Raw genomic sequence first — 81437 nt, forward strand, 5'->3', positions numbered from 1 at the left:
AAGTGATTGAAAAGCTGTTTGACTATGAGGGGCGTTATCGCAAAGCGAACGAAATACACTAGTGCTGAACAAATAGAGATAAAAGTGTTTTAGCGATAAACGACTTCAAAGGATTCACAGATTATCGGCATATCCAATGTCGGCCTCTGTCCATAAATAGCCAGCTCACGATGATAATAGGCCCAGTGCACCTGTCGCCAATAGGCTAAGCTTTTATCGCCCTCACCTTCAAGCTGGGCGAAACCAGCATCAATCTCAAAATAGGGCCTTACTTCCACTTGGGTCGTTTGAATAATGCATTGGGCAATACCCGCCCAATTGGTGACAATATTTAAATCACCTACCTCAGGCATAGGCTCACCACTATGTTCCAGCCACCACAACGAACTTGCGGTAGCTCTTTTGTCGCCAGACAATACCCAGTCAGCACATTCATCGGCATCTTTTGGGTTATCGCAGAAATACCATGCCGGCAATTCCGTTGGCGTTTGATTTATAGACTCAAAATAAGCTCGGCTAATGGTTTGAATCGAGGGATGGCTATTATTCATTAGATCAGCGCTGCTTTTGTTATCGTTGTTGAAATGTTTTTTATCCATGAATACCGCTAAGCGGATTTTGCCTTCTCTTCCATCAATGCCAATAGATTACCTTCAGGATCTCTCAAAAACGCCAACCACAGATCGTGATCAGGCATAGCCGCGGCAAACTCTGGCGCTCTTTCACAATGAACACCGCTATCCTCTAGCGATTGAAACTTGGACTCTATATCGCAAACCTGATAGTACAAAATGGAATTTTGTCCAGCTTCCCCTGCCCCTTGGGGTTCAGTCAGCATTAAACGACTTGCCCCACATTGCAAAAAGGCCAGCTGATCACTGGGGGCAAACAGAAACTCTAAACCAAGCTGATCGCGATAAAAGGTTAAAGCTTCTTTAACATTGGAGACCGTAATTGCGATTTGTCCTATATGGCTGATATCACTCATATCTCTTTCCCATCACTTTCCAATCACTTTTACTAAAGTAAAACAACAGAATTCAAAAATTCAAATCAAACCCTGCTTTTGCATCTGCCTTATTCTCGCTTTCACGGATGGCGCTTCGTCTCGAAGCGCCATTTCGATATAGTCATTCACCTCAGGCCCGTATCTTGGAAAATGATCTGCGAATAAAGCCCAAGCATAATAACTCCAAGCTCGGACAAATTTATTCTCACAACTTAGAGCGCTTTTTAGTATCCGCTCCCAGCTATCTCTGTATTCTTCGACCAATTCAAAACTCTTAAAGCTCTGCAAAATATGTAACAAAGTTTGCCAGTGCGGCTCGTTTTCCAATACAGATAAAATAGAGTGACTTTGCTTTGCCAGTACAATATAGCCATTGTCGCAATGCTGTTTTAGTAGATGGCTCAATGCATTCTGTAGCTTTATACTCGTGCTAACACTATCAGCCCAATCTTCAAGAACTTTGGCAAAATCGTCATTCGCACTGTAATTGCGATAAAGCCCCTCAAGAGCTTCAACAGACTTTCCATCCCAGCGATCGAGGCTAGACAGTATTTCCTCTCTGTATTTGAGCCACTGAGGTTTCACGGTTAATACCTATACCTGCCAACGTAGGCTTACTGTTCCCGAGGAAACATGGATCTCAAGCCACTTAGCGCCGCCGGGTGATAAACACTTAAGTGTGTTTCATTGGGCAGTTCTTTAAACACAACTTCAATGCGATCATCTTTTGAGAAGACTTCAGACAATGCTCGACTTGGTTCAACGATACCTTTTTGGCTACTGGCAGCGATATAGACTCGCTTCTGACCGGCTTTAGCTTGAGCTTGAGCTTGTTGATTTTTATCCGGCAAGTTTTTATTTAGTCTATCCGCCGAGGTAGAAACCAAGCGTTCTTTATCCCACCATAGACTAGGATCAACCGCCAGATAACTATCGAATAAACTCGGTTCCTCAAGGAGGGTTTCAATAACGAATAGGCCTGCCAATGACTCCCCGATGATGGCCGTTTCACCAGATGTACGATATCGCTTATTGATCTCTGGCATCAGCTCATCGCGAATAAAGGCTCTGAATTTATCAGAGCCACCAATATTTGGCGCTATTTCTTTGTCTCTTGGATCACTTGTTGGGCCGGTGAGATCGCGCTTTCTTTCGGTGTTTTCTATACCGACCAAGATAAAGGGGCGCATAGTCCAATTTAGAGCGCCTATTTGTACCAGGCCAGCAATATGAAGAAAGTCCTCTTCTAGACCACCATCAGGCATATATAGCACAGGGTATTTACCCTTTTTATTGCGATGATATTCAGACGGGAAATAGATATTTATCCGACGCTGCTCAGCGAGAATATTTGATTTTAGTGTTAAGGCGTCACCAATGCTCAGCGGGCTTAACTCTGCGGCCAAGCTGAGCTTGCTGAATATGGCCATTAAAACAACCAACAATGTACGTATATATAAATGCCTTCCTAGCTGTCGCATAGTCGTTTCCTAGCTTGATTATTATTTATGTATCTTTGTGCTGATTCATTATCTTATCAACGAATAAGGCACTATACAGCTCAAAAACTGCACGGCAGTTTGAGGGATATGCAGCCTAGAGCCATGTCATGGTGAGGGTGAAGCGTACGGAGCAGTTGAGAGGAGTTGGAGAAATGCCGTGACTGACAAGACAGTCACGGCATAGGCTTAACGAAGGCTTTCGTTAATGGCCTGTAAGGCTTTTTCGCCAGGGCATAGCTCAGATTCACCTAAGGTACGCAGAGCCTTTTTACTGGTACCAATGGTTTCATGGCAATCTTGCGAATCGGCATCCATATACAGCAAGCCCGTTAAGATCTTATCTTGCGCTTTATAGTCTTTAATTAGCTTTAAAGCACTACGACGATCATTCACATTCAAATCCGCATCAGCCTTTTGCAAATGCACCACGCTGCCATCATGCAAAGTAACTTCTTGCGCGGTACCAGCACCATAATCTGCGGTGATCTCTTCACGCATTGGCACAAAATCTACAGTACCAGTAGCGGCTAGGTGATCGCGAACGTGCTCGTAGTTTTTAGTTGAGCCCGGATTATTGTTAAAAGTTACACAAGGTGAAATCACATCAATCAATGCAAAACCGCGATGCGAAATAGCGGCCTTAATTAAGGGGATCAACTGATTTTTGTCGCCCGAGAAGCTGCGCGCAACAAAAGTCGCCCCTAGCTGCAAAGCAACACTGGCAAGATCAATTGCCTCAAAAGGGTTTGGCTCACCTTTTTTACTGATAGAGCCCACATCGGCCGTGGCCGAATCCTGCCCTTTGGTCAAACCATAGCAGCCATTATTCTCGACCACGTACATCATGTTCAAATTACGACGTACCGCATGGGTAAACTGCCCCATACCAATGGAAGCGGTATCACCATCACCCGAGACACCCACATAGATCATCTCGCGATTGGCCATATTGGCGCCCGTCGCAACCGAAGGCATGCGACCATGTACTGAGTTAAAACCGTGTGAATTTCCTAGAAAGTAGGTCGGCGTTTTTGAGGAACAACCAATACCTGACATTTTGGCAATATTATGCGGTGGAATCGATAACTCAAAGATCGACTGCACAATGGCGGCGCTAATAGAATCGTGGCCACAACCTGCACATAGCGTCGAGATCGAACCCTCGTAATTCTTTTTGGTAAAGCCCAACTCATTAGTGGGCAATTCTGGGTGGCGAAACGCCGGCTTAAAGAAACTCATCTTATCTTCCCCTTACTGTGCCCGTTTAATAGGTGTAACATTATCGTGCTGCACTACATCTTTCACTCGCTGAGCAATGGTATCGGCCGTTATCGGCATTCCATCGTAGTGCAAGATCTTGACCAGGGATTTAGGGTTTATTTCACATTCATTGACCAGTAGCTGACGCATTTGGGCATCACGATTTTGCTCAATAACAAAAACGGTATCGTGCTCGGCAATAAAATCTTCAACTTCATGATTAAACGGGAAGGCTTTAATGCGGCAGCTATCGGCAGTGATGCCCTGCTCGGCCAATTTATCAACCGCTTCAAGTGTCGCATCTTTGCTGGTACCGAAATGAATCAAGCCTACTTTTTTGCCACCTTCTACGCTGATAATTTCAGGTGCCGGGACATAGCTTTTAGCGGTTTCCCATTTATGCAGTAAGCGCTCCATGTTTTTCACATACTCGCTGCCATCTTCGGTATACACCGCGTATTCGTCACGCGAGGTGCCACGAGTAAAGAAAGAACCTTTAGTGGGGTGCGTACCTGGATAAGTACGGTATGGAATACCATCACCATCGACATCTAAGTAGCGACCAAAACGCTCACTCATCGCTTCAAGCTCTTCGGCATTAAATACCTTACCGCGATCGTATTCACGCGCATCATCCCAGCTTAATGGCTCAGACAGATTATCGTTCATACCCAGATCAAGATCGGTCAGCATGATGACAGGAGTTTGCAAGCGCTCGGCCAGATCAAAAGCCTGCGCTGTCATATCAAAGCAATCTTTCGGCGTCGATGGGAACAGCAAGACGTGTTTAGTATCACCGTGGGAAGCATAAGCGGCGGCCACAATATCGGATTGCTGTGTACGTGTCGGCATACCGGTAGACGGCCCTGCCCTTTGTACATCTATCAAAACCGTTGGGATTTCCGCGAAATAAGCCAAGCCCAAGAATTCGCTCATTAAGGAGACGCCAGGCCCAGAAGTTGCGGTAAACGCACGAGCACCATTCCAGCTAGCGCCAATTACCATACCGATTGCGGCTAGTTCATCTTCAGCCTGTACGATGGCGTAATTTTTCTGGCCACTGGCCGGATCGATACGCATGCGCTTACAGTATTTTTCAAAACCTTCGATTACCGAAGTAGACGGCGTAATGGGATACCAGCCTGCTACGGTAGCACCGGCATATACAGCACCTAAGCCACAGGCTGTATTACCGTCCAATAAAATACGATCACCAACATTGTCGCAACGCTTCACGGTAATGCTACAGGGGCATTCAAAATTGGCCTTGGCGTATTGAAAACCAAGCTCTAAAGCATGCACATTTGGCGCGATTAATTTTTCTTTGCCTTTAAACTGATCGGCGATCAGGCCCGTTAACACATCGAACTCAATGTCTAGCAGCGCAGCTAAAGCGCCCACATAAATCATGTTTTTAAATAGCTGGCGCTGACGAGCATCTTTGTATTCATCCATGCAGATCTGCATTAAGGGAATACCGATAAAATTAATATCGTCACGATGTAAACGTAGATCTAATGGTTTGGTATTGTCATATAAGAAGTAGCCACCAGGGCTCACCTCTTTAACGTCTTTGGCCATGCTTTGCGGGTTTACTGACACCATAAAATCGGTGCCACCGCGACGCCCTAGATAGCCCTTTTCGCTTACCCGCACTTCATACCAGGTCGGCAAGCCTTGAATATTAGAAGGAAAAATATTCTTAGGGCTCATTGGGATGCCCATTCTAAAAATGGACTTTGCAAATAAATTATTAGCACTGGCCGAGCCCGTGCCATTTACATTAGCGAACTTAATGACGAAATCATTGACCGCTTCAATGCTTTTTACACCTTTGGCAACTGAACTCATGATTCCGCTCCTGCTTTGGCCATTTCATAGCTAAATTTCTGCATGTCCCAAGCGGCGGTTGGGCAACGCTCAGCGCACAAACCACAATGCAAGCAAACGTTTTCGTCTTTTACCATCACGCGTCCGGTTTGCAATTGACCTTCTGATACCAACAGATCCTGAGTCAAATTATTAGCAGGCACAATGAGCTTCGCTCTTAAAGCGGATTCATCGTCGTCATTGTCAACAAAATTAATGCAATTGGTTGGACAGATATCGGTACAGGCATCGCACTCGATACATTTACTCTCGGTAAACACGGTTTGAGCATCACAATTCAAACAACGCTGAGCTTCTGCAAATGCGAGTTGCTCATCGTAGCCAAGCTCTACTTCTAAAAGACGATCTTTAACTGAAGTAGCCACATCAGCATGGGGAACCGCATAGCGAACATCTTCTACTACGCCATTATCGTAGCTCCACTCATGAATACCCATCTTCTGGCTTACAAGATTAGTCAAAGCCGAGGGGCGTTCATTCAATACCGACTTGCCATTCAAGAACAGATCGATAGAAACCGCGGCATGGTGGCCCTGCGCAACTGCCGTAATAACGTTGGCTGGACCAAAGGCAGCATCACCACCAAAAAATACTTTTGGTAGAGTAGACTGGAAGCTCTCTTCATTGACCACAGGCATATCCCACTGGCCAAACTCGATACCCAGATCGCGCTCAACCCATGGGAAGGCATTATCTTGGCCAATGGCGATGCAGACATCGTCACATTCAACAAACACTGGCTCTTCGCCTAAAGACACTAAACTGCGTTTGCCATTTTCATCGTACTTCGCTTCAACGCGATCAAAACGCATACCCACAAGCTTGCCGTCTTCAACAACAAACTCTAGCGGCACATGGTTTTCCATCATTGGAATGCCTTCACGCTCGGCATCCTCAATCTCCCACGGCGAAGCTTTCATTTCGCTCTTAGGGCTGCGCACAATGACTTTGACTTCGTCTGCACCGATACGCAGTGCAGTACGGCAGCAATCCATGGCGGTATTACCGCCACCTAACACAATTACTTTTTTGCCCACTTTATCTGTGTGTTCAAAAGCAACATTAGCCAGCCACTCGATACCTAAGTGAATATTGGCATCACCTTCTTCGCGGCCAGGGATGTTTAGATCACGACCACGTGGCGCACCCGTACCCACGAACACCGCATCGTACTCTTTGTCGAGAACGGCTTTAAGGCTATCAACATAAGTGTTGAACTGGGTGATAACGCCCATATCAAGAATGTAATTCACTTCTTGATTTAGCACTTGTTCCGGCAGACGGAAGGAAGGAATCTGGCTGCGCATAAAACCGCCACCAAGCGGCTGATCATCATAAAGATGAACATCATAGCCAAGGGGCATCAAATCACGGGCAACCGTCAGTGAAGCTGGGCCACCGCCAATAAGGGCAACTTTTTTACCGTTCTTTTGCTTGGGGATCTCTGGCATTCGAGCAGCCACATCTTCATCAAGCTTATTATCTGAAGCTACACGCTTCAGGCGGCAAATAGCCACTGGCTCTTCTTCCACCCGCCCTCGTCGACAAGCGGGCTCACAGGGTCGATCACAAGTTCGCCCAAGCACACCGGGAAACACATTGGATTCCCAGTTGATCATATAGGCGTCGGTGTAACGGCCGGCGGCAATTAAACGGATATATTCGGGCACAGGGGTATGCGCCGGACAGGCGTACTGACAGTCCACCACTTTGTGAAAGTGATGACCGTCTTCGGTCTTTGTAGGCTTCACAACACGGTTCCAATTGCTACTGCTTGCGCAGATTCATCATTATTACCCGCTTTTGGCGGGTATGGCTTATGGGGCATTTATTCAGTGGTTTACCACTCAATTGCCTCTCATTCTTTCTTTTTTATTCTGTTGAATTAGCGTTTGCTTATTCGTTCTTGTAGATGCTAACGCATATTTACTTTACAAGTAAAGAATATCTACTTGCAGATAAACAAGACAACAGAGCTTTTTCCTGTAATTCGCCGTATTCTAGTAGAAAATGAAGGATATTTGACAGGCCAAATACGCCAATTAGTAGGTATCCACTACCAACCGTAGCAAATTGTCCAATTAATCTACAGCCAAATAAGCTTCAGTGATAAACGCCTATAAATAGTGGGCTTTTATCGAGTTTATGGACGAATTGCCGCTAAACTCTATAAAGAGAGACTACATTGCTTAAGACGAGCTAGGGCTGCCACATGGAAATGAGCGACTACCTTCAATTTATGGTTGAACATGGCGCATCGGATTTGTTTTTTAGCACCAATGCACCGGTGATGATTAAGATCGAAGGTCAGATACACCCGGTGCAATCTCAGCATACGATGGCAGTAGGCGAAGTGAAGACCCTAGCCTATAGCTTAATGCAAGATCACCACATACAGCGCTTTGAACAGGACTGGGAGCTTAACTTTGCGGCCTCCATTAAAGGCCTAGCTCGCTTTCGAATTAACCTGCTGAGACAGCGTGGTGAAGTCGCCATGGTGGTGCGGCATGTAAAAACCGAGATCCCGAGCTTTACAGAGCTGCACCTTCCCTCTTCCCTTAAAGAGCTGGTGATGCACCGCCGCGGACTCGTATTAGTAGCCGGCGCAACCGGCTCGGGCAAATCCACCACCATGGCCGCCATGTTGGATTATCGAAATGCCCACCATCATAGCCACATACTCACCATCGAAGACCCGATTGAGTATCTGCATCACTATAAAAGATCCATCGTTAATCAACGAGAAATTGGCAGCGACACTCAAAGCTATGCCAGCGCTTTAAAAAACGCCATGCGCGAAGCACCCGATGTAATTTTGATTGGCGAGATTCGCGACAGTGAGACCATGCATAGCGCCATCACCTATGCCGAAACTGGTCATCTATGCTTGGGGACCATTCACGCCGCCAATGCCATTGAAACCTTAGACCGCGTGTTGAACTTCTTTCCTGAAAAACAACATCGACAACTACGCACCGATTTATCGCGCAACCTAAGAGCCATTGTTTGCCAGCGCCTGCTCATCGGCCTAGATAAAAAACGCTGGCCAGCCTTTGAAATACTGCCGGAATCACCCTACATCAGCGAATTAATACAAAACGACAAAATAGAAGAAATCGCCGAAGCACTAGAGCGCGGCATGGACATCGGCGCCAGAAATTTTGATGACGACATCTTTGCACTATTCCAAGAAGGAAAGATCAGCGAAGAGGAGGCACTAAGCCATGCCGACTCTCGCCACAATCTAAAAGTAAAAATGCGCCTAAGCCAAAAACAAGAGGCTGGGCAATCAGAAATAAGCAAAGACCTAGACTGGGACCACAGTCCTTAAATACCTCTAAAAAAACAAAATCAGAGCCAAAAACAGAGACTGAATAGAACAAAAAACACCCAATAAAATAACAACAACAAAGAAACAAAGCCAAAGCCTATACAAAACAAAAAAGCACTTGACCCAAACCCCACAACCCCCTATTATTCGCGCCCTCAACGCACTCGTAGCTCAGCTGGATAGAGTACTCGGCTACGAACCGAGCGGTCGAAGGTTCGAATCCTTCCGAGTGCGCCATACAAATAAAAACGCCCCCTTAGGCTAGGCCTAAGGGGGCGTTTTTATTTGTATGGCGTTCTTGGCTGGTAAGAAGCTTCGTGGTTCGACCGATTGCGACCAAGCAATCGGGACTGCGCTCAGGAGAGCGCACCCCCAGGGTCAAAATACGCCCAAGCGTATTTTGAGTCCATCCTTCTTTCTAATTCATTTGCGCGGTCGATCAAACTAAGAAATAGAGCAAATACAGATCACGTGGTCATATACCGTTGCACCAAACACGCCAAAGATTTTTTATTCGGCGGTTAAGAAGTTTGATTCATAATTATCGTTCTTCCGGCAACAGGGTAATTTTACTGGGGGCCACAAAGATAGTATTGCCTTGAAAATCTGAAATCACCCCATTAACCATAAGCTTTTCACCAACACTAAATCTCTTAATACTAGGCTGTGATTTAATATCGGTTTTTACCCAAAACACCCCAAAACTATCATTCTTAGAAACACTCAGAATTATGTTTGCACTGTTATCTTCATTAAACAGGATATCGACAACCCAACCAGTCCATTCTACCTCCATCCCCATATATGCTTCTTCTATCGTATTTCACACGTAGGGTCTGGATTGCTTCACTTCTACAAGTATTTTTTCTGCTGGGTGAACAGGAATCGGTGTCTTTTTTGGGGTTTCGGCTTGATTCTCAATATCGGATAGTCCATTTATAGAAGGTGCCGCTTCGCTTAGTTTACCAGATGGATTTTCGTCCATTAACTTTAGCAGAGGCTCCTGCGTGATACTAGGAGGCACTGGCTTCGTGTACTCGAACAAACCATAGAGAACGCTAACCCTAGTGCCTCGCTCAGAGTTTTTGTCCACCACCCACCATAACAGCAGAGATACAGCAGAGACGACAAGAAAACCTGTCACGCTGAGCTTATCTAAAAGTGCTTTCATTTTTTATCTCCAAGCGTCCATGACTAAATTGCGCTGATCGTTATCCACCAACTCATCTCCCTTCATACGCCGCACAAGCGTAAAGATAAAATATCAAAGCCGTAAGCACCGGAGTCAACCATATAAAGATGCCAATACTAAATCCCCCGCCATTACCTGCACTATAAAAAAAGTACTTGGTAGCAGCGAAAAACAACAAAGCTACAAAACCCATTAAAAAACCACGAAAAGCAATGTGCTCAATACTCACTTGATCCTGCACCCATCTACGAGGCAAGATCGCACAGCAAATGATGTAAATTATAATAATTAGAACAGCCATTGTTTCTTCATATTCTTTTAGGTGTTAAGGAAAAAATGGACAGCGTAAAAACTTGTTTCAAAGAATTTTACAAATCATCAATGTTAAAACGTCTCGAAAATACCCCCCCTACTTCCGCAACCTAGAATCATACCTAAAAGGCAAAACCTCTCCATACTTAAGCTTGGTAAAATCCGGATGAGCTGGGTTAAGTAAATAATTATATTCACCCATTACCGCCACACTAGGCACTTGAAGAACGACAGAGCTTTGCGCATCTACCCAAGCATCACCTGTGGCTTGAACACTGGGCGCCATGGCGGGCTCAGCCCAATCGTTGGGGAGATCACTAATATCTATGTGTTCTACAAGGGATTCGTCAAAAGAAACTGAGACCTGACGGTAAACATTGAGGATATCCGCACGACCCAAATGTACCAGAAGCTCCATGGCCGATTGAGCGAGACTACTACCTAAGTACACCACCCTAATGCCTTTAGAATTCCAGCGGCCGCCATATAGAAAAGCGCCCTCTCCCGATATCATTTCTGCAACGCTGTTCGAAAATTCTGGGGCCGCAATACGGTAGCCGCTAAGCACTAGCTAAAGACCCCATGACGAAGACGCCCAATTAAATCCTCTACATCTCTAGCGCCAAATTCTGTGCTCGCTCTCTCTAGTGGAGTTTCTCCCTCCAGCAAATCAAGAGGCATTCTAAGCCAGGCTATCGCCGCTTCATCGTCACCCTGCATTAAAGCCAGCGCTTGATCCTTCAATTGCGCGAAGCGAATGGCCCGATCGGATTCATCCACCTCAAGCCGGCCGCTCTTTTTGCGGCGGGTCATGGTGCTGGGCGGGATCCCCAATATTTGCGCAACCTCTTTTTGAGAAGCATTAAGGCCAATTTCGAGCTGTTCGATAGCCTTGAACGACAAACCCTCTTTTAGGCTTTTGCGCACGCCTGCTCGACTAAACTCTTTGATACCAGAGACTTCCTTGGTCAGAGCCCTTACCGGGCGAAGACGAGCAGTGCTAGCTGGCCTTAGCGTGACTGCAGAAGCCGCCTTGGACTTATTCTTCGCAGGGCCTTTTTTGGGGGATGCTATAGCTGTAGCCATTTGGGCACTCCATGATATTCATATGGTTTTATTATCGGTTTGAATTTGGGTGCTGTCAAACTTGGCTTGGGGGGATTGGGATTAGCGGATTTATGGCCTATTGGCTTAGATATTTTCGGCTTTGGTTTTGGTTTTAAGAGAAGGATGGACTCAAAACACGCTTGGGCGTGTTTTGACCCTGCGGGTGCGCACTCCTGTGCGCAGTCCCGATTTCTTGGTCGCAATCAGTTATGGTTTATTCCTATAAACCACCCTTCGGGCCGCTAAAGCGGCGCAAAATCACTCCAGGTGATTTTGTCGAACCACGAAGGCTCTTACCGGCCAAGAACGCCATACATACAAAAAAGCCCCCAAGGCAGGGCCTTGGGGGCTTTTTTGTATGTATGGCGCACTCGGAAGGATTCGAACCTTCGACCGCTCGGTTCGTAGCCGAGTACTCTATCCAGCTGAGCTACGAGTGCGTTGAGGCGCGTATAATAGGGATGCACACCTATTGAGTCAAGCCGTTTTTTAAAAAAATGAAACAATTAAGCTAGGGGCCCATTTCGTCAGCCTGTATTTTGATCAGAAGCAGCCTAAGGCAATTAAACTTCTTTAAAAACAATCACTTCCAAACAAGCGTCTTTCTAATCGTAGCATCTGTTTTAAAAGCGTTGACAGCTCTTAATACGAGCAATACACTAATGATAATGATTATCATTTATTGAGTCGAAGCTGAATATGAATGCTATTTGCCCATCACATCAACAAGCGCTGATCCAAAACCCAAAACAGGCGCTGTCCGCCTGCCGTAAGCTTATTGATGAAGGAACCAAGTGTCATCATGCGGCTGAGTATGGTGAATCTTGCCATCGCTTTCAGGCTGGAGTAGAAATCTGCCAAATGATCTTGTCTCACTCCCCTAACCCAGCAATGGTGGCATTACGAGTGATCGCTGGGCACAATCTTTCAGCTTCTTATGTCGCGCTTGGCGATAATCTCTACGCCGAAAAAGCTCTGTATATTGTGCACAATGAGATTTGCGCTCTATGCCAAGATTCTAGCCAGCAGCGCTGCATTCGGCTTGAGGCACTAAGCCAATTACAAACCACCCTGTTTTCTTTAACATCACAGCTTGGCCATATGGGTAAAAGTGAAGAACTGCACGAGACCATTACTGAGGCAGAAGCGATTGCCGAGCACACGGCCCAGCAACTTTTTCACTAGCAAAAAAGCGAGCCCATAGAGCTCGCTTTTCAGTGGGTCCAGCTTTCAGATTAGGAAGCTTGCTTTTCATCCATCATTTCATCAATACGCTTGAGAATCATATCGCTCTCACTTTCCGCGATCTTCATATTGTCGATAATCCTTTGCCTAATTTCAGGCATAAAGCGCCAGTTTGCATCACGCAAGTCAACAGCTTCTTGCACCGCACGATGCACCGCAGCATGCGGTGCCTCCAATGCCTTATACGCTTGAGTATGGCTAAAACTTTTTGAACCATCCCCCTCGTAATACCAGCGCCCCATTCGACAGCCGGTGTGGTCGATGGATATTGCCGCTATTTCATCTTCGCGCCCGCTGGAATCATCTAACGCTAAATAACCATTCTGTTTAAAAATAATATGGTCAAGTTTTGCCAAGGTACCAAAAGTTCTATCTTTAGCATTGGTGACGTAACGACGTGTCGTTTCAGCAGATTCAGAAAAGTCGTTAAAGCGATGCTTAAACTCTTCCACTTGCTGACTGATTTGATTAGCGGAGCTACTGGAAGTTTCTGCCTTACTCACCATATCTTGTACACGAGAACTAAAGCCACCCATGGTAGAAGAAACTTCAATGGCAGCCTCTTTGGTACGATTCGAAAGCGCTTTTACTTCTTCAGCTACCACCGCAAAACCGCGCCCCTGCTCACCTGCACGAGCGGCTTCAATAGCAGCGTTTAAGGCTAACAAGCTGGTTTGATCGGCAATTTCAGTAATAATCGATAAAGACGCCGAAACTTTTTCGCTGTCTTCACCTAAGGCTTTCACCACCTCAGCCACTTCTTGAATACTGCAATTAATCTCGGTTAACTGGCTCGCCATCTTATCAACTTCTTGCTGGCTTTCTCTTGCTGCTTCACCGCTACTATTCGCGATGGTTTCTACTTCGAAAACTTCACGGGAAATTCTATCCAAATCAGCCTGGTTAGTTTTTAGGTTTCTGATCAAATTTACCGTATTAAGATTATGCAATTCAGAATGCAGCTCATTAGCCGCCAGCAAATCCATGCCCTCTTGCATGCGATCAATCGATAAATTAATAGAGCACAGTGAGTTTCTTAACTGACCAGGCAAGCCTTTATATAAAGCCTTACGATCATAAGAGCCTTTGGCCACGTAGTTAAAGCAACTATTTACTTCTTTAAAGTAAGATTCAATACGATCCAATAAATCGTTCAACTCCCAAGCCACAAGGCCCAGTTCGCCCATGCCTTTGGTTCTTACAATTCGCTTGTAAAACGAACCCTGATTGGCGGATTTGATGGTACCGTGCACAGCTTCTATTAAGTTGAATATTTGCTTAGAAGACTGATGAATCCACAAAGAAAAGACCAAACTAAGCACCGGCGCCAGCAATAACCACCAAGCAGGATCCAATAAAACAAAGGCCATACCATTACTGAGCCACACTAGGGCCAGCACTGTCCAAACCGCCATTTGGATGCGGGTTCTAAAAAATGGAATCTGGCTACTGATATTCTTTCTATTTGCAGCTTTAGATTTAAACTCTGGCTTTTGATTAATACTCGTGCCATTTTTCATCATTTTATCTCCTAGGCTGCGTCCAAGCTCTGCATATACTGAATATAACTTTGATTCTGCTCAGCGATATGATCTTCTAAGATTTTTATAGAACGATCAGGAGCTGTCTTACGATCACCCTGCGCTTCAGCTTCACGCATTTTTTCGTATACGACCTCAATAGCGTTGATTGCTCCAGGTGCCGGCTTGCGGCGTACAGAATAATAGCCTCTTAGATTGCCACGTTCGTCGAAATCGGGAGTGACGTTGGCAAACACCCAATAATATGCACCGGATTTGCAAAGATTTTTTACATAACCAAAAAATTCTCGAGTTGCCTTTAACTCCTGCCATAACAACTTGAATACACCTCTGGGCATATCTGGGTGTCGGATAATATTGTGTTGCTGGCCCAAGAGTTCATCTTCTACAAAGCCCGAAACCTCCATAAAGGTGCGGTTGATATAAGTTAAACGCCCAGTAGTGTCTGTTTTACTGACAATAAAACCGTCTTCGGCAAGATGCACTTCCTTATCTATGGGCTTTATCAGCCCTTTCCTTGATGACTTCTTATCCAAGATATACCGCCCTTAAAACACAAAAGTTTCCACATCCTGCGATCATTCCAATGAGCAAACTTGCAATTAAGCACCACCTGTCATTATTTACAAAAAATCGCCACTTACCCCTGTAACGGCCAAGGTTAATGGTGCTTGAGACTACTTAAGTATGGATTAGTCCACTTTTGTCGAGTAATTCATCAATTAGGCCAATATATTGATGCAGATCAATTATTAAGGCTAAAAGCGGAACTTTTCTACACATTAGCCGCCTGCAACAGTACATATATTTCAGTCAATTATATTGACCCAACAATATTGTGTGAGCCAGTTGGCAGAGGCTAGAAAGGAATTAATACCGATAAAGTATTAAATAACTGAATCTCTTCAAGGTAAGCTAAAGCTCTAACTCACAGAGGCCTGCAGCCGTTTTCAGACCTTACTTACCGCAACCCCGGCAAGCTTTTCCACGCCACAACTGACGGGAGAAGAACTATGCTGCTTCGCAAGCAACTTGAATCCATTAGCCAGGCCTACCCACGCCACCAGCAATGGGCCTACCTTGAAAGGCTTGCGCAATACAATAAACACGGTATTCGCCCTGTTGCCGACCCTTGGCCAGAGAGTAATTACACCTGCTTGGTATACGCATTAGGGCTTTGTAATTCTAGGGTTTACCAACAAATTGTTGCCCGCAATGAAGAAGTTTTTGCAGGACCAGGATTTGCTCAATACCTAATAAGCCAATCGGCCATCAAGCGTAGCAAACAAGCTCAAGCTGGAGATTTAGTGTTGTACTGCAGTGGAAGCGACGAGGATAAAACTGTCTGCCATGCTGGCATTTTAGATGAAGACGGGCTGGTGGTTTCCAAGTGGGGCCTGGGCGGCCTTTGGCTGCACGGCCTACTTGAGGTGCCTGCGAGTTACGGTAAAAACATTAATTACTTCGAGGCAATTGATTCGGAGCGAATGCTCAATTGGTTTTTAAAGTTTGCCCGCAGCCGTGGTGCGGACAATGCCCGCCCACGGTTCAATATCCAAAGCCTAAAGGAAGCTTAAGGCGCCATTGCCATATGAAAATCTTTGGTGGCCTCTTCACTGCCTGAAGGGGTCATTTCGAAACGTCCGATGTAATAGCCATCATTAGGGTTTACGAAGAGCTCGCCGGTATAACTTCCACTACTTCCAGCGCAATTAAAGCTACCCTCTGTTTCAACTCTATTGTAATAAAATTCAATACTGCCCGTGTAATCGCAGCCTCCTAAACTTGTACCTTCACGCCTCATAAAAAAGTTTTCTTCACTGATCTCGAAGGTAAACTCAGTTTCATCAAGCGAGCCATGCCCTCTATCAGGGCGAGCTGGGTCATAGCCTCTGGCATGCCCAAAAAACGTACGGTTAAAATCGGAAACCATTCGGCTAGGGTTAACCAAATTCCGAAAAGAGCGAATAACGGTAAAGGACTGCTTGGACGCCTGCCACTGAAGCTCCAGCGCATCGCCAGCCTTAGGGAAGTCAATGGCATACTCAGTATGTTCTTGCTGGGGTACAAACTCACTGTCCGCGCTTGGGCGAACTGTAGAGAACTGACGCTCCTGCCAAACCTCACCATCAACTTTCACTACGATGGTGTGCTCACCATCGCTGAGCGAGCCGTAGTTAACTAATAATGAAAAGCCTGTTTCTATATGACCGCAGCGGGCCTGTGTATCACTGCGCTGGGTTCCTATGCCTGCTTTACCCAGCGAATTACCATCAATTTCAATTTCTATTTCACCAGCATTACAGTGCCAACCACTAATGGCGCTGATTCCTGATTCAACGGCATTGGCTGCTGGGTTTTCTAAATTTCCCTGAGCTACTGCTAAAGAGCTTCCTAGAAGTAATACAGCGCCATAGAAAAGACATTGAATAGATTGAAAACAATTCATGATTTAACTCCCTAAATAATAAAACTGATATTCCCTTATTCGCCCTAGCCTTCCAACTTTGTTGCCTTCTTTTCCTTCCTGCGACGCTTAAAGAAAGCAGACAACTGTTCGCTGGCTTCTTGTGCTAAAACACCACCCAGGCAATTCACGCGATGATTAAGGTAATCGTTGTTCAGAAAATTAGCCTTAGATTCAATCGCTCCCGCCTTGGGTTCGCTTGCGCCATATACTAACCTCTCAACGCGGGCATGTACTAGTGCGCCAGCGCACATACTGCAAGGTTCCAAACTAACGTATAGACAAGTATTAGAAAGACGGTAGTTTTCAAGCTGTTGGCCACCCTCTCTCAGCACTAAAATTTCAGCATGTGCACAAGGATCATTTCGGCCAATAGGCTGATTAAAAGCCTCTGCAAGCAGGCGATTGTCCTGCACCAACACCGCACCCACCGGCACCTCACCAAGCTCCGCACCGCGTGCAGCTAAACAAAAGCAGTATCGCATCCAGTATTCGTCTTGCTCCTGCTGGCTTAAAACGTCCAGTTCCTCAGGACTCAGTAAATCAATCACCACTGCACTCACAGGCTAGAACTGTCGCTTTGGACTAAGGCAAAACGTGGCACTTTTTGACCTTTGTATTCAACCGTCTCAGTAAACATAGATAATGGGCGCACCCATAAACTGTAATCACCATATAGGCAACGGTATACCACTAGCGACTCTTCGGTTTCACTGTGCTTGGCAACAGACTCCACCCAATAATCCTGACCTTTATAATGACGATATACACCGCGAGCAATTGACATATGACCTCCTCGAAAAGAAGGCCATTATACGTTGATCGCTTTCGTCGAGAGAAGTGGCTTTTTAGTTATCAGCTTGCCATGGAAAGAAGTCTGGCATATCAGTAGAAACCTTGGACGGAAACTTGGCTGGACGTTTTTCCCAAAAGGCATTTATCCCCTCTTTGCCGTCAGCTAAGCTCTGGTAAAAGATCGCTAAAGAATCAACCTTATGGGCCTCCGCTGGGTGATCCGCAGCCGATAAGCGATACATCATTTGACGAGCCAGTGCGATGGCAACAGGGGAAGTATTATCCGCAATTCTTCTGGCGATTTTATAAGCGGCGGCCAATAGATCATCCGGCTCGTGTATGGATTTCACAAATCCACCGCTTTTGGCTTCTTCGGCATCAAAAATCTCGGCCGTGTAAACCCATTCTAACGCTTGGGAGATACCAACAATTTTAGGCAAAAACCAAGCTGAGCATGCTTCTGGGGTAATACCCAGCTTTGTAAACACAAAGCCCACTTTTGCCTTTGTCGATGCCAGGCGAATATCCATCGCACAAGTCATAGTGGCCCCAATCCCAATCGCTGGGCCATTAATCGCCGCAATGACTGGCTTAGTGCAGTTATAGATTGCCAGAGTAACTGTACCACCCGAATCTCTAATGCCCGGCTCAACTTCATCGAGATTTTGAATATCATCCAAGCTGGGCTCTAGCTCCTCATCGAGGCCAAAAGCATTGCCATCACTATTGAGCTTCATACCGGCACAAAAACCACGGCCAGCGCCAGTTACTATTACCGCCCTAACCTCATCGTCTTTACTGGCTCTATCAAAAGCGTCGATCAGTTCTTCGGCCATTTCGATGGTAAAGGCATTGAGCTCACCTGGGCGATTGAGTGTAATAGTCAGAATATTATCTTTGACGTCGTAAATAATGGCTTGATAATTCATTGCGACTCCCATGGTGGCAAATTTAAGTGCTAATTGGCCTAGCATAAAAGACATTAGCCTAAGCGATAAGCTTGAAATGCTAAATTGGCGGGAATCAACAAGAATTGGCCAGTATTGGCCAATTCTTTCTGACAATTAGCGTATGTAAGCCTTGTGACTAGCGCTCTAAAAGCAAGGTAGGAAAACGTTAGGAGCTCTTAAGATCGAAATCCTGGTATCGATACTCTTGGTAGCGAGCACTATCGAGCCAGCTTGCTCTTTCTTTAATATCAGCATATTGCTTACGCCAAATCTGCACCCGCCCTCGGCAGTCTTTCGGGTCTAATTTTTGCGCTGCCAGAAAGTCAGTTATCGATTTAGCGTCTACTCGCACGACTCCCTTACGCAGCTGATTCTTCGAGAAGGAATAACTAAAATCATGAAGATGCTCAAAAGCTCCGTTTTCTGACATTCTACAGGCCAGCTGGACTTGCCCAGTATCCGCATCAGGAATTGATTGCCACCTAGCTTCAAGGTAATAGCTTTTATCCTCTAGGGGCATTAAAGCAAGATCAAAACTGGGCAAAACCTTTACAATGGCCTCATGCAAAAATTCGCCTGATCGATACAAGCCAATCGTTAAACTACCTTGCCTGGAAACCTTAGCGAGATAGGTTTTTCCGGTGATGAAATTAGCGAGTTTATTTTTCTCTGCTGTAAGTTTGATCAAGCCCTCTTGAGCTCTCACATAAAAATAGTCACTTTCTTGCAAAGCAACACGGTTCGGCAGCACCGTCTTTTCGCTCATACTCGCGGCAACTCGTAAAGATCCGTTAGCGCTTGGACTTACACTGTAACGCAGTAAATAATGATTCGGCACTCCTTTAACTTCAATACAAGATTGCAGAAAAAAACATAGTCCAAAGACCACTATTAAGCCTGCTGCGCGAAAGCGATAAAAATCATTCACCATCCACAGCTTCCTGAAGACTGCTTTGATTGTCATACCTATCTTGTCGCTGCTTCTCTAATTTATTCCTGTAAGTATTTTTTCGCCGCTCTGCGGACGAAAAAACTAACTTAAACAACCAAACAAAAAAGCCTATCACAATAAATGAACTAGCAGCGACAAACAGCCAGACCGCCGCCCCTGAGCCTGAAGAGTCGGAATCCTGCACTTCATATGATTCTTGCAAACTTGGAACATCACCCTCAGCAATAAGCTCTTTAGAAAATAGGCCAGCACCCAACAAGGTAAAGCTAAAAGTGGTCAATAATAAAATAGCGAATTTTTTCATTTTTAAAGATCACGTCCTTACGATTTAGCTATTTTCAAATATAAGATTCAGCATCCTGCGATAATTCAACCAAGCTAGAAGAAACAAGATGGAACTGCTTAGTAATGAAATTAAAATTGAGCCAAATACAAACGCCAGCCTGTAGCGATTTGCTGCGTATAGGCGACTTTCTTGGGCATTAGATGAGTCAAAATAAACCGTTATGGAACTCCCTACTGGAGGCGGATAATCAAGATTAGCTAAAGACTGATATTCAATGCCTCTAAAAACGTACTTATAAGCAACACGCCATTTGGAGAATTCAACGCCTGTTCCTGATTGCTTGTAACTTTCCCCTTCTAGGCCTATGACCTCCCCCAGCACCGTTTCATTCAAAGACAGGCTGCGCCACTCTGATTCAATACCTCTAGAGCCACCAAAACCAAAATATAGAAACACCGTTAGCAATGAGAGCCCCGCCGCCACTCCTAGCTGCCAAGTATAGCGATTTTTTAGCTGATTTCTCTGTTTCCTTTGCTTGGTGTTAAGAGCCATTTAATTTCCCTTTTGAATGGCTGAAGTGGGATTAACAAATAGATATAAGAGCTTTGCAGTTAAGTCGCTAGGTGTATATCGCTAGAAATGGTTTATGGCTGGTTTGCTTGTTACATAGAAAGGAGGATTGTTCGGGCCCAACTAATAGCAGAGGTGACTGAAAAAAGGAATTAAAGGTGCCAGCCTTAGGGCCCGTTATAAAACCAGGGTCAGAACCCATGGATTCTGACCCTATTCGAAGCCCCATAGCTTTCGTGAACTTAATGAAAAAAGGAGTAACTGGTACAAGGGGTTAACGGAACTGGCCTAAGGGCCCACTGCGAAACCAGGGGTCAGAACCCTCGGGTTCTGACCCCACTCGAAGCCAAGCATATACAAAAAAGCCCCAGCGCTTTCGTAGGTCCAATGAATAAAGAAATTACTGACACATGGGATTAACGGAACTGGCCTTAGGGCCATTTCCGCCCTACGGGCTTCGTCGCTTACGCTCCTTGTTCAAAATGCTTAAGCGCATTTTGTCGAACCACGAGCGCTCTCTCACAGCCCTCCCTCTGCGCCATATACAAAAAAGCCCCAGCGCTTTCGCGCTAGGGCTTTTTTGTATATGGCGGAGAGGGAGAACGTCGAAAACTAGACAGGCATGGATTGAATGACACTTAAAAGACTAGCTAAGCTGTTATTTTTAAAGAACTTAACTGTATCATACTGTATAATTGATCCTATAACAGCCACTACTTTTGACGGTCTTTATGACGGTTCCAACTGTCAATTCCGCCACATCCTCGCAGGATCTACCCATGCCTTTAAACAATACTGGCGTTAAAAATGCCAAGCCCAAAGACAAGCCATACAAGCTGACAGATCAAGGTGGCTTATACCTGATGGTGCGCCCAACTGGTACAAAAACGTGGAAATACGACTTCCGCATAAACAACACCAGAGGCAGCTACACGATTGGCAGCTACCCAGAAACCTCTTTGCAGGAAGCTCGAGCCAAACACCTAGAGGCGAGAAAGCTGGTTCAAGAAGGACAAAACCCAACAGGAGAAAAGCAAGCCAAACGCCTTAAAGCCCAGTTAAACCAGAAGCGATTCTCACACTATGCTGACCAGTGGATAAAGAAACAAAACCTTGCTAAAAGCACCGAAAAAGACCTAAAACAGAGAATATCGACTAACTTGACCCCCTATTTGGATAAAAAGCCCATCGAGAGCTTTAACACCCGAGAGTTATTAGACGTACTAACCCCTATTTCTGACAGGGGCGCAAGGGAAACGGCCATTCGGCTTGCAGGCGTTCTACGTCGTATATTTAATGAGCTATTGATTCTAGGGCTGATCAACAACAACCCAGCACAGGGCCTAGCAGAGCTTCTTCCAAAACCAGATCATAGGAGCAAAAAGAACTTCGGGCACATCACTGATATAGAAGACCTGAAAAATTTAATGCAACAAATCTACACCCCTCGCCCAAGGCAAAGCCCTATTGTCGGATATGCGCTAAAGTTAATGCCCCTGTTGTTTCTCAGACCAAAAAACATACGCTTTTTAAGGTGGGAGCAAATTGATTTCGAGGACGCGATGCTCACCATCCCTGGTGATGAAATGAAAGCCGGTAAAGAGCTTAAAGTACCATTAGCCACACAAGCTGTTGCACTCCTCAAAAAAGCACAGGAGTTAACCGGTGGAAAAGAATATGTATTTCTAACCAGCCATGGACATGGCAAACCAATGAGTGAAAATACAACCACTGCAGCCCTGAAGCGCCTAACCAACCCCAAAACTGGCAAAGCCTACGGCACCGGCTTCATGACAAGCCATGGTTTCAGGCATACAGCCAGCACCTTTCTAAATGAAATGGGCTTCTCAGCTGATGCCATTGAATTACAGCTGGCTCATGTGAGTGAGGACCGTGTGCGCTCTACCTATAACAAGGCTCAACTAATGGATGAGAGAGTGAAAATGATGCAGAATTGGGCCGACTTTGTAGACCAACTAATCCGCTAATGCTAACTATGCAAACTATATCTGTACAAGCCTCATTAGAGCAATTAAAGCTCAGTAATACTCCTAAGCACCAAGCACTCGCCACCCTGATTGATGAGATTAATAACAACAACATAACCCTTTACTACAACGGGCAACATAGGGCCGTACAGGACAATACCCCTCCCGAAGAACATTTTCTAAGTGACGGAGAACTAAAAGGGCTATTTTTAGCAAACGGCAACCCAGAATACCCAAGCGGGGCATATAAACTTAAACCCACCGCCTCGCGCCTAGACCAACACAATCAATATGCCTTTTCCTTCTACGAGTTTATATTCGATGGAAAAACATATTACTGCTGTGACGAAGACGGAATGTATGTGGAGTTTGCTACAGCCAATATTGAAGATGCTTATTTTATTCAGAGTGATGTAGACAACCTTAAAAAATCGCTTTCCCAAAGAAGCAATCACGTACAAGCCCCAAGAGCAGCTCAATTGCAAGGGGTAGAAAAGGCACTTGCTTTGCTAGCTAGAGAGTACGCAGAGGTTAAACAAGGAAAATTCAGAACCGGCAATAAGGTGAATGCCAGATCCTTTAAAGATCATATTATCAGCCTTGCTAAAAAACACTCAATCTCAGATGCCCACTTAAAGTCACTTGACGACAAATTGAACAAAACCTTAAACGATTTAGATCTAAAAGAGCTATAACAATCGTAGCCATTGAAAGCCAACGACTCTCTGTTCATAAAATTCCCCACCACGAAAAAATCCCAACTGGGAAATCCCTCCGCTTAAGACCTTGTACATTACGCTGCATTGGGTACGCAAGGCCCAATGCAACTAATCTATTAAGGAAACTAAATGATTCTAACAAAACCCGCCCACCCTGCTGTAGGTGGCACCCCAAGACTACTGCGCATTAGCGATGTACGTAGCATGACCGGCCTGTCTCGCTCGTACATTTATTCACTAACCAAGAACGGCCATTTCCCCAAAAGCGTACCCCTAGTGCCTGGCGGCATTGCTAAAGGATGGGTGGAATCTGAAGTTCAAGACTTTATTAACCAACGTATTGCAGAACGTGATCTGGAGGCATCTAATGCGTAGCGTAAACCTTCCCAATATGAAACCAAACGTAGAACTACCAGAACAACAAGCTTACACACTAGAAATAATTATGAGTGGCGGTGAATCTAGCGTTAGTAGCCTAGCGCTAATTGAAGGAGGAATACTGAATCCGCCCAATGTAATAAGCAAACTCAGAAAACACGGTGCAATCATCAAAACCAAGAGAATGTCAGCCATCGATGCCCAAGGCCGAAGGCGAAGCGGTATTGCCCACTACACGTACTTGGGGTGGAGACCACTCAGTGAAGAAGAAAGGAATTTTGCATGAATAAACAAGAAAACCAGATAACAGAAGCCCCTGCAATCGCCGGCAAGCTGATACCAGAGGGCCCTGTACCTGAATCTAACACCATAAGTGTACCAACAAATACAGTTTTGCACACAGACATTTCACCGCTTCTGCCACCAGGTATGGCGTCATCGGAAGCTTTAACTCCTTATAACGAAGGACCTGTAGACATTGAAGACACGCTAAACGAGATGCGGGCTTTATTTGATAGGCACTGCATAATGACCGAATCCGAAGCCGACGCCATCGTGCTTTGGATTCTGAGTAGTTATTTGATCAACAGCTTTAGGATATTCCCCATGTTAACGCTTGTAAGCCCTGAAAAACGATGCGGCAAATCTACTGCACTTGAGCTGATATATAGCTTATCCAAAGACAGCTTCAATCTTACAAACGCAACTCAAGCCATAATGTATAGGATTGCCACGTCTCAGCAACCAACACTATTACTGGATGAAGCAGACACTTTCATCAAAACCGCTAGCGGTGAAATAGTAGGGTTATTGAACGGCAGTTTTAATAGAAGTAGCGCCAACGTCTCTAGATGCGAAGGAGAAAGCTTCGACGCCAAGGTACATTCAACTTGGTACCCCAAGGTGCTGGCATCTATTGGCAATCTACAAAGCACCATTATGGACCGCTCTATTGTCATCAATCTTCGCCGTAAGAAAAGTAATGAGTTTATTCAAAAGCTACCGGCAGACCCCAAAGGCCAGCACAAGCTAATCAGGCAAAAGCTTGCTAGGTGGTGCATTGATAATCTTGAGAATATTAAAAGCAACACCATCGAACCAAAAAATATTGGCAATGATAGGGCCGTGGATGTATGGCTCCCCCTATTTACCGTTGCCCATCAGGTAAGCACCAGTTGGAAAGCCAAGTGCGAAAGCGCCTATGAAACTTTAACTGCAGTTGATGAACCTGAAATACCTACTCAGCTTCTTATAGATGTTAGAGAGATACTTGCAACACATACAGAGGAGAAAATAAGCACGCAAGATCTCCTCGACAAGTTATGCGAAGACATTAACAAGCCATGGCAAACGATCAATAGAGGAAGAAAGCTTACTGGAAGCGCCATGGCTAATTTTCTGAAACCTTACGGAATTAAGCCAAGTGCTTACAGGCCCAGTGGAGGCAAGACTATCAGAGGCTACAGAAAACAAGCGTTTGTAGATACGTTTGAGCGCTACCTCCCTCCCCTACATTAAAACGTAACACTGAAACAGCCCTCGTCAAACGGGGGCTACCAACATATCAAGCTTAAACACAAGCTACTACAAAAACCCGATACATGTAACGAGATTTACAGGCGGGAGTTACATTGTTTTATGCATGTTGCAGCCATTACGCTGTTGTCGCACTTGTTGTTTCACTTTATTGTTGCCAACCCCAGGCACATAGGGACTTGTATCAGTGTTACACCTTACGTGGAATTACAAAGGCCAGCTGCTAACAAATACATACGGACAAAAGCAAACCAATTGGCAAATACTGCCTAGCTGGCTCTACATCTTAATTCGGCAGCCTTATCGGGCGTCCCGCTTACGCTACCGCCCTCTAAGCTGCCGAGTCATATCTTTAAATTGCATGAACTCTTTGGCATCCTTCACGGTACAGGCCTTGCTTCGCCAAAAACGCCCCCAAAGCGATAGCTATATTGATATGGGCCACCGCAATCGGCTGAGTGATTGGCGCAACCACCTTCACAAATAGTGAGTCGATCGACTAACTGGGATATGCGCTCTGCTCGATTCATGCGGAGAATTAAAAAGGATGGAACTTCGTTTTTCTAATTTAACTTCCTTTGGCTCCAGGCTGTATTGTAAAAGAGGCTTAGCGCCTGCTTTCTACGTACAACAATATCAATATTGCCGCGCCCAGCCTTTACTGTGCTCCACCAAGCATCAAATTCATCTGTTTGATTGGGTATACACTGTTTAATATGCTTGGCTTCTGTTATGTTAACTAGGTTACTGTTGAATGCAATGTAATTTAAGCAATTGTCTAAACCTAGCTTATTACAATCTTTAGACTTCCTGTGCTTAAGAGCAGCGTTACTCAATACTATGGCATGAATATTTTTTGACTTGGTCAGGTTATTCTCATCCACTACTTTCAGTAAATAATCATCCATCCAACTAAGTTCTAGCATTGAAAACAGCACAATATTAAAGTCATCACCCCCGGCAGATACGCAAAATTTTTGCTCGCAGTCTGTAATTAAATCTCTAAAATTCAGAATCTTATTCGGCTTTAATTGCATATCCCCCATTATACGCCCTATTTCACCGGCCACCTCCATTGATTTCGGATGATCTGGCATGGTGTACGGCATTTCAAGCGTGAAAGTGCTATTCCGTTCATAGCTTAGATCTGGACATTTTACTTCGATATTAAACCGAATGTTCGAGTCTTCAAATGAAACATCTATATCTTTATCTTTTTTACTACCCCTAGGAACCAATATATTGTCTTGATAATCTTGAGCAAAATAGCTAGACACCACTAACTCCGAAACACCCCTAGAGAATTCCTTTTCGCAAGCAGAATTTAACCTCGAATTAAGGCCTTGTAATTCCTCTTTACTACAGTGTGGTGAAATACAATCAAGAGATTCTTCAAGCCAATCATCGATTCTCATTCTAGGTCCTACTTTTTAATTGAAGCAGTAAATATAGCCAATCCCTGAATGCGAGTATTAGAATCGCCCCGACTCACACTCGTAGTATTGCCGGTAACGTAAGATCCGTTGCCACCACTCGCCGAGCCATAGCTCGTCGTAACAACAGGTTTATCCCGTTCTCGAACTCCTGACAAAAGCACACCATTTGCCCCAAGTTTGGCGGCCTCCTCCTTAAGACGCTGAATTGCAGAATTCACCAAGCTACTATTCTTTTTGAAATCATGCCCTGCACTAGCACTGATCATAGCTATTTCTTCATATGACTCAGGGGGGGTGCGATAAATACGTACAGCAGAGGGGTCTATTGGACTACGCGCCTCACCTATAACAATGGAATTACCGTCTGTTATTGTGCAGGCAGTCAAAATAGTAAAAACGCTTAGAACTAAGCTCAGAGTGATATTCTTCATAGCAAATTCTACGTCCATATAAAATTCGGAGTACATATCATCGGACAAAATAGAACTATATACAAGCTTTTATGCCCACCGTTCCGGCCTTCGCAAATAGACTGTGAGCTGAGCGGACCGGCGACAGCCGCATGCCGCGACTGGCTCGTAAAGTCTATGCAGCGATGGTCGCTAGTAATACTCACGTAATGATTGTTTTTACGATCTTCTACTACCGATACTTCAACCTTGGCTTTACTAGGGAAATATTGAATGATGCTGGTGACCTTGGTTTAATCTTAATGCAGCACTATGTTGCTATCGCACATCAAACCAATCCAAATATGGAAGATAAAGTCATCGCCTCTATGTTGGACAAGTCTGTTAAAACCGTAGAAGCAGCTCGCTTGAAACTTACTAAAGCTGGATGGTTTAAAAGAACGACTTACACCAAGAATGGTGAAAAGACGATCACCTATGATGTTGGTAAAGAAGCTGTAAGCTCACAGAACAAAGCTTACATAATTCCTAAAGCTCCGGTAGAGTCTAGTGATGGCATTCAAGATGTGAATTTAAACAACCTTACGAGAGGTCTTTGATGTACGAGGAAACAGGTCTTACCTTTTGGGAATATATCGGTATTGCTAAAAATATATCTTGGCTACTTTGGTTACTTTTAATTGGTACCTACCTATTTATTGGTTATATTTTGTACTCCAAAACCCGAATTAGGTATGGAGCTTATAGAAACGAGCTAGGCGTTTTTTGGACAAACCTAAAGTTTAAATACAAAGCAATAATCTTAACTATTTACTTTTTAAGTTTATTCAGCTTACCCTTTGCAGCATATGAACAGGGAAAAAGTTCGTATATCGAGGAACTAGAAGAAAAATCTATGTTTTGTGACTCTTATAATCCAACTAAGGATTGTGAGAGTATTTATACAAAGCTTAGAAAGTTAGGTGTAGATCCAAGTCAACCAACAGGGTTTGAATTCTAACTACCTATCGCTTGCCGACCGAGCAAACCAAGCCCCACTTCAGTGGGGTTTTTTCTATCTGCTGCATACAAACCTTTAAGGTAAATTTATATCGCATAATTTTTGAGCAGCTTAAAGGGATTTTTGCTCATCTGCTTACAGGATCTATTGATCCAACTTGACTTAATGCAGATACTTAACACCCTATCAAATACTTAGGAATGGAAAGATGGACCTATCCAATGAAACACTGGTAGTAATTGCAGCAGGGGCCAGTGCTTTTGCTGCAACAGCGAGTGCTGTGGCTGCTGGGCTTAGTCTTCGACACTCTAAACATGCACTCAAGCTGGATCACTCCCCTTACCTAAATGTGTATACAACTCACGACATCGAATACACTTACCGACATAAAACTGTATTCGAGGTTGTTAACACGGGCACTGGCCTAGCAAGGCTCACAAACATTACCTGGTATGTTAGAGGTACCAAAATCCTAGGGGAAAACCTTACAACGGAATTGTGGAAAATGGTAAAACAGGAATACGGGCTTACTGAAGAGCAAATTGGGATTTCATCTGCCGCTACAAATGAGGCTGCAATAGCTCCAGGGAAAAATATTGTTTTTGTAGCTTTAACTTGTAGCAAGCCTGAAATAATTGAAAGTATTTTACGCCGAGGCACATATATCCATTTGACATATACATCTCCTGTAGGGGAAGAAACCCATTTATACGAACGAATGACACCTTCCCCTAAGATCCCTAGTAACCACTAAGTATGTAAAAAATAATTTTTACAGCGAACCTTTAGCGAAAATACCTCATCTGCTTAAGAGCACAATCGGTCCAGCTGACTAGTAAAGGAGCGCACATTGTTACCCGCGCGCTATCATTCAACCGAATTTTTACTAAGCTAATAGGTATGATCAAAATAGTTTTCGGACTACGCTAAAACACGGACATTAAACTACAAGGAAAATATTTTGGATAACAAGAAGCCTGCTCAGAGCTCCCAAAATGTATTTAGAATACTGAAATGGTTTTGGGAATTTAGCGGCCTAAGATTCGTCTATCGAAAAATTAGACCACATACCCATCAAGAGGAGAACGCTTCTGGATTTAGAAAGCCCAGCACATTCTTTTTATGGTTTATTGGATTATGGGTAGCCTCTTATGGAATAGCATCCCAGAAGTATGAAAACCGCCTGGATAGGGCCGAAAGCAAGCTAGCTCTGTTAGCCTCGCAACTATATGGTGGGCAGAGAACTCAAGCTTTAGAGCGCCTCGGCACCGTTCAAAATACGCCATGTCCTAGAAACCCAACCCTACTAAACCTCAAGAGTATTACACACGCAATATTCAGTGAAAACTCAAAGTGCCGGAGCGTCGTCGAAGGTGCTCAAGACATATTAGTAGCAAACAAAGATCATCTGAATGACCTAACTCTAAACAACCTAAATCTCTCAGGCACACAACTCAACCTAGCAAACTTCACCAAATCTGAACTATTTAACACGGACTTATCTAGCGCGAAGTTATATCAAGCACAGTTTGTTGGCAGTATATTTGTCAATGTGGACTTCACAGACGCAAACCTTAGAAATTCAAACTTCAAAGGCGCAAAAGGAACCCTGTTAGACTTCACGAATGCAAATTTAGTTGAAGCAGATTTTACAAACTTTACTGTTGGGTATCGAATGAACGGAAACTTAGATGAAGACGAATTAATCAAGCTGCTTGAAAAGGCCTCATCGCTATATATGGCCAAAGGAATACCTGAAAATGTTATAGCGCAGCTAAAGAAGAGAAAAGCTGAATTGTTTGAGCACCCACACGCAGTTAATCGGCTCATTGGACACTAACTTCATTTGGCCAAGAACACCCGTACAGAGTGCTATATGCACATATTGTACTGTTTCGCTCTAGTGTAAAAATGATCAACCCTACTTACAATATCGACAAAAAAAGGACTGTGACAGCATGTTGGAATCCGTACAGCGAGAGCTACTATTCATCGACTGGAGCGCCGTAACAGCCCTATTTAGTGTTTTTATTGCTAAAAGGGCAAATGACATAAACCATAAACCCCTTCTTAATCAGAGGCAGAGTCGAGTCCCCCCGAATGACTCTTCGAGAGGTTACCTAAAATTAGAGCTAAAAAACTATGGTACCGGCGTTGCTGAGATAATATCGATTGAATACAACATACTCGGAAAGATCTACCAAGGCCATGAACTAAATCAGGGATTAAATACCGCCTTTAATGCGGAGAATAACCGGTACGGCCGCCCTGCTGGCTCAGTAGCAACGATACAACCAAAAACGCTGATAGGAGGGAAAGAGTCTGAGCTTATTTTCGAACTAAAACATAATAATAATGAAGTGTTCGACTGGCTTCTTAATACAGCTGTGATAATAGAGGTTAAATATAAATGCATACAAGGACGGGACTATAAATTTATAGGGCGTATTTGATACTTCATAAATTTTGTATTTAGAGAACCCAGAAAGGAAAGTTCCTCACTTGCTTACAGGGGCAGTACGAGCTGCCCCACGCTTGAGATTCCAAACTCCCCCCCCCGGGAGCTGTTTAACCTCAATTAGAATATTACCGCCCCCACTTATTTACACCACTACACCGTACTGCCTCATCTTTATATTTGTAGCGCTTGCTTTGTGATAAAGCTGTCGATGGGAATTCAGCATAAAGATACAGCATTTAAGATCTCACTATTTCAACCGTCAGCAAGCCCTCTTAGACATTGCGCGGGTGCACCACCAACAAGCTATCACTACCGATAAATTAAGCAATATTCCGGGAAACCGATAGCTTGACGGCAACATAACCCTTAACAAACATGTCTACTACAAAGCATACAAACCTCACTAGTCTTGTGCTGCATTTTTAAATGCATACTAACTGTGCAAATTAACAACAAAGCGCGGTAAATACCCCTTATACAAAAACTCGTAGACAAGAGTGCCGAAGCACATACAAATCAACTTATCAGCCCCACATGTCAGGTAATCATTGAGCTTGTTTCACATCGATACAGATTTATAATAACTTGATTCCACACAAACCAACTTTCAACCATTAAAGAGATACAGCATGGAAGCCAATGTCGTAGAAGTAGTATCAGCAGTGAATCAAACAGCGTTTTATTCAGATCCGGTGTTTTGGATGTCTGCATTAGCAGCGAGTATCGCTCTCCTAAATTGGCTAGAAACAAAGAAATCTAACCGAGCCAAACACAAGCCACTTGTCGGCCTAGAAATGAACATGCTCAAAAACTGCTTTGAAGTTGATATTAGAAACGTTGGGCTTGGACCTGCTGAATTTACACGCGTTCAATGGACAATCGACGGAAAAAAAATACCACGGGGCAAATTTATAGAGGCAGTAGAAGCACTCTTCATGGAATATGGAATTAAACTTGGTGATGAAAGCCATGCTTTTGAGTTCAGTGAAGGAGCTGCATTATCAACAGGCGAAAAGCGAGATGTCTTAAAAGTGTTTTTTTCACCAGATAAACGTCAGGATATTACAGCCGCTATCGCACGAGTAGATTACGACATAGAGTACCATTCAGTGCTAAAGCAAAAAGCTACAGTCGGAAAAGGTCTACATAATGCAGGTCATTAGCAAAAGCTCCTGTAAAAGCCCCAACATTCTATAGACCTAAACAAATGCCGGTCTCATTGACGGTCTAATTTCTTCAGGCGTAAAAAAACCCAAGTTATATCAATAACTTGGGGTTCATTTATGGCGGAGAGGGAGGGATTCGAACCCTCGGTACGTTGCCGTACACACACTTTCCAGGCGTGCTCCTTCGACCACTCGGACACCTCTCCGGAGGAAACAGATGGGCTCTGTTTCAAGAGGGCGCAACTGTACACAAAAGCTCTTTGGGATGCAATCTTAGTTGGGCCAATTTTGAAAAAAATCAGGGACTTGCAGCTCTGGTACGCTGCGGTTTGGTATTTGCGGGGTGCCCATATAGACGAAGCCCACAATTTCTTCAGTAGCTTGCATTCCTAGGCCATCTTTAACCACTTGATGGAAGGCCATATCGCCGCTGCGCCAATAAGCTCCTACTCCTAATGCAAAGGCTGCTGTGATCATATTTTGGACAGAGGCCGCCACCGCCATCAGCTGTTCTTCCCTTGGCACTTTGGGGTGCTCAACAATATTCGCAATAGCAACATATAAGCACGGTGCTCTTAAGGGCATTTTTAGCAAACGCTCTTTTTGCTGCTCATCCAACTCTGTTTTATCCGCTAGAGCAGCCTTTAAATAGAGCTCCCCCAAAGCCTGCAAACCTTCCCCGCTGATGTATAAATAACGCCAAGGCCTTAAATTACCGTGATCCGCCGCTCGCAGTGCAGCGGCCTCTATTTCTGCCCGCTGTTCCGAGCTCGGCCCCGGGGCTATTAATTTACCGTGTGAGATTCGATTTTTTAGAGCATCTAATGCTTGCATATTGTATATATTTCAGTCGGATAGAGAATATTTTTAATAAAATACACAAATGCTCGCCATAATACGAAGCAAAAGCATATTCTTCTAATCAATTGTACTACGAACAGGGAAAATATATGCCACAAAGACTAAACAGACGTAAAATTGTGAAATATACTTCTATATTACGTAGCGTTTGAGCTTATTAATGAGCTTTATGCATTAAGCCCTTCCATTCCAGCATTAAAAAGACGATGATAGCTGGGTTTTGTGATCTACTACACATTATCCGAGACCCAACTACAATTAACACAAGATGCCAAAGTAGTTTTCGCGCTTGATGAATAAAACAACGGACTTTTCTAATAGCAGCAGTAACCAGGCTCAGGAATTGCCTGAATATCCTTTATATTTTAGGATTTTACTGTGCTTCTCAATGATCGGAACCTTGGCAACTGGGCTACAGTGGCCTGAGGTCGATTATTTGCGCTCGGGTGCCATTATTGGCCTACTCGCCTATCTCTATGCCACCTACAGTTTACAAAAGCGTCTAAGGGACGACACCAACCCTCCCCTATCTGTCATTCTTGGAACGGTAGACAGCTTATTTATGGGGGCCTGCATAGGCATTATCGAACTGAGCCTTTTACCCGCCATCCTCTTTTGGATTCTAATTCAATTTAATGCCATTACCAGTGGCGGGCAACAAAAGTGGCTTAGGGATAACATCGCTTATTTTGTAGGCTTAGGCTTGGTATTACTTATAAGAGAGCCAGATTGGTCCATTAGCGGCCGCCTTGAAATGGGTGTTGCCGGGCTTATCGGTATCGCGGCCTACTTCTGTGCCTATGGGGTGTACACCAAGAAGCGCCTGGAATCCCTAGATTTCGAACATCAAAAACTTCTAAAAGACCAGACTACCCACAAACTACGCTCATACCAGCTTTCTCGCTATTTGCCACCACCGGTTTGGAAGGCCATCAATAGAGAAAACAGCAAGCCGCCCCCAACCCAGCGTAAAAAGCTAACCTGCTTTTTTTCAGATATCAAAGATTTTTCTGTTCTGGCGGAAGAGCTTGAAGCTGAAACGCTAACTGATTTGCTCAACAACTATCTCACTGAGATGTCGAAGATTGTTGAAGAACACGGCGGCACTATCGATAAATTTATGGGTGATGCCATCATGGTACTGTTTGGGGATAACGATAGCAAAGGCGCCAAAGCCGATTGCCGTCGCTGCCTTGCCATGTCCATCGCCATGCGTAAACGCATGAAGGTGTTGCAACAGCAGTGGCGTAATCAAGGTATTACCCGCCCCTTAAGCATTCGCATGGGCATAAATACCGGTTACTGCACTGTGGGTACATTTGGTACTCGTCATCACTTGGATTACACAGCTCTTGGTGCCCATGTCAATTTGGCCAGCCGCTTGGAGTCTGCCGCCTCTCCTGGTGAGATTCTAATCACCCATGAATCTTGGTCACTTATTAAAGACGTGGTTTTGTGTCAGGATAAAGGTGAAATTACCGTTAAAGGCTTCAGTCACCCAATCAAGGTATATCAGGTTATCGACTTACGTAAAAACCTTGGCAAACAGCAAAACTATATCGAAGAAAACACTGAAGGTTTCGCCATGCACTTAGACATGGATAAGCTAAGAAATTACGATCGCGAAAGAATCATTAAAACCCTAGAAAGTGCGGCCACTACACTTAAAGGGCAAGACATGATTAGTATCAAGAAAGATCTATAGCGCTAGCAACGCTAAGCAGCCCACTAGCGCAATTTGCCTTCCCAAAACCCTATATGGCCTACTGCCTTACCAAACGCGAGGCGATTTCTAAGGCATTATGGGAATCATTTAAACTGTGGCGCAATGGATTGATGTCCAAACCACCTCGGCGAGTATATCGCGCATAAACCATTAAAGCGCTAGGCTGACAACGCTCCATAATGTCGCAATAGATACGCTCAACGCAGTTTTCATGGAAATCTTGATGATCTCGAAAAGATACAACATAGCGCAACAAAGCTTCGGCACAGATTTGCTTACCTGAATAGCTGACAATCAATGTTGCCCAGTCTGGCTGAGCGGTTACCGGGCAATTGGATTTAAGCAAATCGCTATAAAGCGTTTCATTGCGCTCTTCGTCTAAAACCCTCAATAACTCAGCATTGGGCTGGTAATCTGTGATTTTTACATCCTGCTGATCAATACAGCTGCCACGAGGTCTTTGCACACCTGTTGCGGCAAACTGGTCCAGCCCTTCTAGATCTACCAATACAGGAGCACCTGCGGCCACCTTAAGATCAGACTCTAGGGTAGCAAGAACTTCAGAGCGATTATTAAAGCGAGTCTGATTGAACGAGTTTAGATACAATTTAAAGGACTTAGACTCAATGATATTAGGAGAATCTGCTGGTATCGCGAACACCGCAATAGCCTGCTGAGGCAGGCCATTATGGTTTAACCAAGATACCTCGTAGGCCGTCCATATATCGACACCCGCAAAGGGCAGCTGCTGCTGATCAATCGCCAAGCTCTCACGCGCGAGACTTCTAGGAATAGGGTCCAAAAGTGAAGGCGTGTAAACGGAAATGTATTCAGTGTGCTTGCCCAGTTGTAAGTGATCCACAATATACTCTTCAAATAGTTCTTAAATAGATTTTCATCAATAAGCCAGCGGCAAAAAGTGAGCTCACCGCGAAATGTCGCCTTAAATCAAACGGCTAGCGTCAATGGCTTTAGGAGCGCAAACGCTTGCCTGACTCTAGTAAATACATAGAAATTGTTGCCAGTACAACGATGAATGCCATTACCCCCATAAACGCATAATGCACCTGAATATCTGTTACACCTAAGATGCCATATCGAAATACGTTTACCATATACAAGATAGGGTTCAACAGAGAAACACCCTGCCAGAACTCTGGCAACAAGCTTATCGAATAAAACACACCGCCCAAATAGGTAAGAGGTGTGAGGATAAACGTAGGCACAATAGAGATATCATCAAAAGAGTTGGCGAACACAGCATTTATAAACCCCATCAAAGAAAACAAAACCGAGGTTAAAAACACTATAGCTATCGTTATTGCCAAGTTTTGAACCTGCAACTTGGTAAACAGCAGTGACATTAAGGTTACCAAGAAACCAACGGCCAAACCACGAGCGACACCACCCAGCACATAACCAATCAGGATGATGTAATTAGGCGTTGGGGAAACCAGTATTTCTTCTATGCTGTGTTGAAACTTTGCGCTATAAAACGACGACACAACATTAGAATAAGAGTTGGTAATGACCGACATCATAATCAGGCCGGGCACAACAAATTCCATATAACTAAAGCCGCCCATTTCACCGATACGACTGCCGATTAAGGTACCAAAAATCACAAAATACAGCGACATGGTAATAACTGGGGGCAATAAAGTTTGCACCCAGATTCGAGAAAAGCGATGTATTTCTTTATTAAGAATGGTTTGTAAGGCCACCCATTGTTGCTGCAAAGTCATTAGCCTTCCCCTCCATTTTTACTCACCATAGAGACGAATAATTCTTCTAATCGGTTCGCTTTGTTTCTCATACTAAGCACCTCAACCCCCTGCTCTTGCAAGGCCAGAAATACAGGATTGAGAGATTGCCCTTTTTCAACTTCAATCTCGATACTGTGATCTTCAATTAACTGGCAGTGATAGCCATTTAATTCAGGCGGCTGAGTTAAAGCTTCTTTGGTATCCAATACAAAGTGCTCTTTGTTGAGCGTTTTTAGCAGGGCTTTAACGCTGGTATTTTCAACAATTTCACCATGATTAATAATGGCAATATTACGACAAAGGCTCTCAGCCTCTTCTAAGTAGTGCGTTGTTAAAATAATGGTGGTACCGGCTTCATTTATTTCTTTAAGAAACTCCCACATTGAGCGGCGCAGCTCGATATCAACCCCTGCGGTGGGCTCATCCAAAATCAACAGGCGCGGCTTATGAATTAAAGCACGGACAATCATTAATCGGCGCTTCATACCGCCAGAGAGCATTCTGGCTTGATCGTTCCGTTTTTCCCACAAACCTAATTTGCGCAAATACTCTTCGGCACGCTCTTTTGCTAACTCTCGGGGCATACCATAATAGCCCGCTTGATTTAGCACGATACGCCACGGTGTTTCAAACTGGCTGAAGTTAAATTCCTGGGGAACAATGCCCAGCTCCTGCTTGGCCAATGAAAAATCCTGATCGATATCATGGCCAAAAACACTTACCCTACCGGCTGTTTTTTTAACCAAAGAGCAGATCACCCCAATGGTGGTGGACTTACCCGCACCATTGGGGCCCAGCAAAGCAAAGAAATCGCCCTCTTCAACTGATAGGTCAATCCCCTTCAATGCCTGAAAGTCATTGCCATAAACTTTTTGCAAACCTTTAATATCTAGGGCCTTGCCCATATAAAGCTCCTTAATACAGACCACTTATAGGTCTCTCGGTAAGAAGGGGTATAATGACTACCCACTAGGAGTTCACCATGAATCAAAAACAATATTGTACACAACAACTGCAGAATCTGGCGCGTGAAGTTAGCCAACAAGCACCTTTTGCCGAGGCAAATGAAGAATTACCCCTAACTGAAAGTGATCAGCGATTTATCGATACACTCAAGCGCCTTGCTGATTCAAACACTCCTCATGACGAAAGCTATTTTGAACAGGGCCAATGGCTAATCGGCCAAAGCGTCGCCAATCAAGCCCACATCACCGCCTTAATCCCAAGAGATTTATTTTGGTACTTCGGCGGCGACTGCCTGCACTACATGCCAGACGAGGAAATCAGCAAGTTTCAACAGCTCGAAGAAGCCTGCTACGACAAAGAAAGCAACGACTACCAAGAGGAACGCGCACGTATCTTTGGGCTCCACTGAGATAGCCTATATTGAGGCTATTGTGTTTTTTTCTAGTGCAGCAGCTAAATTTATTTCCCCACTAAGCACACAAGAACACCTAAGCCCGCAGGTAACCCGGGGCCAGAACCCAAGGGTTCTGACCCCAATTCAAAGTCGGAATAAACTCGCCCAAAGCGACTTTAGACAAGCCCATCACCCAATAAAGGATAAGCGCATCTTCGGGACAAGTTGACGTATAGGCGTACGCCAATATCACGAAAACTAAAACAGAAGAATTTTAAAGGAAATCAAATAGACTAATCGAAGACACTGTAGCGGGACAAAATCGCCCGGAGCGATTTTAGACAGCCCTACTGCCTCGAAGGGGTGAGTGCCCGGATGGCGTGAATCGACGCATACGGACATGCTAATGTCGCGATTGCAGGAGCAAAAGAGCGACAAACGAGATGTAATCTCGATTCCCGTGTGTAGCAAATGCACCGGGTGAAAGAGTCATCGAAACGAAAAGATCTGCAGATTCCGAAAGAAACTGGAGCGGGAAACGAGATTCGAACTCGCGACCCCAACCTTGGCAAGGTTGTGCTCTACCAACTGAGCTATTCCCGCAATGGCGTCCCCTAGGGGAGTCGAACCCCTGTTACCGCCGTGAAAGGGCGGTGTCCTAGGCCTCTAGACGAAGGGGACTTAGGACTTTCCAAACACTGTCTGTGCCGGAAGAGCTGCGCATTCTAGAGATCTACCCTACCCCTGTCAACAACTAGTTACAGTTTTTTTAATATTTTTTAAAAACAAAGGCTTATAGAGTTTTTAAGACCATCAGATCGAAGAATCAATACAGCCATGCCTTCCCCCCCAAGGAATCAAGCCAATTACAAGGTAGTGCATAAAAGGCAGATAGCGATAGCCGAAACAAATACCCCAAAGCCACCCTAGAGAGCATAAGAAGGGCTCCCAGTCACAACCCCACCATGAAGCACCGACAAGCCCCCTCACCTCACTAATAATTCTTAAACAGACGCCTAGTGGAGAAATGAAGAAATATTCCCGAAGCTACGTAAGCGAGACAAATTACCCTAAGCAACGAAAGGAAGCTCCACCACCCAAAAGGGAAGAATCCGGATGACGGAATCGAAAAACACGAACACGTCACTAACGTAACAACTAAAAAACAGGATTTTAAGAAGAATCAAACAAAGCAATAGCAGCCACGGTAGCGGGACAAAATCGCCTGGAGCGATTTTAGACAGCTCTACTGCCCCGCAGGGGTGAGCGCTCCGGATGGCGCGAATCGACGCATACGGACATGCTAATGTCGCGATTGCAGGAGCAAGAGAGCGACAAACGAGATGTAATCTTGATTCCCGTCTGGAGCAAGGGCAACCAAGCTAGGGAGTTAACAAAACGAAAAGATCTGTAGACTCTAAAAGAAACTGGAGCGGGAAACGAGATTCGAACTCGCGACCCCAACCTTGGCAAGGTTGTGCTCTACCAACTGAGCTATTCCCGCTAATGGCGTCCCCTAGGGGAGTCGAACCCCTGTTACCGCCGTGAAAGGGCGGTGTCCTAGGCCTCTAGACGAAGGGGACGTAGGACCTTCAAAACGCTGTCTGCGTCAGAAGTGGGGCGCATTCTATGGAGATGAGCCCCAGCTGTCAACACTTGTTTTTGATTTTTATTGTTTTTGAAACAACAACTTAGCGAACTGCGCAATTTAACAACAGAACGTCTACTTCACAGTCATTGGCGCCCTACTCTTCTATAAATTTTGTACGTTTTGCCCTCATAAATTGAGATGATTGCATCGTCAAAAGCTTGATTATCTATATGTGTCCTATGTTTGCCCATCAAATTGGATTAAAGCTCTATTATTTCCCAAAGCTGCCGATACACTGTCTATACTTTAGCTATAGCCGTGGCACCTTGTTCAACATCACGACTATTAAATACAATCTACCAGAGCGGCAATTCTTTAAGACATCAAAAGAGTCGCCTATTCTAAATAGAAGAAAGACCCAGCGAGACGCAGGAATATATGGGAGCCAATGTACCAATTGTGGTAACCGCGGGAATTGTCATTGTTTTGTCAATTCTGGCTTGCTATGCCCTTTTCACGCACAGCGTTAACTCAAAGCGGGAAAAGCGCCGCCTGCTGATTAACTCCTTAAAAACACGCGCCCGTAAAATTGAAGAAACTATGTCTTGCTTTCCGCCTAATTACCTGGGCTCTTCATTAAGCATAATTATTCAGCAAGCCTTGGTCGTTACTTTCGAAGAGCTGACAAACCTACAGCCGGACGAAGGCAGCCACAAAACCATGCTGCAGCAAGCCAATGAGCGCTACTTAGCGCTGAGCAAACAAAAAGGCAGTAACCAATTAAAGTCTCTTAGCAATGCCAGGCAAATTACCGGCACCCGTAAAAATTTAAAGCTGTTATTAAAATTTTTCCAACAACTTGGGCAAAAAGGCGCGCTTAACTCCACCAAAGCGGCAGAGGCTCGAAACATCATTAAAAACAAAATGGCCCTATTAGCGGCCGATGAACATGATATTCAAGCACGTGGTGCACTTGCCAATGGCAAACATCAATTGGCAGCCCACTACTTTACCCAAGCCAATACCATTCTTACCAAATACAATAGCGACCATGTTTTTAATGAAAATATTCGCAACCATCAAGAATGGATTAACAGCGCCAGCGATATGGCTAAAGCGGAACAAGACCGAATTAAAGCAGAAAAAGAAGCGCTCGAGGCAGAAACCAAAAAGTGGGACGACGGCGATTGGAAAAAGAAGAATTTCTACGATTGATCGCACTGAATTGTGTCGAGGCCTAACTAACAAGGAGGCCTCGACACATAGCTATCGACTAGGATTGCATAGCTTTTAAGAAAGTCCGAATACGCTTAGCATTGGCTCCTAAATCACTAACCCCCACCCTTGAGGCCGATCTAACATCTATCACGCTGCCGCTGGCATTGGCTTCAATTCGAATAATGACATCATCTTTAAAGCCAAATACCGCACTTTCAACCAACGCTTCAACATGTCCAGTTTTTGCATCTTCCCATTGCAACTGCCAACCGAAATCAGCAACAACCGCCTTTGCTTTCTCAAAGGCCGCTTGCGGGCTCATCGCTAATCGCAAAGGCTTAAGGTCAGGATAAGCTTCCGCTTGCAACTTCGGTAACTTCTCAAAATTATACTCAATAGGGTTATCGCTATCTTTACGCTCTACCAATGCCGAAACAAATAATGGCGGGCGACTGGTATCGGTGGTGATATCGTGAATAGCAGGCACTGAGAATGCCCCTAAACCAACCGTAAACACGACAGCCAAAACCGGCAGCGCGCCTATTAAGGTTGCCACTAAACTGCTCGAACGAAGAGCTTCCTTACCAGCGACCAAGGCATACAGGAGCACCAAAAGTGCCAATACACCCAAAGCGACAACTGTTAACATACTGAATGCCGACCCCAGAAAGCCCATTTTTAAATCTAAGCTTCCACTGCGATAAGCCAATATCAGCACCGGCAAAACGGCCAACAATAAAATTTGTGCCCTAATTAACCAAATGGTCCAAGGCTTCTTAACAGCAGGGTTGTTCATAATGATCCTTTGTTTATCAATTCTGAGTTACTAGATTTAAAACTTACTACAACAATTACCAAAGCTACTTTTTAATGTGATTTCAAACAGCTCTAAAAGCATGACGTCTAGAGCATGTCTTAAAATTAAGGGTATGCATAATCGACATTAGCGGTAAACGATACGATTCGACTTATATGAGACATCGCCAAACCACTTTCTTCGTGCCATTTATTAAAGGCTGACTGGGCAGATCTAATATCCCTTTGAGAAGTTGGCTTTTTATCAACAATCTCTTGAGAAATAAGGCTGGCCACCACATCATCAGTCAATATAAAAGTGTCTTTGCCCACCATACGCAAAAACCTTGGCGTTGATAGACCACCCAATTGCGCACCTTTTTTCTTCAGCATAAACCAAAGCTCACATATATTATCCACTGGCCAGTCCGCTAGGAAACGGCCAAAACTGCCAAACTCCTGACTGATCTCTCTAAGCATTTGAGCATTACTGCGAATCGAGCGAATTTTACCAAAATGCCGAATGATTTCTCGGTTCTGCATTTGAGCCTCTAGGTCTTCATCGCTCATCATCAATACGTCATAAGGGTCAAAGCCGTGAAAGGCTCTTTCGAAGGCCGGCCACTTATTATCGACTAGCTCATGTTTTAAACCGGCTCTAAATACTCTTCGACTCATCATCGACAAATAATAAGCATCACTATTTGCCAACAATTGTTTATCACTCGCCACTTCAGGCAACATAGCGGCTACAGACTTGGCGCCCCCTTTGTGCAGTTCTGCGGTAGCCTGAATATCGGCAAAAGACAGCATTAATCGTCCTCTTTAAAACGAATAGAAAGGGAGTTTATACAGTAGCGAAGGCCTTTAGGTGCCGGCCCATCGGTAAAAACATGGCCCAAATGACAGGCACATTTTCGACAATGCACCTCGGTACGTACCATGCCATGACTGCGATCCATCTGCTCTTCCACAGCTTGTCGCTCGGCAGGCTGAGTGAAACTTGGCCAGCCACAACCCGAGTCAAATTTTGACTCGGATTCAAACAGCGGCTCACCACAGCAACGGCATAGGTATTGCCCTTGCTCTTTATGATTCCAATATTCGCCTGTAAACGCTCGCTCCGTCCCCTGCTCTCGGCATACATGAAATTCCTCAGGGCTGAGCTTATCACGCCAATATTCTTTGTTTTTTATGTCCTCAGACATCTTTTGCACCTGCAATTCGATTTTTGTTAAAGGTTACAGCCCGATTAGCCACTAATTGATCAAACTTTAAGTCGACAGATCCCACCCACAGCCCCTAGAATAATGGCAGCTGCACGACAGCAATAATATAAGCACCATACAAAAAGCACTACATCATGTATACCATAGAAAAATCAGACAAACTTCACGGGGTTTGCTACGACATACGAGGGCCTGTTTTAGAACACGCTCAACGCATGGAAGAAGATGGCAGCCGTATTTTAAAGCTCAATATTGGTAACCCAGCGCCATTTGATTTCGCTGCACCCGATGAAATCATTAAGGATGTCATTCTCAATCTGAGTGCCGCCGAAGGTTATACCCACTCTAAAGGCCTTTTTGCCGCGCGCAAAGCCATTATGCAGGAGTGTCAAAAACTCGAAATTACCGGTGTTGAAATTGAAGATATCTATATTGGTAATGGCGTCAGTGAGCTGATCACGATGGCGACTCAAGCCCTACTGAATGATGGCGATGAGATTTTAGTCCCCTCCCCTGATTATCCGCTTTGGACAGCGGCCGTAGGACTGGGCGGTGGCAAGCCGGTTCACTACCTTTGTGACGAGCAATCCGATTGGCAGCCCGCATTGGACGATATTCGCTCTAAAATTAGCGATCGCACGCGAGCCATTGTTATTATCAACCCTAATAACCCGACGGGCGCTGTCTATTCAGAAGCCATGCTACAAGAGCTGGTTCAGATTGCCCGCGAACACCAGCTGGTGCTATTCGCTGATGAGATCTACAGCAAGATTTTATACGACGACGCCGAATTTACGCCTTTGGGTCGTTTAGCTAAAGATATTGTATGTCTAAGCTTTAACGGTTTATCCAAGTCTTATCGATTGGCCGGCTTTCGCTGCGGTTGGATGATTATCTCTGGAGCAAAGCACTTAGCCAAAGGCTATCGTGAAGGCCTAGATATGCTTGCCTCAATGCGCCTTTGTGCCAATGTTCCAGCAATGTATGCGGTACAAACGGCATTAGGCGGCTACCAAAGTATTAACGAACTTATTTTGCCCGGTGGGCGCTTGCTCGAGCAGCGCAACATCGCCCACGAGGCCATCAGCCAAATTCCCGGCGTATCTTGTGTAAAGCCCAAAGGGGCGCTGTATCTATTTCCAAAAATCGATTTGGATATCCATAAGATTCATGACGATGAGCAAATGGTGTTAGATTTTTTGCGACAGAAAAAAGTGCTCCTAGTACAAGGAACCGCTTTTAACTGGCCGAACCCAGACCACTTTAGGATTGTGTTTTTGCCCCGCAAAGAAGAGCTCAAAGACGCGATTGAGCAGTTTGCGAATTTTATCGAACACTACCGCCAGTAATTTTATCTAACAAGGCCGAGCAGACTATGAGTGACTTGCACATCGATGACTTTTATCGTGACAGCGCCCGTATTCTGCTTCAGCTTTATCGACACTTCCCTCGCCGCGATTTAATTTATACCGAAGATATCATCGGGCCAGATACGCCAGATGATTTTGGTTTGCCAAGCGACCGCCACCAAGCCTGCTTCGCCACTATGCTGTGGCTCGCAGAACATCAGTATTTAAGTTATGGCAGTACAGTAGGTCAAGAAGCCTTAGACCAGGCTACATTGAGTCAACGAGGATTTAATTTGCTTGCTTTACTCGAGCAAGATACTGAGTTTTTTCCACAAGACTCTGAGACCAGAGCTAAGCACGAAGAAGGTTTGAGCCGAGCCCAGCTGCTGCGTCATAAGTTGAAAAGCGAAAGCTCTATTCGCTTAAACCACTATATGCGCTACTTGTATACCCTTTGAAACCCTTTGAGCAACACTCTCAACACCCCGATCCGCCGTGATATATAAGGCTTCATCCACATAGCTATTAAGCGCGCATATCCTGCTGCCATTGACCTTCATAACGACAATGAAACAGTTTTAACTGCTGGTCACTATTGGTATCCGGAAAATCCTCACTCGGCTTCAAACGCGCGACTTTAATACATTCTGGACACTCTTGTGCGATTAACTCGTCGATAAAGTCTTCACCCAACTCAGGGGCATTTAAACACAATAAAATATCGGCACCGTGCTCGGCCAACTGGGGAATACGGCGGATTAGCTTGGCATAATCCTGCTTTGCTACAAAGCTGCCCTTTTGAAAGGATGGAGGATCAAGGATTAATACACCATAGGGGCCAGGCCTACGGATACGCCCCCAAGATTTCAAAATGTTTTCCGCTAAAAAACGAGTTTTACAGTTTGCAACCTCAGCAAGCTGATGATTAAACTGATGATTTTTTTGCCCCGTCTTAAGTGCACCACGTGCCATATCGACATTCACGACTTCTGAAGCACCAGCGGCGGCGGCAACCACACTAAAAGCACAAGTATAAGAAAATAGGTTTAGAACTTTTTTGTCTTTAGCATGTGCCTCTAGCCACTTCCGGCCGGGCTCCATATCCAAAAAGAAGCCTGAATTTTGACGACCACCAAGCTGAATCTGAAAGCGCAACTCTCCACGTCGAGCAAATAAGGTCTCTTCAGCATCAAACCCATCGGCACAGTATAGCCACTCACTGGGCGCGCCATGTACATAACGATAGGAAACACCCAAGGCCAAAATATCATTGGCGACCATTAGGGGTTTAAGCTGCTCGCAGAGCAGGTCTAAAAAAGATTTTTCTACTTCAGCAAAACATACGATCCACAATACTGGGCTGTAATAATCAATAACAATGTGCTCCAAGCCTGGATAGCACTGGCCGCGACCATGAAATATCCGCCTTGAGTCCTTAGATTGAAAAACTCCCAGCTGTTTTTTTTCTTCGATATGCTCCAACAACTGAGCAAACTGTTTTTCCGTATCGTTCGATAACACTACTACAACCTCTAAAATCTACAGCCGAGCTGATAAAACAACATCATCAACAACAAACACTTATACACCACAGCTAATTGGATAATAAATGGTATCGCGATAACCACAGAGCACTGGGATATGACCACTTAGCCCACGATCGAGTTCTGGGTCATTACTATCGATCAATAGAGGCCTGTTCTGCAATTCGGTAATTTTTGTTTTTGTGGCCAACACCCAAATATTGTCACGCCCTAAAGCCCTTAAAACCGCTGGGCTTAGTTGCTGATTGCCTCGCCCAAGCAAGTGCCCCTGACCACCAATAGCTGTTATCAAGGCTTTACACTTAGCAGGGTTCTCCTGTAGCAATGTTTCTAAGTAGCCAGCATCAACATCCTTGGCGATTAACTCTCCAGCGTGTAGAACATCAAAGCCTAGCAAGGTGCCCTCTAAGTGCAGCTCATCCAGTACGGCCTTGGGCGTACTTCCAGGACCAATTAAATAAAACTCATCGTCTTCAAGGCGCTCAACGATATCAGCAGCAATATCCGCTAACACCAGCTCCTCTACCTCGCGACCAGAATTCTTGGTTTGCTGAACAAAGTGGCCAACTTCAGGCACCCATAATTCGCCATAGTACTTTGACCGTACCTGCCCCTGACGAAATAGAGTCTCATCAATATCGCGCACTTCTTGCTGGCGCAAGTCAACCAAACCGTTTTTAAGAAGCAATAACAACACTTCAGCTGCCGATTCAGGATTAATGGCAAATACTGCAGAGTGCATTTTTACACCAGCTGGAATTCCCAAACACACCTGAGCAGAAAGTTCCGAGGAAAAAGCATTGACCATATTTCTTGCAGTACCATCGCCACCAACGAAAAGCAGCAAGTCGATACCCTCACACGCTAACTCTTGAGCGATTCGCTCACTGTCTTCTGCTGTACTAAAACCTTGATCACTCAAGGTGCCAACAACTCGATGGGGTAGCCCAAGCTCCTTAAATAGCTGCTCACCCATTTCAGTAGGCGCGGTGAGAATTTCTAAATCAGCTTGTCGCTCTAATAATGGTGTGAGTGCCCGTTTAGCACGCTCAGCAGAGCGGCCAGCTTGTTGGCGCAACTCATCACTGATCTCATCACTGCCCTTTAAGCCTTCAGGACCGCCTAGACCGGCATAGGGGTTTAATAAAAAGCCAAGACGAAAAGGCTTCGCCTTGCTATCTAATTCAGAATTCATGTTTTGAACCGCTAGTGGAAACTCAGTTGTGACGATCTAAATAGGAATCGTCGTCATAAGACCTTACAAGGTGGGGGTAAAATATCGTTAACACCGATGTCATAGCACCATTAATAAAACCCTCAGGAAAGAGCATCAATGCAAACAGGTGCGCGTATTGAGCCAACATTCCCCAGTGGGCATCGGCCGCAATTATATAAAATAACAAGGCCGAAAAACACAACACAGCCAGCAGGGATAACATAGCCCCAACAAAGCCACCACCCAGCATAAAAATAAAGACGTTGCGAACCCGCATTCTTTCTAATAAAGCAATAAATGCCATGCTAACGCTCGCCGGCACAATGACATTAAGAAAAAGCTCTATAGGTAGCTGAATTCCAAAGCGGCTGCACAGCACGCTATTCAACACTACAGCGAGTGAGCCCCCAAGTACCGCTAGGTGCCAACCAAAAACCAAACTGAGCGTAGTGATGGCTAAGGGGTGAAAGGCTATGACATCTAGCACATTGACCTGCAGCAACCAAAAAAAGGCCAAAGCGACAATAGCGGCAAACCAGGCATGCTGGCGCTGCGAGTGGGCTATCAATTGCCGCCAAGGTGCTTTTATCGCGGCAAACATCAGCAGCAACACCGTTAGCATCGCAAGTGCGTAGTAGGAAAAATTGAGCTCTGGGGGAATCAGTAAAAACATAGGGCTATTGTCTCCTTTTTGCCAACGCCCCTGCAAATAAGAAAACACAAAGACTGTTTCGGGAACCTCTGATTAAGTCCCGCCCGCCTCTGGCGCTCAGAGCAGTGCAGCAGCTAGGCAATGAATACAGGCGAGCTGGTTGCCCGGCGAAATTCATTAACGCCGCTGCTGTATTGCTCTGAACGACCCGAAGGACGGGCACTAAAGCGGCCATCTACTTTGTCAACCAGCTTGCAAAGTACCCGGCCATCCACTGCGCTGTCTATCTCGTAGCTGGCCGCTTTTATGCCCGCAGAGAACTGGCGGGACTTAATCATAGGTTCCTTGGATCTAACTTTTAACAAGCGGCAAAATTTCGCCACCCTAGCTTTCAGCAGCTTTGAATCAGCGCCAATAAATCGCCATGAATAGCGCGACAAACGGTATACGTAATGTAAGCTATTGTTTTTAAAGGCTATTAATTACACAAAAATACTGGCACGGTTTTCGCTTTTACATAGGCAATCGCACCAAAGAGCGGGATTGAATGGCCACTATGGCAAGTTTTATCCCTTGCCGCTTTTTGGGAAAGCTAAGAGATAACACTAGGATTGCTATATGGTCACTTCAGTACAAATCAGTTCTCGCCCCAGTAAGGCCAAAGAAGTGATTGCGCCCAGCCGTATTGCCGTACCACAGCAGGATCTAAGCGATGAACTTTTTCGCTTAACCCAACGCCTTCAAACCAGCTTAGAGCTTGAGCAGGTGTTAGAGATATTCTTCCAACAATTGCAGCAGCATGTGAATATCGGCGGAATGGTTTACACCAGCCCTTGCAAACAACACATTAAGCTTGGGCGGCCCAATATACATCACGTAGACTATCAACTGAGTCGCCAGACTGCAGAGGGTGATGATGGCCTAGGCGCTGTGGTATTTAGCCGTGCCAAACGCTTCGCGGAAAACGAACTGATCTTAATTGAGTCCTTCCTCGGTCCATTGATCTACCCATTACGAAATGCCCTGCTCTACCGCCAGGCCTTGGCGGCAGCAATGTGTGACCCTTTAACCCAGACCGGTAACCGGGCTGCAATGAGTAATGCATTGCAACGCGAAATTCAGTTGGCTAATCGTTATCAGCAAGCTCTTTCGATGATGGTCATCGATATTGACCACTTCAAATCCGTCAATGATAACTACGGCCATGCCGCCGGTGATGATGTTATTTGTAATGTCGCCAAAGCGATTACGACGGTTTGCCGTGAGACCGACCTAACTTTCCGTTTTGGTGGTGAAGAGTTTGTAGTCTTGCTTAATAAAACCGATGCCGCTGGCGCCAGAGTGATTGCCGAACGAGTGCGTCGCCATATAGCTTCACTGAACACCCAGTCCGATCAGCACGCCATTTCTGTAACGGCCAGTATCGGCACAGCAGAGCTTAATCAGGATGATAATGGTGAGAGCTTGTTTGAACGAGCTGACAGCGCACTTTACAAAGCCAAACAGCAAGGTCGTAACAAAGTTGTGAGTTATGACTTGATGGACAATGTTCAGCACTCACTGCTAGAAATGTAAAACGGAAGCCTAAGCTTCCGTTTTATTTCAACCTTAGGAATTGTTTAACAATCCTATATAGCAATCCTACTTACGCTTTCCAGGATTACTAAAGTGGTGAGGTCGCTGCCCCTTACCTGCTCGCAAGCGCTTTTGATGGCGACGTTGATACTCTTTTTCGGACTTAGTTTGCATTAGTCTTTCAGTAGCCTCTAAGCCCGCAGTCATAGCCAACTCGGCGACTTCTTTATCATTAAGCTCAATCCACTGACCTACTCGCACATGGGAAGGGATAAAAATATTTCCATATCTTACCCGCTTAAGACGCGAAACATTAACGCCTTGAGACTCCCATAAACGGCGCACCTCACGGTTACGACCTTCCATCACCACACAGTAAAACCAGCGGTTTTTACCTTCTCCAGGCCCTTCTACAATGTCCGTAAAGCGCGCCATGCCATCATCAAGCATCACACCTTCACGCAAGCGCTTTAGCATATCCTCATCAACATCACCTTGAATCCTAATAAGGTATTCGCGGTCAATATTTGAAGATGGATGCATAAGCTTATTAGCCAAGTCACCATCATTGGTAAATAACAACAAACCACTGGTATTAAAATCCAAACGCCCAATCGAAATCCAGCGGCCAGACTTTAACTTTGGCAAGCGCTCGTAAACAGTTCGACGACCTTCAGGGTCTTTACGGGAACAAATCTCCCCTTCGGGCTTGTTGTACAACAAGACCCTAGGACGCTCACGAACCGCGCTATCAATACTGACTCGACGGCCATCAAAATCAATGCGGTCACTTTCAGTAACACGATCACCGAGCTTCGCCAGTTCACCGTTAACCTGTACACGACCATCTGAGATGGCACGCTCCATTTCACGACGAGAACCAAGTCCTGCTCGCGCTAAAACTTTCTGTAATTTTTCATCAGGTTGTGCCTGATCACTTTCATTGCGCATGCTGACCTACTGGTTTTCTTGCTCGGCCTGTTCGGCCATCATTTCACGTTCTAGTTCTTCGGCGGCGGCTAATTCCGCCTCCTCTTGAGCGATTACTGCTGCTAATTCAGCAGCTTCGGCTTCGGCTTCGGCTTCGGCTTCGGCTTCGGCTTCGGCTTCGGCTTCGGCTTCTAGTGTGTTCTCTGACTCTGAATCTTCAAGCGCTGAGCCTTCAAGATCAGCATCTACTTGCTGTTCATTTTCAGCGGCTTCACCTTCAGCACTTTCAGGCTCTTCGCTCTCAAGTTCTGAATCCTCAAGCTCATTGCTCTGTACCTCTCCACCTTCAGCCTCTGTACCTTCAGCGGCCAGGCGCTCGGCCTCGGCTTTTTCGGCTTCCCCTTCTGGGTCGATCGGGAGGTCCTTAGTGGGTGGAATCTCCATACCCTCATCTAATTGCAGCTCTGGATTCATTTTTTCCAGATCGGCAATTTCACTCAAGCTTGGCAACTGCTCCAAACTATTGAGATTAAAGTAATCCAAAAACTGTTTGGTTGTCGCATATAGCGATGGTCGCCCTGGCACATCGCGGTGCCCAACTACCTTCACCCATTCACGCTCGGTAAGCGTTTTAATGATATGGGAGCTCACCGCGACACCGCGAATCTCTTCGATATCACCGCGAGTAATCGGCTGGCGGTAAGCAATTAAAGCTAAGGTTTCCAATAACGCACGGGAATATTTTTGCGGTTTTTCTTCCCATAAGCGGTTTACCCACTTGGCCGTATCAGCAACAACTTGAAAACGCCAACCGGAACCGACTTCGACCAACTCATAACCTCGATCTTTACAATCGGCCTGAATATCTTCTAAAGCTGCTTGAATTTCATCTTTCGCTGGCGGCTCTTGATCTTCCTCGTCATCTTTGACTAAAAATAGTTCATGCAAGCGTTTAACGGTTAGTGGCTGTGCAGCCGCCAACAATGCCCCTTCAATAATTTTGCGCAGCAGAATTTTATCGTTCATTAATAAATATTATCCTTAACTGTTTACGCGTTTATTGCGCACGAGCCTTAACATGAATAGCGCCAAATGCATCACTTTGGACAATCTCAACCAAAGACTCTTTAATTAGCTCCATCACCGCCAAAAATGTCACCACAACGCCGAGCCTGCCCTCTTCCACCGTGAACAAACTCACGAAGGGAACAAATTGTTTGTGGCTTAAGCTATCCAACACTTGCCCCATGCGCTCTCGAGTCGACAATCGCTCTTTTTCTACATGGTGGCTTTCAAACATATCCGCACGGCGCAACACTTCTGACAATGCCAGTAAGACCTCTTTTAGATCCACCTCCGGCTCAGGCCGAGTCAAGTTGCGATCTGGCGGCTGGGCAGAGCCCTGATGAATATCACGACCAACACGAGGCAGCTCATCAATATCTTCAGCCGCTTTCTTAAAGCGTTCATATTCCTGCAAGCGGCGGATCAAGTTGGCGCGAGGATCATCCTCATCTTCTTCCACCTCGTTGCTTCTAGGTAGCAACATACGAGATTTGATCTCGGCAAGCATTGCCGCCATCAACAGATACTCAGCGGCCAATTCAAACTGCATCGCATCCATCAGCTCGACATACTGCATATACTGAGCGGTAATCTCCGCCACATTAATATCCAAGATATCGATGTTTTGACGTCGAATCAGATAAAGCAGTAAATCCAAAGGCCCTTCAAAAGCCTCTAGAATCACCTCTAGAGCATCTGGTGGAATATACAAATCCTTCGGCAAGGTGGTCATCTCTTTACCATCGACAATGGCAAAGGGCATTTCTCCTTGGCTAGGGGGGCTTTTACTTAACGCCTCGGCCTGTTCTGCTGTGGCTTCCTCAGAGGAAGCTTGCACTGGCTCTTCGGCTTGGTCGGCAGGTGTTTCAGGCTCAGACACTGATTCAGCAGTGTCAGTCGCCATCTCGGCGCCTGCTAATTCTTCTAGTTCGTCCGTCACCCGGATACCTGTTTTGATGGATGAAAACGGGACATTATAACGGCAATAAGAGTCTGGCAACAGAGCTAAGAAAGCACTCAAGCTTTTCGATAATTCCAATAGAGAAGCCCCTTGCAGGGAGAAGAGGCTTCAGAAAGCTTTAGCTTAGGACATAAAGTCGTCAAAGCTTCCACAGCCCTGACGAATGAGCTCTGGCGTTTCACCTGTTAGGTCAATCACAGTGGTCGCCTCCATGCCGCAATAACCGCCATCTACCACCAAATCGAGCTGATGCTCTAAGGTTTCGCGGATGTCATAAGGATCCGTCAGAGGGTACTCATCACCCGGCATAATCAGCGTTGAGGTCATTAGCGGCTCGCCAAGCGCGGCGATCAACTCCAATGCGATATTGTTGTCGGGCACACGAAGACCGATGGTTTTACGCTTGGGGTGCATAACTCGACGAGGCACTTCATTGGTGGCCTCCAGCACAAAGGTATAAGCGCCAGGGGTATGGGCCTTTAGCATTCTAAATACGCTATTGCTGACTTTGGCATAGGTCGCCAACTCGGACAAGTCGCGGCACATAAGGGTAAAATTATGATGCTTATCCAATTGCCTAATTTGACGGATACGATCTACTGCCTTTTTATCACCTAAATGACAACCAATGGCATAGGCCGAATCTGTCGGAAAGGCCACCAAGCCCCCGCCCCGCAAGATATCAGCCGCTTGATTAACTAATCGGCCCTGAGGGTTATCCGGGTGAATTTGGAAAAACTGAGCCACACGGCACTCCTACAATAAATCTGGTTTTCACTTGCGCCCAAAGCGAGCGTCAAACGCTTAAAATTCTATAATTTCGTGGCTTACAGCGTACGCTCAGCCCCAGCTTTGCCAAACAGGCTTAACGCCCTCCGGCAGAACTCCGCAGCAAGCAAGCTCTTGCCATGGCTGTTGCGGCTGATGAAAGTCACTGCCCAGTGAGCCAAGCAAGTCAAATTCCTTGGCTAAGCCCAAAATATTCTGAGTCACATTAGCCTGCTGCTTACCGCTGACAATCTCAATGGCAGCTCCACCAGCCTCTTTAAAATCAGCACACAGCTCGCGCAATTTGGTGCGGGTCAACTTGTACTTATCTGGATGAGCCAAAACCGCATGGCCACCTGCAGCTCGAATCCAGCCGCAAGCATCTTCTATATCAGGCCACAAATTTTTAACATCGCCTGGCTTACCTGCACCCAAGTACTTTTTAAAGGCAAGATTAATCGTTCTTACATGCCCTTTTTCGACCAAAAACTGAGCAAAATGCGGGCGCCCAATAGTGCCTTTCCCGGCCTTTTGCTGCACCCAATGCAAACTGCCTTCAATACCAGCCTTGTGCAGCCTTTTCGCAATCGTCTCTGTTCGCAATTCGCGGCGCTGGCGCTGCTCTGCAACAGCGTCTAGCAACTGCTTATTGCTGGTGTCGACATTCAAGCCAACGATATGAATTCCACGCCCATTCCACTGGCAGGAGAACTCTATACCAGGGATGAGGTCTAAGCCGCAGCTACTCGCAGCGGCCTGAGCTTCCGCAATACCCGCTAAAGTATCGTGGTCAGTAAGTGCGAGCACGTTAACAGATTGCTCATATGCCCTCGACACCAGCTCAGAAGGGCTTAAAATACCGTCCGAGTAGTCACTGTGGCTGTGCAGGTCATATATTTTGCTCATGTCGCTCCTAGGCTATAAGAGATAACGGCTATTGGCCGTTAAAACAGCAACATTGTACTGCGTTAACCTTGTACTGCGTTAACCTTGTATTGCGTTAACATTGTACCGCGTTAGCTAGGATAAAACACGAATCCCCACAGGCGCTCATTTTTTGAACGCCGACGTTTTCGTTTAACTAAGAATTAAGATGCCATTGTGAACATCAAAGAATCGAACCCAGCCGACAGCGGCGAAGCAAAAACCAGCGAGCCGTTAGCTACGCCGGTCGAGATCCCTGCCAATAAACCAAAAAAAGAAAGCTTATTGGCCAATTTATTACTGAACATTGTCATCCCGACCTTAGTTCTTACCAAATTAAGCGGCGACGATTATCTAGGCACTAAGCTAGCTATCATTGTCGCATTAGCATTTCCGATTTTATATGGTGCTAACGATTTAATTCGCAACGGCAAGATTAACTTTTTCTCAGCCTTAGGGATCATCAGCGTAGCACTTACCGGCGGCATGAGCTTAATGGAACTGCCACCAGAATATATTGCTATCAAAGAGGCCGCCATTCCCGGCTTAATCGGCCTTGCTGTTTTGATTTCCATAAAAACCAAATACCCATTAGTGCGAACGTTTTTATACAACGATAAATTTTTGCAAACGGATAAAGTTGAAGCGGCATTGCAAGAGCGCGGCAAAATGGATGACTTTAATAAAGCTATGCGTAACGCATCGATCATGTTGGCTAGCTCATTCTTTTTATCGTCCGCACTTAATTATATTTTGGCCAAGATGCTACTCGTTAGTGAACCGGGCACCGAAGCCTTCAATGCTGAGTTAGGAAAAATGACCGCATTGAGCTTTCCGGTAATTGCTGTGCCGGCCACCATCATCATGATGGGAACACTTTTTTACGTATTTCGATCTATCACGCGCTTATCAGGCTTAAGCCTAGATGACATCGTGGTAGATCAATAGACGATCGACAAGGATAAACATGTATTACGCCATTATCAGCGAAGACATAGATAACAGCTTAGAGAAACGCTTAGCTGCAAGACCAGATCACCTAGCAAGACTTGAAGAATTAAAAGCGCAAGGCCGCTTATTAATTGCTGGCCCCCACCCTGCAATTGATAGTGACAACCCTGGCGAAGCCGGTTTCAGCGGCAGCTTAGTCGTTGCCGAGTTTGACAGCCTGGATGCAGCACAAGAATGGGCCGACCAAGACCCCTATGTGAGTGCCGGCGTCTACGCCAACGTCAAGGTAAAACCATTTAAGAAAGTATTGCCCTAACCGCCCCATTAAAATATCAAAAGAATTAAGAGCATGACCCGAAACCAACTTGTAAAAATTGCCATAAGCAGTAGCGCCATTGCCAGCTGTTTGTTTGCCGTACCCAGCTTTGCACAAGAATCCCGCTGGATATCCGACGTTCTTTATGTACCAATGCGCAAAGGGCCAAGTAATCAACACACCATTTTGCATCGCGGCCTAAAATCCGGCACTCGCTTAAGCCTGATTCAGAGCGAAGAAAACTGGAGCCAGGTAAAACTTGAAAACGGTGATATTGGCTGGGTACCAAATCAGTATCTTGCGGAAGAGCCCATTGCCGCACTAAAACTGGACAGTGCAGCCCAAAAGGCCCAGCGCAGCGATGAGCGCTATCAGCAAGCTGCCGCACAACTTAAGGTACTCAAGGACGAAAACGAAAGTTTAAAGAAACAGCTAAGCAATGCCGAGCAAGGCTCATCAGCATTGAGCAGCGAGCTAAACCAGATTAAACAGATCTCTGCGAACGCCATCGATCTAAATGACAACTACCAGCAACTGGCTAAAGATCACCAACTTTTACAAACCGAGCTTGATGTAGCCCAAGCTGAAAATGAACGCTTAAAAAAAGAAGATAGCCAAACGTGGTTTATGTATGGCGCCGCAGCGGTAGCACTCGGCGTGCTCATCACCTTGATCGTTCCGGCAATTCGCCCTCGTCGTCGCCACTCAGAGTGGGGTTAAGTCAACATGAAATCTTTCAAAAATTTGAAGCAATCTTTTTTCCTGATCGGCCTATGTATCAGCTTACTGTTCAGCGCTCAGGCCTGGAGCGAAAAGAGGCCACAGGTCAAACTGCAAACCACCATGGGTGATATCTATTTAGAACTTTACCCAGACAAATCCCCCATCGCTGTCGAAAATTTCTTGAAATATGTCGACCGACACTTCTATGACGGGCTAATCTTTCATCGCGTTATGCCGCGCTTTATGATTCAGACCGGTGGCTTTGGTTTTGATTTCAGCAAAAAAGAAACCGACGATCCCATTAAAAATGAATCCGCAAATGGGCTAAGCAATAGCTGCGGCAGTGTTGCCATGGCGCGCCTTGGTGACGACCCTGATTCTGGCTCATCGCAGTTTTATATCAATGTTAATAACAATAAACACTTGGATATTGGCGATAACGAAGGCTATACCGTATTTGGTCGCGTTATCAAAGGCATTCGCGTTGCCGAAGCCATTTCAGAATTACGCCGCGGCAAGCACTCCGGCCAGTTTAGTGATGCTCCGAATCAAACGGTTCAAATTATTAAAGCTACACGCGCCAAAGGCCAAAAAGTTTATAATACCAAGTGCGCAGCTATGCGCTAAGCCCCGCAAACAAAAAGCGAGCCTTAAGCTCGCTTTTTGTTTAAGACTACAACCTTAAGACGACAATCTTAGGACAACATTGCTAAGCACGAATAAACTGCGCCAACTGTCGTGATACCGCCACAAGATTATCATCCTCATCCCAAAGCTCACCATCTTCCTGCAGCAAACTCTTACCTAAATACTTGCTATGAAAGCGAGCTTTAAGCCACTGGGATTTTGGAATGTCTTTAATATGGACACTCATTTCAATAGTCGGCACCCAGCCCAAGGCACCGTGACTGACAAAAATAGACGGCGGACAGGTATCGCAGGCCATCATTAGAGAAGTAGCACTCCACTGCTCCACCGATGGAATTCGCATCCAACCATAGATTTCAGAGAATTCTGCTGTATCACCCTTAGTCCATCCTGCAGTAGCTGGGTCTAAGCGCATTTCAACTTGATCAAACACCGTTAAACCCGGCATACCCGCTCGGGTTTTGCATTCTTCTTTCGGGGCTAGATTCAAAAGCTTTTCTTCACCGTTATGCTCTTTCTCATAATCGGCCATAAAGGTACCAAAGGCTTGCAAAACCACCCTATCACCCTGCCTTGCTGTCGCCTGCAAGCGATCAAACTGGCGACTCAGGGCGAATCGTTCCACCTGAATATCTAAGGGTGCCAACTCTTGAGTTTTAGCGCTGTAGTTCACAGTAATCTGTACCGGCGCTGCCAATTTGGCATAGCGACTCATAGCTTCCCCGAGTAAAGCCATCAGATAACCGCCATTGGGCGCCGACATAATTGACCAGTTACTTGATACCTGGGCCCGATAGCAACCCTCTGAAATTTCTTCCAATTGGGTATCTGCTGCAAACTTATTCATAATCACTCCATCCATCTCATTCAGAAAAAATAACACGTTCCAGAACAGAACCCAGTGACAAAATCGCTAAAAGCACCAAGCAATTTAAAGCTATTTGGTTAAAATTCCAAAATTAGATGGTGAAAACAGACAGCACAAAAATACCGCTCAAGCAGCGTGAGCAAACAAAATATTTTCAATAGACACAAAAAAGCCGGCAATTTAGCCGGCTTTTTTGCAACACTTAAAAAGGGCTTAGTTAAGCTTCTCTTTAATACGAGCTGCCTTACCAGTCAAGTTGCGCAAGTAGTACAACTTAGCCTGACGAACATCACCACGACGCTTAACAGCAATGCTATCAACCAGTGGAGAATGCAGCTGGAAGGTACGCTCTACACCAACACCGTGAGAAATCTTACGTACGGTGAAAGCAGAGTTCAAACCACGGTTACGCTTACCAATTACAACACCTTCAAAGGCCTGTAGACGCTCGCGGTTACCTTCTTTTACTTTAACTTGAACAACGATAGTGTCACCTGGAGCGAACTCAGGTACATCTTTTTTCAATTGTTCGTTATTCAATTCCTGAATAATTTTGCTGCTCATGATTGACTCCTCAAAAGTCAGTCTATTCTTGTCGCTTCACAGCGAGTCTATATCAATGTCAATTCGACATCAGTTCATAGTGTATCGAGATCGGCTTTAAATTCAGCCAGCAGCTTTAGCTGCTCCTCGTCTAACGATAACTTTTCCAATAGATCTGGCCGTCGCTGCCAGGTTCTACCCAATGATTGCTTGAGCCGCCATTGGCGAATTTTTTCATGGTTACCTGACAGCAAAACTGCAGGAACCGATTGCTCTTGAAAAACCTCTGGTCTGGTATAGTGCGGACAATCCAGCAAACCATCACTGAAAGAGTCCTGCTCGGCCGATAACTGATGCCCTAAAGCACCCGGCAAAAGCCGAGTAATGGCATCAAGCATCACCATTGCCGCTAACTCACCGCCACTGAGAACATAATCTCCAATCGACCATTCAGCATCTACTTGAGCCTGAATAAGTCGTTCATCGACACCCTCGTAACGACCAGCCAACAACACTAGGTTGCCACTATCCGCTGCCGCAAATTGCTGCGCTGCGTCCTGATCAAAAACCCTGCCCTGAGGTGACATATACACCACCTGAGCAGATTGACCATCAGCTTGTGCCCAAGCCTTTGCTTCGCTAATTGCGTCACTGAGAGGCTGAATCATCATCAGCATCCCAGGGCCACCGCCGTAGGGGCGATCATCAACAGTTTGATGCCGGTCTTGGGTGTGCGCCCTTGGATTAAAACACCGTAAATCCAAAACGCCCTGCTCACAAGCTCGCCCGGATACACCGTAACGGCTTACTGCATCGAACATCTCAGGAAACAAAGTGACTACGGCAATGCGCATACCTGCCTCCTAAACTTAAACCACAAAACCGCTGTTAAAACTCAGGGTCCCAATCGACCCGAATTTCTTCAGCTTGCAAATCCACTGAGATCACAAACTGCCCTGGCACATAAGGTAACAAACGCTCTTTGTTATCAATACTGCCAAGTTCAGCCTTATCCCCTTTAACAACCAGCACATCATTTGCACCCGTTGCCATTAGCTTTTGCACTTTACCGAGCAACTGCGGCGAACCACCGTGCTCAGTAATAACCTTGAGCCCTACTAGCTGATGCCAGTAATACTCACCATCTTCCAAGTCCGGTATTTGATTGCGCTCAACAGCAATATCAACCTTAGTAAAACCTTCTGCCAAGGTACGGTCATCAACACCCTTAATGTGGGCGATCAAACCATTGCCGTGAGCCTTAAACTCATCAATCTCTACCGGCTTCACCCCATGGCGTGTTTTTAACCACCATGGAGAGTACTCAAATATGTTTTCCCGAGGCTCAGTATCAGAATGGATTTTCACCCAACCTTTAATACCAAATACCCCGTTAATACGCCCAACAGTAAGCAAATTTGACGACGAACTAGCCATTGGACCAAACAGCCTTAAGCTGCCGCTACTTCTTTTAACAGCTTACGAACGCGATCAGAGATCTGGGCGCCTTGGCCTACCCAGTAATCAACACGCTCAGCATCTACACGTAGACGCTCTTCTTGACCACGAGCTACAGGGTTAAAGAAACCAACACGCTCTAGGTAACGACCGTCACGCGGATTGCGAGAGTCAGTTACAGTCAAGTGATAAAAAGGACGCTTTTTAGAGCCACCACGGCTTAATCGAATGCTTACCATGTAAGTCTTCCTACTATATTTACAATGTGCTGCCTCACGGCATGAACAATAGTCAGTACCTTCTTGAGCCAGCGAAACCGCTTATAGCCCGAAGAAGGCGCGGCATTATACTGGAACTGGAGCAGCAAAGAAAGCCCACATAGCAAAGCTTTCAATAACGAAAAAGGCACCCTTAGGTGCCTTTCAGTATTCACTAGCCAGATGGTTTAACGGCCAAAGCCTGGAGGCAAGCCGCCACCTGGAGGCATACCGCCGGGTGGCATTCCACCGCCACCACCCATCATGCCGCCCAGGCCTCGCATCATCTTGGCCATACCACCGCCTTTCATCTTCTTCATCATCTTAGCCATCTGCTTGTGCTGCTTTAATAGACGGTTAAGATCCTGCATCTGGGTGCCTGAGCCAGCGATGATACGACGCTTACGGGAGCCATTCAGCAAATCTGGATTACGACGCTCTGCTGGCGTCATCGAATTGATGATCGCCTCCATCTGGCCAAACTGCTTACCCATGGCGTTCTCATCAACCATCTGGGACACATTGCCCATACCTGGCAATTTGTCCAGCATTGAGCCCATACCACCCATATTCTTCATCTGCTGGAACTGCTCTTTGAGATCTTCAAGATCGAACTTCTGACCCTTCTGAACCTTTTTAACCAGTTTTTCGGCCTTGGCCTTATCGATCTTCTGCTCAGCCTGCTCAATAAGTGACATAACGTCACCCATACCGAGGATTCGACTGGCGATTCGATCAGGATGGAATGGCTCTAAGGCATCAACCTTCTCACCCACACCGATAAACTTAATTGGCTTACCGGTCACCTGGCGCACAGATAAAGCCGCACCACCACGCGCATCACCATCAGCCTTGGTTAAGATCACACCAGTTAATGGCAAGGCCTCATTGAAAGCCTTGGCGGTATTTACCGCATCCTGACCAATCATGGCATCGATAACAAACAGCGTTTCTACCGGATTAATTGCTGCATGCAGGCCCTGAATCTCTTCCATCAAGGTATCGTCGATATGCAAGCGACCCGCAGTATCCACGATCACCACATCGATAAACTGCTTTTTCGCATGATCAATTGCAGCGGTGGCGATATCCACTGGCTTTTGCTCAGTAGTAGAAGGGAAAAACTCCACTTCGACTTCGCCAGCCAAGGTTTCCAGCTGCTGAATTGCCGCCGGACGATAAATATCCGCACTGACCACCAAAACTTTTTTCTTCTCTCGCTCACGCAAGAAACGAGCTAGTTTCGCGACAGAGGTGGTTTTACCCGCACCCTGTAAGCCCGCCATCAACACCACAGCCGGTGGCTGTGCAGCTAGATTAAGAGACTCATTCGCAGCCCCCATCACATCGACAAGCTCTGTCTCTACGATCTTAAGAAACTGCTGACCAGGGTTTAAAGACTTAGCAACCTGAGAGCCAATAGCCTTGGAACGCACGCGATCCACAAAGGTCTTTACGACGGGCAGTGCAACATCGGCCTCCAGCAAGGCCTTGCGAACCTCGCGCAAGGTACTTTTAATATTGTCATCGGTGAGACGAGCCTTACCGGTAATACTCTTTAGCGAGTGGGAAAGACGATCACTTAAATTGTCGAACATGGTGCTGTTACAACTCCGGCATAAAGGCGCTGCAGGCCTTTGGATTAATCTTTGATCAGCCGCCACAATGGCAGGCGCAAAAGAACGGCAGTATAACAGAGGGCAATGCCTCGGTCAGCATAGAAACAGTGATAAAACTTCTCATTAAGCGCGCCTTATGACACACTTAGCGGCTGACCTTATGCGCTATAACGAAGGAAACTGCGACTGATGTCCACCACGGTAAGTTTAGTTCTCGCCATTGCCTGCTATTTAGGCATCTTTGCATTTATTATTGCCGAGATCAGACATCAGCATGCTGCTAAGCCCAAACACCTCCGCAGTCTACTTATCCCTGCACTACTGTTCCACGGCGCTGGCCTAGCCTTTCAGTTTATTGATGGTGGCGAGATTTCTCTCAGCTTTTTTAAAGTTCCCTCGCTGTTAGTTTGGCTGATCAACATCATCATTCTGATCAGTAGCCTCCGTAAGCCAACCTTAAATGTTTTATTGTTAGTTAGCCCAATGAGCGTGATTGCCATTGCCTGCACCTTACTGTTTGGCGGTGACGAACAGAGTCTGCAACTTAATACAGCTACCAGCATCCATATCCTGCTGTCACTGCTGGCTTACAGTCTGCTCACCATTGCCACCATGCAAGCGCTTTTACTGGCCTATCAGAATCACCAGCTGCGCAGCAAACAGATTAGCGGAATGGTACGTTTGCTACCCCCACTGCAAACTATGGAAGCTCTATTGTTCGAATTGCTTTGGGTGGGTTTTGCACTATTAAGCATCTCGATTCTTACCGGCACATTCTTTGTGCATGTCGACCCAGAGCAGGCTTTGGCTCACAAAGTCTTTTTCTCGGTCGCCTCTTGGCTAATTTATGCCACTCTACTATTCGGCCGACACTTTAAAGGCTGGCGCGGCAATACCGCCATACGGTTTACCCTAGGCGGCTTTATTGCCCTAATGCTGGCTTATTTTGGCAGCAAGCTGGTGGTAGAGCTGATTTTGTAGCACTGTAAGATCAGCCCCACTGAAGCCAACTTCAGGCTTGATTCTGCCAAAAGACTGCTTCACTATTGCACTTAATAATAGTGACTTAGGTTTTACCCTTCTTGAACGAGATCCCCATAGGCCTGCTGTTTGCAGCACTGGCTGTTTTAGTCCTACTTTCCGCATTCTTTTCTAGCTCTGAGACCGGCATGATGGCTATCAATCGATACCGCCTGCGGCACCTAGCAAACAAAGGAAATAACAGCGCGAAAAGAGTATCAAAATTACTACAGCGCCCCGACCGCCTGATAGGCGTAATCCTAATTGGCAACAATCTTGTCAACAATGCCGCCGCCGCTATTGCCACGGTCATTGCAACTACTTTGTACGGCCAAGCTGGTATTGTTTGGAGCACGGTACTTCTCACCCTAGTAGTACTCATATTCTCTGAAGTAACCCCCAAGACCATTGCCGCCCTGCACCCGGAAAAAATTGCTTTTCCAGCAAGTTGGATTTTACGCCCCTTATTAATTCTGCTAATTCCAGCAGTTTGGCTTGTAAATGGCATATCCAACCGCTTGGCGCGCCTATTTGGAGTAAACCCTCTTACTGACAATGCCAATGAACTCCTGCGCCCCGAAGAGCTGCGCACAGCGGTAGACGAAGCCGGTGATCTCATCCCAGACCAACACCAAGGCATGCTACTCAATATTCTCGACCTGGAAAAAGCCACCGTCGAAGACATTATGGTGCCCCGTAACGAGGTAGTCGGCTTAGATATCGAAGAGGATGTTCCCACCCTGATGGAGCAAATTCGCAGCAGCGCATACACCCGCCTGCCTGTCTATGAAGGGGACATTAATAACATTATCGGCGTTATGCACCTGCGCAACGCGGCTAAGTTCATCTATGGCGGCGATGAAACCATTACTCACGAGGCCATCAAACGCTTCGCAAGAGAGCCCTACTTTGTACCCGAATCAACACCGCTACACGTGCAACTGCTCAACTTCCAAAAGGAAAAACGCCGCATCGCCATTGCCGTCGATGAATACGGCGATGTACAAGGTATTGTCACCTTGGAAGACCTGCTCGAAGAGATCGTTGGCGATTTCACTACCAACCTAGCCGAAGAAGAGCAACAAGAAATCAGCGCCCTGGAAAATGATTGGTACGCCATTGAAGGCAGCACCTCTATTCGGGATATCAATAAGCAACTTGCCTGGGATTTACCAGTAGATGGACCAAAGACACTTAATGGTCTAATTTTAGAACATATCGAATCAATTCCAGCTGGCCATATGGGCTTTAGTTTAGGGAAGTTCCAGCTTGAAACGACCCGTATTAGCAATAATATGATTGAAGTTGCTAAAGTTCGCCGCCAATAATTGATGAGAAGTATGCTATTTTCCCCTAATAAGGAAACAGCATTACACAGACTAGGTGGCTCACAAGGATAGGAAGCTCGCATTAACAAGGTAATCTGTCAGCAGATAGCATTTACCTTAATTGTATTAAGCTATGGTAGTTAGAAGCCCTATCCTAATAATGCTGATAAGCATCAGCCTGCTTGCCTGTAATTATGTGCAGGCGAGCAAAGATGCTGATATTTTCGATTTAGGCTCTCCCTATTTTGAAACCGTGCTGGAGGGGAATTACGAGCTCCCCACTATCACCGATCTGGCCCAGGGCAAAAACGGCCTTATCTGGATTGCCACCTATGAAGGCCTGTATCAATACGATGGCTATCAAGTTATTCCCGCCCCTTACTACAATCATAGTGATGAAAAGCTACCCAGCCACTGGGTGCGTAAAGTAGCGATCGCTCAGGACGGTAAAATTTGGATGGGGACAGCCGCCTCAGGCCTCTATGTGCTAAACCCCAACAATAGAAGCTACCAACACTTTTCATTTAAAAGCGATACGCAAAGCAGCAACCCCTCTATCAATGAAATAATTCCTCTCGACACCGAGCAAGCTTGGATCGGCTCCAGTAATGGTGTCTGCAAGTTTCACCTAAAAAAAGGAAAGCTGCTTAGCTTTAATAGCACAGTCAAGGAAGGACAATCGGCAAGCGGCAAGCAGCAGCTACTGAGCGCCACCGTGGTTAGCGCTTTGCTCTTAGACGGAGACACGCTATGGGTCGGAAGTACAGCAGGCATTGATAAGCTAAATCTGAAAGAATCAAGCATCGTAGCGGCACATCATAACTCGCCTAGCGACAAACTTAGCCAACAAACCCTAACCAAAATATTCAAAAGTAAAAACGGTAGTTATTGGTTTGGTACTTTTGGCAAAGGCGCCTATCGTAAAACAGCGACAGGCGACTTTGAAAAGCTGAACAGCAATGACTGGATCAAAGACATTATTCAGCTGCCCAATGGCAACATCTGGATGAGCAGTGCTCGTAGTGGCATTTTAATCTTCGATGAACACAGCGGTGAACAGATAGGCAGCCATCGCCACAGCCAAAGCAGCGACGCAAGCTTTGATAGTAATAATGCCGGCGCTTTCTTACTCGACCAATCCGGATTACTTTGGATATCGACGCTCGGAAAAGGCCTGAGCAGAATCAATATAGGCAATAATTTCTCTCGCAGCCTAGCTCATAATCCGGAAGACCCTCATAGTTTAAGCCATAATGATATCTATGCGATTTACGAAGACAGCCAGAATCAATTATGGTTTTCTACCTACGGCAAAGGCGTGGACGTCTTTAACCCTAGCAAAGGCAAAATCGCCAGAATAATGCCCGCTATCGGGCAAGCAGGCGCACTGCAAGAAGGCACCATTAAAGCGATTACCGAAGACCGTAGCGGCAATATCTGGCTAGGCGGACTCAACCGCGGCCTATACCGTATAAAGAACAGTGAAAAACCCAATGGCCAGCTAGAGCAATTCACCACCACTGACGGCCTGTACTCAAATAAAATATTTCGTTTGTTTCCGGAGGCCAACGGCGACCTTTTAGTGTTAACCCGTCGCGGCTTGAATCGATTCATTAAAAACGACCAGCGCCTCGAAAAGATCAGCGACAGTGAGTTTTCAAAAACCGCTGCACTTTACTATAAAGCCTATATGGATAACGGCGACCTTTGGCTTGGCGGCCCCTCCACCTTATTTTACCTAGCAAGTGGGGCTAAAGAATTACAAAAAGTTGAACTTAAAGGTGAACTAGCACAGCATCTAACAGATCAGCGCATTCTCGCTCTTCACAGACAAAGCGACAGCGAAGTCATTTTGATTAGCCAGTCGGCTTGGTATCGCTTAAGCATTGAAGCTGGAAGCATTGAACTCAACGCCGAAAGAATATTCGGTGACCACTTCAGCAATGTAGAATCCTTCCCTGGCCCAGATGGCCGTTACTGGGGTGCCAATTTTGTATTTGACTTCCAGCAAGGAAAGACCCAGCTGCTAAATCGAGCCGACGGCGTATTCCATAGAATTCGGCGCCCTATGGCCTCAGTCAAAACTCGCTCTGGAAACTTTATTTTTGGTGGCGCGAATGGCATCAGTATTTTAAAGCCTGCGCAGTACCACTATTCAAAATACCAGCCGCCGCTGATCATTAACCGAATTGATATCGATGGTCGTGAACTGTTAAAGCCAGGATCCGAAATCGATTTGGCGGCTAATGACCACGGCTTTTCGGTTAGTTTTGCCGCCTTAGATTATGCTGACCCGCTGCGCACCCAGTATGCCTACCGGTTAGAAGGTTACGACGAACAGTGGATTCCCAGCGATGCTAATCGTCGCTTAGCGACCTACACCAACTTAAGCCCAGGCCAATACGAGCTACAAATCAGAGCCAGCAATCGCGCTGGCGAGTGGAGTTCGCATTCCTTAGCAATCCCGATCAATATAAGCGCCGCCTGGTATGAAACGCTGTGGTTTAAAGTACTGGCGCTAGCGGTGATTGCCTTAGTAATTTATATACTCTTCCACTTTAGAGTGCGCCATTTGCAGAACCGCAAGCGTATTCTAGAAAATGAAGTTAGCTTAAGAACCGAGGAGCTTAGAGATTCGCTGGATAACTTGCGAAGCACACAGGAGCAACTGGTTGCCAGTGAAAAACATGCCTCACTGGGTCGTTTGGTCAGGGGAATGGCTCACGAACTCAACACACCTTTGGGCGTTGTCAGCATGGCTCACTCTGTGATTAGCGATTGCAGTAAGCAAAGTATTGCCGCTCTTCCTACAGAAGCTAACGACAGCAAAAACGCCTTATCACGTAAGCTTAATGGCGCTGAAAGCTTGATGCACAATAATTTGCAGCGCCTCAACCAACTGATTAGCAACTTTAAACTGCTCGCTGGCGACGAGCAGGAAGAGCAAGACAAAGCGATTAGGCTGTACCCCTTAATCGAAAAGGTAGTTGCTCAAATGCAGGCGCAATTTATTGCCGCAAAAGTGCGCTTGTTTATCGAAGGGCCCGAGGATCTGCAAATTCGTTGCAAGGAAAGCGCCCTATTCCATGTCCTTAAAGAACTGCTGCAAAACGCACTGGAACACGCTTTTGATAAGCAACAAAGCAACGCCGAAATTCACATTGAGTATCAACTCACAGAAAAGCTTTTAGAAGTGAGCGTAAAGGATAATGGCATAGGCCTGAGTGAAGAGCTTCTCAGTACCGCCTTTGACCCATTCGTGGCAGCAAAGGCTCATCATGTGGGCTTAGGGCTACACGCCGCTTTTAATAACAGCAGCCAACAGCTCGGCGGGCACTTGCATTGCCAAAACCAAGAAAGCGGTTGCTGTTTTACTCTTCAAATTCCAGTTCAATAGGAAGCAGATTATTAACCAACGGCGCAGCGAATACAGTAAACCGTGTGCGGCACAATATTCAGTCGTTCAATAGCGATATCTTCGCCACAGCGCTCACAGCTACCATAACTGCCTTCGTCTAGACGACGCAGGGATTGCTTGATTTGAGCCAGCTCATTGCTGACTTCGCAACCTATTGCCTCAAGCACCTCATCATTCTCGCGCTCCACAGCCTGCTCAGCGAAATCTGCAGACAAGGGCTCATTACGATGGTTCACATGCTCCTCCACACGAGATAGCCGTGCTTCTAACTCTGCTTGTCTAGCCAACAACTGATCGCGTATTTGCTCCAATGACATAATCTCAACCCTCGGCTTATTGTAATTGACGAGATTTAGCTTAAATCAGTGTAGGCAGAAAGATTTTGATATAAATCAGAAAGGCTAGCGCCTTTATGAAAGACGCTAGCTAGAACGGAAAGGTATTCGGCGACAGAGCCTTATTTGGTTAAAAATTTGATCCCTTCGTCCAAACCTTCAAGAGTCAGTGGGTACATATGGCCATCTACCAGATCTTTGATCATGTCGATGGTTTGGGTGTAGCGCCAGTACTTCTTAGCCGTAGGATTTAGCCAGATAACTTTGTCGAAAGTCTCGGTCAAGCGATTCATCCAAACATAGCCCGGCTCTTCGTTCATATATTCAACACTACCGTATTGGCTACTCACCTCATAAGGCGCCATCGAGGCGTCACCAATAAAGATCACCTTGTAATCACTGCTATAGGTATGCAACACATCAAACAAAGGCGTCGTATCGGTATTGCGACGCATATTGTCTTTCCAAACACCGTCGTAGATGAAGTTATGGAAGTAAAAATACTCCATATGCTTAAATTCGGTTTTACAGGCCGAAAATAGCTCTTCACATAAGCGGACATAAGGATCCATGGAGCCGCCGACATCAAAAAACAGCAGAACCTTCACGGCATTGTGACGCTCTGGAACCATTTTAATATCAAGCAGGCCAGCGTTTCGCGCGGTAGAGCGAATAGTGTCATCTAGATCCAGCTCATCCTCAGCCCCTTGGCGAGCAAACTTACGCAGCTTACGCAAAGCCATCTTGATATTACGAGTACCAAGCTCTACCTCATCATCAAGGTTTTTAAACTCGCGCTTCTCCCAAACCTTGGTAGCCTTTTTGTTGCGACTTTCACCACCCACCCGAATGCCTTCGGGATTATAACCACTGTGACCAAATGGCGAGGTACCACCGGTACCAATCCACTTGTTGCCGCCTTCATGACGCTTCTTTTGCTCTTCCAGGCGCTTTTTAAACTCTTCAATGAGTTTTTCTAAACCACCCAAAGATTCTATCTGCGCCTTCTCTTCTTCCGTCAAATTTTTAAGGAATTCTGTGCGCAGCCAATCCTCTGGAATCAAAGCTTCAATAATGTCATCGAGCCCATCGAGATCTTTAAAATAGGCCCCAAAGGCACGATCGAATTTATCAAAGTGTTTTTCATCTTTGATCAGACAAGTTCGCGACAAAAGGTAAAAGTCATCAATACTGCCGAAGGCTAGATGTTTCTCTAGCGCCTCCAGCAATACCAATAGCTCTTTAATTGATACCGGCACATTGGCATTGCGCAGGCCATAAAAAAAATTAACCAGCATGCTAGCAACCTTTTTGCATTAAATTGTGCAAGTTTTTCGGGCAAGCAAATTGCATTAAGAGCGACTTTCGCGACGCACCATAAAGGCCAGGCGCTCTAACATATGCACGTCTTGCTCGTTCTTAAGCAAGGCGCCATAAAGCGGCGGAATTGCCTTACTCGCATCGCGGTTCTTCAACACTTCATCTGGGATATCGTCAGCTAATAGGAGTTTTAGCCAATCAATTAATTCAGAGGTAGAAGGCTTTTTCTTAAGACCAGGTACTTTACGTACATCGAAAAACACATCCAGAGCCTCATTCACCAAATCGGCCTTGATCGTCGGATAGTGCACATCGATGATCTTCATCATAGTGTCGCGATCTGGGAAGTTGATGTAATGGAAGAAACAACGACGCAAGAATGCATCAGGAAGCTCTTTTTCGTTATTACTGGTGATGATAACAATTGGGCGCTTTTTCGCCTTAATGGTTTCACCAGTCTCGTAAACGAAGAATTCCATTTTATCGATTTCAACTAGAAGATCGTTGGGGAATTCAATATCAGCTTTATCGATCTCATCAATCAACAAAACAACCTGCTCGTCAGCCTCAAAGGCTTCCCACAGCTTACCTTTTTTGATGTAGTTCTTGATATCGTGAACTTTATCATCACCCAACTGAGAATCTCTTAAGCGCGACACGGCATCGTACTCATATAAACCTTGCTGGGCCTTAGTGGTCGACTTGATGTGCCACTGAATCAGGCGCATACCTAAAGATTCTGCCACCTCTTCAGCCAGCATAGTCTTGCCGGTACCCGGCTCACCTTTAATCAAGAGCGGACGCTCTAAAGTTACTGCCGCATCTACTGCCATGCGTAAATCATCGGTGGCAACGTATTTATCGGTACCTGTAAAACTCATATATCACTCCCAAGGGGCATTGCTTATCTGTAGTCATTGCTGGCAGATACTAACACAGGCTTGAAATCACCCGCAGTGGCAAAAAACATCATGGCTTTGGTGAAAAGCGCCATGGGCTTAGCGACTTAGGGGCCAATCTAAGCCATCGAGCAATGCAAAATCGTCGAGTTTTTAAGCAGGCAACGGCGTTTAAAGCCACAAAGAACGACTTTAACCTGTAGACTTAGCTGTAAATTGCTAAAAATTTATCTGGACGTGAGAATGCTTGGCCCGCTGGACCTGTGAAGTGAACAAGGGTTAGATATGCCTTGCCCTTGAGGGTTTGAGTCTTAAGGGCAGAATATGTCTTTTAGCACGCCTATCACCTTAAGGGCTTTTTCACCCTCTAGGCGATAGTAAATGGTTTGCGCTTCTCGACGAGTCGCAACCAATTTGGCCTCCCTCAACCACGCAAGGTGCTGAGAAAGCGCAGACTGGCTGATATCGATATGAGCATTAAGCTCACTTACCGATAACTCTTTATCTGCCAAAGTACATAAAATTAACAAACGCTTTTCGTTTGCCAAACTCTTTAAAAAGGACGATGCCTCACGGGCATTGTCCTGCATAGCTGAGAGATCCATCATATTTGTTCTATTCTTTTGTAAGTGATGCTCTTACCGCTTTTTCAAAACCGGATTTCATCCCCATGGCACGACCTTGCTCAATGGCAAGTTCAACGTCAACACCTTGGTTAATTTGATACAACGACCAAACCATACCGACACGATTTCCGGAGCGGCAGTGCAATAATACCTTCTCACCCTTAGCGGCTGCAAAAGCCTGAGCGAACTTTTCTTGGGCTTCGGCCGGAGCCAACTCTCTTCCAAGCGGTATATTGACGTAGTTTACACCCAATTTGGCCAACTCGGCTTGTTCTTGCTCTAAACCTTCTTGGGGTCTACGAAAATCAATAACGGTTTTAACCCCCTTGTCCGCAAAACTATTTAGCTCTTCAAGGCTTGGTAAACCCCCAGCATAAATAGGGCCTAACTGAGCAAAGCCCTCCACTTCAGAACTTTGCACGGCTTCTAACAAAGCATTACTCTTAACATTGCTTTGTTGTTGCTCAACCGAGCCACAGGCCACCATAAAAGATGCCAAAACAGCTAGCGCCACGATTCGAAGACCTTTGAAAGCTAACATATTGGTCAGTAAGACAGATTTTTCAGCAAAACTATTCGCAAACATGGGTTTACCCTCCATTAATTGATAGGCATACATTAGCACAAGCTAATAATACATAGTAGGCCCCATCACCTGAATACTATTGATTAGAAGCAAGTAAGCTTAGGGTTTCTGACAAAATGCGTCTGTTCTTAGATCGCAGTTTAGGAAGCTGGCTCACAAGACATGATTAAGACGTCACGACCTTGATCCAATAAACGCTGGTAAGCAAGCGACATCTCGGCTGTTGCCTCCTCAGGATTGAGCCTAGTAAAACCGATGGTACCGTAGAAATTCTCTAAGTGAGCAAACGGGTAGCAGTATACGGCTTGATCAAAATAAGGCTGTAATAGCTGCAGCATAATCTTACCGATTCCCCGCCCTTGCATTTGGGGCAGAACACACATCGCCCTTAAAAACAGCCAAGACTCAGCCGCAAAGGTCTTTGGCACAAGCTTAAGCGCCGCAACAATTTGTCCATCTAAGCGCAAGCAGTAAACCCTTTCTCCCCTGCCCGCCTTTGCTGGGTAGCGACAAGCTTTGTAGAACTTAGTGACCAAGGGCAAACTTGCCACAGGCACCAACTGCAACTCGAATTGTTCAAGGGAATAGCATGGCATAATGTCACCCACCGAGTTTGAGCTCAACCTTTTACAAAGTGGTTATTTCGGCTGGCCTCTACATGCCGGCCGAATAGATTAAAAGCTTCCAATAGCTGCTTCGCTTGCGTTTTTTCTGCCATATGCCAAAGCAATAGCGCGATGGCCTGCGCTGAGCAGAATCCATCCGCCTGCTGATTCCTGCGCAGGCTAAATGTCTCCATAGGAAAATCAGCAGAGCTAGGAATTTCAAAGCACGGTAGATGCTGCAATATTTTTGATTGACGATACATTTTTCGAACTTGCTGCCAACTGCCATCCAACAGTAATAATCTTCGCCCCGCTAGCTGTTCGATTGATAACATTGGATGAAGTGCTGATTCCTGCCCCTGATAACGATTAGCAAAACGCGCTGGAAATAGTAGAACAGGAAGCTGCTCTGGAGCGATCAAGCCATCAGCATTATCATCAGACATATTCTTCGCCATTAGCGTCCTTTGCCAAAAAAACATTTGGCAATTAGACAGTGTCTTCCATATCAGTAAGGCGGTATTGCTTTCCTTGTTTAACTCTTTCTCATGGACAAGAATGTCTAGCTTTAAGTCAGAGTCAATACAAGGCCACTGCCCGCAAAAACAGGCCACTTGGCGAAGGCGGCATTTTGTACAACGATCGACTTCCAATTCAAAGCTGATGGAAGATTGTATAGCCGCCCCGCATCGCACTTAACTGTCTTCCCAGTATTTCTGCATTTCATAAAACAGAAAGGAGGCACTCCAGGTCACCAAGACTAAGCCAGTTAGTGACTCGATCCCGGTGAGATAGCGTATCGCGCCATGGGGTTCGATATCACCAAAACCCAGTGTGGTATAACTGGTAAAAGAGAAGTAGACACAATCCATAAACGTATTATTGAAAGCGCCGGCAAAACTTCCCCAAGCGGGCTCCTGAATCATCCAGTAATACACAATAGCAAAAATCCAAATCTCAATGGTATGAGCAATCAGCGCGCCGATAACACCAACCGCGATACGGTAACGATGGATAATATGCAACAACGGTAAAAAGCGAGAGAGTGCTCGCAGAATTTCGTAATGAATCATGACCACCAAGGCCACGGTAATGCAGTTTACTAAAATAAAAGAAAGCACCAGTTAACACTCTCAATTGAACAACGGAAGCTTATGTTCACAATGATTTGGGAATTGCGCAGCCAGACATCTTCATAAAGCGGTCTGAACAGGCCCTAGTGTAGCAGATTGTTATGGTGATGTTTGTTGTGGTAGTGATCGTCGCAGAGAATATTAGCCCGGCTTGCGCAAAATAAGATGGCGATAGCGTGAGCTGCTGACTAAGTCTTTATCTAAGCTCATGGTCATTTCCATATCGAATACCGCTTCGGGGGAGGATAAGCCACCTCTTTTTTCCAAAGTGTAATCTGAAAACACCCTAATGCCAGATTGGCTTATCAAGGTAAAACCAGCCGCCAGCAACCACTGGTCAATCTGCTCAATGCTACTAGGATTGCTAGGCGTTAAGCCGCCACGCATTTTGCTGACATCTATAGTCTCACCCGACAGCTCACGCTCTACCGACTTAAAATTACCAAACACCAAGTTGCGCAGGCGCTTTCCTGCTGGGTTATAGTGACAAAGCGATAAGCAAGCACCAGGTTTCATCCAATCATATAACCTAGTCAGAAGTTGCTCGGGCTCTTCTAGCCACTCTATCAGGGCGTGGCAAAGTATGAGGTCCTGGCTGTTAGGTGCTATATCGGTTTGTAACTCTTGATAGGGCTTGGCAAACCAAGACAAGGGTTCGAAAATTGCGGTGGGTAGAACTTCAGTCGCTCGCTGTCGCGCCGCGGCCATCATATTCTGAGAAATATCGTTGTAAGTGAGTCGGCAACCGCGTTCGGCCAACTCAATCACCCACTGCCCCAAACCTGCACCAATATCCAGAACCTGCATTTGAGCGCAGCTGTCAGGCAGCCTCAACTGAGAAATTTCAGCCAGTAAATCTCGCCGAATTACAGCATGGCGCAGGCGCCCTTTTTCAATATTGCCCTGCTGACCTTTATCGCCATAAATTTTGCCAGCAAAATGCTCGACCAAATCATCAAAATTACGATCGCCCTCAGACCTAGACATTGGCCACCCTAATTCTCACCCTCCAACTCACACGCTATCTACTAAAGCTCTAACGTCTCTCATCTACCGTCTAGCGTCTAGCGTCTAACGTCCAACATTACGACAACGCAATATCGACCTCTTCAGTCAATAATTGATCTACGAAAAACTCTGGTACCTCTAGAAGCCCAGCAATATCTTTAAGTTTTGCCACTTCGCTTGCACGAGCATGCCCTTCGGCTCTGGCCATCACACATAGGTCTCTAACCAGCTGCATACGCTTGGGTATTGAGTTTTGCTCCACGACAGCGGCGGCACGCTTTGGTAAATCTTCCGCCAAACGTTGCATATTGAAATTTTCTTTGTACTTGTATTTACCAAAGAAATCTTCAAAGATTTTGATTTCCTCAGCGGAAATTTCACCGTTAGCATTGGCGATTAGCAAGGTTCCCGCAAACAACATATGTCGCATGGCGATAGCGGCATCTGCTTTGGACTCCAAATAGCTTGGCTCCATTAATGCCATCAATCCTTCTACGCCGAGCTCTAACTGATCTTCACTAATACCGCCCTCTTTCATTAAGCTGGAATTGTGAAACATCTGCAAAGCCTTCACTCGCAACGGACTAAATGGGTGAGTCATAAACCAATCTTGGACAGGAGCGCCAGCACCAGGAAGTTGATCTTCGGTTTGCATTTCGTCAACTTGGCTTAAGAAATCAGCAAGATTAAATTTGACGACGGAGCTAGTAACACCCGAGGCTAGTTTGAAGAGCGAGCGCGCTACGGCATCTAAACTCTGGGTGCAGTAGGCACCGGCACGATCTGCTGATATCTCTGCGTAACGAGACCAGCTGGTTAGGCTTAAGGCAAGGTCTGGCGAAGCAGGCTTTTGTCCTTTAAGAACATAGCCGATAGGAATATCGTGATGGCCATAGACATGGTGCCCAAGCTCATGCCCCATCACAAAGCGCAATTCATCTTCAGCAAAACCATCCAATAGCGCTGAAGAAAACATAATGAATAAGCGTCCCTCTTCCGGCTTTACACAGGCAGCATTAAATTGTGGGCTTGAGTATGCATATAGCTCGACTGGAATACTAACCCCTAAGCGCTCAATGCACTCTTCGGCCATCTTGTGTAGCTCCGGAGCCATTGCCTTGCTTAGACGTACTGAGGTGGCCAGTAATCGGCGACGAGTACCTTGCGGCCCTTGACCTTCGCGACGAGCGATCTGTTCATTAACAGCACTCACTGTAGGGTCCTTAAGAAGCAGTTCACTAAGGCGAACATCCTGTTTAGAGCGAAGTAAATGAGCGTTCATAGCATTTCTCTTGTGTATGACTGTTAGTTTCTTGGGGCTAACTATTTATCTTTGGCGTTTTGCGCCATTCGGCATTCAGGCCGATCGACAAATAAAGCTCAGTATCTTTAGAAAAGCAGCAATTAGCTGCTCTAGGAGTACATCACAAAGCTACTTTACGCTGGATTAGGGAGGCATACAAGCCCTTGAAAACAAGGGCTTTTTTATAAGAATTGAGGCGGGGTTATTCAGTTATTGTTCAGCCCTGTTCGGCATCTTTCTTATTGCTTAATTCGGTTAAATCCGCATCCGCAACAGCATCATCGGCCAAGTCTAAACTCTCACTCAGGTCTGTCGCGACCTCTTCTGCTGCAGCATTATCAGCAGTACCGTCGGCAACACCATCTAGTTCATTTTGCAGGGCAGCGGCCCAGTCTTCATCGTCTTCCTCTACCTGACTGCCCTGCTCCAATAAAGCATCAATTTCATCTTCAATATTGGGCTCTTCGACTGGAGCATCAGCGGTAGCTTGCCCTGTTTCTTCAGCAGCACTGGCCGGAGCTTCGTCTTGCTGTGTCTCTTCTGTTGCAGGCTGTGGCTCTTCTGCGGTTTCGACTGCCTGATCTAATACAGGGGGTTCAGGATTTTCACCTTCAGCATTATTAGCTTCGGTTACAGGCACCGCAGCTTCAAGCGGAGCACTCTCCGTTTCAGCCCCATCATCACTAGTAGCCCCGCTTCCGCCATCATCGCTATCGAGATCGTCCATAGCAAGAATATCATCACCAATGCTAGCTGCTTCTGGATCACCCATATCATTTTCCATGCTCAACGCTGCTGGCTCAGCGGCATTTTCAGTAGGACTTTGCTCTTGCAGCTGCTCGGCATCTTGCGCTGTTTCGTCCTGATTTTGCTCGGTAGCAGCTTCCGCAGATTCTGGAGTCTGCTGAGCTTGCTCTTGTTGCGCCGCGATAGTTTCTTTTACTTCAGCAATTGCCTCTTCAACCGGCAACTCTGAATCATCGACTACCGCATTAACATCGACAAAGTCTTCATCCTCTTCCTCTTCTTCCTCTGCTTCAGGCTTCTCCATTATGAAAAAGCGGTAGCCCATGTAGAGCAACACAAAGACCAGTAGATTCCCTAGAGCTAACAAACCATAAAGCAACCAATTGTGATCGGCTTGCTCTTCAAGCGGTTCATCTTCCAGTGCTTCGCCTTCGTCGTCGCTAACTTCAACAGCGGCTGCTTCCGGCGCCAGAGGCGCATCGCTTATCGACATGGAATCACCATCTAAGACCAAGCTTAAAGGCGGTAGGTTATAACGAAGGTGCTCACCACTTTGGTATTTACCGCTGACTACCATTTCAAATTGGTATAGCCCGTCCGCCATAGCAGGTATAAAGAGCTGCCAGTTGTTACGGCTTCCCAATTCCATCACAAAGGGACGCTGATTGCCGTCTTGCTCCACGAGGGTCACATCGACCGTCGTAGCATCTAAGTCCAAACTTTTATTAGCGCCGCTCACCGTCAACAAATAGCCAGGCTTACCCTCTTCATTCTCTGACTCCACTAGCTTAGCTTGAAAAGCGGCTTGGCTATTAAAACGATGACTGAAAGAACGTTGAAAGCTTTTGCCATCTACATTTAGCTTCAAAAGATATTGACCTCGCTGGGCAAAGTCTTCTAGCTGTCTTTGAAAAATACCCTGCTCGGGCGTCTCTGCGCCAGAGCTATAAATTTTATAGTTCCACTGCTTACGCGTTTCAGCTTGCAAGCTAAGCTGGGCATCAATATCTAATAGCGATAAAAACTCCGGGTCAGTGATAACCTTTCCTTCTTGGCGCAAACTGAAAATCAAATCGATAATTTCGCCCGGGTTAATATTATTGGGCAGCGCCCTTACCTTAAGGCTTAGACCACTAACAACGGTAATTCTACTGTTTTCGGCAACATCGGCCTTTACCTGCCACTCACCTTCAAAGGGGTGTTGCACGGTAACCAAATCATAACCTTCCCCGGCATACCAATTCACCGAATCATCACGACGAGCCGCACTGTATCGGCTACTGTCTGGAGCAATTAGCGTTGTCTTTTGTGAAGTGTCAGCATTAAAAATAAGGGCGGTAAACTCTTCAACAGATGAATCCACCAAGAAGCTCTCGCCATCAAACGGTAACTGCTCTGCGGGCGCGGCCTTATCAAAGGCTTGCAGGAAAGCTTGCATTAACTCATCGGCACTTTGGGCAACCGCACTGTGGCCATCAGTTGCTCTTGAAAGTTGCTGCAGTAAATCACTATCGGCATTCTCAGATAAAGCAATGGTATGAATGCTGAACCCTGCCGCCTGAAGCTTGGGAAGCAAGTCATTGGCGATACGCTGCCACTCCACTTGGTTAGCATCGGGATCTTTCGCGATATCCACCATGCCATCCGTTAATAAGATCAGGTGGCGATCAAATTTTTCGCCATTTTGCTCTATGTCATAGCTGGCTTTTTCTAGCGCCAAGCCAATATTGGTAAATAAGCCACTAGAGTTAATACCGTCAGCCTTGCTGGCCGCATTGCTTTTCCAATCCTCACTCACGGCCTGGTGCGGTACCAACATATTGACGTACTTGCCGAAGCTCCAAACGCCAGCTTTACTGCCCTCTGGCAATAGCTTAACGAGAAGATCAATAGCAGGTTGGCGTAAATTAGCGGGATCATTGAGCTTCATACTGCCCGACACATCAATCAGCAAGCGCACATCGGCTAGGCGCTCCTCCTGATCAAGAACGACTTCAGCTTTAGCTGGCATGCTTTGAGTGTTTTCAGACACTTGGCCGTGCAGCGGCGTAACTAAACCCAAAAGTAACGTTAAGCCAATCAATGACGCAAGATTAAAATCCAATAAACGGCGATACTGCGGCATTCCGCCCTCCTATTCAGTGTATCTACTCGCTGCCAAGCCATGCCTACCATAAAAAGCAGTAACAAAGAGCCCATTCGGACTAGTTATCGGCCAGATTGAAAAGATATTTACCGCAGCTTAGAAAGGTATAGCAGTATTCCTACGGTTTAGTAGGCATAGTTAGCGATATAGAACGGCATTTACTGAATTAAGAGGTGGCTCAGGCGGGGAATTCTCTGGAATTGTGGATTAGTCTAGGGCATTGTGCAGATGCATAGTAGAAAAGGCAAAGTGCTAAAAGATAAAGTGGGAAAAGAGAATAAAAAGGCACCGTAAACAAGGCGCCCAGACTATAGAGCATGGCGAGAGCTGTCGCCTAGATCACCCACTGCTTAAACCTTGTGGCTCTCTTCCAGCAGCTCAGCACGATCTGCCTCAAGAGCTGCTTCAGCGGCTTTTTGGCGGCGGCGCTTTAAAAAAAGTAAGTCGATCAATAGGTAAATCAACAAACAAACACCTAGGGTACTTAACAGCGGTATACCTGCGCGTAGAAAGTCACCGTCTTCGGTGAACAAAGGGTCTAACACCGCAACAAAAAGAGCCGGTGACATGAGCATTTCTCCGCTTTGGGTTGCATGGGGAGTTAAGAGCAAAACAGCGGCAATAACTCTAAGGCTATTACGCAGGTAACGATTTGCGATACCCTTAGTGACAAACCACCACCCCAGTAAAATGATCGCACTGCCCAGTAAATAGGCCAGCCAAGCGAACTTATAATCTTCAGGGCTCATCCCCAAACTCCTTTTGTATCAAATTGAGCTAAAAAACTGAGCAGCACTGCTTATTCAACCCAATAAATAATATGTTCTTCAAAATCTTCTTCGGCCACCTGGCTCTCAGGCAGCACTCGCCCGATCACTGACTGGCCAGCGTCTATCACTGACTGAGGCGTACCACTAATTAGTGGGTGCCACTCAGGTAAAGGTTCACCATCAGCCAATAGACGGTAGGCGCACTGACTGGGTAGCCAATGAAAATGCTCTACATCGGCCACACTGAGCTTTAAACACTCGGGCACTCTCTTTTTGCGGTGCTTATAATCACTGCAGCGGGCGCAATCGATATCGAGAAGCTCACAGGCAACCTCGGTATAGTAATAAGCCCCTGTATCTTCGTCTTCCAACTTATGCAGGCAGCACTGGCCACAGCCATCACAGAGCGCCTCCCACTCTTGGGGGGTCATTTGCTCAAGTGACTTCTCTTGCCAAAACGCCATTAAAACAATTTGCTGTTGTGGTGATTAATTTCTTGCATATAGGCTTCTTTTGGAGGCGGCAACTGCAGATAATAGCCATGCTCCTCGATAGCCGCTAAAACCTTCTTGCTATCGGCCTTCGCTAGCTTGCGCTCTTCATCCAATAACATGGTCATGGCTGACTTAGGGATGCCAAATTTTTCCAATAAAGCCTCAGGCACGTCTTTTAAGCCCTTTGCCTTCTCAACATACAAATACAGCCCCTCTTCTTTGGGACTGCGGAACACTTCACAAATCAGCTTTTTCATCTCTCAAAGCACTCTATAAATCAGACTTGGCAATAATTAATTGCCACTAAGCCTCAATGGACTGTTTAAAATAATCACGTAAAGCAGGCAAAAATTGCTCTGCGCGCCACCCCTGAAACCTTGCCGATTGCAAAGGTGTCGCAAATAAAAAGTGGCGTAGTAATTCTTCCCACTCTTTTTTATTGAACAGCAGTTCGGTCGCTAGATTTTGCTCGGCGGCCATCTCATGGCCATGATCGCGTAGTGCTTTTAGCTGCTGCCCCTGCTCAACACTTAAAGGTTTTTCTAATACATCCGGCCAAGCTTCTTGCTCATCCACAGCTCGGTGGCTTGCATTCAATAAATATTGACCGTCTTCGCGTAGCGTACGCGCAGGAATACCTTCGACACGAGCAAGCTCTTTCATATTTTTAGGTGGGCGCTTGGCAAGCGCGAATAACTGAGCATCTTTTAACAAGCGACTACGAGGTACGTCACGCAAACGTGCCTGCTCTTCTCGCCATATGCAAAGCGATTGCAAAACCGCAAGACTTCTGGGGGATAATCGCCAGGCCGATTTCACCTTTAAATAGGCAAGGCTCGCATCTAACTCAGTATTGGAGTTAGCTACTAAGCGTGCACAATCTTCCTGTACATACTCCAAACGTGTCAGCTTATTCAATGTTTCTATTAGATGTGAATAAACTTGCAACAAGTACTCCACATCCAAAGCAGCATAATGGCACTGCGATTCACTTAACGGCCGCTTTAACCAATCGCTGCGAGTTTCACCTTTTTCCAGCTCTAAGCCCAAAAAGTGCAGAACTAATTTGGCATAGCTCATTGAAAAGCCAACACCTGCATAACTTGCCGCAATTTGGGTATCGAAAAGTGGCGTAGGACTCACCCCCAGCCAATGTTGAAACACCTCTAGATCTTCCGAGCAGGCATGAACGATTTTTACCACCGACGTACTTTGCCAAAGCTCTCTAAGCGGCTCTAAATCGTCGCTAGCTAGCTTTAGAGGGTCGATTAAATAATTGGCGCTGCCATTATTAATCTGCAGCAAGCCGATCTTGGGAAAAAAAGTACTGCTGCGCATAAATTCGGTATCAACCGCTATGGCCTCGCAGCCAAGACATTGCTGACACAGCTCACGCAGAGCCTCCGCACTGTCTATCCACTGTAACTTTTGTCCTTCGCTCACTTAGACACCCTGGCGTGAATTAAAAGCATGGGCAAGTGTACCCCCGTCGATATATTCGAGCTCGCCACCCAGCGGAACGCCGTGGGCTATTCGAGATACCTTAACCTCTAAACGCTTGGCCTGCTCCGCCAAATAATGAGCCGTTGCCTCACCCTCAATGGTAGGATTTGTAGCAAGAATTAACTCTTGGATATCTTCATTTTGCAAACGCTGCAATAACACATCAACGCCAATATCTTCTGGGCCGATACCATCAATGGGAGACAAGTGCCCTAACAAAACAAAGTAACGACCGCTGTAATTTCCAGCCTGCTCAATGGCTAATACATCGGCTGGCGTTTCAACCACGCAAAGCAGATGAGGGTCTCTTTGGGTGCTGGAACAGGTAGCGCAGATCTCTTGCTCTGTTAATGTTCGACACAAAGCACAACGTCCAACCTTATCTACGGCACTTTGTAGGCTAGCGGCCAACTTGGCAGCCCCAAGCTTGTCCCGCTCAAGAAGGTGCAAAGCCATACGTTGCGCCGACTTTGGGCCTACTCCTGGCAATATTCGCAAGGCATTAATTAATTCATCGATTAAAGGGCTGAACATTGTCTATAAACTTATCAAAAACTTGTACATTAAAATGGCATTTTAAAATCGGGAGGAATCCCCATGCCCGCTGTCATGCTGCCCATTTTTTCACGGTTCGCATCTTCAACACGACGTACAGCATCATTCACAGCAGCCGCTAATAAATCTTCTAAGATTTCCTTATCTTCTTCCATTAAACTGGAATCAACCGACACTGATTTCACATCATGTCGCCCAGTCATAATAACTTTTACCAAGCCAGCGCCGGCCTCTCCTTGAACTTCAGCATTGGCAAGCTCCTCTTGCATATTCTGCATTTTGGCTTGCATTTCCTGGGCTTGCTTCATCAAATCCCCAAGACCTTTCATGTCTAATTCCTCGTGGTTTTACCTTTAGTTACTGAACTATGCGCTTAAGCCTTTAATGGGTCTGGCCCCAAAGGCTTTACGCTGTCAGTTATGAGTTTGGCTTCAAACTCTTCAATTAATTGGATGATGGTCGGGTCCGTCTCTATGGCCGCAAGAGCCTCGGCCTGACGCTGCGCTTTTAAGCGCGCAATAATGGCCGCTGGGGTGCCATCACCTGCCTTGCCCTGTACAATTTGTACTTGCAGCTGGCGATCATAGTAGGCCGAAATAATATCCGCCATACGCTGCTGATGGGCTTGATCGTAGAGATGATTATTGCTTTCATCGAGCACGAAGGCCAAACCATTATCATCACGCTGCACTAAGGCGCAGTTGGATGCCGTGGCCTGCAAGACACCACTGAAATCTAATTGGCGATAAAGCTCAAACCAGGTTTCCGGGTCAAGCTCTTCGAAACTAATGGGGCGAATTGGGGCAATAGCCACTGGCTCCGCGGTTTCAGCCTGCGTTGCCGCTGGAGAGTGCGTAGTTTGTTCAGCACTTAAAACGGGCACTTCACTGTCGGGCTTTAAAGTCTCTACAACTTCCTGAGCTAAACCACGAATATCGACTAATTGGCCGTCGGCGGGCAAGCTTTCCTGTGGGCCTTGTGCTTGTGCAGGCTTTGCAACTGGAGTCGGCGCAGGGGTTGTTTGCTGCTCAATGACTTGATTGCTGCCCTGCCCGGCATATTCGTTTACCGCCTCCGCCATTTCCATTTCAGGAGCTGGATTCGGGGAATGTGCAGCTGCCTCGTGAGCAACATGATTTGCTTCAATTGGTGCAGGTGCAGGTGCAGGTGCAGGTGCAGGTGCAGGTGCAGGTGCAGGTGCAGGTGCAGGTGCAGGTGCAGGTGC

At 45.9% G+C, this 81437-nt stretch carries 90 protein-coding genes and 7 tRNA genes (1 of these 97 running past the window's edge); 29 read left to right on the forward strand and 68 right to left on the reverse strand.

Going from position 1 to position 81437, the window contains the following annotated elements; genetic code table 11:
• Window positions 1-62, forward strand: the final stretch of a protein-coding gene (locus Q1A08_RS03220) for a DEAD/DEAH box helicase (protein WP_299769639.1). The gene continues 1741 nt to the left of window position 1, outside the view; only the last 62 of its 1803 coding nucleotides appear in the window; its start codon lies beyond the left edge, outside the window; its stop codon occupies window positions 60-62.
• A gap of 27 nt (window positions 63-89) precedes the next feature.
• Here the strand turns inward: Q1A08_RS03220 and Q1A08_RS03225 are convergent, their stop codons facing one another.
• The 7 genes from Q1A08_RS03225 to Q1A08_RS03255 all read right to left on the reverse strand — a co-directional run bounded on the left by Q1A08_RS03225 (window position 90) and on the right by Q1A08_RS03255 (window position 7412).
• A complete protein-coding gene (locus Q1A08_RS03225) occupies window positions 90-599 on the reverse strand; it encodes an ASCH domain-containing protein (RefSeq protein ID WP_299769641.1) in 510 nt (169 codons plus the stop codon).
• A gap of 8 nt (window positions 600-607) precedes the next feature.
• Entirely contained in the window at window positions 608-988 is a 381-nt protein-coding gene (locus Q1A08_RS03230; protein ID WP_299769644.1) for a VOC family protein, read from the reverse strand.
• 60 nt (window positions 989-1048) lie between these two features.
• Window positions 1049-1594, reverse strand: coding sequence for a hypothetical protein (locus Q1A08_RS03235; RefSeq protein WP_299769646.1), 546 nt, complete (start codon window positions 1592-1594; stop codon window positions 1049-1051).
• Between the two features lie 29 nt (window positions 1595-1623).
• Complete coding sequence (locus tag Q1A08_RS03240) at window positions 1624-2490, reverse strand: alpha/beta hydrolase-fold protein (protein WP_299769649.1); 867 nt, start codon at window positions 2488-2490, stop codon at window positions 1624-1626.
• 207 nt (window positions 2491-2697) lie between these two features.
• On the reverse strand, window positions 2698-3750 hold the full coding sequence (locus Q1A08_RS03245) for a 2-oxoacid:ferredoxin oxidoreductase subunit beta (RefSeq protein WP_299769652.1): 1053 nt from the start codon (window positions 3748-3750) through the stop codon (window positions 2698-2700).
• A 12-nt stretch (window positions 3751-3762) separates the two neighbouring features.
• Window positions 3763-5622 (reverse strand): 2-oxoacid:acceptor oxidoreductase subunit alpha, encoded by a 1860-nt coding sequence (locus Q1A08_RS03250; protein ID WP_299769655.1) that lies wholly within the window; start codon window positions 5620-5622, stop codon window positions 3763-3765.
• The gene (locus tag Q1A08_RS03255) at window positions 5619-7412 is read right to left on the reverse strand and encodes an FAD-dependent oxidoreductase (protein WP_299769657.1); all 1794 of its coding nucleotides are present in this window, start codon (window positions 7410-7412) and stop codon (window positions 5619-5621) included. Before Q1A08_RS03255 ends, Q1A08_RS03250 begins: the two co-directional genes overlap by 4 nt.
• A gap of 461 nt (window positions 7413-7873) precedes the next feature.
• On the opposite strand from Q1A08_RS03255, the gene Q1A08_RS03260 reads away from it, so the two are divergent.
• Together Q1A08_RS03260 and Q1A08_RS03265 are read left to right on the forward strand one after the other, a co-directional pair.
• The gene (locus Q1A08_RS03260; protein ID WP_299769660.1) at window positions 7874-8992 is read left to right on the forward strand and encodes a PilT/PilU family type 4a pilus ATPase; all 1119 of its coding nucleotides are present in this window, start codon (window positions 7874-7876) and stop codon (window positions 8990-8992) included.
• Window positions 8993-9152: 160 nt separating this feature from the next.
• Window positions 9153-9229: transfer RNA gene (locus tag Q1A08_RS03265), tRNA-Arg, on the forward strand.
• 304 nt (window positions 9230-9533) lie between these two features.
• Here Q1A08_RS03265 and Q1A08_RS03270 read toward each other — a convergent pair.
• From Q1A08_RS03270 to Q1A08_RS03290, 5 genes are all read right to left on the reverse strand, one after another.
• A complete protein-coding gene (locus Q1A08_RS03270; protein ID WP_299769663.1) occupies window positions 9534-9794 on the reverse strand; it encodes a hypothetical protein in 261 nt (86 codons plus the stop codon).
• Window positions 9795-9815: 21 nt separating this feature from the next.
• On the reverse strand, window positions 9816-10163 hold the full coding sequence (locus Q1A08_RS03275) for a hypothetical protein (protein ID WP_299769666.1): 348 nt from the start codon (window positions 10161-10163) through the stop codon (window positions 9816-9818).
• A 430-nt stretch (window positions 10164-10593) separates the two neighbouring features.
• Window positions 10594-11064 carry an RES family NAD+ phosphorylase gene (locus Q1A08_RS03280; RefSeq protein ID WP_299769669.1) on the reverse strand — a complete coding sequence of 157 codons (471 nt, stop codon included), beginning with the start codon at window positions 11062-11064 and terminating at the stop codon, window positions 10594-10596.
• The gene (locus Q1A08_RS03285; protein ID WP_299769672.1) at window positions 11064-11582 is read right to left on the reverse strand and encodes an antitoxin Xre/MbcA/ParS toxin-binding domain-containing protein; all 519 of its coding nucleotides are present in this window, start codon (window positions 11580-11582) and stop codon (window positions 11064-11066) included. Before Q1A08_RS03285 ends, Q1A08_RS03280 begins: the two co-directional genes overlap by 1 nt.
• Before the next feature lie 384 nt (window positions 11583-11966).
• Window positions 11967-12043 (reverse strand) — tRNA-Arg (locus Q1A08_RS03290).
• 259 nt (window positions 12044-12302) lie between these two features.
• On the opposite strand from Q1A08_RS03290, the gene Q1A08_RS03295 reads away from it, so the two are divergent.
• On the forward strand, window positions 12303-12788 hold the full coding sequence (locus Q1A08_RS03295) for a hypothetical protein (protein ID WP_299769675.1): 486 nt from the start codon (window positions 12303-12305) through the stop codon (window positions 12786-12788).
• A gap of 50 nt (window positions 12789-12838) precedes the next feature.
• Here the strand turns inward: Q1A08_RS03295 and Q1A08_RS03300 are convergent, their stop codons facing one another.
• Both Q1A08_RS03300 and Q1A08_RS03305 read right to left on the reverse strand, forming a co-directional pair.
• On the reverse strand, window positions 12839-14371 hold the full coding sequence (locus Q1A08_RS03300; RefSeq protein ID WP_299769678.1) for a methyl-accepting chemotaxis protein: 1533 nt from the start codon (window positions 14369-14371) through the stop codon (window positions 12839-12841).
• An 8-nt stretch (window positions 14372-14379) separates the two neighbouring features.
• Complete coding sequence (locus Q1A08_RS03305; protein ID WP_299769681.1) at window positions 14380-14925, reverse strand: PAS domain-containing protein; 546 nt, start codon at window positions 14923-14925, stop codon at window positions 14380-14382.
• Window positions 14926-15402: 477 nt separating this feature from the next.
• On the opposite strand from Q1A08_RS03305, the gene Q1A08_RS03310 reads away from it, so the two are divergent.
• Complete coding sequence (locus Q1A08_RS03310; RefSeq protein WP_299769684.1) at window positions 15403-15966, forward strand: hypothetical protein; 564 nt, start codon at window positions 15403-15405, stop codon at window positions 15964-15966.
• On the opposite strand, the gene Q1A08_RS03315 is transcribed toward Q1A08_RS03310, so the two are convergent.
• From Q1A08_RS03315 to Q1A08_RS03345, 7 genes are all read right to left on the reverse strand, one after another.
• Window positions 15963-16838 carry a hypothetical protein gene (locus Q1A08_RS03315; RefSeq protein ID WP_299769687.1) on the reverse strand — a complete coding sequence of 292 codons (876 nt, stop codon included), beginning with the start codon at window positions 16836-16838 and terminating at the stop codon, window positions 15963-15965. The genes Q1A08_RS03310 and Q1A08_RS03315 overlap by 4 nt on opposite strands.
• 44 nt (window positions 16839-16882) lie before the next feature.
• On the reverse strand, window positions 16883-17407 hold the full coding sequence (gene tadA, locus Q1A08_RS03320; protein WP_299769689.1) for a tRNA adenosine(34) deaminase TadA: 525 nt from the start codon (window positions 17405-17407) through the stop codon (window positions 16883-16885).
• 8 nt (window positions 17408-17415) lie between these two features.
• Window positions 17416-17643, reverse strand: a complete 228-nt coding sequence (locus Q1A08_RS03325; protein WP_299769692.1) for a DUF1653 domain-containing protein — start codon at window positions 17641-17643, stop codon at window positions 17416-17418.
• A 61-nt stretch (window positions 17644-17704) separates the two neighbouring features.
• Window positions 17705-18580, reverse strand: coding sequence for a crotonase/enoyl-CoA hydratase family protein (locus tag Q1A08_RS03330; protein ID WP_299769695.1), 876 nt, complete (start codon window positions 18578-18580; stop codon window positions 17705-17707).
• A 187-nt stretch (window positions 18581-18767) separates the two neighbouring features.
• The gene (locus Q1A08_RS03335; RefSeq protein WP_299769698.1) at window positions 18768-19532 is read right to left on the reverse strand and encodes a hypothetical protein; all 765 of its coding nucleotides are present in this window, start codon (window positions 19530-19532) and stop codon (window positions 18768-18770) included.
• Window positions 19522-19857 (reverse strand): hypothetical protein, encoded by a 336-nt coding sequence (locus tag Q1A08_RS03340; RefSeq protein ID WP_299769701.1) that lies wholly within the window; start codon window positions 19855-19857, stop codon window positions 19522-19524. The genes Q1A08_RS03335 and Q1A08_RS03340 overlap by 11 nt, the downstream gene beginning before the upstream one ends.
• Window positions 19858-19881: 24 nt before the next feature.
• On the reverse strand, window positions 19882-20391 hold the full coding sequence (locus Q1A08_RS03345; RefSeq protein ID WP_299769704.1) for a DUF3592 domain-containing protein: 510 nt from the start codon (window positions 20389-20391) through the stop codon (window positions 19882-19884).
• A gap of 797 nt (window positions 20392-21188) precedes the next feature.
• Between Q1A08_RS03345 and Q1A08_RS03350 the strand changes: the two genes are divergently transcribed.
• The 5 genes from Q1A08_RS03350 (at window position 21189) to Q1A08_RS03370 (ending at window position 25012) form a co-directional block, all read left to right on the forward strand.
• Window positions 21189-22397, forward strand: a complete 1209-nt coding sequence (locus Q1A08_RS03350; RefSeq protein WP_299769706.1) for an integrase arm-type DNA-binding domain-containing protein — start codon at window positions 21189-21191, stop codon at window positions 22395-22397.
• Window positions 22398-22405: 8 nt separating this feature from the next.
• On the forward strand, window positions 22406-23092 hold the full coding sequence (locus tag Q1A08_RS03355) for a hypothetical protein (protein ID WP_299769708.1): 687 nt from the start codon (window positions 22406-22408) through the stop codon (window positions 23090-23092).
• Window positions 23093-23245: 153 nt separating this feature from the next.
• Window positions 23246-23491, forward strand: coding sequence for an AlpA family phage regulatory protein (locus Q1A08_RS03360; RefSeq protein WP_299769710.1), 246 nt, complete (start codon window positions 23246-23248; stop codon window positions 23489-23491).
• Window positions 23484-23780: a helix-turn-helix domain-containing protein gene (locus Q1A08_RS03365; protein ID WP_299769712.1), complete on the forward strand. Its 297-nt coding sequence runs from the start codon at window positions 23484-23486 to the stop codon at window positions 23778-23780. The genes Q1A08_RS03360 and Q1A08_RS03365 overlap by 8 nt, the downstream gene beginning before the upstream one ends.
• Window positions 23777-25012, forward strand: a complete 1236-nt coding sequence (locus tag Q1A08_RS03370) for a DUF3631 domain-containing protein (protein ID WP_299769714.1) — start codon at window positions 23777-23779, stop codon at window positions 25010-25012. The genes Q1A08_RS03365 and Q1A08_RS03370 overlap by 4 nt, the downstream gene beginning before the upstream one ends.
• A 581-nt stretch (window positions 25013-25593) precedes the next feature.
• Here Q1A08_RS03370 and Q1A08_RS03375 read toward each other — a convergent pair.
• Entirely contained in the window at window positions 25594-26445 is an 852-nt protein-coding gene (locus Q1A08_RS03375; RefSeq protein WP_299769717.1) for a hypothetical protein, read from the reverse strand.
• Window positions 26446-26453: 8 nt separating this feature from the next.
• Window positions 26454-26897: a hypothetical protein gene (locus tag Q1A08_RS03380; RefSeq protein ID WP_299769720.1), complete on the reverse strand. Its 444-nt coding sequence runs from the start codon at window positions 26895-26897 to the stop codon at window positions 26454-26456.
• A gap of 131 nt (window positions 26898-27028) precedes the next feature.
• On the opposite strand from Q1A08_RS03380, the gene Q1A08_RS03385 reads away from it, so the two are divergent.
• The 6 genes from Q1A08_RS03385 to Q1A08_RS03410 all read left to right on the forward strand — a co-directional run bounded on the left by Q1A08_RS03385 (window position 27029) and on the right by Q1A08_RS03410 (window position 31500).
• Entirely contained in the window at window positions 27029-27475 is a 447-nt protein-coding gene (locus Q1A08_RS03385; protein ID WP_299769723.1) for a hypothetical protein, read from the forward strand.
• Entirely contained in the window at window positions 27475-27876 is a 402-nt protein-coding gene (locus Q1A08_RS03390; protein WP_299769726.1) for a hypothetical protein, read from the forward strand. Before Q1A08_RS03385 ends, Q1A08_RS03390 begins: the two co-directional genes overlap by 1 nt.
• A 208-nt stretch (window positions 27877-28084) precedes the next feature.
• A complete protein-coding gene (locus Q1A08_RS03395; RefSeq protein ID WP_299769730.1) occupies window positions 28085-28630 on the forward strand; it encodes a hypothetical protein in 546 nt (181 codons plus the stop codon).
• A gap of 207 nt (window positions 28631-28837) precedes the next feature.
• The gene (locus tag Q1A08_RS03400) at window positions 28838-29716 is read left to right on the forward strand and encodes a pentapeptide repeat-containing protein (protein ID WP_299769732.1); all 879 of its coding nucleotides are present in this window, start codon (window positions 28838-28840) and stop codon (window positions 29714-29716) included.
• Window positions 29717-29834: 118 nt separating this feature from the next.
• Window positions 29835-30329 carry a hypothetical protein gene (locus Q1A08_RS03405; protein ID WP_299769735.1) on the forward strand — a complete coding sequence of 165 codons (495 nt, stop codon included), beginning with the start codon at window positions 29835-29837 and terminating at the stop codon, window positions 30327-30329.
• 637 nt (window positions 30330-30966) lie between these two features.
• Window positions 30967-31500 (forward strand): hypothetical protein, encoded by a 534-nt coding sequence (locus Q1A08_RS03410; RefSeq protein ID WP_299769738.1) that lies wholly within the window; start codon window positions 30967-30969, stop codon window positions 31498-31500.
• A gap of 121 nt (window positions 31501-31621) precedes the next feature.
• Here the strand turns inward: Q1A08_RS03410 and Q1A08_RS03415 are convergent.
• Both Q1A08_RS03415 and Q1A08_RS03420 read right to left on the reverse strand, forming a co-directional pair.
• Window positions 31622-31709 (reverse strand) — tRNA-Ser (locus Q1A08_RS03415).
• Between the two features lie 67 nt (window positions 31710-31776).
• Window positions 31777-32337: a nitroreductase gene (locus tag Q1A08_RS03420; protein ID WP_299769741.1), complete on the reverse strand. Its 561-nt coding sequence runs from the start codon at window positions 32335-32337 to the stop codon at window positions 31777-31779.
• Window positions 32338-32656: 319 nt separating this feature from the next.
• On the opposite strand from Q1A08_RS03420, the gene Q1A08_RS03425 reads away from it, so the two are divergent.
• Window positions 32657-34069 (forward strand): adenylate/guanylate cyclase domain-containing protein, encoded by a 1413-nt coding sequence (locus Q1A08_RS03425; protein WP_299769744.1) that lies wholly within the window; start codon window positions 32657-32659, stop codon window positions 34067-34069.
• A 58-nt stretch (window positions 34070-34127) separates the two neighbouring features.
• Here Q1A08_RS03425 and queF read toward each other — a convergent pair whose 3' ends face one another.
• The 3 genes from queF to Q1A08_RS03440 form a co-directional block, all read right to left on the reverse strand.
• Window positions 34128-34952, reverse strand: a complete 825-nt coding sequence (gene queF, locus Q1A08_RS03430; RefSeq protein ID WP_299769746.1) for an NADPH-dependent 7-cyano-7-deazaguanine reductase QueF — start codon at window positions 34950-34952, stop codon at window positions 34128-34130.
• Window positions 34953-35061: 109 nt separating this feature from the next.
• Window positions 35062-35835 carry an ABC transporter permease gene (locus Q1A08_RS03435; protein WP_299769749.1) on the reverse strand — a complete coding sequence of 258 codons (774 nt, stop codon included), beginning with the start codon at window positions 35833-35835 and terminating at the stop codon, window positions 35062-35064.
• Window positions 35835-36761 carry an ABC transporter ATP-binding protein gene (locus Q1A08_RS03440; protein WP_299769752.1) on the reverse strand — a complete coding sequence of 309 codons (927 nt, stop codon included), beginning with the start codon at window positions 36759-36761 and terminating at the stop codon, window positions 35835-35837. Before Q1A08_RS03440 ends, Q1A08_RS03435 begins: the two co-directional genes overlap by 1 nt.
• 77 nt (window positions 36762-36838) lie before the next feature.
• On the opposite strand from Q1A08_RS03440, the gene Q1A08_RS03445 reads away from it, so the two are divergent.
• Window positions 36839-37231: a PA2817 family protein gene (locus Q1A08_RS03445; protein ID WP_299769755.1), complete on the forward strand. Its 393-nt coding sequence runs from the start codon at window positions 36839-36841 to the stop codon at window positions 37229-37231.
• Window positions 37232-37743: 512 nt separating this feature from the next.
• Here Q1A08_RS03445 and Q1A08_RS03450 read toward each other — a convergent pair.
• The 4 genes from Q1A08_RS03450 to Q1A08_RS03465 all read right to left on the reverse strand — a co-directional run bounded on the left by Q1A08_RS03450 (window position 37744) and on the right by Q1A08_RS03465 (window position 38799).
• Window positions 37744-37819, reverse strand: a tRNA-Gly gene (locus Q1A08_RS03450).
• Between the two features lie 2 nt (window positions 37820-37821).
• Window positions 37822-37897 (reverse strand) — tRNA-Glu (locus Q1A08_RS03455).
• A gap of 747 nt (window positions 37898-38644) precedes the next feature.
• Window positions 38645-38720 (reverse strand) — tRNA-Gly (locus tag Q1A08_RS03460).
• A gap of 3 nt (window positions 38721-38723) precedes the next feature.
• Window positions 38724-38799, reverse strand: a tRNA-Glu gene (locus Q1A08_RS03465).
• Window positions 38800-39245: 446 nt separating this feature from the next.
• On the opposite strand from Q1A08_RS03465, the gene Q1A08_RS03470 reads away from it, so the two are divergent.
• Entirely contained in the window at window positions 39246-40022 is a 777-nt protein-coding gene (locus tag Q1A08_RS03470; RefSeq protein WP_299769757.1) for a hypothetical protein, read from the forward strand.
• Between the two features lie 58 nt (window positions 40023-40080).
• Here Q1A08_RS03470 and Q1A08_RS03475 read toward each other — a convergent pair whose 3' ends face one another.
• The 3 genes from Q1A08_RS03475 to msrB form a co-directional block, all read right to left on the reverse strand.
• Window positions 40081-40821 carry a DUF1499 domain-containing protein gene (locus Q1A08_RS03475; RefSeq protein ID WP_299769760.1) on the reverse strand — a complete coding sequence of 247 codons (741 nt, stop codon included), beginning with the start codon at window positions 40819-40821 and terminating at the stop codon, window positions 40081-40083.
• A gap of 125 nt (window positions 40822-40946) precedes the next feature.
• Window positions 40947-41633: a DNA-3-methyladenine glycosylase I gene (locus Q1A08_RS03480; protein ID WP_299769763.1), complete on the reverse strand. Its 687-nt coding sequence runs from the start codon at window positions 41631-41633 to the stop codon at window positions 40947-40949.
• A complete protein-coding gene (gene msrB, locus Q1A08_RS03485; RefSeq protein ID WP_299769766.1) occupies window positions 41633-42028 on the reverse strand; it encodes a peptide-methionine (R)-S-oxide reductase MsrB in 396 nt (131 codons plus the stop codon). The genes Q1A08_RS03480 and msrB overlap by 1 nt, the downstream gene beginning before the upstream one ends.
• Before the next feature lie 155 nt (window positions 42029-42183).
• Here msrB and Q1A08_RS03490 point away from each other — a divergent pair, with 155 nt between their 5' ends.
• Together Q1A08_RS03490 and Q1A08_RS03495 are read left to right on the forward strand one after the other, a co-directional pair.
• Entirely contained in the window at window positions 42184-43398 is a 1215-nt protein-coding gene (locus Q1A08_RS03490) for a pyridoxal phosphate-dependent aminotransferase (protein ID WP_299769769.1), read from the forward strand.
• 26 nt (window positions 43399-43424) lie between these two features.
• Window positions 43425-43856 (forward strand): hypothetical protein, encoded by a 432-nt coding sequence (locus Q1A08_RS03495; RefSeq protein ID WP_299769772.1) that lies wholly within the window; start codon window positions 43425-43427, stop codon window positions 43854-43856.
• A 67-nt stretch (window positions 43857-43923) separates the two neighbouring features.
• Here the strand turns inward: Q1A08_RS03495 and Q1A08_RS03500 are convergent, their stop codons facing one another.
• The 4 genes from Q1A08_RS03500 to Q1A08_RS03515 all read right to left on the reverse strand — a co-directional run bounded on the left by Q1A08_RS03500 (window position 43924) and on the right by Q1A08_RS03515 (window position 47148).
• The gene (locus Q1A08_RS03500; RefSeq protein WP_299769775.1) at window positions 43924-44919 is read right to left on the reverse strand and encodes a class I SAM-dependent methyltransferase; all 996 of its coding nucleotides are present in this window, start codon (window positions 44917-44919) and stop codon (window positions 43924-43926) included.
• A gap of 60 nt (window positions 44920-44979) precedes the next feature.
• Window positions 44980-46137: an ATP-NAD kinase family protein gene (locus tag Q1A08_RS03505; RefSeq protein WP_299769778.1), complete on the reverse strand. Its 1158-nt coding sequence runs from the start codon at window positions 46135-46137 to the stop codon at window positions 44980-44982.
• Window positions 46138-46159: 22 nt separating this feature from the next.
• Window positions 46160-46831, reverse strand: a complete 672-nt coding sequence (locus tag Q1A08_RS03510) for a hypothetical protein (RefSeq protein ID WP_299769782.1) — start codon at window positions 46829-46831, stop codon at window positions 46160-46162.
• Window positions 46832-46944: 113 nt separating this feature from the next.
• Complete coding sequence (locus tag Q1A08_RS03515; RefSeq protein ID WP_299769785.1) at window positions 46945-47148, reverse strand: hypothetical protein; 204 nt, start codon at window positions 47146-47148, stop codon at window positions 46945-46947.
• Between the two features lie 280 nt (window positions 47149-47428).
• Here Q1A08_RS03515 and Q1A08_RS03520 point away from each other — a divergent pair, with 280 nt between their 5' ends.
• Entirely contained in the window at window positions 47429-48385 is a 957-nt protein-coding gene (locus tag Q1A08_RS03520; protein ID WP_299769787.1) for a GGDEF domain-containing protein, read from the forward strand.
• Between the two features lie 66 nt (window positions 48386-48451).
• Here the strand turns inward: Q1A08_RS03520 and rluB are convergent, their stop codons facing one another.
• The 5 genes from rluB to Q1A08_RS03545 form a co-directional block, all read right to left on the reverse strand.
• Entirely contained in the window at window positions 48452-49336 is an 885-nt protein-coding gene (gene rluB / locus Q1A08_RS03525) for a 23S rRNA pseudouridine(2605) synthase RluB (RefSeq protein ID WP_299769790.1), read from the reverse strand.
• Between the two features lie 6 nt (window positions 49337-49342).
• Window positions 49343-50341, reverse strand: coding sequence for an SMC-Scp complex subunit ScpB (gene scpB / locus Q1A08_RS03530; RefSeq protein ID WP_299769793.1), 999 nt, complete (start codon window positions 50339-50341; stop codon window positions 49343-49345).
• Window positions 50342-50372: 31 nt separating this feature from the next.
• Complete coding sequence (locus tag Q1A08_RS03535) at window positions 50373-51419, reverse strand: ScpA family protein (protein WP_299769796.1); 1047 nt, start codon at window positions 51417-51419, stop codon at window positions 50373-50375.
• A 45-nt stretch (window positions 51420-51464) separates the two neighbouring features.
• On the reverse strand, window positions 51465-52088 hold the full coding sequence (locus tag Q1A08_RS03540; protein ID WP_299769799.1) for an L-threonylcarbamoyladenylate synthase: 624 nt from the start codon (window positions 52086-52088) through the stop codon (window positions 51465-51467).
• A gap of 93 nt (window positions 52089-52181) precedes the next feature.
• Complete coding sequence (locus Q1A08_RS03545) at window positions 52182-53015, reverse strand: PHP domain-containing protein (protein WP_299769801.1); 834 nt, start codon at window positions 53013-53015, stop codon at window positions 52182-52184.
• 270 nt (window positions 53016-53285) lie between these two features.
• Here Q1A08_RS03545 and Q1A08_RS03550 point away from each other — a divergent pair, with 270 nt between their 5' ends.
• From Q1A08_RS03550 to Q1A08_RS03565, 4 genes are read left to right on the forward strand one after another with little or no spacing between them, the layout of a single operon-like run.
• Complete coding sequence (locus tag Q1A08_RS03550; RefSeq protein WP_299769913.1) at window positions 53286-53981, forward strand: VC0807 family protein; 696 nt, start codon at window positions 53286-53288, stop codon at window positions 53979-53981.
• 19 nt (window positions 53982-54000) lie between these two features.
• The gene (locus tag Q1A08_RS03555) at window positions 54001-54300 is read left to right on the forward strand and encodes a YciI family protein (RefSeq protein WP_299769804.1); all 300 of its coding nucleotides are present in this window, start codon (window positions 54001-54003) and stop codon (window positions 54298-54300) included.
• 33 nt (window positions 54301-54333) lie between these two features.
• Window positions 54334-55020: a TIGR04211 family SH3 domain-containing protein gene (locus Q1A08_RS03560; protein ID WP_299769808.1), complete on the forward strand. Its 687-nt coding sequence runs from the start codon at window positions 54334-54336 to the stop codon at window positions 55018-55020.
• A gap of 6 nt (window positions 55021-55026) precedes the next feature.
• On the forward strand, window positions 55027-55650 hold the full coding sequence (locus Q1A08_RS03565) for a peptidylprolyl isomerase (RefSeq protein WP_299769811.1): 624 nt from the start codon (window positions 55027-55029) through the stop codon (window positions 55648-55650).
• A gap of 82 nt (window positions 55651-55732) precedes the next feature.
• On the opposite strand, the gene Q1A08_RS03570 is transcribed toward Q1A08_RS03565, so the two are convergent.
• The 6 genes from Q1A08_RS03570 to ffh form a co-directional block, all read right to left on the reverse strand.
• The gene (locus tag Q1A08_RS03570; RefSeq protein WP_299769814.1) at window positions 55733-56518 is read right to left on the reverse strand and encodes a thioesterase family protein; all 786 of its coding nucleotides are present in this window, start codon (window positions 56516-56518) and stop codon (window positions 55733-55735) included.
• Between the two features lie 234 nt (window positions 56519-56752).
• On the reverse strand, window positions 56753-57103 hold the full coding sequence (rplS, locus tag Q1A08_RS03575; RefSeq protein WP_299769816.1) for a 50S ribosomal protein L19: 351 nt from the start codon (window positions 57101-57103) through the stop codon (window positions 56753-56755).
• A gap of 74 nt (window positions 57104-57177) precedes the next feature.
• On the reverse strand, window positions 57178-57936 hold the full coding sequence (gene trmD / locus Q1A08_RS03580; protein ID WP_299769819.1) for a tRNA (guanosine(37)-N1)-methyltransferase TrmD: 759 nt from the start codon (window positions 57934-57936) through the stop codon (window positions 57178-57180).
• Between the two features lie 34 nt (window positions 57937-57970).
• On the reverse strand, window positions 57971-58519 hold the full coding sequence (gene rimM / locus Q1A08_RS03585) for a ribosome maturation factor RimM (RefSeq protein ID WP_299769822.1): 549 nt from the start codon (window positions 58517-58519) through the stop codon (window positions 57971-57973).
• A 14-nt stretch (window positions 58520-58533) separates the two neighbouring features.
• Window positions 58534-58779, reverse strand: a complete 246-nt coding sequence (rpsP, locus tag Q1A08_RS03590; RefSeq protein WP_299769825.1) for a 30S ribosomal protein S16 — start codon at window positions 58777-58779, stop codon at window positions 58534-58536.
• 206 nt (window positions 58780-58985) lie between these two features.
• The gene (gene ffh / locus Q1A08_RS03595; RefSeq protein ID WP_299769828.1) at window positions 58986-60395 is read right to left on the reverse strand and encodes a signal recognition particle protein; all 1410 of its coding nucleotides are present in this window, start codon (window positions 60393-60395) and stop codon (window positions 58986-58988) included.
• 210 nt (window positions 60396-60605) lie between these two features.
• On the opposite strand from ffh, the gene ccsA reads away from it, so the two are divergent.
• From ccsA to Q1A08_RS03610, 3 genes are all read left to right on the forward strand, one after another.
• Entirely contained in the window at window positions 60606-61397 is a 792-nt protein-coding gene (gene ccsA / locus Q1A08_RS03600; RefSeq protein ID WP_299769831.1) for a cytochrome c biogenesis protein CcsA, read from the forward strand.
• A gap of 101 nt (window positions 61398-61498) precedes the next feature.
• A complete protein-coding gene (locus Q1A08_RS03605; RefSeq protein WP_299769834.1) occupies window positions 61499-62764 on the forward strand; it encodes an HlyC/CorC family transporter in 1266 nt (421 codons plus the stop codon).
• A 160-nt stretch (window positions 62765-62924) separates the two neighbouring features.
• Entirely contained in the window at window positions 62925-66161 is a 3237-nt protein-coding gene (locus tag Q1A08_RS03610; RefSeq protein WP_299769837.1) for a sensor histidine kinase, read from the forward strand.
• Window positions 66162-66172: 11 nt separating this feature from the next.
• Here Q1A08_RS03610 and Q1A08_RS03615 read toward each other — a convergent pair whose 3' ends face one another.
• The 18 genes from Q1A08_RS03615 to Q1A08_RS03700 form a co-directional block, all read right to left on the reverse strand.
• Window positions 66173-66499, reverse strand: a complete 327-nt coding sequence (locus tag Q1A08_RS03615; RefSeq protein WP_299769840.1) for a TraR/DksA family transcriptional regulator — start codon at window positions 66497-66499, stop codon at window positions 66173-66175.
• A 140-nt stretch (window positions 66500-66639) separates the two neighbouring features.
• On the reverse strand, window positions 66640-67815 hold the full coding sequence (locus tag Q1A08_RS03620; protein WP_299769843.1) for a VWA domain-containing protein: 1176 nt from the start codon (window positions 67813-67815) through the stop codon (window positions 66640-66642).
• 54 nt (window positions 67816-67869) lie between these two features.
• Entirely contained in the window at window positions 67870-68718 is an 849-nt protein-coding gene (locus Q1A08_RS03625; protein WP_299769845.1) for a MoxR family ATPase, read from the reverse strand.
• A gap of 329 nt (window positions 68719-69047) precedes the next feature.
• On the reverse strand, window positions 69048-69344 hold the full coding sequence (locus tag Q1A08_RS03630; RefSeq protein ID WP_299769848.1) for a metalloregulator ArsR/SmtB family transcription factor: 297 nt from the start codon (window positions 69342-69344) through the stop codon (window positions 69048-69050).
• 7 nt (window positions 69345-69351) lie between these two features.
• Window positions 69352-69948 (reverse strand): sulfur transferase domain-containing protein, encoded by a 597-nt coding sequence (locus tag Q1A08_RS03635; protein WP_299769851.1) that lies wholly within the window; start codon window positions 69946-69948, stop codon window positions 69352-69354.
• Window positions 69949-70088: 140 nt separating this feature from the next.
• The gene (locus Q1A08_RS03640) at window positions 70089-70544 is read right to left on the reverse strand and encodes a GNAT family N-acetyltransferase (RefSeq protein WP_299769854.1); all 456 of its coding nucleotides are present in this window, start codon (window positions 70542-70544) and stop codon (window positions 70089-70091) included.
• A gap of 23 nt (window positions 70545-70567) precedes the next feature.
• Window positions 70568-71248: a tRNA-uridine aminocarboxypropyltransferase gene (locus Q1A08_RS03645; RefSeq protein ID WP_299769857.1), complete on the reverse strand. Its 681-nt coding sequence runs from the start codon at window positions 71246-71248 to the stop codon at window positions 70568-70570.
• On the reverse strand, window positions 71249-71674 hold the full coding sequence (locus Q1A08_RS03650) for a potassium channel family protein (protein WP_299769860.1): 426 nt from the start codon (window positions 71672-71674) through the stop codon (window positions 71249-71251).
• Between the two features lie 153 nt (window positions 71675-71827).
• Entirely contained in the window at window positions 71828-72673 is an 846-nt protein-coding gene (locus Q1A08_RS03655; RefSeq protein ID WP_299769863.1) for a methyltransferase domain-containing protein, read from the reverse strand.
• A 97-nt stretch (window positions 72674-72770) separates the two neighbouring features.
• Entirely contained in the window at window positions 72771-73976 is a 1206-nt protein-coding gene (locus Q1A08_RS03660) for a M48 family metallopeptidase (protein ID WP_299769866.1), read from the reverse strand.
• Window positions 73977-74214: 238 nt separating this feature from the next.
• A complete protein-coding gene (locus tag Q1A08_RS03665) occupies window positions 74215-76869 on the reverse strand; it encodes a VWA domain-containing protein (RefSeq protein ID WP_299769869.1) in 2655 nt (884 codons plus the stop codon).
• A 371-nt stretch (window positions 76870-77240) separates the two neighbouring features.
• Entirely contained in the window at window positions 77241-77639 is a 399-nt protein-coding gene (locus tag Q1A08_RS03670; protein WP_299769872.1) for a hypothetical protein, read from the reverse strand.
• 50 nt (window positions 77640-77689) lie between these two features.
• A complete protein-coding gene (locus Q1A08_RS03675) occupies window positions 77690-78124 on the reverse strand; it encodes a YcgN family cysteine cluster protein (protein WP_299769875.1) in 435 nt (144 codons plus the stop codon).
• Window positions 78124-78411 carry a YcgL domain-containing protein gene (locus tag Q1A08_RS03680; RefSeq protein WP_299769877.1) on the reverse strand — a complete coding sequence of 96 codons (288 nt, stop codon included), beginning with the start codon at window positions 78409-78411 and terminating at the stop codon, window positions 78124-78126. Before Q1A08_RS03680 ends, Q1A08_RS03675 begins: the two co-directional genes overlap by 1 nt.
• 46 nt (window positions 78412-78457) lie before the next feature.
• Entirely contained in the window at window positions 78458-79597 is a 1140-nt protein-coding gene (gene rnd / locus Q1A08_RS03685; protein ID WP_299769879.1) for a ribonuclease D, read from the reverse strand.
• Window positions 79598-80191 carry a recombination mediator RecR gene (gene recR / locus Q1A08_RS03690; protein ID WP_299769881.1) on the reverse strand — a complete coding sequence of 198 codons (594 nt, stop codon included), beginning with the start codon at window positions 80189-80191 and terminating at the stop codon, window positions 79598-79600.
• Between the two features lie 29 nt (window positions 80192-80220).
• The gene (locus Q1A08_RS03695) at window positions 80221-80541 is read right to left on the reverse strand and encodes a YbaB/EbfC family nucleoid-associated protein (RefSeq protein WP_299769883.1); all 321 of its coding nucleotides are present in this window, start codon (window positions 80539-80541) and stop codon (window positions 80221-80223) included.
• 44 nt (window positions 80542-80585) lie between these two features.
• Window positions 80586-81437: DNA polymerase III subunit gamma/tau C-terminal domain-containing protein (locus Q1A08_RS03700; RefSeq protein ID WP_299769885.1), on the reverse strand; the 852-nt coding region annotated here is incomplete at its 5' end.

The sequence above is a fragment of the uncultured Pseudoteredinibacter sp. genome, assembly GCF_947500695.1.
GTDB lineage: Bacteria > Pseudomonadota > Gammaproteobacteria > Pseudomonadales > Cellvibrionaceae > Pseudoteredinibacter.

What these genes read in the sequence shown, in the direction of transcription:
- Q1A08_RS03470 (WP_299769757.1), top strand. Translation starts at nt 39,246, where the DNA reads ATGGGAGCCAATGTACCAATTGTGGTAACCGCGGGAATTGTCATTGTT.
- Q1A08_RS03490 (WP_299769769.1), top strand. Translation starts at nt 42,184, where the DNA reads ATGTATACCATAGAAAAATCAGACAAACTTCACGGGGTTTGCTACGAC.
- Q1A08_RS03245 (WP_299769652.1), bottom strand. Translation starts at nt 3,750, where the DNA reads ATGAGTTTCTTTAAGCCGGCGTTTCGCCACCCAGAATTGCCCACTAAT.
- Q1A08_RS03425 (WP_299769744.1), top strand. Translation starts at nt 32,657, where the DNA reads ATGAATAAAACAACGGACTTTTCTAATAGCAGCAGTAACCAGGCTCAG.
- Q1A08_RS03520 (WP_299769787.1), top strand. Translation starts at nt 47,429, where the DNA reads ATGGTCACTTCAGTACAAATCAGTTCTCGCCCCAGTAAGGCCAAAGAA.
- ccsA (WP_299769831.1), top strand. Translation starts at nt 60,606, where the DNA reads ATGTCCACCACGGTAAGTTTAGTTCTCGCCATTGCCTGCTATTTAGGC.
- Q1A08_RS03330 (WP_299769695.1), bottom strand. Translation starts at nt 18,580, where the DNA reads ATGAATTATCAAGCCATTATTTACGACGTCAAAGATAATATTCTGACT.
- Q1A08_RS03640 (WP_299769854.1), bottom strand. Translation starts at nt 70,544, where the DNA reads ATGCCATGCTATTCCCTTGAACAATTCGAGTTGCAGTTGGTGCCTGTG.
- Q1A08_RS03390 (WP_299769726.1), top strand. Translation starts at nt 27,475, where the DNA reads ATGTACGAGGAAACAGGTCTTACCTTTTGGGAATATATCGGTATTGCT.
- Q1A08_RS03440 (WP_299769752.1), bottom strand. Translation starts at nt 36,761, where the DNA reads ATGGGCAAGGCCCTAGATATTAAAGGTTTGCAAAAAGTTTATGGCAAT.
- Q1A08_RS03545 (WP_299769801.1), bottom strand. Translation starts at nt 53,015, where the DNA reads ATGAGCAAAATATATGACCTGCACAGCCACAGTGACTACTCGGACGGT.
- Q1A08_RS03240 (WP_299769649.1), bottom strand. Translation starts at nt 2,490, where the DNA reads ATGCGACAGCTAGGAAGGCATTTATATATACGTACATTGTTGGTTGTT.
- Q1A08_RS03225 (WP_299769641.1), bottom strand. Translation starts at nt 599, where the DNA reads ATGGATAAAAAACATTTCAACAACGATAACAAAAGCAGCGCTGATCTA.
- Q1A08_RS03675 (WP_299769875.1), bottom strand. Translation starts at nt 78,124, where the DNA reads ATGGCGTTTTGGCAAGAGAAGTCACTTGAGCAAATGACCCCCCAAGAG.
- recR (WP_299769881.1), bottom strand. Translation starts at nt 80,191, where the DNA reads ATGTTCAGCCCTTTAATCGATGAATTAATTAATGCCTTGCGAATATTG.
- Q1A08_RS03395 (WP_299769730.1), top strand. Translation starts at nt 28,085, where the DNA reads ATGGACCTATCCAATGAAACACTGGTAGTAATTGCAGCAGGGGCCAGT.
- Q1A08_RS03515 (WP_299769785.1), bottom strand. Translation starts at nt 47,148, where the DNA reads ATGATTAAGTCCCGCCAGTTCTCTGCGGGCATAAAAGCGGCCAGCTAC.
- Q1A08_RS03695 (WP_299769883.1), bottom strand. Translation starts at nt 80,541, where the DNA reads ATGAAAGGTCTTGGGGATTTGATGAAGCAAGCCCAGGAAATGCAAGCC.
- Q1A08_RS03355 (WP_299769708.1), top strand. Translation starts at nt 22,406, where the DNA reads ATGCAAACTATATCTGTACAAGCCTCATTAGAGCAATTAAAGCTCAGT.
- Q1A08_RS03480 (WP_299769763.1), bottom strand. Translation starts at nt 41,633, where the DNA reads ATGCTGTCTTTTGCCGATATTCAGGCTACCGCAGAACTGCACAAAGGG.
- Q1A08_RS03285 (WP_299769672.1), bottom strand. Translation starts at nt 11,582, where the DNA reads ATGGCTACAGCTATAGCATCCCCCAAAAAAGGCCCTGCGAAGAATAAG.
- Q1A08_RS03670 (WP_299769872.1), bottom strand. Translation starts at nt 77,639, where the DNA reads ATGAGCCCTGAAGATTATAAGTTCGCTTGGCTGGCCTATTTACTGGGC.
- Q1A08_RS03510 (WP_299769782.1), bottom strand. Translation starts at nt 46,831, where the DNA reads ATGTTTTTACTGATTCCCCCAGAGCTCAATTTTTCCTACTACGCACTT.
- msrB (WP_299769766.1), bottom strand. Translation starts at nt 42,028, where the DNA reads ATGTCTGAGGACATAAAAAACAAAGAATATTGGCGTGATAAGCTCAGC.
- Q1A08_RS03340 (WP_299769701.1), bottom strand. Translation starts at nt 19,857, where the DNA reads ATGAAAAAATTCGCTATTTTATTATTGACCACTTTTAGCTTTACCTTG.
- Q1A08_RS03360 (WP_299769710.1), top strand. Translation starts at nt 23,246, where the DNA reads ATGATTCTAACAAAACCCGCCCACCCTGCTGTAGGTGGCACCCCAAGA.
- Q1A08_RS03615 (WP_299769840.1), bottom strand. Translation starts at nt 66,499, where the DNA reads ATGTCATTGGAGCAAATACGCGATCAGTTGTTGGCTAGACAAGCAGAG.
- Q1A08_RS03680 (WP_299769877.1), bottom strand. Translation starts at nt 78,411, where the DNA reads ATGAAAAAGCTGATTTGTGAAGTGTTCCGCAGTCCCAAAGAAGAGGGG.
- Q1A08_RS03375 (WP_299769717.1), bottom strand. Translation starts at nt 26,445, where the DNA reads ATGAGAATCGATGATTGGCTTGAAGAATCTCTTGATTGTATTTCACCA.
- rimM (WP_299769822.1), bottom strand. Translation starts at nt 58,519, where the DNA reads ATGGCTAGTTCGTCGTCAAATTTGCTTACTGTTGGGCGTATTAACGGG.
- Q1A08_RS03270 (WP_299769663.1), bottom strand. Translation starts at nt 9,794, where the DNA reads ATGGGGATGGAGGTAGAATGGACTGGTTGGGTTGTCGATATCCTGTTT.
- Q1A08_RS03300 (WP_299769678.1), bottom strand. Translation starts at nt 14,371, where the DNA reads ATGATGAAAAATGGCACGAGTATTAATCAAAAGCCAGAGTTTAAATCT.
- Q1A08_RS03365 (WP_299769712.1), top strand. Translation starts at nt 23,484, where the DNA reads ATGCGTAGCGTAAACCTTCCCAATATGAAACCAAACGTAGAACTACCA.
- rluB (WP_299769790.1), bottom strand. Translation starts at nt 49,336, where the DNA reads ATGCGCAATGAAAGTGATCAGGCACAACCTGATGAAAAATTACAGAAA.
- rplS (WP_299769816.1), bottom strand. Translation starts at nt 57,103, where the DNA reads ATGAGCAGCAAAATTATTCAGGAATTGAATAACGAACAATTGAAAAAA.
- Q1A08_RS03560 (WP_299769808.1), top strand. Translation starts at nt 54,334, where the DNA reads ATGACCCGAAACCAACTTGTAAAAATTGCCATAAGCAGTAGCGCCATT.
- scpB (WP_299769793.1), bottom strand. Translation starts at nt 50,341, where the DNA reads ATGAACGATAAAATTCTGCTGCGCAAAATTATTGAAGGGGCATTGTTG.
- Q1A08_RS03625 (WP_299769845.1), bottom strand. Translation starts at nt 68,718, where the DNA reads ATGAGTTTTACAGGTACCGATAAATACGTTGCCACCGATGATTTACGC.
- Q1A08_RS03350 (WP_299769706.1), top strand. Translation starts at nt 21,189, where the DNA reads ATGCCTTTAAACAATACTGGCGTTAAAAATGCCAAGCCCAAAGACAAG.
- Q1A08_RS03570 (WP_299769814.1), bottom strand. Translation starts at nt 56,518, where the DNA reads ATGAATAAGTTTGCAGCAGATACCCAATTGGAAGAAATTTCAGAGGGT.
- Q1A08_RS03665 (WP_299769869.1), bottom strand. Translation starts at nt 76,869, where the DNA reads ATGCCGCAGTATCGCCGTTTATTGGATTTTAATCTTGCGTCATTGATT.
- Q1A08_RS03630 (WP_299769848.1), bottom strand. Translation starts at nt 69,344, where the DNA reads ATGATGGATCTCTCAGCTATGCAGGACAATGCCCGTGAGGCATCGTCC.
- Q1A08_RS03325 (WP_299769692.1), bottom strand. Translation starts at nt 17,643, where the DNA reads ATGTCAATTGCTCGCGGTGTATATCGTCATTATAAAGGTCAGGATTAT.
- Q1A08_RS03620 (WP_299769843.1), bottom strand. Translation starts at nt 67,815, where the DNA reads ATGCTGGTTAATTTTTTTTATGGCCTGCGCAATGCCAATGTGCCGGTA.
- rpsP (WP_299769825.1), bottom strand. Translation starts at nt 58,779, where the DNA reads ATGGTAAGCATTCGATTAAGCCGTGGTGGCTCTAAAAAGCGTCCTTTT.
- Q1A08_RS03385 (WP_299769723.1), top strand. Translation starts at nt 27,029, where the DNA reads ATGCCGCGACTGGCTCGTAAAGTCTATGCAGCGATGGTCGCTAGTAAT.
- Q1A08_RS03635 (WP_299769851.1), bottom strand. Translation starts at nt 69,948, where the DNA reads ATGTTTGCGAATAGTTTTGCTGAAAAATCTGTCTTACTGACCAATATG.
- Q1A08_RS03565 (WP_299769811.1), top strand. Translation starts at nt 55,027, where the DNA reads ATGAAATCTTTCAAAAATTTGAAGCAATCTTTTTTCCTGATCGGCCTA.
- Q1A08_RS03380 (WP_299769720.1), bottom strand. Translation starts at nt 26,897, where the DNA reads ATGAAGAATATCACTCTGAGCTTAGTTCTAAGCGTTTTTACTATTTTG.
- Q1A08_RS03370 (WP_299769714.1), top strand. Translation starts at nt 23,777, where the DNA reads ATGAATAAACAAGAAAACCAGATAACAGAAGCCCCTGCAATCGCCGGC.
- Q1A08_RS03250 (WP_299769655.1), bottom strand. Translation starts at nt 5,622, where the DNA reads ATGAGTTCAGTTGCCAAAGGTGTAAAAAGCATTGAAGCGGTCAATGAT.
- Q1A08_RS03505 (WP_299769778.1), bottom strand. Translation starts at nt 46,137, where the DNA reads ATGAATTCTGAATTAGATAGCAAGGCGAAGCCTTTTCGTCTTGGCTTT.
- trmD (WP_299769819.1), bottom strand. Translation starts at nt 57,936, where the DNA reads ATGCGCATTGCCGTAGTCACTTTGTTTCCTGAGATGTTCGATGCAGTA.
- Q1A08_RS03405 (WP_299769735.1), top strand. Translation starts at nt 29,835, where the DNA reads ATGTTGGAATCCGTACAGCGAGAGCTACTATTCATCGACTGGAGCGCC.
- Q1A08_RS03310 (WP_299769684.1), top strand. Translation starts at nt 15,403, where the DNA reads ATGCTGCTTCGCAAGCAACTTGAATCCATTAGCCAGGCCTACCCACGC.
- Q1A08_RS03230 (WP_299769644.1), bottom strand. Translation starts at nt 988, where the DNA reads ATGAGTGATATCAGCCATATAGGACAAATCGCAATTACGGTCTCCAAT.
- Q1A08_RS03420 (WP_299769741.1), bottom strand. Translation starts at nt 32,337, where the DNA reads ATGCAAGCATTAGATGCTCTAAAAAATCGAATCTCACACGGTAAATTA.
- Q1A08_RS03660 (WP_299769866.1), bottom strand. Translation starts at nt 73,976, where the DNA reads ATGAACGCTCATTTACTTCGCTCTAAACAGGATGTTCGCCTTAGTGAA.
- Q1A08_RS03335 (WP_299769698.1), bottom strand. Translation starts at nt 19,532, where the DNA reads ATGGTGAATGATTTTTATCGCTTTCGCGCAGCAGGCTTAATAGTGGTC.
- Q1A08_RS03275 (WP_299769666.1), bottom strand. Translation starts at nt 10,163, where the DNA reads ATGAAAGCACTTTTAGATAAGCTCAGCGTGACAGGTTTTCTTGTCGTC.
- Q1A08_RS03345 (WP_299769704.1), bottom strand. Translation starts at nt 20,391, where the DNA reads ATGGCTCTTAACACCAAGCAAAGGAAACAGAGAAATCAGCTAAAAAAT.
- Q1A08_RS03445 (WP_299769755.1), top strand. Translation starts at nt 36,839, where the DNA reads ATGAATCAAAAACAATATTGTACACAACAACTGCAGAATCTGGCGCGT.
- Q1A08_RS03555 (WP_299769804.1), top strand. Translation starts at nt 54,001, where the DNA reads ATGTATTACGCCATTATCAGCGAAGACATAGATAACAGCTTAGAGAAA.
- Q1A08_RS03655 (WP_299769863.1), bottom strand. Translation starts at nt 72,673, where the DNA reads ATGTCTAGGTCTGAGGGCGATCGTAATTTTGATGATTTGGTCGAGCAT.
- Q1A08_RS03610 (WP_299769837.1), top strand. Translation starts at nt 62,925, where the DNA reads ATGCTGATAAGCATCAGCCTGCTTGCCTGTAATTATGTGCAGGCGAGC.
- Q1A08_RS03315 (WP_299769687.1), bottom strand. Translation starts at nt 16,838, where the DNA reads ATGAATTGTTTTCAATCTATTCAATGTCTTTTCTATGGCGCTGTATTA.
- Q1A08_RS03260 (WP_299769660.1), top strand. Translation starts at nt 7,874, where the DNA reads ATGGAAATGAGCGACTACCTTCAATTTATGGTTGAACATGGCGCATCG.
- Q1A08_RS03410 (WP_299769738.1), top strand. Translation starts at nt 30,967, where the DNA reads ATGGAAGCCAATGTCGTAGAAGTAGTATCAGCAGTGAATCAAACAGCG.
- Q1A08_RS03475 (WP_299769760.1), bottom strand. Translation starts at nt 40,821, where the DNA reads ATGAACAACCCTGCTGTTAAGAAGCCTTGGACCATTTGGTTAATTAGG.
- Q1A08_RS03295 (WP_299769675.1), top strand. Translation starts at nt 12,303, where the DNA reads ATGAATGCTATTTGCCCATCACATCAACAAGCGCTGATCCAAAACCCA.
- Q1A08_RS03495 (WP_299769772.1), top strand. Translation starts at nt 43,425, where the DNA reads ATGAGTGACTTGCACATCGATGACTTTTATCGTGACAGCGCCCGTATT.
- ffh (WP_299769828.1), bottom strand. Translation starts at nt 60,395, where the DNA reads ATGTTCGACAATTTAAGTGATCGTCTTTCCCACTCGCTAAAGAGTATT.
- Q1A08_RS03435 (WP_299769749.1), bottom strand. Translation starts at nt 35,835, where the DNA reads ATGACTTTGCAGCAACAATGGGTGGCCTTACAAACCATTCTTAATAAA.